This window comes from Planotetraspora silvatica, assembly GCF_016863315.1.
Lineage (GTDB): Bacteria > Actinomycetota > Actinomycetes > Streptosporangiales > Streptosporangiaceae > Planotetraspora > Planotetraspora silvatica.
Map to the genome: position 1 here is coordinate 1 of NZ_BOOQ01000019.1, position 112,168 is coordinate 112,168.

The following is a 112,168-nucleotide window of genomic DNA, read 5'->3' on the forward strand; positions in this document are numbered from 1 at the left end:
TGCTCGTTGCCCTGCTCGTTGCCCTGCTCGTTGCCCTGCTCGTTGCCCTGCTCGTTGCCCTGCTCGTTGCCCTGCTCGTTGCCCTGCTCGTTGTCGCCGCGGAAGCGCAGCCGGTCGCGCGTCCGGACGGTTCCGGAGAACATGCGGACGTAGGCGATCTTCTCCCCTGCCGGGCCGCGCTCGACCTTGAACACGGTGCCGGAGACGGGCCCGTCGGCGTCCCCTTCGCCTGCGGGAAGCAACTCGGTGATCCCGGAGATCAACGCGTCCACGCCGGCGCCTGTGATCGCTGAGCCGAAGAACACCGGGTGCACCAGGGCCCGCTTGGTCTGCGCCGCGAGTTCGTCGCGGAGCCTGCCGTACGCGACCGGGGTCTCGTCGTCGACGTACGCGGCCAGGATCGCGTCGTCGTGGCGGGCGAGGAGATCGGCCAGCGCCGCCGTGAAGGCGCCGTCGGCCGCGCCGTACGGTGTGAAGCCGGCGTCGCGCGCGCCGAGGCCGTGCGCCGACCCCATCGGGACGACGTACGGCGTCAGCGTCTCCGTGATGTTCCGCAGGACGTGTTCGTCCTGCGCGCCCCCGCGGTCGATCTTGTTCACGAAGATGAGGGTGGGGATGCGCAACCGCTGCAGCGTCCGCATCAGCACACGGGTCTGCGCCTGCACACCCTCCACGGCGGAGATCACCAGCACGGCGCCGTCGAGCACGTTCAGCACCCGCTCGACCTCGGCGATGAAATCCGGGTGACCCGGCGTGTCGATCAGGTTGACCGTGACGTCGCCGATGACGAACGACACGACGGCTGACTTGATGGTGATTCCGCGCTGACGTTCCAGCGCCAGGGAATCGGTCTGGGTGTTGCCGTCATCGACGCTGCCGATCTCGTCGATGACACCGGCGGCATGCAGCAGCCGCTCGGTCAGGCTGGTCTTACCAGCGTCTACATGCGCCAAGATCCCCAAGTTCAGCGTGCTCACGTAGCGTCATGTCCTTTGGGTAGGTGGAATTCGCCTGCTGGGTGGACATGCATGCTGCGCGCATTTCGCCTCCTTGGTGGATCGGCTGTCACTGCGAGTACAACAGACGGCCGTCTGACGAGACAACCGATTTGTTGAGCGCCCCCAGCGAGGTGAGGTGCGTCTCACGAGTCTCCGCCTCCCGGCCGGGCCCTGACAGGTGTGGCAGACTTTCCGCGTGAATGCACCAAAGCTCCGCATTGTGGCAATGCATGCCTATATGCCGGGATATCGCCTGGTCGCCGACTGGGTGGAACGACACGGCCACGAGATCGTCCTGGTGGTGACGCCGCCGACCGGCGCCAACGAGCGCTACGACAAGAAGGCGACCCCGTTCGTCGTCGATCTCCCGCGTGGCGCCAACGTGCTCGTCACCGGGCAACTGCGCTCGATCGCCGCCCCGGTGATCGAGTCGCTGCTGCCCGACCTGGTGATATCCGCCGCGTTCCCTCGGCTGATCCCCTCCGAGATCCTCGGCATCCCCAAGTACGGTGCGCTCAACCTGCACCCGTCGCCGCTGCCCACCGGCCGCGGGCCCAATCCGGGGCGCCTGGTCTATGAGGGCGCCACCACGGCCGGGGCCACCCTCCACCGGACCGAGCAGGACTTCGACACCGGCGCCATCCTGAGCCAGCGCGAGCGACCGCTGCCGGACGATCTCGACGGTCCCACATTGTTCGCGATGTGGAACGAGATGCTGGCCGAATGCCTCGAGGAAGGCGCGGCCCGCGCCGTCGCGGGCGAACCCGGCACCCCGCAGGATCCGGCCAGGGCATCGGAGGCACCGTTCTACACCGACGCCGAGTGCCTCATCGACCTCACGGAACCCGTCGTCACGATCCGCCGCCGGGTCGCCGCGCTGAACGTCACCTCCCCCAAGGCGCGGATCCGCCTCGACGGCGCCGAGGAGACGGTCCACCGCGTGTACGGCGTGCCCGCCGACCGGCGGGCCTCACCCGGGACCGTGCTGGAGCGGCATGCGGACGGGTGGACGGTGCAGGCCGGCGACCAGCCGCTCCGTATCCTCACCGCCTAGGCCGGGAGCACGCCCGGCACCCGGTAGACGACGACCAAGGAGCGGACGGCCGCACATGACGCCTCCCCGGTACTGCCTTTTCGACCTCGACGGCACGCTGACGAATCCCGAGACCGGAATCGTCCGCTCGATGCAACACGGCCTGTCGGCGATGGGACTGCCCGAGGTGGACCACGCGATCCTCCGCGCCTCCATCGGGCCTCCGCTGCAGGACGTCTTCGCCCGGCTCGGAGTCGAGGACGTCGACGCCGCCGTGGTCGCGTATCGCGAACGGTTCACCGAAGTCGGGATGTACGAGAACGAGGTCATCCCGGGAATCCCCGCCGTCCTGGAAGCCCTCGTCGCCGACGGCTGGACGCTGGGCGTGGCGACGTCCAAGCCGGCCGTCTTCGCCGAGAAGATCCTGGAGCACTTCCAGCTCGACGGCTTCTTCACCTACGTGGCCGGGGCGACCCTCGACGGGGCCCGGCGGTACAAGACCGATGTCGTCCGCCACGCGCTCGACGTGCTCGGCGCCCCGCCCGAGGCGACCGTCATGGTCGGCGACCGCCGCGAGGACGTCGCGGGCGCCGCCGAGTGCCGCGTGCGGACCGTCGCCGTCCGCTGGGGATTCGGCGAGCCGGATGAGTTCACCGCTCCGGAGGTCATCTCCGTGGTCGACACGCCCGAAGCCCTTCTCACCGTCCTCAGGGAGACGGTTCGTCCGGCAGCGTGATCTCTCCCGCGACCTAGATCACCGGGGGGTAGTGTTCGGCTGTGCAGCAGAAGATCGCGGCTTATGTACCCCCTGGCGGTTATCCGGGGGCGGACCTCGACATCGGAGTTGCGGTAGCGGTGGGAGCGACCATCGGGGTCGTCATGCTGCTGGTCGCCCTGATCAATCCGAAAGAGCGCTGGTGGTCGTCCACCGCTTGGCGCTTTCGCAATCCGGATGCCGTCGAGCCGAGCGATGCCGCTTACACCGCCAGTCGGATGGGCTGGGTTGTCAGCGCACTGGCGGTCTTCGCGCTGACCGGCGGTCTGGTGGCCTTCGTCCATCACCAGGCAGCCGAGCAGCGCAAAGAGGCCCAGGAATTCGACCTGGTACCGGCGCGGGGAGACGGCGGTGCCGACATGTTCAAGGCCGCCACCATCACGCAGAAGATCCTTCAGCTGAGCTTCGAAGAGTCCCGGGAACCGCGCACGCTCGCCGGACAGGTGGCCACGTCAGTCGAGCCCGGTGCCACGGTGACGTTCCCCGCCAAACCCGAATTCGTCGCCCTTACCCTGGCCGACGGGAAGAGCTTCTGCCTGAACCTGCCGACTGCCGCACCGGTCAAGGCACCCGGCCCGTTCGACCCCGTCGTGGCGGTCCCGGGCCCCTGCTGAGAGGGGAACCGACATGATGACCCGGCCCGGCGACTACGGCGCCCCCGGATCGCTGGCCAAGGTGCTGGCGGACGTCACCGCGGAACGCGTGGCCCAGGACGCCATGTGGGGGGTGCAGGAACACCCCGACGGCACCGGGCCGGAGCGCCGGCCCGACGCCGACCGGGCCAGGCAGGCGGTGGAGGACGCCGCGGCCCGCGGCCTGCCCACCTGGCGGGACATCCTCTACGAGGAGGTCATGGAGGCGTTCGCCGAGGACGATCCCGAACGTCTGCGCGCCGAGCTGATCCAGGTCGCCGCGGTGGCGGTCAAGTGGGTGCAGGCGCTGGATCAGCGCGTACGGCCGGCCCCTCCCCAGACGTAGCCGCGACTCGTCAGAGGGCGGAGATCGAGACGGGCGCGCGTTCGGCGCGGCTGAGCGCACGCACCACATCGGTCTGGCCGTGCCGGCGCAGTGCGATCCGCGACAGCAGGTCGACGACGGTCTCGACGGCCTCCGAGGGCAGTTCGGGCGTCGGCACCCCCACGCTGTAGGCCAGGTCGTCGCAGTGGACGACGACCTCCAACAGCCGGCTCGTCACGAAGTCGTCCAGGCTGATCGACCACGGCCCCCAGGTCGGGCGCCGCACCGGCCGCGACGGCGCGGACGGCAGCACCGCCCGCAGTTCCTCGACGACACCCTCGACCTGGCTCGCCAGCGCCGCCGCGCCCTCCGCCGCGTCCTTCTCGCCGCTCGTCCGGATGCCCACGTTGAACGGATCGTCGATGTCCGATCCGATCCAGCTCACCCGTGCGTAGTAGTCGTGGATCGGGATGATCTCCTCCGTGGGCACCGGTTCGGCGAGCACCTTGGGGATGAAGAAGATCTGCCCGGCGAGGTGACCCGCCAGCCCCTGGACACTGAGCTTCGGCAGCGCACTCGGCTCATGCCATGCGGCCGCCACCTGAGGAGCGGCGATCAGCTTCGCCGCCGACTCGGCCGCCGTGAGGTAGAGATCTCTGATGTGCGTCATGCCAGTGCCTCCCTGGGCTTCGGTGATTCCGACGATGCGGGAAACGTCAAGATCCCGCAGAGGATTCCGGCGAGGCCGCCACGCGCTTCACCGCTGAACGGTGAAGGCCAGAGACGCATTGTGGCCGCCGAAGCCGAAGGAGTTGGCCACCGCCGCCGTCCACCGGCCCTGACGTGGCCGCCCGGTGACGACGTCGAGTCCGACCTCCGGGTCGAGGTCGTCCAGGTTGCGGATGGCGGGAATCACGCCATCGCGGATGGCGAGGATCGCGGCGACCGCGCCCATCGCCCCGGCGGCCCCGCACATGTGCCCGGTCATCGACTTGGTGGCGGTGACCGCTGGATGCGTTCCCAGCGCCTCGGCGATCGAACGGGTCTCCGTCAGGTCGCCGGTCGGGGTCGACGTGGCATGGGCGTTCACGTGGCCGACGTCGAGCGTGTCCAGGCCCGCCGAGTCCAGGGCCAGCCGCATCGCTCGGACCTGACCGGCCACGTCGGCGGCGGTAATGTGGTGGGCGTCGGACGTGGTGCCCGCGCCGGCCAGCGTGGCGTGCACCCGGGCCCCACGGGCGGCGGCGAACTCCTCGCGTTCGAGGACCACCAGGGCCGCTCCCTCGCCGAGGACGAACCCGTCGCGCCCGGTGTCGAACGGCCGGGAGGCCTCCTGCGGAGCGTCGTTGCGCCTGGACAAGGCCCTGGCCTGGGCGAACCCGGCGAGGGTGAGCGGGTGCACGCAGGCTTCCGCGCCGCCGGCGATCACCACGTCCGCACGGCCGAGGCGGATGAGGTCCAGGCCCATGGCGATCGCCTCCGCGCCGGAGGCGCACGCGCTCACCGGCGTGTGAGCGCCGCCCCGGGCGCCGAACTCGATGCTGACCACGGCCGCGGGGCCGTTGGGCATCAACATGGGCACCGTGTACGGAGAGACCTTCCTGGGCCCGGACTCTTCGAGGAGGTCGTCCTGGGCGAGCGTGGTCAGCACCCCGCCGACACCCGTGCCGATCACGACCGCCAGGCGCTCGGGCTCGACCTCGGGGGCGCCGGCGTCCGCCCACGCCTCCCGCGCGGCGACGAGAGCGGCCTGCTGGCAGCGGTCCAGCCGCCGGGCCGGCACCCGGCCCAGCACCTCGGCGGGGTCCACCCGCATCCGCCCGGCGATCCGTACGGGCAGGTCCTCCGCCCAGTCCTCGTCCACCAGGGCGATGCCGGATCGCCCGTCCAGCATGCCGCCCCATGTGGAGGCCACGTCCCCGCCCAGCGGGGTGGTGGCACCGAGCCCGGTGACCGACGCGCCCGCCTTCATTCCGTCTCCCATCGACGACCCCTTCCGTTCCTGGATCCGCCCCTGAATCCGCCTGGGCGATGCCTCGGGGGCGCTCCCCCACAACGCTGCCAGGGCGTACCGGGCCGGGCAGGTGGCCTGATCAACGAAAAAGTCGCGGGAGATTTGTCGCCGATGTCAAGATCACGTCGAGCCGTACGGCCGTAGCCGAGCCGCCTCGGACCGATTTTCGAATTCCCCCAAAACGGTAAAAACTTCCCATACGTGATGATCATCACATCATAGGATGAATGGAACTAAACCCGCTGAGCTCGCGGTTTACACACACGTAACACAGAGCACGCGCAACGTCTGGCGTCAATGGAGTCACCGGACGAGCGTGCACATCAGGGGGTTTGGACCATGAGCAAGATCACTCGTCGCCTGGCGACCGCGGCTGCCACTCTGGCTGTCACGGGGGGCGTCATCTTCGCCGCGGGTGGGGCCGCTTCAGCAGCCACGGTTGAGAGTGTCAGCCACAGCACCGTCTCCGCGAGCCATCTGACGGTGCGGCACAACAGTGACACCCAGCGGTGGGACGGATCGCGGTGGTGGTACCGCTACAACGGCCACGGCGACTGGTACAGCTCCAGCCACGGCACGCGTTACCGCTTCGACGGCCACCACTTCTACCGGTGGACCGGTGGCAAGTGGAAGGCCGTCTCGGCGACGTACGCCCGGCAGCACGACCTGAACGGCCGGTACTTCTCCCACAACTACTCGCATCACGACAACGGCAACAACGGGCACAACAACGGGCACGGCAACGGGCACGGCAACGGGCACAACAGCGGCCACGACAACGGCGGCAAGGGCCACAACGACAACGACCACGGCAGCAACGGGCACAACGGCGACAGCCACGACGACCACAACGACAACGGCCACTCCGGCCACGGGCACTGACCCAGTGGGCCGCCGGCCCGGTGTGACCACCGGGCCGGCCCGGGCCTCGCGATCGGCTTTCATCCACCGGCTTTCATCCACGCCGCATCGGGGCCCGCACGCCGTGCTTGCGGTGCACGCCGTACATGAAGTCCATGGAGTGCATGCCGTACACGGAGTGCATGCCGTACATGCCGCGCATGCCGTGCATGCCGTGCATGCCGTGCATGATCACGATTGGCATCACCGCAGGTCAGCGTGCATTCTTCCGAACCTGCGCATGATCACGAAACTTGTTTCCGCAGCTCACGCCATCAATCCACGAATGTGTGCATGATCACGCCCGGGGGGGTCAGGCGGCGCCCGGGGGGTCAGGCGGCGCGGGGGCGGCCTGCCCGGCGGACACAGGCGCCGGGCAGGCCGCTCACTCGTTCCAGCTGACCGTGAACGTTCTAGCTGACTGTGAAGCCGTCCAGATCGGGTGCGTTGGCGGTGTCGTTGAAGAACTTCAGCGTGTTGAAGCCGGCGTTCATCGGCACCGTGACGGTCGTCGTGATGGGCGAATCGAAGGACGTCCCCGTGAGTGTCGCCGTCACGGCAGGCCCGCCGTTGACGCTCACGGAGAACGACCGGGTGCCGCTCACCGTTCCGGCGATCGTCAGCTGCCTGTCGCCCGCGGCCGGCACGTTGACGTTGTACGTCGCGTAGTTGGAGGTGTTGTTGCCGATGAAGCGCACCTTCGCGCCGCCCGAGCAGGCCGCGCACGTGTCGGCTCTGGCGGACCCGCTCAGCACGCCGCTCTCTCCTTCGATCGAGACCGGCAGGGTGGCGCCTCCGCCGTCGCCGTCGTCATCCTTGATCGGCTTCCCGTGCCGGACGAAGCCGTCGCCGATCCAGGCCTCGTCGATGCGGAGCCGCTTGTATCTCGTCGTGTCGGTCGCCGCCGCGTAGGTGTTGAGCACCTCGAGCCGGACGTGGGCGGCCTTGTCGACCGCCGTGGTGTCGGGCAGCTTGATGACCTCCACGCCACGCTGACTGGGCAGAGTGCCGGCCATGACCGGTGTGCCCCAGTCGACGCCGTCCTTGCTCACGTAGACCTGGTAGTCGCGGATGCGGGCCGACTGCTCGGTCGCGGACCGCGCGTAACTCACCGAGTCCTCACGCTGGTTGAGGCCGATGTACTTCACCTTCTTGGCCTTGCCCAGGTCGAAGTCGAGCGAGACGGGCAGCGTCTTGTCGTTGTCCCAGTACGTCAGGTAGTCGCCGTCACCGGCTGCCGCGGCGTCGTGGCCGCCCGCGGACGCGGTGGCGGTCACGGTCACCCCGGACAGGGTCTTGTCCCGGCCCTTGGACGTGACCTTGAGGACCGTGTCGTACGGATCCCACTCGGAGATCCCGGTGATGGCGAGGGTGCCGTCCGACTGGGAGAACTTCAGCTTCGCGCCGGTGCGCAGGTTGGTCACACTCTTGATCTTGTAACCGTTGTCGCCCAGCTTCAGGGTGGTGGTCCCGGTCGGCGGGGTGACGACGTGGACGTAGTGGAGGTTCGGGTCCGTTCGGCTGATCGTGGTGACCCCGTGGGCGCCGTTGTTCCAGCCGCCGGGCTCAAGCCCGCCGTACATGTATCCGCCGCCCTCGACGCCGTGCAGCGACTCCCAGATCTGGTCGAGGTACTCGTCGGCGAAGTCGTTGAACGCCTCCTGCTTGCTGGGGAAGCGGCCGTTGACCATGGCCTGCTCGTCCATGAGCGCCTTGATCGAGGATCCGACGTTGGTGACCAGCCTGCCCAGCGAGACCCGGTAGTCGACGGACGGGTCGACTCCGTCGTACCACCAGTTGCCCGTCGTGGGGAGCTTGAAGTCGGCCTCGGTGAGCCGCGGCTGTGCCGTGTAGACCGCCTGGGGGTAGTCGTACGACGGCGTCATGCCGGTCTTCTGCTCGTTGCTGATCATGTCCATTTCTGGCGTGTCTTCGTTGTTGTTGCTGAGCGTGTAGTTGGGCCGCAACTGGTGGATCTGCTCGTACAGGTGGTTCTTCTCCCAGTACGCGTTGTCGTTGTCGATCCAGAACCCGCCGAGGTCCGGGTAGCGGTTCATGACCTCGAAGAAGTTGTCGTAGCTGAACTCGCCGAAGCCGTCGCGGGTGGTGATGTCGACGTCGTGCCCCTTGTACGCGGAGTACGCGGCCGAGTCGAGCCAGCTTCCGGACGTGAGGCCCTGCGTGTTCCACTGCGGGTCGTCGGTCATGTACAGGATGACCTTCATGCCCCGCGGCTTGGCCGCGTCGACCAGTTCGCCGAGGAAGTCCCGCTGCGTGCTGCAACTGCCCGGGATGGCGGACGGCCACGGGCGGGCGTAGCCCAGCCGGCTGTGGAAGGTGGCCAGGACGATGTACTGCGTGTGCAGTTTCTGCGCCTCGTCCAGCCAGTAGTCGGGGGTCCAGCCGCCGTCGGTGACGTCGGCCTCCCACTGGGCGCAGTCGGTGTGCTGGGGCGCGGTGCGCTCGCCCCAGTGCAGGAACAGCCCTCCGACCGAACCGCGGAGGAAGTCCTGACGCGGATTCTGGAGATCCGCGTGAGCGGGACTAATCATGATCATGTTCAGAACCAGGGCGACCGCCGCGGCGACCGCCGCGGAAGCCTTGAGTCGCCGTCGTCTTCTCACCCGGTCGTCGGGTAAGGCGTTGACCATGGAGAACTCCTTCGAGCCTGCGATAACGAGTGTCGTGGGCCGACGCCCGTGAGCGCTCACGGGCGAGTTTCGACGCCTTCACAACCTCCGGGATGGCGTCGCCGCATGGCGATCCGGCAAACCGCCGTGAGCGCTCACGGCAAGCCGTCCGGATCGCAAAGATTGGATCTGTGGACTGTGATCCCACAAAAACGAGCCGTCTGTCAACGGTGAAGCCGGATCGACCCGGGAGGAAACGGCAGGCATACATCGGATCTATGGCCTTGGCCGACCCGTCGCATCCCACCTGTACGGCCGCCCGATACGCCGAAGGCGTCCAGGGAGGTTACAGTCCCAACGTGCCGACCAACAGAAAACCTCGGGTCACCATCGACCAAGTGGCGCAGGCGACCGGAGTCTCCCGCCAGACCGTGTCTCGGGCGATCAACAACAAGACCGAGATAGATCCCGAGACCCGGCAGCGGATCCTCGACGCGGCCCAGGCGATGGGATACCGCCCGAGCCGCTTCGCCCGGGGGCTGGTCCGTCAGGACCTGATCACCATCGGCCTGGTCATCGCCGACGTGCTGAACCCGTTCTTCCCCGAGGTGACGGCGGGAGTGCTGGAAGCCGCCGAACGCCGGGGGTGGCAGGTCGTCGTCTACAACACCGGCTCGGAGCGCCGCAAGGAGCTGGAAGTCGTCGACATGCTCTTCGACCAGGTGGACGCGGGTGTGGCCTTCCTGCTCCACCATGACGCGATCGCCAAGGCGACGGCGGGCAACCTGCCGTTCGTCCTGCTGGACAAGGGCGGCAGGGCGCCGGCCGTGCCCGGGGTCCGGATCGACTTCGAGGGCGGGGCGCGGCGCGGCCTGGAGTATCTGATCGGCCGGGGGCACCGCCGGATAGCGATGCTGGACGACGAGGCGTACCTGTCGGCCGAGGCGCCGAACACCCGGCGCGAGCTGTACCTCAAGGTCATGGGTGAGCACGGGATACCGGTCGACATCAACTGGATCCAGCCCGCGCACAACTCGATCGACGGCGGCGCGGCGGCGATGGAACGGCTGCTGTCGGCGCACCGGGACGTCACGGCGGTGTTCGCCTACAACGACCTGATCGCCATCGGCGCCCAGCTCAGGGCGCGTGCGCTCGGCCTGCGCGTGCCGGAGGACTGCGCGTTCCTCGGTTTCGACGGCCTGAGCATCGGCGAGCTCGTGGAGCCTCCGCTGACCACGCTCCACATCGACAAGCGACGGCTGGGCGAGATCGCCGTGGAGCAGGCGGCTCTGCTGCTCGGCGGCATGAGCGAGGACGAGATCCCCGAGGCCGTTATCGAACCGCAACTGATCGTGCGGGCCTCTGCCTGATCACTCACTATTGACATTCGCGCCCTGTTGCAAGAATGTCTCCGTGAACGCTCACGTGAGCGGTAACGAGGAGGTGTCATGATCGGGCGGAACGAGGTCGTCCAGGCTCTCGACGCCGACCTCGCCGCTCTGGCCCACGGTCGCCAGAGGTGGTTGCGGGACGACGTCCTCGGCCTGCTCCTCCACTGGGGAATGCGCACCTCGCCTCCGTACACGGACGTGCGGGCGTGGGAGGACCGGGTCACGGCCGACGGGTGGACCCCCGGCCACTGGGTCGACCGGGCCGTCCAGTTGCACGCCGGCTACCTGGTGTTCGCGTCCTTCCACAGCCGGCTCGGCTATGTCCGCGCGTGGCCGTCGGAGATCCCCGGCAGCCCCGTCACCCGGCGGGACTTCCTGGGCGAGCTGATCTCGGCGGCCGCGTCCAGAGGTCTCAAAGTCCTGCTGTACATGACCGACGACCCCAAGTGGCACGACGAGGACGGCCTCGGGTCCCTCGACTCGGCGGCCTACTCCGCCTACAAGGACCGGCCCGTGGACCTGACCACCCGCGACGGGTTCGGGGAGTTCGCCGCCGACAACTTCGCCGAGGTCATGCGCCGCCACCCGGATCTGGCCGGGTTCTGGATCGACAAGGAGAACGCCCACTGGAGGCGGACCGGCCTCTACGACCGGATCCGGGCGGAACGGCCCGGCTGGATCCTGGCCTGCAACGACCCGGATCTCCCGTCCGCGGACACGGCCATGGACGTCGTCTGCCCCGGCGTCACCACGGACGTCCCCCTTCCGCGCGTGACCGAGTCCTCCTTCACCGTCGGCGGCGGCTGGTGGTACGACGGGTCGGATCCGGAGGTGGACCACGTCAGGATCATCAGACGGATCGTCGCCAACGCCGGTTCCTCCACCAAGTCGCTCCTGGGTTTCGGATCGCGGCACGACGGCCGGTTCACCCCGAACCAGGAGGCGTTCTGCGACTTCGCGGCGGCCCACCTGGACGGCATCGGGGAGTCGCCCGGCGGCACCGAAGACTTCTTCCTGGACACTTTGTCCCGCTCTGAAGAGCGACCCGGGCCCACCACTGCCCGCACACCATCGGGGACCGCTTCGCCGCATCCGGCGGCGTCAGAATTCACCCCTCATCACTCATCGGAAGGCACATCGTCATGAAGCACAAAGCTTTACTGACGGCTCTCGTCACCACCCTCGCGGCCGGCGCGTGCACCGTCGGCGAGCAGCAGACCCCGGAGTCGAGCGGCGGCACGGCCAAGAAGGAGATCAGCTTCCTGGTCTTCGAGACGCCCAACCTGACGCCGCAGGTGTGGGACGCGGCGATCAAGCGCGTGACCGACAAGTATCCCGACATCTCGGTGAAGAAGCTGGTCGCCCCGAGTGAGGACCGGGTCTCCTACGCCAAGCAGCTCCTCGCCTCCGGCCAGTTCCCCGATGTCATGATCGCGGTCTCCCCCGCCGGGTTCGCGGAAAGCGGCGCCATGGCCGCCTTCACTCCGGACGAGCTGAAGGACTTCGACTTCCCGAACAACGGCGCGGTCCAGGGCAAGATCTACCAGCTGCCCACCAACACCCAGACGATCCCGGTCGTCTACTACAACAAGGACCTGTTCGCCAAGGCCGGCATCACCGGCACCCCGAAGACGTACGCCGAACTGGTCGACGACGCCGCCAAGCTCAAGGCGAAGGGCATCACCCCGTTCGTGACCGGCGGCGGCAAGGACCCCTTCGCCTCCACACTCGCGTGGACGGCCACGCTCGCCACCGACGTGTACGCCAAGACCCCCGACTGGATGGCCAAGCGGCGGGCCGGGACCGTGAAGTTCACCGACCCCGACTTCAAGAAGGCCACGACCAAGTTCGCGGAGCTCGCCAAGCAGGGCTACATCGACAAGAAGGACGTCTCGCGCGACTACGCGGCGACTGAGCAGGCCTTCTTGGACGGCAAGGGCGCGATGTACCCGATGGGCAACTGGTTCGCCGCCGCCGGGGACGACCCCAAGCGCAAGCCCACGTGGGAGATCGGCGCGTTCAACTGGCCGAGCGACGACGGAAGCGTGGTCGTGCCCGCCTTCACCGGCGGCGGCCTGTCGGTGAGCGCCACCGCCAAGAACCTGCCCGAGGCCAAGAAGTTCGCCCTGGCGTACACGCTCGACAAGACCAACCTGGACGCCTCCGTCCACAACGACGGGCTCTATCCCGCGATCAAGGGGTACACGCCGCCCGCCGACACCGGCGCGGTCTTCAAGCTCGGCTACGACCTCTACCAGGAGGGCGTGAAGAACAACAGCGTCACCCAGGCGTTCAGCTGGGAGGCCGGCGACGACGGCATGCTGCCCGGCGTGGTCGACAAGTGGCGGGCCGGCGCGCAGGACCTCATCACCGGCAACAAGACCGTCGACCAGGTGCTCGCATCCCTCGACGACGAGTGGTCCAAGGCGTCCTGACCCATGGCAGTCGATGTAAGGACGACATCCGTCCCCGCCTCCGCGACCCACAGGTCGCGGAGGCCGCGCCTGCCGTCGGCGGAACGGCTGCGCTCGTTCGCGGTGTTCGGCGCACCGGGGCTGCTGGTCTACGCCTGTTTCGTGCTCGCGCCGATCGCGATCAGCTTCGGGTACAGCCTCACCAACCACAACCCGTTCAACCCGCCGACCAAGTTCGTGGGCCTGCGTAACTACCAGATGCTCTTCACCGACAGCGAGTTCCTCACCTCGCTCCGGGTGACCACGATCCTCACGGTCATCGTGGTGATCGTGCCGAACGTGGCCGGGCTCGGCATCGCCGTGCTGCTGGACCGCAAGGGCTGGCTCTACAACGCCCTGCGCACCGTGTTCTTCACGCCTATGGTGCTCAGCTCGGTGGTGGTGAGCATCGTGTGGACCCGCATGCTGGACGACGAGGGGCTGGTCAACCAGGCGCTACGGGCCCTGGGAGTGGACCGGCCGCCGGGCTGGCTGTCCGATCCCCGGCTCGCGCTGTACTCGATCGCGATCATCCTGTCCTGGCAGATGCTCGGCTTCTGCGTCGTGGTGTACCTGGCCGGGCTGCAGGGCGTGCCCAACGAGCTGGCCGAGGCCGCGTCCATCGACGGCGCCGGTCCGGTGCGGCGCTTCCGGTCGATCACCTGGCCGCTGCTCGCACCCTCGCTGACCATCAACACGGTGGTGCTGCTCATCACCGCGTTCAAGATCTTCGACCACATCCAGGTGATCACGCACGGCGGGCCCGGCACCGGGACGACCGCGACCATCGCCTACGACGTCCTGCAGACCGGCCTGGTGGCCAACCGGCAGGGCTACGCGTCCGCGATGGCCATCGTGATGCTCGTGATCATCGCGGTCGCGGCCGGGGTGACCCTCCGGATCCTCAACCGCCGGGAGGTGAACCTGTGAAGGACGCCCGCATGCCGTGGTTGCGGCCGGTCGTCGCGCTGATCATCAGCGCGTTCTTCCTCGTGCCGCTCTACATGATCCTCGTCAACGTGTTCAAGCAGGGCGAGAAGATCACCCAGTCGCCGGCGTCCCTGCCGGCCCCGCCCACGCTCGGCAACATCATCGGGCTGCTCAGCCGTACGGACAACCTGTTCTGGGCGAGCCTGTCCAACAGCATCGTGGTCACCACGCTGTCGATCATCCTGCTCACGATCCTGTCCGCGATGCTGGGCCACTTCCTCGCCCGGTCGCGGAGCAGGTGGGCCCGGGTGGCCATGCTCCTGCTGCTGGCCGGCCTGATGATCCCGCCGCAGGTGATCCTCATGCCGATCACCCAGGTGCTCCGGGCCTTCGGGCTGATGAGCACGCTGCAGGGGCTCGTCCTGTTCAACGTGGGGTACTACATCCCGTTCGGCGTCTTCGTGTTCTCCGGATTCCTCCGGGGCATCCCGATCGAACTGGAGGAGGCCGCGGCCATCGACGGCGCGAGCCGTTCACGCATCTTCTGGCGGGTGGTGTTCCCCCTGCTCCGGCCCGCCACCGCAAGCGTCCTGATCTTCCTGGGCGTGTGGATCTGGAACGACTTCATCGATCCGCTGGTCATCCTCGGACCGTCCCAGGGGACCACGATCACCACCGGGATCTACCGCTCCATCGGCCAGTACCAGGCCGACTTCGGCACGGTCTTCGCCCTGATGTTCCTGGCCACGCTGCCCGTGCTGATCTTCTATCTGTTCCTGCAGAAGCACTTCGTCAAGGGCCTAACGGGAGGAGCCACCAAAGGATGATTTTTCATCCGATCGCCGAGATCCCGGTCGATCCGGCACACGGGCTGGTGCACGCGCACGGCTGGCAGAGCTGGACGCCGACCACGGCGCTCCCCGTCGGCGGCCGCGGCTTCCAGCCGGTGGAGCCGATCATGCAGACGATGCGCTACCGGCCGGGACTCCCCGCGCCCGACGACGGATTCCAGGGCGAGGGGCTGCTCGCGGTGGCCCCGGAGCCGGACGGCCCGGTACGGCTGTTCGCCGCCAGGGACGGCCTGGTGAAGGTCCCCGCGATCCGGGCCCGCCTGGTGGGCGACCAGATGGTGATCACGGCCGACGAGCCGGGCGAAGTCGTCGAGAAGACCTTCGCCGGGCCGATCGACGTCGCGCTCGGCGCCTGGGCCGACGGCTTCGCCGCCGGGGCGGGCACGGGCCCGCTGCGCAGGCCGCCCACCGTGTGGTGCTCCTGGTACCACTACTACGAGGACGTCACCGAGGACGACGTGCTGGAGAACCTCCGCGCCGTCGGCGAACGCGACCTGCCCGTCGACGTCATCCAGATCGACGACGGCTGGCAGGCCGAGATCGGTGACTGGTTGACGCCGTCGGGACGTTTCTCCTCGATTCCGGAGACGGCCGGGCGCATCCACGCCGAGGGCAGGCGCGCGGGGCTCTGGCTCTCGCCGTTCCTGGTCGGGGCGCGCAGCGAGATCGCCCGCAGGCATCCCGAGTGGCTGGTGGGCGACGCCGGGCACAACTGGAACCAGGACCTCCGCGGGCTCGACGTCACGCACCCGGGGGCGTCCGCCTATCTCCGCGAGGTCTTCCAGACCCTGCGCGGCTGGGGGTTCGACTATTTCAAGCTCGACTTCCTGTACGCCGGCGCGCTGGCGGGGCCGCGGCATTCGGGGGCCTCGCCGATCGCCGCGTACCGGGAGGGAATGGCTCTCATCCGTGCGGCCGTCGGGCCGCAGCCGTACCTGCTGGGCAGCGGAGCACCGATCCTGCCCAGCGTCGGGCTCGTCGACGCCATGCGGGTCTCCCCCGACATCGCCGCCGGTTATGACGCGGGGACCGGCGATCTGTCCGACCCCTCGCAGCGGGCCGCTGCGCTCTCGACGGCCGGCCGCTCCTGGCAGCACGGCCGCCTGTGGGTGAACGACCCGGACTGCCTGATCGTCCGCCCCGCCGTACAGCGCCGGGAGCAGTGGACCGCGACCGTCGAACGGTACGGCGGCCTCCGCGCGACCTCCGACCGGATCGCCGACCTGGACGACTGGGGCCTGGAGACCACCCGTCGCGTGTTGTCCTCGGTCCCCCCGCCGACCCCCTTCACACCGTAGGGAGAACCTCATGGCGATCGAGACGGTTTCCGGCCGGTGCGGGGGCCTGGCCGTCACGGTGGCCTGAGACTCCCGCCGCCAGTGGGCCCCCGGGGCGGCACCGGGGGCCCACTGAAAACGATCAGCCGACGGTGATCTTGTCGAGGTCGGGCGCGTTGGCGCCGTTGTTGTAGAAGCGGATGGTGTTGTTCCCCGCGTTGAGCGTGACGTTCATCGTCGCGCTCGCCGGGGTGGACCAGCTCGTGCCGGTCAGCGGCAGTTCGGCTCCGGTGCCGCCGTTGACGCTGACGAAGAACGACCGGGTGCCGTCGACCTCGCCGTACACCGTGAGCTGTTCGGTGCCCGCCGTCGCGGCGCTGACCGTCAAGGTGGCGTAGTTCGCCGAGTTGTTCCCGATGAACCGCACTTTCGCGCCGCCGGAGCAGGTCGCACAGGCCGCGACCACCGCGGAGCCGTTCAGCGTGCCGGCCTCGGCCTCGATCGAGGTCGTCCCGCCGCCTGCGCCGCTCCCGGCGTAGGCGCCGCCGATCCAGGTCTCGTCGACCCGCAGCCGCTTGTAGCGGGTGGTGTCGGTCGAGGCGGCGTAGGTGTTCACCACTTCCAGCCGGACATAGCGAGTGGTGGTGGCCGGCGGTGTGCCCGCTCGCCGAGGCGGTGGCGCCGACCGTGACACCCGAGTAGATCCCTTCCCGGCCGCTGCTCGTGACCTTGAAGACCGTGTCGTACGGATCCCAGGAGGAGACGCCGTTGATCGTCAGAGTCCCGTTGGCCTGGGTGAAGCCCAGCGCGGCGCCGGTGCGCAGGTCGGTCACGCCGGCGATCCGGTAACCGTTGTCACGCACCTGCAGCGTGCTCCCCGACGGCGGGGTGACGACATGGATGTAGTGCAGGTTCGGGTTGGTCTTGCTGATCGTCGTCACACCGTGGGCTCCGTTGTTCCAGAACCCGGGGGCTTGAGACCGCCGTACATGTACCCGCCGCCCTCGGTGCCGTTCAGCGACGGCCAGATCTGGTCCAGGTAGTCGTCGGCGAAGTTGTTGAAGGCCTCCTGGTTCGACGGGAACTTACCGTTGACCTGGGCGGTCTCCGCCATGAGCGCTTTGATGGACGAGCCGGCGTTGGTGACGAGACGGCCGAGGGTGAGCTTGCGATCGACCGCCGGGTTGGACCCGTCGTACCACCACGCACCGGTGGAGGGGAGCTTGAAGTCGGCCTCGATCAGCCGCGGCGCCGCCGTGTAGACCGCCTGCGGGTAGTCGTAGGCCGGGGACATGCCGGTCTTCTGCTCGTTGCTGATCATGTCCATGATCGCCGGAGTAGGCCGAGGAGTCCAGCCAGTCACCGGAGCTCAGCCCGTCGGCGTGCCACTGCGCGTCGTCGGTCATGTAGAGGATGACCTTCAGGCCCTGCGCGTTCGCCGCCGTGATCAGCTCACCGAGGAAGTCCCTGCTGGTGCGGCAGCTTCCGAGGATCGCCGACGGCCACGGCCTGGCGTACCCGAGCCGGCTGTGGAAGGTGGCGAGCACGATGTACTGCGTGTGCAGCTTCTGGGCCTCCGACACCCAGTAGCCGGGGGTCCATCCGCCGTTGGTGACGTCGGCCTCCCGCTTGGCGCAGTCGGTGTGCTGCGGCGACGTGCGCTCGCCCCAGGGCAGGAACAACCCCGACACGGAGGATCTTTCGTCTGTGATCCCACGGATCCCCGGACCTGTCAACAGGCAGGCGATCTTCCCGTGGCCGCTGGCGGTGCAGCGTCCCGGCGCGCGGACGCGGTCGCGAACCGAGCGCCGGACGCGCTCGCGAACCTCGGCGTCCGAGGAGGCGCGCCGACGGCGATCCGCTCACGCCGGGTCCGCCGGCAGGTCCCACGTCTCGAGGTCCCAGCTGCGTCGCACTGAGGAGATCGCCCGCCAGGCCAGCCGCGTGTCCAGCGCGAACGCGCGGCGGGCTGCCGCCAGGGCGTCGAACTCGGCCCCTTCCTTCATCCGGGCAGCCGTCAGGTCGTCCGCGAACACCTGCTCCAACGTCGAGCAGAAGTAGGCGTAAACCACGAAGTCGAGTGCTGAATCATCCGACGCGCAGGACAAGGCGATCTTCAGGACCTCGGGCGCCGAGATGCCCGGGGCCTCGTTTCGTGAGAGTCCGTGCAGCAGATCGAGCATGTCCGGCTTGATCGAATGCGCGGCGGACAGCGCCATGATGGCCTTCGCCTTGTGCATCAGATCTTCGCGGATGATCGCCGAACAGATGCGGGCCAGCGTGGCGGCCTCGGACAGGTCGTGCCCGTTGCGGACCACCCGCCGCGCCGCCCGGATGAGATCACGGGGCAGGCCGCCGGAAAGGCAGTGGCAGAAGGCGACATACGGTTCGGTCAGCCCCACGACGCGCCGGTACAGCAAGCGCAGGGACTCCTCGTAGGCGAGCGGCCCCACTTGGATGATTTCGTCGAACGAACTGTCGAAGGCGTCCCTGAACGGCAGCCCGCGACGCTCGAAGGCGTTCATCGCGTCATCGGAGACAGAGACCATGAAATGGATTCGGCTCAACCCGAGAACGCCCTTGATGTCATTGAGGAAACGTTCGGCCTCCTGGCCGGAGCCCATCTTGTCCAGCTCGTCGATGCCGATGAAGAGACGATGGTCGGGTTGGAGGAATTCAGCCACGTCGTCGGCGAAGGCGCGGAAGGTCGCGACGATCTCTGGATAGCTCAGTGGTTGTTCGACTCGAGAAAGTCCCATCGTCCGCTGGCCGTCCAGGCCGATCGGAAGTTTCAGCGTCCCGGACCATCCCGAGGTGTGGGTCTGTAGATATCGGATCTGGACCAGATATCGTCGCGCCCGTCTGGCCAATGCCTGCTCCACCCCGCTCGCCGCCCTCCACCTCGTATGGCGGAGATACAGCAGGACAAGAATGTGACCCGCCCCCGCCACCATGACGCCGGCCGCGACCAGATTCGCGCTCAAACCGATTCTGCGAAGCGCGTCGGCGCCGGACGCCACCCAATCCCGGCCGGTAAGCGCCATGACGAACGCGTTGAATCCGTCCAGCAGATCGCCGAAGAAGTCGGGCCATCTCATGATCGTCCAGGCGATCGCACCGTAACCGATCACGCGCAGAACATGACCGACGACCCGAGACCGGCGCCGCATCTGTGATGCGTCCGGCAGTCTCAGGTAGCGCAACGTCCTGCGGCAGAAGGTGGCGAACAGATGAAGGACGAAGTCGCGCGGCGCGTACTCGACGGGGGCCGACACCAGGCAGCGCAGATCGCCTCGTTCGTGCGAGCCCTGAGGGTCCTCGCAGAATCGCCTGATCAGGGTCGACTTTCCGGCGCCTCGGGGACCTGCGATGCCGATGCTCGCGCCCGAGACGCGGCTCAGGAGCGCGTCGAGCTCCCGCGCGACCGCCGTCGGGACGTGATAACTACTGTCGAAGACCTCGCTGAGTCCCGGACTGGCGTAGACGGTGAATGAATTGCTTAGATGATCCCGCCTGAGCGCGTTGATGCGCAGCCTTACCTGCGCGGCCAATTCGTGTTCTTTCAACGCCGCGATGAGCACGTTTCGAGGCGACGACGAGCCCTCGAATTCAGAGACCCACGTCGTCACGACGGGCAACGCCCACGCGTGGATACGTTCTAAATAGCGATGCGCCCCCTCGCCACCGAGGAGTCGGGATCCCGCGAAGGCGAGACCGCTGATCACGGTGATCACCAGCCCTGGCCAGATCAGCAGGCTCAGGCCACTCCAGATGCCGCCGAAGAGCCCCGCGACGACCGTCGCCAGCCCGATCACACCCGCGACGAGCGCCCTCTTGGCCAGTTGGACGTCGCGTTCGTCCTCCTTCAGTGCATCACGGATACCATCGGCCACCGTCACCACACGGGCGGCTATGTGCTCCCGCGATCTGCGGTACTCGGCCCACTCCCGAGGGGTGGCGGCCAGCACGGTGGCCGCATCTCGAATCATCGCGGCGCGCACCTGACCCGGTGTCACCCAGACGTAGTCGAATGCGTCGCGGATCTCCGGATCCCGCAAGGTCTCGCCGACCGCCGCCATGTACTGGTCGTAGAGAATCGCGTCGGCATTCAGGGGATCACCGATGTCCATACGGGGAACCTTGGGGCTGCCGCGCCTGGTGAGTCAAGGAAACAGACGGGGCGTGTAGGCGCCGGGGAATCGAGCGCGGCTGACGCTTCAATACGGAGCGCGCTCAGACGAGATGGACATGGGCCGGCCGACACCGGCCGGCGTCGAGCGCTTCTTCAATGGAAGAAGGACACCCTTCCCGGGTGCCCTTCTTGTCGTTCACGTCGTCGCGGAATTGAGCGATCGCCTCGTCGTCAGCCCTGACGCGCCTTGAACCGGGCGTCCTTCTTGTTGATGACGAAGACGCTGCCCCTCCGGCGGACGACCTGCGCCCCGGGCTTCGACTTCAACGACCGCAATGACCGGCGGACCTTCATGGCTCCCACCTTTCCGTCACGCACACCACCCGGCGTGCCGACGACGCAAACCATCCGGCGGCACGGCGCATTCCCCACCGGCGACATGCCGCGGATATCGGGTTGAGCGGGCCGTTCCCCGCGTCCTACGATCGCGAGTTGTGACGTTCACGTTCTTCTTCCACCTCCGCTAGGCGCCGTCGGCGAAGCGAGGGAAAGACCCGTCGCCGGCGAGGCGGGGTGGCGCAGCGCTGCCCCGGGCCGACGTGGAGAAGAACGATCCTCATGCGCATCAGCGCGTTTTCCCACCATTGCGAATCCCGTGGCGTCACGGCGCCGACCCTGGTCGCGCGATGCGTCCACGGGCTGGAGGCGACGGTCGCCGCCGAGATAGTCCAACTCGGGCTCGGGGCGATCACCCACCTGGGGCACCGCGAGGTCCACTTCCGTACGTGTCGATCGCGGTCGCAGGTAACCGGGCTGCGCACCGCCGATGACGTGTTCCTGCTCGCCGCGCAGTGCGCGGACGCCGGCACGGCCAAGAAGAACGCCGGTGCGCTCGCCCGGCTCGCCGACGCGGCAGACCTCGACGCGCTGACGCGGCTGCGCGAGAGCCACGGAGGCTCGGGCGCGGTCACCGGCGTCGAGGTGTCGGCGTCGTTCCTCGGCAGGCGGAACTTCACCCGCTACGACGTCGAGGACGCCGTCGGACAAGCCCTGGCGCGACGGCTGGGGGTGGACTACCACTCGCGCCGGGCGGGAACCGCACCTCCGGCCGGCTACGGCGGATGGCGCGTGACCCTCGACGGCACGCGGGCCACCCTCATGTTGCGGGTCGCGGACCGGCCTCTGCATCGACGCGCGTACAAACGGTGTTCCATTCCGGGGACCCTGCATCCTCCCCTGGCCGCCGGGATGGCGCGGATGGCCGGCATCCGTCCCGGCGACACGATTCTCGACCCCTGCTGCGGCGCGGGAACCCTGTTGATCGAGGCCGCCATGCAACAGCCGCAGGCACGGCTGTACGGTGTCGACCTCGATGTGCGGGCACTGAGTGCGGCCGAGGAGAACGCGGCGGGGCTGCCCGTCGCCGTCGGCCGGGCCGACGCCGGTCGCCTTCCGTTCCCGGACGGCGGTGTCGACCGTGTGCTGAGCAACCCGCCGTGGGGTGGCCAGGTCGCCGCGCGAGGTCTGCTCGCGGCGTCCTCATCCCGCTGGTGGGCGGAGCTGCGCCGCGTCCTCGCGCCGGGCGGGACGGCCGTGGTGCTGCTTCCCGACGCCGACGGCCTGGCCATGGCGATCGGGCGGCGGCTCGCTCCCGTCCACGTCCAGCGGGTCCGGGTCTCGGGCGCGCAGTCCTTCCTCGTCCAGTTGACGGCGCCCGGCGGGCAGGGCCGTCCGGCGTCAGGGCAGGGGGTGGCGGCTCAGCCGTGAGTAGGAGGCGCGGCCGGGGGCGGGCCGAGGATCCGGTGGCCGTAACGGCTGCCGGCCTCGACCAGCCGGGGGATGTCGGGCGGGGCCGGAACCGGCAGGCCGGGCCGTTCGGCGGGGCGGCCGATCTCGGCGATGAACTGCTCGAACCCGGACGGAGTGGTCAGCTGCAGACCGCGGACCGGTCCGCCGGTGACGACGAAGGCGTGCGGGATCTTGCGGGGCAGGAACGCGAAGTCGCCGGGTCCAGCGGTCCAGTGGTGCTCGCCGCAGTCGATGGCGATCTCCCCGTCGAGTATGTAGAACGCCTCGTCCTCATGGTCGTGGAGGTGCAGGGGCGGCCCGAATCCGGTGGGCGCGGACCACTCGATGAGGGTGAAGGCTCCCCCGGTCTGGTCCGCACCGGCCTTCACGCTCATCCTGGTGTCCAGGAACCACAGATCCGGCCCGTCGTCGGGGCCGAGCAGGTAACCGCTGGGGTCAAAGCTCATCGGATCCTCCCGATCCGTCGCCTGCCGGGGCGTAGAGCCGTATTTCGATGCCGTCGGGATCGTGCAGGCCGACAAGGACCTGGCCGGCGTGCCCGGTGACGATGCCGCCGTGCGGTTCCGCCAGGTCGTCCAGTCGTCGCTTCCAGGTGTCCAGGTCGCGAGTGCCGGGCACGCGGAGCGCGACCGGGTCGAATCCGGCCAGCGCGGCCGCCCTGATCGGGTCGTGCCGTACGGCCAGGTCCACCGTGTCGTTCGCGTCGCGCATGGCGATCCCCATGAGTGTGCCGTCTTCGACGAACTCGATGTGCGTCTGCAGGCCGAGCACCCGCTCGTACCAGTCGCGGCTGCGCACCACGTCCGTCACCGGCAGTTTGACATGGTGGAAGCCGCTGAGCGCCAGGTCCATGATCACCTCCGATGGAAGCTCACTAGAGTTGGCTCTAGTGAAACTCTTTAGAGTAGCCTCTAGCGAATGAGCGATTCCGTCAAGAGCAGGACCGGAGGCGGCAACCGCCGGGCCGCCCAGGCCAGGGCGACGCGGCGCCGGATCATCGACGGAGCCCGGGAACTGTTCCTGCGGAACGGATACGCGGCGACCACTCTCGATCAGATCGCCGGCGCGGCGGGGGTCGCGGTGCAGACCGTGTACTTCCACTTCGGCAACAAGGCCACGGTGCTCAAGGAGGTCGTCGACGTCCTGGCCGTCGGTGACGACGAGCCGATACCGATGCTGGACCGGCCGTGGGTGCGGCAGGTGCGCGAGGAGCCCGACGGCCGGCGGGCGCTGGCCGTCTGGCTGAGCAACAGCCGCGTCATCTTCGGCCGACTCGCACCGATCATGAAGATCGTCCGGGACGCCGCGGGCGCCGACCCCGAGATGGCCGCGCAGTGGGAGACCAACCAGCGCCAACGCTTCGTCGCCCACCGCGCCCTCGTTGAGCGACTCGGGGACAAGCAGGCCCTCCGGCCGGAACTGACCGTCCAGGAAGCGGCCGACATCGTCTTCACGCTCGTCAGCCACGAGGTCTACTTCCTGCTCACCGTGGAACGCGGGTGGACGCCCGACCGGTGGGAGAAGTGGATCAACGAAACCGTCGCCGGCGCGATCCTGCGCTGAGAACGCCGCGCCGCCGAACGCCCACTCTCATGCCGTACGGCGACCGGGCCCGGGGGACGAAGGGCGGACCGACCGGGACGCGGTCGCCGTACGGCGGGTCTCAGCCCTTGATCGCGCCCGCGTCGACGCCCTTGAAGAAGAACCGCTGAAGCAAAGCGAAGATCACGACGATCGGCAGGAAGGCGATCATGGTGCCCGCGGCGATGAGCCGGGGGTTGGAGCTGAACGTGCCGTTGAGGTACTGCAACCCGACCGTGAGCGTGTACTTGTCCGGATCGGTGAGCACGATCAACGGCCACAGGAAGTCGTCCCACGCGAAGATGAACGAGAAGATCACCACAACGCTCAGCATGCCCTTGACGTTCGGCAGGCCGATGCGGATCAGGCGCTGCCACGCGGTGGCGCCGTCGATGATCGCGGCGGCGTCGACGTCGGCCGGGATCGAGAGGAACGCCGTGCGCATCAGCAGCACGTTGAGCATCTGGATCGCCCCCGGCAGCGCGACGCCGATCAGCGAGTCGGAGAAGCCGAGCCCGCGCACGATGACGTACTGGGAGATGATCGTGACCTCGCTCGGCAGGATCAGCGTCGCCAGGAAGAGCCCCAGCACCAGCTTCGAACCCCGGAAGCGCAGCTTGGCCAGCGCGAACCCGGCGAGCGTCGCCCCGATGGCGTTCCCCGCGACAACGAGCACGGCGACGATAAGCGAGTTGCCGGCGTACGCCCAGACGGGGATCGTCTTGGCGACCTCGGTGTAGTTCGACAGCGTCGGGTGCTGGGGGATGAAGGTGGGCGTCTGCGTGAAGACGTCCTCGCTGACGCCTTTGAGAGACGTGGACAACTGCCACAGGAACGGGCCCACCGTGATGACCAGCACGACCAGGAGAAGCGTGTAGCGGACCACCTTCTCCGCCGGCGAGACCGTGTTGAACCCGCGACCACTCCGGGCCATCGCTACGACTCCTTCCGGTTGAGCCGTGCAAGGAACAACATCGGGCCGACCGTGACGACGAACAACAGGACGCTGAGCGCCGAGGCGTACCCGAGATGCCCGGTGAGGCCCTGGCCGTACAGCTGGATGAGCATCACAAGGGACATGTCGCGGCCGCCGGGCCCGCCGGTGCCGTTCGACAGGATGTACAGCTCGGAGAAGACCCGAAGCGCGAAGACGGAGATCAGCACCGAGATGAGGAGCATCGTGTTGCGCACGCCGGGCACGGTGACGGAGAAGAACCGGCGCACGGGCCCGGCTCCGTCGACGGCGGCGGCCTCGTGGAGCTCACGGCTCACGTTGCCGAGCGCCGACATATAAATGATCATGTAGTAGCCGAGGCCTTTCCACACGGTCAGGCCGATCGCGCTGAACAGCAGCAGCCAGCGGTCGGTGAGGAACGGCAACGGGCCGCTCAGGAAACCGAGCCGCTCCGCCATCCCGTTGATGACTCCCCGGTCGTTGAGCAGCCAGCCCCAGATGAGCGCGACCACGACCGCCGAGGCGATCACGGGGGTGTAGAACGCGATGCGGAAGAAGGCGATCCCGCGCAGCTTCTTCTCGACCAGCACGGCGAGCAGGAGCGGCAGCAGCGTAAGCAGCGGAACGCAGACCACCATGTAGACGATGCTGTTGATCAGCGCGTCCACGAGCTGCTGGTCGTCGAACATGCGGGTGTAGTTGCCGAGCCCGATGAACTGCCCGCCGCCCAGCGGCTTGGCGTTGGTGAACGAGAGGATCACCGTGTTGATCGCCGGTACGGCGTTGAAGAGCACGAGCCACACCGCCGCGGGGGCGATGAGCAGCCATGGGGTGAACCAGCGCTTGTGTGTCATTTGATCTCCTGCGCGGCGCGTACGGGGACCCCCGGCTGAGGCGGGTCCCCGTACGCGGTCGAGCGTGACGTCAGCCGTTGAGAAGCTGGTTGCACTTGGCGACGGCGTCGTCGAGCGCCTTCTGCGACGGCTCCTCACCGTTGATCGCGAGGGCGAACTGCTGGTCGATGAAGTCGGCCATCGCCTGGGTGACCTGGACCGGCTGCAGGATCTTCGCCGTGGACAGCGAGTTGAACGCGATCACCTTGGCGTCGCCGGAGTTCGTGCCGTCGCTCTTGCTGAAGAACGGGTCGCTCGCCGAGGCCTTGGTGCTCGGGAAGATGTTGACCAGGTGCGCGAAGGCGGCCTGGTTCTCCGCGCTGGTGACCCACCGGGCCAGCGCGATCGCGGCCGGGAGGTTCTTGGTCGACTTGGAGATCGACAGGCCCTGGACGTAGAGCGGGGGGGTGCCGAACGCCTGTGACGGCACGACCTTGGGCGCGAGCGTCGGGTTCCCCTCGGCGGCGAGGCTGGTGATGTAGTTGCCGCCCGCGGTGGTCCACGCCACCGTCTGGGAGTTGAACAGCTGGGTGTTGCCGGCGTACTTGGTGGTCAGCACGTCGCGCGGCATCAACTTGTCCTTGAAGGCGTCGCGGTACTTGTCGAGGATCGCGGCCGCCTCGGGGGTGTTGAAGGTGAAGCTCTTGCCGTCCGCCGACATGATCGGGACGCCTGCGTTGGTCAGGTCGATGAGGGTCGGCTTGCGGCTCATGAGGTAGACCTTGCCGCCGGACTTGTCCTTCACCGTCTTCGCCTGGGTGATGAGCTCGTCGAGTGTGGTCGGCGGCGTCTTCGCGTCGAGCCCGTACTTGGAGAGCAGCTCGGAGTTCCAGTAGTTGACGTCGGTGTTCAGGTACCAGGGGTAGCCGTAGACGCCCTCGTATCCGGCGTACTTGTACCCGTCGATGCCTCCGGGGACGTACTCCTCGGTCACCTTCGGGTCGGCCTTGGCCACGTCGAGCAGCAGACCCTGCTGGACCAGCGGCAACGCGAAGTCCGGCGGCAGGTTCGTCACGTCGGGCAGGCTGCCGCCCGACGCCTGGCTCAGCACCTTCTCGGCGTAGCCGTCGCCGGGCTGGTCGAGCCACTCCACCTGGGTCCCGGGGTACTTCTTCTCGAACGAGTCGATGACGCCCTGCACGTAGTCGGTGAACTTGGGCTTGAGCGCCCAGGTCTGCAGGCTCACCTTGCCGGTCACCGTGCCGGTGGCGTTCGCGGTCGGGGTGCTCGACGTGTCGGCGCCCCCGAGCCCACACCCCGCGAGCGCCGCCAGCCCCGCCACAGCCGCGACCAGCTTTATCCCATGAATTCGCATCACTTCTCCTGCCATGCGCTGAGCGATCCGGAATTGTGAGCCGACGCCCGGCGGCCCCGTCCGCAAACGGCCGACTACTAAACCGCTCTAGTGACTGGGGACTATCCCCCCACTAGACTTTGGTGTCAAGAGATGTCGCGAACCCGTGACGGACGCGGGAATCGACGCGATCCGCTTGCGCGCGGGGCCCCGCGGCGGCCTCCACCCGGCGATAATGCACGTGGCGGGGGCCCCTGTTGCAACGTGCCGACCTGCACGAACGAAGAAAGGCACAGTCGTGGCGCGACCGACCATCGAGGACATCGCCCGCCGCGTCGGAGTCTCCAAGGGTGCGGTGTCGTTCGCGCTCAACGGGCGTCCCGGCGTCAGCGAGGCCACCAGGGCCCGCATCCTCCAGGTCGCCGAGGAGATGAACTGGCGCCCGCACACCGCGGCCCGCGCCCTGGGCGGCGCCCGCGCGGGAGCCGTCGGCCTCGTCATCGCCCGTCCGGCCCGCACCCTCGGCGTGGAGCCGTTCTTCGCCCAACTCCTGTCCGGCCTGCAGGCCGGGCTGTCGGCGCATTCCGTGGCGCTGGAACTGCTCGTCGTCGAGGACACCACGGCCGAGATCGAGGTCTACCGCCGGTGGGCGTCCGAGCACAGGGTGGACGGGTTCATCATGGTCGACCTGAAGGTCAGGGACACGCGCGTCGACGTGGTCGAGGGCCTGGGCGTGCCCGCGGTGGTGCTCGGCGGTCCCGGCCGCCACGGCTCCCTGTCCAGCGTGTGGGCCGACGACCGCGAGGCCATGTTGTCGATCGTCGACTACCTCGCCGCGCTCGGCCACCGGCGCATCGCGCACGTCGCCGGCCTTCCCGCGTTCCAGCACACCCAGCGCCGCATGCGCGCGCTCCGCGACTCCGCCCGGCGGCACGGCCTGACGGACGTGTCCTCGCTGCCCACCGACTTCAGCGACGCCGAGGGGGCCGCGACCACCCGCATGCTGCTGTCACGGCCCGGACGGCCGACGGCGATCGTGTACGACAACGACCTCATGGCCGTCGCCGGGCTGGGGGTGGCCGGCGAGATGGGCGTGGCCGTCCCCGGCGACCTGTCGATCGTCGCGTTCGACGACTCGGTGCTCACGCGCATCGTGCATCCGGCGCTGACCGCGTTGACGCGCGACACGTTCGCGCTCGGCACCGAGGTCGCCGAGACGATGCTCGCCCTTATCGCCGAGCCCGGTCTGCGGAGGGACCGCAGGACTCCGACGCCGCGACTGGCGGTCAGGGAGAGCACGGCGCCCCCGGCCTTGGCAGGATAGCTAAAACGGTTTAGGCTGCGGGCGGTCGAAGCACCGGGCGATCCCTGCCGGGCGCCACCGCAGCCGGAGGACGAGTGACACCGCAACAACCAGGCCAAATCCCTCTGCGCTTCGGCGCGAACTACGTGCCCTCGTCAGGCTGGTTCTACAGCTGGCTCGACTTCTCGGCCGACGCGGCCCGGCGCGACTTCGCCGACCTGGCGGGAATCGGGCTCGACCACGTGCGGGTGTTCCCCATCTGGCCGTGGATCCAGCCCAACCGGACGCTGATCCGGCAGCGCGGCATCGACGACCTGCTCGCCCTCATCGACGTGGCCGCCGAGTTCGACCTGGAAGTCTCGGTCGACCTGCTGCAGGGCCACCTGTCGAGCTTCGACTTCCTGCCGTCGTGGGTGCTCACCTGGCACCAGCGGAGCCTGTTCACCGACGCGGCCGTCCGCGACGGCATCGCGGAGTACGTCGACCGGCTCACCCGGGCCGTCGCGACGCGCGGCAACGTGTTCGCGGTGACGCTGGGCAACGAGGTCAACAACCTGTGGCCCTCGAACCCCACCACGCTTGAGGCGTCCTCGGAGTGGGCCGCCGAACTGGTGGAGGTCGCCCGCACCGCGGCCCCGCGCCTGCTCAGCCTCCACTCGCTGTACGACGGCACCTGGTACGACCCCGGCCACCCGTTCTCGCCGGCCGACAACGTCGACCTCGGCGACCTGACGACGGTGCACTCCTGGGTGTTCAACGGCGTCTCGGCCATCGACGGCCCGCACGGCCCCGCCACCGTCTCCCACGCCGACTACCTCGTGGAGTTGGCGGCGGCGACGGCGACCGACCCCGCCCGGCCGGTCTGGCTGCAGGAGGTGGGAGCGCCCCGCCCGGACATCGGCGAGCACGAAGCCCCGGCCTTCGTCCGGGAGATGCTCGACGCGGTCACCCGCAACCCCGCTCTGTGGGGCGTCACGTGGTGGTGCTCGCACGACCTCGACCGGAGCCTGGCCGACTTCCCCGACCGCGAGTACGACCTGGGCCTGTTCACCGTGGATCACGAGATGAAGCCCGCGACCCGGGAACTGGCCGCGGTCGTCCGCGAGCGGCGCGGCAGCCGCCCGGCGCCCGTTTCACGGCCCGCCCTGGTGTGCGACGTCGACCTGCGCGCCCAGCCCGAGCGGAGGGGAGAGGTCGCCCCGGGCAGCCCCTTCCACAGCGAGTGGGTACGGCTGCGCCAGGCCGGGCCGCTCGCGATCGTCGGCGCCGCCCGTGCGGCCGACTCCGACTACCTCACCGCTCGCGGGATCGGTACCGTCCTGACGAAGGCGTGATCCACGACCAGCGGTGAGGCTCTGTCTCCGCCCTGTCTCCGAGGCGGGCTCCTGACCGCCCCCGCACCACCGCCGGTCGTCTCCAGCCTCGCGTGGGGACGACCGGTTCATCGATAGAAAGGATCAATAGCCGTGCCGGTCACCATCACCGCCGTGGAATCCACCGACCTGTTCGTCGGCGCGCAGGACGCACCACGTCAGGTGCTCCGCGTGGTGCTCGACGGACCGCCCGTCCCCGTCACCGTCAGGGGGCCGGGCGTCACGGGCGAGGCCACCGGCACGGGAACGGTCGAGGTGCCCCTCGACATCGACGGCCCCGTGGCCGGGGCCGAACTGCCGGTGACCGTGACGGCCGGGGAGGCGAGCGCCGAGGCCGTCGTCACCGTGGCCGAGCCCGGCTGGACGATGTTCCTGGTCTCGCACTTCCACTACGACCCGGTCTGGTGGAACACCCAGGCGGCCTACACCTCGCCGTGGGAGCTCCTGTCCGGCGACGCGACCACGCGCCCGCTGTGGGAGCGCAACGGCTTCGCGCTCGTCGACGCCCACCTCGACCTGGCACTGCGCGACCCTGTGTACAAGTTCGTGCTCGCGGAGATCGACTATCTGAAGCCGTACTTCGACCTGCATCCCGAGCGCCGGGCCGACCTGCGCCTGCTCATGGAGCGCGGCCAGGTCGAGCTGGTCGGCGGCACGTACAACGAGCCGAACACCAACCTCACCGGCGCGGAGACGACGATCCGCAACATCGTCTACGGCGTCGGCTACCAGCGGGACATCCTCGGCGGCGACCCGCAGACCGCCTGGCAGCTCGACGTCTTCGGCCACGACCCGCAGTTCCCCGGCTACCTCGCCGCCGCGGGACTGACCGGCTCGGCCTGGGCCCGTGGGCCGTTCCACCAGTGGGGCCCGATCCAGAAGAACTTCCGCGAGTCGAAGAACGACGCGCGGGTCATGCAGTTCCCGAGTGAGTTCGAGTGGATCTCACCGTCCGGCCGCGGGGTGCTCACCCACTTCATGCCGCACCACTACTCCGCGGGCTGGTGGATGGACTCCTCTCCCGACCTGGAGTCGGCGGAGCGCGCCGTCTACGAGCTGTACGCCAAGATCAAACCGGTGGGGGCGACGAAGAACCTGCTGCTGCCCGTCGGCACCGACTACACCCCGCCGAACAAGTGGGTCACCGAGATCCACCGTTCGTGGGCGGCCAAGTACGTGTGGCCGAGGTTCGTCTGCGGCACCCCTCGCGACTTCCTCGACGCCGTCCGGGCCGAGCTGGAGGCGACGGGCCGGCGGCCGAGCCCGCAGACCCGCGACATGAACCCGATCTATACCGGCAAGGACGTGTCGTACATCGACACGAAGCAGGCCCAGCGGGCGGGCGAGGTCGCCGCCGTCGACGCCGAGAAGCTCGCCACCCTCGCGGCGCTGGAAGGGCTCGGGACCTATCCCGGCGCGGCGCTCGACAAGGTGTGGCGCCAGCTCGCCTACGGCGCCCACCACGACGCGATCACCGGCTCGGAGTCCGACCAGGTCTACATCGACCTGCTGTCCGGGTGGCGTGAGGCGCACGATCTCGCCGCGGCCGTTAGGGACACCGCGCTCGACGCCCTCGCCGGTCAGGTCGACACCACCGGGGAGGGCGTCCCGATCGTCGTCGCGAACACGTTGTCGTTCGATCGCTCGGCCCTGGTCACCGTACGGCTCCCGCACGATGTCGAGGGCGGGCGCGTCCTGGACGACGCGGGCGCGGAGGTGGCGTGCGTGACCGACAGGGGCACGCTCCGGTTCTTCGCGGACGACGTGCCGGCCATGGGCTGGCGCACCTGGCGCCTCCTGCCGGGAGAGTCGGACGCGGAACCGGCGTGGACCCCTGCCGACGGCGAGACCATCGAGAACGTGCGCTACCGCGTGACCGCGGACGCGGCGAGGGGCGGCGCCCTGAGCAGCGTCTACGACAAGGTGTCCGGCCGAGAACTGGTCCGCGGCGGTCACGTCGGCAACGAGCTGAGGGTCTACGAGGAGTACTCCGCGCATCCGGACTTCGGCGAAGGCCCCTGGCACCTGGTGCCGCGCGGCCCGGTCGTCGGTTCGGCCGACTCCCCCGCGACCGTACGGGCCGAGACGAGCCCGCTGGGCTCCCGCCTCGTCGTCACGGGCACCGTCGACGGCCTGAACTACCGGCAGACCGTCACGTTGTGGCACGGCGTCGACCGGGTGGACTGCGGCACCCGGGTCGTCGACCACGCGGGCGCCGACCGGCTCCTGCGGGTGCGGTTCCCCGTCGACCTGCCGGGCGCCCTGCCGGTGAGCGAGGTGGCCGACGCCGTCGTCGGGCGGGGCTTCGCCCTGCCGGACGTGGACGTCGCCGACGCGCCGTGGACGCTCGACAACCCGGCGAACACCTGGTTCGGGCTCAGCTCGACCGCCCGCGTCTCGCTCACCGACCCCGACGGCGCGCCACTGGGTGAGCGCGCGCTCGGCGTCGCGGAGGTCGTCGTCCCGGCGCTCGCCGACGCCGCCGGCGCGCGTGACCTGGTGGTCGCGCTGGCCAGGGTCGGTGTGACCGCGACGACCGCGAGCGCGGAATGGGCCAGGTACGGCTGGCTCGACGTCGACTCCAACCTGCCGGACTTCCGCGTCCTGATCGGCGGCCCCGAGGCCAACGAGGCGACCCGCGACCTGCTGGAGCGCGCGGGCACGGACTACGCCGCCACGCTGGCCCGGCACGGCCGCGTCTGGGTCCCCGCGGAAAAACCGCTGCACGAGGTGTGGCGGCCCAACGCCGACCTGCGCGACCTTCGGGCGCTGCCCGCCCTCGTGGTCACCGACCCCGCGGCGCTGGCGGAAGACCTCGCGGACGCCCGCGTCTCCGCGGTCTCTCCAAGGCCGATTCCCGCGTCGGAGGTCCTCACCGATCACACGGTCGCGCTGCTGACCTTCGGGTTGCCCGGGTTCGCGGTCGACCCCACCGGCGCGCTGCACCTGTCGCTCATGCGCTCGTGCACCGGATGGCCCTCGGGCGTCTGGATCGACCCGCCGAAGCGCACCGCCCCCGACGGCACGTCCTTCCAGCTGCAGCACTGGACGCACGACTTCTCCTACGCGCTCGTCTCCGGGGAAGGCGACTGGCGCGCGGTCACCCTCCCCGCGCAGGGGCAGGAGTTCAACCACCCGCTGTACGCCCGCGTCACCGGCTCGCACGAGGGGCCCCTGCCGCCGACCCGGTCGTACGTGCGGGTCGAACCCGCCCGTGAGGTGCTCCTCGGCACAGTGAAGCCCAGCGGCGACCCCATCGCCCGCGGCTCCGCCGAACCGCAGGACCCGGCACGCGGCGTCACGCTGCGCCTCGTCGAGTCGACCGGCCAGGGGTCGGCCGCGACGCTCGGCGGGGCGCTGAACTTCACCGACGTGTACGCCGCCGACCTGCTGGAACGCCAGGGCAAGCCGCTCACGGGGGCCATCGCACTCTCCGGGAGCGAGGTCGCGACCGTCATCGGCGTGCCGGCCGGTCTCGACGGCGGGGCCCGCCGGGGTGACGGCTCGCTGGGCCCGTCGGCGGAGGCCGCCCAGCCCGTGCACGCGCGGTACTGGCTGCACAACCGCGGCCCCGCCCCGATCGGCTACCTGCCGGTCTCCGTGGCGGTCTCCCCCGGCCTGCTCCGCACGGACGGCGAGCCCGTCGAGGCGTCGGTGGTCATCGCCTCGCAGTTGCGGGACGCCCCGGTGGAGGGCACCGCCGTCCTCATCGCCCCCGACGGGTGGACGGCGACGCCGGCCAGGCGCCCGTACCGGCTCGAGCCCGACGGTCACGTGCGGTTCCCTGTGACGCTGACTCCGCCCACCGGGACGGAGGCGGGGCTGTACTTCCTCGCCGCCGGCATCGAGCACGACGGCCAGAGCGTCGAGGACGTCGTGACGGTCGCCGTCGGCGACCTCCCCGCGTACCTGCCCGTTCCCGGCGACATCCCCGAGGACTGGGCGGCGGCTCAGGGGACGACGGCCACGATCGCGCGTGACACGGGACTGTCGGTCGACGTCGTCTCCACGACCGTGCGGGTCGCTCCGGGCGGCCACGCGGCGCTCGGTGTGACGCTCGCCAACCGCACCCGGGGCGAGATCCGCGGCGAGCTCCAGGTCGTGTCGCCCTGGGGAACCTGGGACGCCGTCACCGCCCCGGTGCGCGGGTTCACGCTCGCGGCGGGCGCCACGGACACGGCGACGTTCGACGTGACGGTGCCGCGCGACGCCGACCCCGGCGCCTACTGGGCACTCGCCAAGGTGATGTGGTTCGGCCGCTGCCAGTACGCCCCGACGGTCGAGCTGGTCGTGGCACCGTGACCCACGACCACGTGCTCGGCTGGCTCGACGGGCGGCCGCTCCCGCGGGCCGATCTCGACCGCCGGCTTGCCGCCCTGCGCGGCGGGCCGCGGTCCTCGGCGCTGCCCGAACCAGGAAGCGCCGAGGACCGGCAGCTCACGCGCTGGGTCGCCCAGGTCATGCTCACCGAACTGCTGTGCGAGGCGGAGGCGGCCCGGCGAAGGCTCGACGTGGGCGCGGCCCTCCCGGTGCGCCTCGACCAGCGCGCCGCCGTCGAGCTCGGCTCGATCACCGCCGCGGCCTTCGAGGGCTGCGGTGCCGTACGAGCCGTGTATGAGGCGGTGACGGCCGACGTGACGGTGCCGGAGGAGCAGGCGACGGCCTACGCGGCGGCGACGGCCCGGCCCCCTGCCGAGTCCGAGTGGCGGCTGTCCACCGCGGACGGTGACTTCGACGCGGCTCCCGGCACATTGCCGGAGCGGCTCGCGTCCGCGCTCGCCGGCGCGGCGCCCGGGCAGACGGTGACGGTCGACGGCCTCACCGTCACCCTGCTCGGCACGCGGGAGCCGCGCGATCCGCCCGAGCCCGGTCCGCGTCTTCTCGACGCGGCCCGGCGTCTGGCCTTCGTCCGCTGGCTCGACCACGCTCGGGCGCACCGGCTCCGGCTGGTGCCGGGCCTGGAACACCCGGGAGACCCCGCCCAGCCCGACAACCACCACCGCCACTGAGCGGTCCCGCCGCGGGCCTCCGCCCTTCGGCGAGGTGCCGAGCCGGGATGTGATCCGTCGGCTTCACGATCTGCCGGCGGCGTCTCGTCAGTGATCCACCGGATGACGGTCACGGCTTGCACGGAGGTGCTGGATCCCCACGTCGAGGGCGGCTTCCAGGTGCGTGAACCGTCCGGTCGAGAGCCTGATCACGATGCCTCCCTGGATGCCGGCCAGCAGGGCGGCCGCCGCGTGCTCGGCATCGAGCCGGGGGTCGATCTCGCCTTGGCCCTGCATGGCGCGGACACCGGCGGCGATGTCGCCCTGCCACCGGTTGAGCAACTCGGTGACGACGGCCCGGGCTCCGGGGGTGCTGGGGCCGAGTTGTGAGATCAGCGCGTCCAGCGGGCAGTCCCAGGCCTGTCGGCGGTACCGCTGAATCAGCACGTCGCGCCATTCCTCCCAGGCAGGCCAGGATGTCAGCCCGCTCAACTGCGGCTGCTGGTCGCTGAGGACGCGGTCGGCCTCATATCGCGCCACGGCGAGGAGCAGTTCCTCCCTGCCACCGGGGAAGTAGTGGAACAGCTGGCTCTTGCTCGTGCCGGTCCTTCTCCGCACGTCGTCCAGCGTGGTGGCGGCGACGCCGTGCTCACGGATCTCCGCGGCGGCGCCGTCGATGATCCGCTGCCGCGTCGCACTGCCTTTGGGGGTCAACTCCCGGGTCATACCGCACGCCTTTCGACTGGACTTGCCGGTCCAAATTTATGTTGCGACGTTGGGCCTGTCCAGTTTCACCCTGATCGGGGGGCACACCACATGACCGCACGACTGCAGGACCGATACGCACTGGTCACCGGCTCCACCGACGGCATCGGCGTGGCCGTCGCCCAAGCCCTCGCGGCCGAAGGAGCGCACGTCATCGTCAGCGGCCGTAACACGGACCGCGGGAAGGAGACCGTCCGCGCGATCGAGGAGGCCGGGGGCCGGGCCACCTTCGTCGCCGCCGACCTGGGCCGGGGAGCGGCCGCGATCCGGGAACTCGCCGACGCCGCGAACGAGGTCGCCGGCGGGGCACTCGACATCCTGGTGAACAACGCCGCACTGCTGATCGACCCGGCGCCGACCGCGGAGGTCGGCGAGGACCTGATCGATCAGGCGCTGCGCGTCAACGTGAAAGCCGCCTTCCTGCTCACCGGCCTCATCGCCCCGGCGATGGCCGCACGCGGCAAGGGCGTCATCATCAACATGGGCTCGATCAACGGCCTGTTCGGCTCGGCCCACTCCGCGCTCTACAGCGCCACCAAGGCGACGATCCACTCCCTGACGAAGTCGTGGGCGGCCGAATACGGGCCCGCCGGAGTCCGGGTCAACACCGTCGCCCCGGGACCGACCCTCACCGAGAAGATCTCCGGCATCCAGGACCGCCTGGCGCCGATGATCGCCGCGATGCCCTCGCGGCGTGCCAGCACACCGGCCGAGGTCGGCGCCGCCGTGGTGTTCCTGGCCGGCGACGACGCGTCCAACATCCACGGCGCCACCCTCTCCGTCGACGGAGGGCGCGCGGCCGTCTGACCTCGGCCCCCTGCCGAACGCGTTGGACGGTCTGGAGAGATCAGACCCGGCGGAGCCTCCGGATCGACGGGATGAGCAGCAACGCCGCGCACACCGCGGCGGTGACTCCCGCCGACAGGAGCAGCAGGTCGCGGGGTTCGACGACGGAGGACACCGGGCCCACCAGGGCCTGGCCCACCGCCACGCCGGAGACCGAGCCGGCCACCTCGTAGGCGGTGACGCGGTTGAGGACGTCGGGCGCCACCTGGGTCTGGACGCTGGTGGACCACATCACCGACCAGACGGCCCAGCCGGCGCCGCCGATCAGCTGACCGGCCATCAGCGCGGGAAGCGGGAGTTCCAGGGCGGCCGACAGGGGGATGCAGATGAAGCCGATCATGGCCACGGCGCCCGCGGCCAGTGGGCGGACCGGACGGAAGCGGATCGCGACGAGGCCTCCGATCACGGTTCCCGCGCCCAGCGCCGCCATCGCCCAGCCGTAGGCGGCCTCGCCGAGGCGGTCGCCGATCAGCCGGGAGCCCAGCGGGATGTAAGGGCCGAAGACGAGCATGCCGAAGAACACCCAGACCACGATCACCGACCACATCCAGGTGCGGGAGCGGAACTCCGTCCAGCCGCGCCGCAGGTCGAGCAGAACGGTCGAGGACTCCCTGGCCACGGCGCGCGGGGCGAACCTGATCAGCGCCAGGCACAGGGCGCTCACCAGGAAGGTGCCCGCGTCGAAGGCGTAGACCGCGCCCGCACCGATCAGCGCCATCAGGATCCCCGCCAGGACCGGGCCGCCGAGTTGCGTGGCCGCATCAGCGATCTTGAGGGTGCCGTTGGCGCGCTGGGGGTCCTTCGCGACGAGGGGGACCATCCCCTTGCCACCGGGCTCGAACATCGCGGCGGCCGTCCCGGACAACGCGGAGGCGCACAGCAGCAGCCACATCGGCGGGACTCCGGCGAAGAAGGCGACGGCGACCACGCCCTGGGTGACGATCCGGACCAGGTCCGCGCCGACCATCATGGCGCGCGCGCCGACCCGGTCCGCGAAGACCCCGCCGAACAGAACGAACAGAACGAAGGGCGCGGTCCAGACGGCCAGAACGTACCCCACCCCCGAGACCCCGTAGACGGCCCCGACCGCCAGCGCCGCCGCGACCGGCAACATCGCGTCACCAAGCAGCGACACCACCCGGGCGGCGAAGTACAGCGAGAAATCCTTGGTCCAGAGCCTTGCGGGGACGCCCGGGGACGCTTCGCGATCAAGGATCGCGGTCATTCGACGATCTCCATGACCAGTCATCCTGGACATGCGGCCGCCCGCGCACAGGTGTCCAGAATGACATCATCAGGTACATTCGTGCCATGAAGCACCGCGTGGTCGCCCTGGTCGGTCCACCGCAGGAGATGTACCCGGTGACCTGCGCCTCCGCCGTGTTCGGCTGCCACGGCCCCGACATCCCCCAGCACTACGACTTCCGGCTCTGCGCCGAGCGTCCCGGCCCGATCCGGACCACGATGGGCGCCGACATCGTCGTCGACGACGGACTGGAGGCCCTGGCGGAGGCCGACACGATCCTCATCGCGCACTGGTGCGCCGGGCCGGACATCTCCGCCGAACTCGGCGACGCCGTCCTGGCCGCCCACGCTCGCGGTGCCCGGATCGTCGGGATCTGCTCGGGCATCCACATCCCGGCGAGCCTGGGCCTGCTGGACGGCCGCAGGGCCGCCGCCCACTGGGAGATCGCGGGCGAGCTGCGCCGGCGCTACCCCCGGGTCCGCGCCGACGCCACCGTGCTGTACGTCGATCACGGCGACGTCGCGACCGCGGGCGCCTCGGCCACCACCGTCGACCTGTGCCTCAACCAGGTCAGGCGCGAACACGGCGCCGCCCTGGCCATGCGGATCGGCCGTCAGCTGTCGGCCGCGCCGCACCGGGAGGGCTGCCAGCGCCAGTACCCCGCGCTGCCGACGACGGGCCCGGTCCCCGACTCCCTCGCCCCGCTGCTCGACTGGATCACCGCCAACCTCGACCGCCCGCTGACTCTGGAGGACATGGCCACCCGCTCCGGGATGTCACCGCGCACCCTCAGCCGCCACTTCTCCGAGCAACTCGGCATCTCCCCCGGCCGCTGGGTCCTCGACCGGCGCATCGCGGGAGCCCGCGCCCTTCTGGAGGAGACCGAACTTCCGGTCGAGACGATCGCCCAGCGCGTCGGGCTCTCCTCCGCGGTGAACCTGCGCCGCCGCTTCCACAACGCCCTGAAGACCACCCCGGCCGCCTACCGCCACTCCTTCCGCTGATCGTTCAGGCCGCGCAACCAGCACGGCGACCACACCCGCATGAGGAGTCGTGATGGTAGAAATTCGGCATGGATCATGCTGAAGCACGGCGGTTCGCCGAGGAGTGGGCGGCGGGGTGGAATTCCCATGATCTCGATCGGATCATGACGCACTACGCCAGTGAGGTGGTCTTCCGGTCACCGTTGGCCGCACGCATCATCGACGGGTCCGACGGTGTCGTCCGTGGCATCCAGGCTCTGCGCGCGTACTGGGCCGAGGGACTGCGGCGCAATCCCGACCTGCGGTTCGAGGTCATCGCGGTGTACGTCGGTCTCGACGGCATCGTGATCAACTACCGGGATCAGACCGGCCAGCCGGCCGCGGAAGTCCTGGTCTTCCGCGACGGCCTGATCGTCTCGGGCATGGCCACCCGCGGTTCGGATGAGTTGTGACCGGCGGCCTTGGCCGGACGTCCCCGCTTCATGAAGCAGAGCCGGCCGGTGCCCGAGCAGGTGATCCAGCAGGCCGGGGCCGTCGCTAGCGTACGGAGCAGACGGCGGATCCGATCACGGACGTCACGGCGTCCGGGTGGGATATCAGGGTCAGGTGGGAGCCGCCGCGGAACTCGGTGATCTTCGAGTTGGCCCGATGAGCCATGGCCCGCTCCGAGGTCGGGGTGATGATCCGGTCACCGGTGCTGATGAAGAACCAGGACGGGATCGTCTTCCACGCCGCGGCCTTCGACGGCGTCGTGAACGCACTGGTCGAGGCGGCTCGCTGGGTGGCCCACAGGCGGACCGCGACGTGCCGGGGCAGGTCCGAGGCGAACGACCGGACGAATGCGTCCTTCTTGAGGTAGAGGTCGGCGGCCCCCACGGGCGCCCCGGGATAGGGCACCTTGTCGTAGAGGGTGGCCGGATCCGCGTTGAGGGCGGAGCCGGAGCCGCTGAGCCCGCCGGTGGTCTCGCCGACATCGGGCGCCGCGGCGTCGACGTACACCAGGGCCTTGACGTTCGGCACATCCGCGGCCGCGTTCGTGATCACCGAGCCTCCGTAGGAGTGCCCGACGAGCACGATCGGGCCGGAGACGGTCTTCAGGAAGTCGGCGACGGACGCGGAGTCCGTGGTGAGGTCCCGGAGTGGATTCGCCACGGCCCGAACGGGATAGCCCGCGCGCTGCAGGAATCTCACTTCGCCGTTCCAGCTGGAGGCGTCGGCCCAGGCCCCGTGCACCAGGACGACCGTGGGCTTCACGCGTCCCGGCGACGGGCAGCCGACGAGCGGGGACGGCTCATGCCCCGTGACAGCCTGGGCGCCGGTCGCCGACGCCGCCACAGCCGACGCGGCGATCACGATGAGCGCCACCAGAGGCGCGGGCCGTCGTGTCGTGCGTGCGGAACTCCTTGTTCTCCGCTCCGGTTCGAGATCCATCATGTTTCTCCCCCTCCATCTCCGGTACGGCTGGTCGGCCTGTTGGGGAGTCGGGCGATCGTGCTCGTGGAGGGCGGGGAGGTCAGGCGAGGTGCTTGACCGCCCAGTCGTGCAGAGCACGGGCGGAGTCCACCACGGACTCGCGCCAGGTCTTCGCGGCGCCCTCCCCCGCGTCGTCGCTGACGTGCTTGACCAGGCGGATGGGAACGCCCGCCTGCTGGGCGACGGCGGCCAGGGCGTAGCCCTCCATGTCGACCAGATCGGCGCGGGCGGCGAGCGCGTCCCGCGCGGTGTCGTCCGCGATGAAGGAGTCGCCGGTCGCGAGGACGGGTCCCTCGACGGACAGCGTCAGGGGAGCTCCATAGGTCTCACCGGTGAGGCTGCGCAGGACGGCCGTATCGAGATCATGCTGGAAAACGGTGCTCACCTCGTGGGTTCCCGTCCAGCCGGGACGCAGCGCCCCCGCGGTTCCCAAGTTGATCACCGAGGACGGCAGGGGGCCTCTGCCCAGCACGCCCGCCAGCGCGGACGCCGCGTTGACCTTCCCCATGCCTGTCAGCAGCACCGGCAGGCCCCCGTCCAGGAACTGCGCCTCCTGCTGGACGGCGAGGACGAGAAGGGGCCGGTCAGAGGTGATCGTTCCGCTCAGTTCCATAGGAACCACCTTAGAGACGCGTTCATCAGGGTAAACAGCCTGCCCTACCGCCCGGAGGGCACAACGAGGGCGCGGCATCGCTCCCGAGGTGGAAGCTCGCCGGCCTCACGGGCTCGCGCCCGGCGACCGCCGAGCGGCACGTCGACCAGGCCGATCAGTCGTCGCGGCTCGCGTGGGTGAGCCGATGAGCGAGCGCTCGGATGTGGTGTTTGAGTTCGGGTGGATCGAGGACCTCGAAGTCGATGCCCTTGAGCGCGACGTAGAGGGCGATTTTGTCGAGGGATTCGCCGCCGGCGTGGAAGAGGCAACTGCCGGCGTCGCGGTGTTCGAGACGGCCCGCGGTGGGTGACGTGTGTTCGGAGACGATGTCGAGCGGTGCGTGGAACAGGATGGTCGCCCGGTACCGGTATGGGGAAGCGGTAAGGGCGTTGGAGACGTAGGTGTGCACCCCCTCGGCGGGCTCGGGCCGGGGAGTGAAGCGCGGCCCGGGTTGCGGGGCCAGGTCCATGCGGTCGAGGCGGAAGGTGCGCCAGTCGTCGCGGTCGAGGTCGAAGGCGAGCAGGTACCAGCGCCGGCCGGTGTGGATGAGCCGGTACGGCTCGGCGCGGCGGGGGCGTTGCTGGTAGCCGAAGCGGATGCCTTCGTGGGCGCGGCAGGCGGCGGCCAGGGCGGTGAGCAGGTCGGGGTCCACGGTGGGGCCGGGGCCGGTCAGCGGCAGGATGGCCGACTGCATCGCGCCCACGCGGTGGCGCAGCCGGGAGGGCAGGACCTGTTCGAGCTTGGCGAGAGCACGCAGCGAGGTCTCCTCGATCCCGGTGACCGTGCCCGTGGCGGCGGCGCGCAGGCCAATGGCCACGGCGACGGCTTCGTCGTCGTCGAGCAGCAGCGGCGGCAGGGCGGCCCCGACCCCGAGCCGGTACCCGCCGGTGGTCCCGGTGGCGGACTCGACGGGGTAGCCGAGGTCGCGGAGCCGGTCGACGTCGCGGCGGACGGTGCGGGTGGTGACGCCGAGGCGCTCAGCCAGTTCGGCGCCGGGCCAGTCGCGGCGGGATTGGAGCAGGGACAGCAGCCGCAACAGCCGTGCCGAGGTTTCCAGCATCCGCGCGCACTCCCTTCAACTTGAGGACCGAACCTGTCCTCAAGGGTTTCTAGTGTGGCTCGCACCGGGTCACCCGGGAACCCTCGAAGCCAAGGAGAACGTCATGATCCTCGTCACCGGCGCCACTGGTAACGTCGGCCGCCACGTGCTCGACCTGCTGGTCGCCGGCGGCCACGCCGTACGTGCCCTGAGCCGGTCTCCGCAGGAGGCGGTGTGGCCGGCCGAGGTCGATGTCGTCGCCGGCGACCTGGCCGCCCCGGCGTCGCTGGACGCGGCCCTGGCCGGCGTGGAGTCGGTGTTCCTGTTCGCCGTCCCGGGCAGCGGGCCCGCGTTCGTCGCCGCCGCCCAGCGGGCCGGCGTGCGTCGGGTCGTGCTGCTGTCCTCCGGCGGGGTCGACGACGAAGCGGAGGTCCAGGACGGGCCGATCGCCGCCTACCACGCCGAGATTGAGCAAGCCCTGCGCGGCTCCGGCCTGGCGTGGACGTTTCTTCGCCCGGACGTGTTCGCCGCCAACAGCCTGATGTGGGCCGGGCAGACCAGGTCCGGCGACGTGATCCGCGGTGCCCACGCCGAGGCGGCATCCGCGCCGGTGCACGAGGCCGACATCGCCGCGGTCGCCGCGGCCGCCCTCACCGAGGACGGGCATGCCGGTCAGGTGTACCGGCTGACCGGGCCGCAGTCGCTCAGCCACGCCGACCAGGCCGCCATCCTCGGCCGCGCGCTCGGCCGGCCCATCCGCTACGCCGAACTGCCCGCCGAGACCGTGCGTCAGGCGATGAGCGCCCACGTGCCGGGCCCCATCCTGGACAACATCTTCACCACCTGGGCCGCCTCCGTCGGCCGCACCGCACCCACCACCACCGACATCGAGAAGGTCACCGGTCGTCCCGCGCGGAGCTACCACGACTGGGCCCTCGACCACGCCGCCGCGTTCTAGTCCCCGAACCACGCCGCCGCGTTCTACTCCCCACCACCGTCCCGCGTCGAGGAGCAACCGAGAGATGACCCGCGTCTACCTGGAAAAGGGCCGAACGAAAATCGTCGCCTGCGCGCTGGACTGGCCCGGCTGGGCGCGCATCGGCACCACCGAGGACCGCGCCGTGGCCGCGCTGACGACTTACGCCGACCGGTACCGGCTCATGACCGCCGGAGCCGGGCTGTCCTTCGACCCCGGCCCGATCGAGATCGTCGAGACGGTGACCGGCGTCAACACCACCGACTGGGGCGCGCCCGGCGTACCCGTCGCCGAGGACAGCCGGCCCTACCGCGCCGCGGCAGCGGAGCGTACCGCCGCGATTCTGCAGACCGCATGGCGAGCCCTCGACGACCTCGCCGGGTCCGCCCCGGAGACTCTCCGCAAAGGACCCCGCGGCGGCGGACGCGACCGCGACGAGATCGTCGCCCACGTCGTCGACACCGAACGCGCCTATGCCCGCAAAATCGGCATCCGGCACCAGCCGTTCGCGGCCCACGACCGGACCGCGCTGACCGCACTGCGCACCGCGATCCTCGACGTCCTGGGCAACCCGGCCGACGGCGCACCGCTCATCCGCGACGGATGGCCACCGGCCTACGCCGCCCGCCGGTTCGCCTGGCACGTCCTCGACCACGTCTGGGAGATCGAGGACAAGTCCTGACCGTCAACAAGCTCCCTGGCCCACCCCCGGCCAAGTGCCCACCGGCGTCGCGGTGACCACGACCGGCCGTTGCAGCCGGGGCCGCTCGCGTCCGATTCGTTCAAGACGAGCCACAGCACCCACCGATACCGTCGCATTCATGAACGATCGCTTCGCTGCCGGACGGGAGTTCCTCCTGCACGAGGGCAGGCTCCTGGAGCGGCGCCTGTTCGCCACCTGCTTCGAGGGCGCTCCCGGCAACGGGGTTGTCGACGTCCTGAGAGGTTACGCCAACGAGGACGGCGGTTTCGGCCACGGACTCGAACCCGACAAGCGCTGTCCTGCCAGCTTGCCCATCGACGTCGAGGTCGCCCTCCAGACGATGACCGCGGCCCGGACCGTCGATCCGCCGCTGGTGCACGGAGCGTGCGAGTATCTCGCCAAGGTCGCCGCCGACGCGGACTGCCGTGGAGCCGTTCCGCTCGCCTTTCCGGTGATCGAGGCATACCCGAGGGCAGCGCATTGGGCGGAGTGGACCTATCAGCCGGGCCTCAACCCCACCGCCGGGCTCGTCGGCCTGCTCTACCGGCTACGGGTGAACCACCCCTGGATCCCCGCAGCGGCACGGTATTGCTGGGAACAGCTCGACAAGGCGGACCTGCCCACCGACGCTCACGCTTTGAGCGAGGTCCTGGTCTTCCTGGAGCACACCCCGGAGCGCGACCGCGCCCGTTCGATGGCAGCCAAGGTGCGCGAAAGCCTCGTCGAGGCGTCATGGTTCCGTCTCGACCCGGACGACACCAGCTATGGGCTTTCGCCGCTGAACGTCGCGCCTTTCGCCGACAGCCTGTGGCGCAGCCTGTTCGCCGACGAGGTCATCCAGGCGCACCTCGACCGCATGGAGCGCGACCAGCAAGCCGATGGCGGATGGCCGATCGCGTGGGAGCCCCCCGGTCAGGCGGCGCTTCTGGAATGGCGAGGCATCGTCACACTGCAGAGCTTGCGCACCCTGGTGTCCTTCGGCCGGCTCGACCCCCACCATTGACCGTGCCGGACCCGCGCAGAGTTCGAGTCGGCAGGATCCCTGGCGCTCGGCGCAAGGGTGATACGGAGTCAGGTGAGTTGGGGTCAGGTGTGCTGGGGAAGGGCAAGCCAGTCCTGCCAGGAGATGTCACGGCCCAGGTAGCGGGGCCGCCGGAACGGCCAGTCGGCGACGATCCACTGCGGCACCAGCGTGTCCAGCGCACGCTCCACCGCGCTGCCGAGCAGTTCGTCCACCACCCACCAGGAGATCTCTCCGTCCGCGCCGACCCGCTCGGGCGGGTCGATGTAGACGCAGCCGAGGATGGCGGTCTCCGCCGCGTCGAACAGCGCGTAGTTGAAGGACTGGTGGGCAGCTATCTCCTGCTCATGCCGGAGGAGATCCACACGGTCCTCCTCGTAGGTCATCGTCTCCTTTGGCCAGCCCCAGGCCGGACCGAAGATGCCCCACAGCCGCTCGCGGGAGCCCATCACGGCCGGGTAGTCGAGCTCGGTATCGGCCTCCCTGATCGGCCGCAGGTGATGCGCGCCGCCGGGCAGCGGAACGTGGACGGGGTGGACGAAACCGTCGGGCAGCCAGCTCATGAGACCGAGGCTAACTACAGGCGCAACCAACTCCATCCGCGGACCACACGTCATGCATGGAGCCGAACGACGTGCATGGCTACCTGAAGGCCGTTGAGCTGCAAAAACGCCTACTCCCACTTCCTGGGGGCAAGGAGTCGCAGGTCAGAGAGGGAGGCTTCACGCTGGAGGGCGTCCAGCGCGCCGGTAGAAGCCTCGTGTTTTCGAGGAGACCGGCGGGCCACGGCCACGCCGGCCTCACACGAGGAACCCCCGATGAGGAGCCCGAGGCCGTCTCAGGCCCCGATGACCAGGTCGGCGGCGGACACGGAGACCTCGATCTCCCGGGTCTCCTCCATCCCCATGGCCAGGGCGAGCTTGTGGTGACGGCGGGCCTCGTCGGCCCGGCCGCGGCGCTCCAGAGTCCGGGCCAGTGCCTCGTGCGCCCAGCCGTTCACCGGGTCCAGCTCCACCAGCGTCCGGAAGGCGTCCTCCGCGCGGCTGAGCTGGGCGCTGTGGAAGTACGCACGCCCCAGCAGTTCGACCACCGCGCGATTGCCCGGATCCCCCTCGGCGATGGGCGCGAGGATACGGCTCGCCTCGGCGTAATCCTTGGCGTCGAAGAACATCTGGCCGCGCTGGAACTCGTCGTAGGACACCGCTTCTCTCCTTCTCCGCGTGGCCGCCGCCGCACCGATGCGGCGCCGCCCGATCCCCTCAACCATCCGCCGTGTCCGCGTCTTCCCGGCCGGACTCCGCTGTCGGGGCGGCCAGGACGTCGGCCAGGACCGCCGCGAACTCGCCGGGACGGGACCAGTAGCCCGTGTGGTCACCCGGGAAGTCGACGACCTGCCTTCCCCACCGGGCGGCCAGGACGGCGGCCGGGCGATAGGGGAATCGTCGCCGCGAGTCGCGGCCGCCGGCCGGCACGATCCGCGCCCGCTGAGCGTCCAATGCCACGAGGTCGGGGCGGTGGCCCGGAGCCTGCCGTACCTCATGACGGAGGAAGTGGTCGAGGTTGCCGGACAGGCGGCCCATGAGCTCGAGGCCGATGCCAGCCGGCCGCTCGAGCGAGTCCGCACCGATGCCGGCCATGAACGATCGCATGGCCGGAGCCGTGCCGTCACGCAGGTAGGTGTCGTAGACGTTCGCGAAGAACCTCCGCCAGTCCGCCGCGTCCGGCAGCACCTCGGCGAGGGGCGGCTCGTGCGCGATCAGCCGGGTGACCAGGTCGGGGCTCCGGCTCATGAGGGCGAGCCCGACCACGGCGCCCGCACTGCTACCGAAGACCTGAGACGGTCCCCCGGCGACGGCCTCCAGGAGGCGACGCGCGTCATCCGCATGCGTCTCGCTCCATCCGGCCGGCTGCGGGCCGTCCAGCGTGCTGCGGGAGAACCCGCGCCGGTCGTAGCTGATGACGGTGTGACGGCCGGCGAGCAGGTCCGCGACGGCGTCGAAGAGCTCGGCGTCGCCGTTGCTCCCGGGGATCATCAGGAGGGCGGGCCCGTGGCCGCGCACCTCATAGTGCAGGCGAGCCCCGGGCACCTCCAGGGTGTTCGTCGTCGAAGGGGGCATGACATCGTCCTCCGATAGCTTACTTGCCGACAGGTAAGCAGATTACTGACCGGCCGTCAAGTAAGTATCGGTTCGACATGGTTTCGCCCTGCTTCAGAAAGTGGCGTTGACCCTGGCACCCCGCGGGCACCATCGGGCTCGTCGGCTCGAACCCGGGCCTCGTCTCCGGGCACCCCACTCCCGCACGTGGCCGGTCCGGTCACCGGCGGCCGGGTGCATGACCAATAAGGATCACGGCCATGGCCACTCCCGTCGTACTCGTCACCGGGGCGCTGACCGGCATCGGCCGCGCGACCGCTTTCGTCTTCGCGAAGAACGGCGCGAAACTCGTCGTCTCAGGACGGCGCGAGGACGCCGGCGAGGCCCTGGTCGGTGAACTGCGCGCACTCGGCACGGAGGCGGAGTTCGTGCGCGCCGACGTACGTCACGAAGCGGAGGTCGAAGGCCTGATAGATCAGGCGGTCGAGCGGTTCGGCCGGCTCGACGTCGCCGTCAACAACGCGGGGACGGAGGGCCGGGTCGCCCCGATCGTCGAGCAGACCCCCGAGAGCTACGCGGACACCTTCGACACCAACGTGCTCGGCACGCTGCTGAGCATGAAGCACGAGTTCCGGGTGATGCTGGCCCAAGGCGGTGGAAGCATCGTCAACATCACGTCCATCTACGGCGAGATCGGACTGCCCTCGGCCTCGGTCTACGTCGGCAGCAAACACGCCGTCATCGGCCTGACCAGGGTCGCGGCCCTCGAAGGAGCCGCGTCCGGCATCCGCGTCAACGCGGTGGCCCCGGGATTCACCGAGACCGCCATGATGCAGCGCACCACGGGCACCGACGAGGTGAGGTCGGCGGTCCTGGAGGTCATCCCCCAGCGCCGTTTCGGCCGCCCCGACGAGATCGGGGCCGCCATCGCCCTGCTCGCGTCCGACGCGTGCTCCTATCTGACCGGACAGGTCATCACGGTGGACGGTGGCCTCACCGCGGGCTGGCCTCTCACGTCGGAGAAACAGGCGTAGGCCACCTCACCCGGGCGTCATCGGCTGAGCGCGGCCCCTTCCTGTTCCCGCCGCGAGTCGCGAAGCTCCGCCCGTAATGCCTTGAGTTCGGCCATGACGCCCTCGATGGTGTGCTGCTCGGCCTGCCGGGCCTCGTCGGCCTCCCTGGCGTGGTCGTCCTCCATCGCCCGAACGACGACGGCGATGAACAGGTTGAGCACGACGAAGGTGCAGATCAGGATGAAGATGACGAAGAAGATCCAGGCAGCGGGATGGACGGCCATGACCTCGCGGGCGACGTCCGACCACGCCTCCCCGGTCATCACCTGGAACAGGGTGAACAACGAGGTGCCCAGGTCACCGAAGTAGTGCGGGGTGGTGGCCGCGAACAGTTTGGTGGAGATCACCGCGGCGACGTAGAGGACCAGGCTGAGCAGCACGGCGATCGAGGCCATGCCGGGCACCGCGGCGAGCAGCGCCGAAACGACGCGCCGCAGGCTGGGCACCACGGAGATCAGCCGCAGTGCTCTCATGATCCGCAGCGCACGGAGCACCGACAACTCGCCGGAATGCGGCAGGAGGGAGGTGCCGATGATCACGCTGTCGAAGATGTTCCACGGGTCGCGCAGGAACTTCATCCGGTAGACGTACACCTTGGCCAGGAGTTCGGCCACGAAGACGTACAGCGCCACGTGGTCGACGAGCCTGAGCAGGCTCCCGTGGCGGCTCATCAGTGCGGGTGACGTCTCCAGTCCCAGCGTCGCCGCGTTGATCAAGATCACTACGGTGATCACGTGCTGGGTTCGCGGGGCTTCCACTACGGTGCGAACTCGGTCGCGCCAGGCCACGGGGACTCCTGATTCATGCCCGGGTGCAGATGGTCACGTGTGATCGTAGTGAGGTCACGGCGTCACTTGATCACCGGCCAGGCGAGGCCTCCGGCGCCGGCGCGGTCCGCGTGCTCATCCGACCCTCCGGTCGTCGATCCCGTCGCGGTCCCACTCGATGCCGAGTCCGGGGGCGGCCGGCGCCAGGGCCTGCCCGTCCGCCACCTCGATCTCCCCGCGGGTGATCGCCCGCAACTGCGGGATGTGCTCCAGGTAGCCGCTGTTCGGCACCGCGCAGCACAGGCTCACGTGCAGCTCCATCAGGAAGTGCGGGCAGACCGGCACGTTGTACGCCTCTGCCAGGTGCGCGACCTTCAGCCAGGGGGTGATCCCGCCGATGCGGGCCACGTCGACCTGGACGATGCCGGCCGCGCCCCGGTGCAGGTACTCGCGGAACTGCGCCACCGAGTACAGCGACTCGCCGACGGCGACCGGGATCGAGCTCGCCGCCGCCAGCGTCTCGTGCCCGGAGACGTCGTCGCCCGGCAGCGGCTCCTCGAACCAGTACGGGTCCGCCGGTTCCAGCAGCCGTGCCCGCCGTACGGCCTCGGCCGCCGTGAGCGACTGGTTGGCGTCGATCATCAGGTCGAAGTGGGGCCCCACCGCCGCGCGTACGGCGGCCAGCCGCTCGGCGTCCTCCACCGGCGAACGGCCGATCTTCAGCTTGGCTCCGCGCCAGCCCGCGCCCTGGCTCGCCTTCGCGCCGGCGATCAGCTCGTCCGTGCTCAGGTGCAACCAGCCGCCCTCGGTGTCGTAGAGCGGGATGCGGTCCTTCGCGCCTCCCGCGAGCACCCACAACGGCTGACCGGCGTCGCGGCACCGCCAGTCCCACAGGGCCGTGTCCACGGCGGCCAGGGCCAGCGACGTGATCGCGCCCACGGTGGTGGCCCGGGTCGCGGCGAACAGGTCGTGCCACACCGCCTCCACCCGGCGGGGGTCCGCGCCGACCAGCCGGGGTGACAGATAGTCGCGCAGAAGGGCGAGCACGGCCGTGCCGCCGGTGCCGATCGTGTAGGAGTAACCGGTTCCGGCGCCGCCGTCGTCGGTCCTGATCTCGACGAAGACGGTCTCCTGCTTCAGGAACGACTGGACCGCGTCGGTGCGTACGGTCTCGACCTCCAGGTCGACGAGATACGCCTCGACATGACTGATCGTGGGCAACGAAGCTCCTCGCGGGGACGTGATTTCGTGATCCTATAGGATATTTCATGGATGAATAGCCGCCCGCCCTTCGGACCGTCAAGGCTTAACATTCATGAAATTGAGCCGACAGCCGGGAGGAAGCCCGAATGGCACGCTCCGAACCGATCCGATTCCGGCGCTCGACGCTGGGCGAGGACGTGTACGAGACGCTCAAGGGCCTGGTGCTCGAGCACAGCCTGTCCCCCGGCGACCGGATCAACATCGATGCTCTGGCCCGCGAGTTCGCGGTGTCGCCCACTCCGATCCGCGAGGCGCTGGCCCGCCTCGAGGCGGACGGCCTCGTGCGCAAGCGGCCCCTCGTTGGCTACACGGTGAGCCCTCTGCTCACCCGTGCCGAGTTCACCGACATGTTCGAGATGCGCCTGCTGCTGGAGTGCGCCGCGACGCGGTGGGCGGCTGAGCGCACCGACGCGGCGCGCCGATCGGCGATCACCGCCGAGGCGGCCACGACGGTCGCGCCCGAGGAGGACGACCCGGACGGCTGGCACGCCGCGTTCACGCTCCTCGACGCGCGGTTCCACGACCTCATCGCCGAGGCGTCCGGCAACGATCTGCTCCGCGACGGCATCAACCGGCTGCACGCACACCTGCACCTGCATCGGCGCTACTTCCCCTACGCCCAGGCGGGCGCGACCATCGAGGAGCATCAGCGCATCGCCGCCGCCATCGAGGCCGCGGATCCGGACGGCGCCGAGGCAGCCATGCGGGAACACCTGACCCGGGCGCGCGAGCGCCATCTGCCGGCGTTCGATTGAGAATCGCGTACGGCGTATCGCGGCGGAGCGGCAGACGGGCCGCCGACGACGGCGCAGATCGCAAATCCGGCGTAACGGCCTACTCCGGATGTTCGACACGTCCTCCCCCGGGCAGCGGAAGCCGATACGGACACCGCCGGCCCGGAACGCGCCCGGGCGGCCGGTGAACCCGATGGCGGAAGTGAGGACGGACATGGGAACCGCGACCACGGTGCCGGAGACCCGGGGCATGGCCGGAGAGGAGCTTTCCGCCGACGACGCCTACGCCACCATCAAGCGGTACGGCGGCTGGCGACTGATCCACGACTCGTATGTGCGGTTCAGGTACGGCGACGGCGTCAGCAACGCACGCGCCCTGGCATTCCAGGTCTGTCTGGCGATCATCCCCGGGGCCATCGCCGTCGTGGGCCTCAGCTCGGTGCTCGACCACGCGGACATCGGCCGGGTCCTCGAGCTCACGCTCCGCCGCCTCACACCGGGAGGTGGTTCCCAGATCGTCGAGGAGACGTTGTCGCCGGGCCGGCGTGGGGTGGGTGGGGAGACTCTCGCCCTGTGGTTCGGCCTGGTGACCGCCCTCGTGTCGCTCACGAGCGCGATGGCCCAGTTCGAGCGCGGCGCCAACCGCATCTACGGCATCGAGCGCGACCGGCCGTTCCGGCGCAAGTACGGCAAGGCGCTGCTGATGGCGGTGACGGCGGGCCTCCTCATGGTGGTCGGCCTGGTGATCCTCGTCGGCGGCGCGGCCGCCGGGGAGGCGGCGGCCGCGGTTTACGGCTGGGGTGACACCGCCCGAGCGGTCTGGCAGTGGCTGCGCTGGCCCGTCGGGTTCCTGCTCGCCGTCCTGTCGATCTCCGTGCTGTTCCGCTCGTCACCGAGACGTCGCCAGCCGGCCCACACGTGGCTCGCGGTCGGCGCGACCGTCGCCGTCCTGCTATGGATGTCGCTCACCTACCTGCTGTCCCTCTACATGGCAAGCAGCGGGACCTTCGGAGCGATGTACGGCCCGCTCACCGCGGTCATGGCGCTGTTGTTGTGGTCGTTCCTCACCTCGACGGCCCTGCTGCTGGGCATGGCGTTCGCCGCCCAACTGGAGGCGTGCAGGACCGGCCGGAGTGAGCCGGCGACACCCGATCCCTCCCTCGCGCCGCAGGAGGAGGGCCGGGCCGCGGCCCACGCCCGATGAGCCGATCGGCAGGCAGGGTGATCAAGCGTCCAGCACCATGAGGACGACGAGGCCGACGAGGTGGAGCACCACGACGAACGCGATGAGGAAGATGAACACGAACTTGGCGGGTCCGTGCTCGAAGTCCTTCCCCTCCTTCAGCGGGGGTCTCAGCGCCTGCCGATCGGCGATCCGCTCCTCCAGCGACTTCCTCTTCTGACGAGGCATGACAGTTCCCTTGGTGTCGTGAGTACTCATCCGGCCGCCCGCGTATGCCAGTGCGGGCGGCGGTTCACGAGGCGGCGGATCCGCGCTCGACGGGTGCGCCCACGAGTGAGCCGTACTCGACCCATGAGCCGTCGTAGTTCTTGACTCCCGGCCGGTCGAGCAGCTCACTCAGCACGAACCACGTGTGGGCGCTGCGCTCGCCGATGCGGCAGTAGACGATGGTCTCCCCTGCCTCCAGGTCGATCGACGCCTCGCCGTACAGGCTGCGGAGCTGTTCGTCCGACTTGAACGTGCCGTCGTCGTTGGCGGCCTTGGACCACGGGACGTTCTTGGCCGTGGGGACGTGGCCGGCCACCTGAGGCTGCTCCTGCGGGAAGTGCGCGGGGGCGAGGATCCGGCCGGAGAACTCGTCCGGGGACCGGACGTCGACGATCGTCTTGGTGCCGATGGAGGCGATGACCTCGTCACGGAAGGCACGGATCGAGGCGTCGGGCTCCTGGGCGCGGTAGTCGGTGGCGGGGCGCGCGAGCGGCTCGCCGGACAGCTCGCGACCGTCGAGCTCCCACTTCTTGCGTCCGCCGTCGAGCAGGCGGACGTCGCGGTGGCCGTAGATCTTGAAGTACCAGTAGGCGTAGGCGGCGAACCAGTTGTTGTTGCCTCCGTAGAGGATGACGGTGTCGTCGTTCGCGATGCCCTTGCGCGACAGCAGGGCCTCGAATCCGCTCTTGTCGATGAAGTCGCGGCGGATCGGGTCCTGGAGGTCGTCCCTCCAGTCGATCTTCACTGCTCCCCGGATGTGGTTCCTGTCGTACGCCCTGGTGTCTTCGTCGACCTCGACCAGGACGACGCCGGAGTCGTGGAGGCGCTCCAGGACCCAGGCGGCGTCGACGAGCACGTTGGAGCGGGTCATGGGTTCTCTCTCCGACGATGGGGGACGGCATCGGTGACGGATGCCGGTGACGGCGGCCACATAGTTAGTGCACTAACTGTTTGCACACTAACTGTTATAGCATGGCAGTCCGCTGCCCATGGAGGTGCCTCTTGAGTGACCTTGGCGACATTCCTGACCCGCTGGCCCTGGAGAATCAGGTGTGCTTCGCCTTGGCCGTCGCCTCGCGGACTGTGATCGCGGTCTACCGCCCTTTGCTGGAGCCGATGGGGCTGACCCATCCCCAGTACCTGGTGATGCTGGCGTTGTGGCAACACGCGCCGTTGTCGGTCAAGGACCTCAGCCGGTTGCTCCAGTTGGAGCCCGCCACGCTCTCACCGCTGCTCAAGCGCCTTGAGGCCAACGGGTTCGTCCACCGTCTGCGCGCCAGCGACGACGAGCGCTCTCTCGCGGTGACCCTCACCCCGGCCGGCCGGCGGTTGCGCGACGAGGCCGAGAAGATCCCCGCGACGATCGTCGGGCGTCTGGAAATGGAGCCGGCCGAGCTTCAGCATCTCCACCGGATGCTGACGCAGGTGATCGCCGCCGCCAACAAGGCCAACACGGCCAACAACGCCAACCACTCCCACCAGGCCGTCCGCGGGCAGGCGCCGGCCTCGTAAGGAGCTCGCGCGCCGCGTCGCCGGCCTCATGCCGCGCGCATCGACCGGATGAGGTTCTCCAGCCGGATGTGGGCGAAGCCGATCCGGGCGTCGGCGGCGCCGTACGGCACCCAGAGGGTGCCCTCATGCACGAGGCCGCCACAGGAGTAGACGACGTTGGGGACGTAGCCTTCGCGTTCGGCGGGGCCGGGGGCGAGGAGCGCGCCGGGGAGTTCGGCGACGACGCGTTCGGGGGCGTGCAGGTCCAGCAGGAGGGCCCCGATGGAGTAGCGGCGCATCGGGCCGACGCCGTGGGTGAGGACGAGCCACCCCTGCTCGGTCTCGATGGGCGAGCCGCAGTTGCCGACCTGGATCAGTTCCCAGCCGTGGACCGGGCGGTGCAATGGCGTCGGGCTTCGCCAGCGGTTGTGCTCGTCCAGGGAGGTCAGGCCGATGGTCTCGCCGTCGGAGCGGCACAGGGCCAGGCTCCGGCCCGCGACCGGGCGCGGGAACAGGGCCAGGCCCTTGTTCGCCGCTGCGGGGCCGCGCATGGGGGTGATCTCGAAATGGCGCAGGTCGTCACTGGCCAGCATCCGGGAGTGGATGTGCCGCCCGTCATAGGCGGTGTAGGTGGCCCGGTAGGACGGGACGCCGTCCTCACCGACCACTTGGACGAAGCGGGCGTCCTCCATGCCCTGGCTCTCGGCCGCCGTGGCGGGCCACAGGACGCGCCGGTCCAGGGGCACCTCGGCGGGGAAGGACACCGCGTAGTCGGCGGCGATCACGCGGCGCAGCGTCTCCAGCGTGCGGTGCGTGGTGGTGCGGGAGATCAGGTCGCCGGGGAGTCGCGCGACGGCGCTTTCGAAGTCGTCGTCGTCGAAGAGTTCGGGGAGGGAGCCCAGAACGGTGGCGGAGACCTCGTCGTCCCAGTCCTCGTCGGCGAGCCCGGCTTCGAGCAGATCGCGCCGGTGGCGGGTGGCCCCGCGCCGGCCGACGGCCAGCGGCCCGGTGCGGTCGCCGACGGCCAGCGCGGTGCCGGGGCCGATCAGCGCGGTGGCGAACCCGATGGAGGACAGGTGTCCCTCGCCGATCTGGCGCACGCTGATCGCCACCCGGAGCCGCCCCGGCCCCAGCTCCGACTGGTCGGGGTGGGCCACCATCGATGGATTGCACAGCGCGGCGGCCTCGACCGCGTACTCGTGGCTGAAGTAGGCGCCGACCAGGAGCCGTACCGCCGGCGCGACCTCGACGTCTTGCGGCACCCGATGCCGGACCAGGTCGTAATGGTGCAGGAAGGTCGCCGGCAGGTCGTGGTGGCGCTCACCGAAGCGGCGCAGCGTCTCCTCCAGCATCACGCCGGCCTCGTCCTCGTCCAGATTCCTGATCCGGTCGATCAGGCCTGCCGCGCGGCTGCGGGCCAGCGCGGCGTCCTCTCCGGGGACGAACAGTTTGATGATCACTCGGCGCGGGTCGGGGGTGAGCGTCAGGTCCAGGCGGGCGGCCAGGTCCTGGGGCAGGCGCGCGTTCATGTCGGTCATAACAGCTCTCTGGCGTGCTGCATGGTGGAGATCAAGGCGATGGTCGACTCGGCGCCCTGGTTGAGATTGGGACCGTGCGCGGTGAGGCCGTCGTAGCCGCCTCCGGTCTCCGGGTCCCCCATGGGGGTGCCCTGATCGTTGGCGCCGTCGAACCAGGCGACCGCCTGGCGGACGCGTTCGAGCCACGCGTCGTCGCCGGTGACGGCGGCGGCGGTGACGCAGGCGTCCGCGAGGGCGGCGACCTCGATGGGCTGCTGGTCATAGCGGGCCCGCGGCCCCTCCTCCCTGTACCAGCCGCCGGCGGGGACGACCGACAACACGCCGTCCCGGCTCTGAACGTCGCAGAGCCAGCCGAGCGCCCGCAGGCCTCCGGCGAGCGCCGTACGGTCCCCGGCGTGGTGCGCCGCGGCGATGAGCACCTCGGCGAGGGCGGCGTTGGCGTAGGTCAGCCGCTGCTCCGGCCACGGCCAGTCCGGGTCCTCGGCGAGCACGCCGACCGCGACGGCCGCGTCGCCGAGCAGGGCCGAGGCCTCCGCGTGGTCCGGGTGGGCGCGCAGCACCTCCGCGGCGCCGAGACCGGCGAAGGCCATCGCCCGGCGGTGCGGCGACCGGCGGGCCGACCCCCGGGTGAAGGCGAAGAGCGCCTCCTCGCGGATCCACCGGGCCGGGTCGCGGGCGGCGGCGGTGCCGAGGCCCCACAGCGCGCGCCCCCACCAGTCGCCCAGGCCGGGCTGGTCGCTCCAGCGCCGGTCGAAGGCGAGCCGGTTGCGGAACGCCCCGGAGGGGTCCTGGGCATGGGTGAGGAAGGCGAGGTAGGTGTCCGCGAGCCGCCCCACCTCGAGCGGCCGGCTCGGCTCCCGGGATGCGACGACGAGACCGCGGGCGACGTCGTCGGTGCAGTAGCCGTGCTCGCGGCGTACGACTGAGTGCCGGGCATGCTCGAACAATCCGGTGTCGTCGCTCAGCCGGATCAGGTGCTCGAACAGGCCGTCGTCTACGGGCCGGACGAGCGTCACCCGGTGGCCACGATCGCGACGGCCTGGCGTGCGGCGAGTAGGTCATGGGCCAGGTCCGCGTACCGGGCGGCGACCGCGGGCCACATCAGGGTCGGCGCCAGCTCGCGGGTACGGCCGGCCAGGGCGTCGGCGAGGCCGGGTTCGGTGAGGACACGCCGGACGGCGGCGGCCAGCGCCTCGGGGTCCTGGTGCGGCACGATCAGGCCGGGCCCCCCGGTGAGCATCTCGACCGCATGGGGGAAGGCCGTGGCGACGATCGGGATGCCGGCCGAGACCGCCTCGATGAGGACGCCGGAGGTGACCTGCTCGGGCGAGTCGTAGGGCAGCAGGACGACGTCGGCCGAGCGGATCAACCGCCCCAGCGTGGCCTGGTCGCGGTAGACGGGGTCGTACCGGACCGAGGTGGAGACGCCGAGCCGGGCGCCGAGCCGGTACAGCCGGTTGCGGTAGGCCTCACCCTGGTGCTCGAGCACCTTGGGGTGGGTCTTGCCGGCGACGGTGTAGGTGGGCGGCGGGGTGAGGTCGCCCAGCAGGGCGAGCGCCCGCAGCGCCCACTCGATGCCCTTGCCGGGACCGATCAGACCCCAGGTGAGCAGGTGCGGCCGCAGGCGGTGCCGGGACGGGACGCCGCGGTGGTCGGCGGCACCGTGCGGAATGACGGAGATCTTGCCCGGTGTGACGTGATATCCCGCGAGCAGCCGGTCCCTGGCGGTGGCGGTCATGGTGACGACCGCCCCGGCGGCTTCGACGATCTGCTCGAGCAGCCGTCTCTGGCGCGGGGTGGGATGGGTCAGGACGGTGTGCAGCACGACGATGCTCGGCACGGCGAGGCTGCGCAGCAGCGGCAGCACATCCTGGCCGTCGGCTCCGGGATAGATGCCGTACTCGTGCTGGACGACGGCGACGTCGAACCGTTCGAGGGAGGCGGCCGCGGCCTGCCACCCGCCGGTCCGGCTCGGTGACCAGGTGTGGACGACCCCGGCGGCGGGCGTCTCGTCCTCGCCGTCGGTGGTGACGCGGACGACGCCGGTCATCATGCCGTCCCGGGCCAATTGGGCGGCCAGGGCCGAGTTGAAGGTGGCGAGGCCGCACTGGGTCGGCGGATGGGTGCTGAGGAATCCGTATGAGCAGGCCACGTGGCTGGGCCCTTCCGGTCGTCGGCCGCTCCCGGGTCACGGGAACGCGCCTCACGCGGTGAAGACGTCCATCGCCCAGCGTGTGTGGAGGGATGGAAGCGGGCCTGAAACCGGGCCGTCCTCCTGCGGTGCCGGTGTGGACGGCGCGATCGCCGTGCGATTCCCGACAGTAGCAGGGCGTTACGCGCTACCCATAAGGCCGCCGTACACACCCAGGTAGTCCGTGACCATCCGGTCGACGCCGAACCTGCCCTCGGCCCGGGCCCGGCAACCCGCCCGGTCAACCGAGGCCACCCGGGAGACCGCCTCGACGGCCTCCTCGACGGTGTCGACCAGGAATCCGGTGACGCCAGGCTCCACGACCTCGGGCATCGACCCCCGCCGGTAGGCGATGACGGGCGTGCCGCAGGCCATCGACTCGACCACGGAAAGCCCGAACGGCTCGGCGAAAGCGATGGGGTGCAGCAGCGCCAGCGCGCCGCCCAGGATCTCCGCGCGCCGCCGCGGCCCCACGGAGCCCAGGAAGACGACCTTCTCACCGTCGACGTGCGGCGCCACGTTCTCCTCGTAATACCGCTGGTCCTGGATGATGCCGCAGATGGTCAGCGGCAGCCCGGCCCGCCGTGCGATCTCGATCGCGGCGTCGGTGCCCTTGTCGGGATGGATCCGCCCGAACGCGACGAGCCCCCCGCCACCGTGCGGATCGAAGGGCAGCGCGGCGAGGTCGATGCCGTGGTAGACGGTCGCGACGTAGTCCAACTCGGGGGCGCGGTCGGCGTCGGAGATCGACACGTAGGCCGATCCGGCCCGGGCGTAGGCGGGCAGGATCCCCGCTCCGGAGAACCCGTGCACGGTGGTGAGCATCGGTGCCCGGCAGTGCTCGGCGAAGGCCAGCGGCAGCCAGTCCAGGTGGCTGTGCACGAGGTCGAACCCGCCGGAGCGGCCCAGCGCGTACGAGACGTGCATGGCCTCCCAGATCCGCCCGTCCATGGAGGCGTCCTCGGCGTAGCCGTGCGGGGCGATCCCGTCCAGAGTGGCCGAGGTGATCGAGTCGAGGGTGGCGAAGAGCGTCACGTCGACGCCCCGGGCGGTGAGGCCTTCGGCGAGCAGGCTGGTCACCAGCTCCCACGGCCCATAGTGGCGAGGCGGGGTGCGCCAGGCGATCGGGCCCAGCAGGGCCACTCTCATCGCGGGTCGTTCGGAAGGGTCATCGCCCGACCTTACGCTCCTCGCGGCCCCGGCCCGGCCGTCAGGCGCCGATGACCCCGGTGCCGAGCAGGCCGAACAGTGCCACGCCGATGATGATCCGGTAGAGCACGAAGGCGTTGAAGGAGTGCTTGGCCACGAACCTCAGCAGCCAGGCGATCGAGGCGTACGCGACGACGAACGACGCGACCGTGCCGACGGCCAGCGGCGCGGCGCCCACTCCGGCGCCGAGCGCGTCCTTCAACTCGTACAGGCCGGCGCCCGTGAGTGCGGGAATGCCCAGGAAGAAGGAGAGCCGGGTGGCGGCGACCCGGTCCAGGTCCCTGATGAGCGCGGTGGAAATCGTCGCACCGGAGCGGGAGAAGCCGGGAAAGAGCAGGGCGAGGATCTGCGAGCAGCCGACGATCATGGCGTCGGCGAAGGTGACGTCACCCTCCCCGCGCTTGTGGCGGCCCATCCGGTCGGCCGCCCACATGAAGCCGCTGCCGATGATGAGCGATCCGCCGACCACCCACAACGAGGCCAGCGGGCCCTCGATCAGGGGCTTGGCGAGCAGCCCCACGGCGACGATCGGGATGGTGGCGTAGATGACCCACCAGGCGAACCTGTAGTCGTGGTTCCGCCGCTCGGCCGGGTGGGTGAGACCGCGCACCCAGGCGGAGGCGAAGCGCGCGATGTCCTTGAAGAAGTACAGCAGGACCGCGGCGATCGCGCCCACCTGGATGACCGCGGTGAAGCCGACGACCGCGTCGTCGGTGACGGGGATCTTCATCAGCCCCTCAACGATCTTGAGGTGCCCAGTGGAGGAGACCGGGAGGAACTCGGTGAGCCCCTCCACCACTCCGAGCACGGCGGCTTGGCCGACACTGATGACGCTCATGGGATCCGTTTCTGCTGGGTCTGTGTGGTGGTCGAGCCGCGGCGGGCCCGTAGGAGTTCCAGGCCGAGCGGCAGCAGGGAGACCAGGACGATGATGCCCACCAGGGGGAGCAGGTAGCGGTCGACGTTCGGAACAGCGGAGCCCAGCCCGTAACCGGCGAGCACCAGGCCAACCGTCCACACGAGCCCGCCCGCGGTCTGCCAGATCGTGAAGGTGCGCGCGGGCACCTCCAGCATCCCGGCCAGCGGGTTGAGCACGGTGCGGACGACGGGGATGAAGCGCGCGAGCACGATGGCCCTGCCGTGACCGTAACGGGCGAGCAGTTCCTCGGCCCGCGCGGCGCCGGCGTGCAGGCGCGCGCTGCGCGTGCGGTCCAGCAGCGCCCGGCCGGCGCGGCGCCCGAGGACGTAGCCGACCTGCGCGCCGAGCAGCGCGCCCGCCGCAGCTGCCACCAGCACCAGGGGAAGCGACAGGCGTATCCCGGCGGACTGGGTGGCGCACAGCAACCCGGCGGTGAACAGCAGCGAGTCACCCGGTAGGAAGAAGCCGATGAGCAGGCCGGTCTCGGCGAACAACACAATGAAGACACCGAGAACACCGAGAGAGGTCAGCAGCGACGTGGCGTCGAGGGGATTGAGCGCCAGAGGCACCGGGGGATCCTTTCCCGCCTGCGCTGTCTCCAGGCTCGGACGCATGGCACACTCGAGAGGTAGCAGCTTTTACAGGACTGTAGAAGTTCTACACGACTGTAGGAGATGGACGGAGGTACAGCAAGTCGTGGTCGCGAACAGTCATGAACCGAGCCGGCGCCGGGCGAACGGAGAACGCGAAGCCGAGATCCTGGCGGTGCTGCAGGAGGTGGGCACTCCCCTGACCCCCGGCGAAGTCGTCGAGCACCTCCATGACGAGCTGACCTACAGCACGGTGGTGACGATCCTCACTCGCCTGCACACCAAGCAGTTGCTCACCCGCACCCCACGGGGCCGCGCCTACGCCTACTCCCCCGTCGCCGACGAACCCGGGCTGGCGGCCCGCCGCATGCGCGGGGTCCTGGACGAACGACCCGACCGAGAGGCGGTCCTGACCCGTTTCGTCGACGGCCTGTCCAGCGCGGACGAGGAACTGCTGCGCCACTTGCTCGGACCCGAGCAGGATCTGGACCGGTAAGGCCCGCCGCATGCACGTCGCCGTCTATCTCCCGCTCCTGCTGTCCCTGCTGGCCGCTCCCGGCGCTCGGATCCTGGCCGAACGCTGCGAGCCACGGCTGGCCACCTGGCTGCTCACCACCTCGGCTGTCGTGCTGGCCGCGGCGAGTACCGCCTCCCTGGCCCTGCTGGCAGCGACCGGGCTCATCCGCATTCCGCCCCTGGCCACGATCGGCCACTGGTCCCTGCAGGTCGCCCAGCGCGACGACCCCGCCGAACTGTCGGTCGCCGTCGTCGCCGGAGTGCTGCTCGCCGCCGCCGCGTTCGCCGCCGCCCACATGATGTGGCGCCGCATACGGTCACTGGCCAGAGCGGCGCTGGACGCCGCCTGCGTACCCGCACCTGACGGCCTCATGATCCTCGACGACCCGGCCCCCGACGCCTTCGCCCTCCCGGGACTGCCCGGCCGCGTCGTCGTGTCCACCGGCATGCTCCGCGTCTTGGACGAGAGCGAGCAGCGCATCCTGCTGGCGCACGAGCGCGCCCACCTGGACAACCACCACTACCTCTTCGTCGCCCTCGCACAGTTCGGCGCCGCGGCCAACCCCCTGCTGCGTCCCCTGGCGCATGCCGCCACGTACACCGTCGAGCGCTGGGCCGACGAGCGCGCCGCCGCCATCACCACCGGCGACCGCGACCGGGTCGCCCGCACCGTCGGCAAGGCCGCCCTGGCCGTCCGTCGCACCCCGGTCCGCTCCCCGGTCCGCTCCCCGGTCCTCGGCATGATCGGCGTGACCGGACGCCGTTCGCCCCTCAGCGGCGCAGGCCCGGTCCCCCGTCGCGTCGCCGCCCTGCTCGCACCGCCGACCGGCCGCCGAATCGGGCCGGCACTCATCACCACGGCAGTGCTCCTCGCCGCCATCGTGTCCACCGGCGAGGCCGCGCTCGATCTCCACTCCCTCCTGGAGCTCGCCGGCGCCTGAAAGCGGAAAGGTCTGCGAATGCGCGCCGCCCCGGGAGTCCCGAGGGGCGGCAGGCCAGGCGGGGCTACGACTCAGTCGTCGTCATCGTCCTCCGCTGCGGCGGCCTGATCGTTGGGCACCGCTCCCCAGAGCGTGTACCGCGGGGCCGGCATGATTGACTCCTCGCTCTTGACGATCTTCCAGATCGCCTGGTTGAACAGTTGTTCGTCGATCTGATCTTCCTTGGCCAGGTCCTGCTGAGCCGACGCGTAGAGGCCCCAAAAGGATGAAGATCACTAACCGATGCACAGAGGTTCGTCGGCGGTTCACCAGAAACACCCCCGTCCGTCGCCGGTCTGCCACGCGAACGGGCTGGGATCCACGAGTTTGATCGTGCGATGCCTGGAGGACCGGAATGCGCAGAACATTGGCTGCCGCGGCTGTCGGAGCCGTGGTGCTGCTTGGCGGAACACTCACCGCCAACGCCAGCGACGGCTCGAAGCGGAACGACGACCATGGCGGGTCCAGCCGAACCTACGAGATCGCGCTCATCGGTGACATGCCGTACGGGGACATCGGCCGAGCCCAGTTCCCTCGGGTGATCGACGAGATCAACGCCGACCACGGCATCGCGTTCACCGTGTTCGACGGCGACATCAAGAACGGCAGCGAGCGCTGCGACCAGCCGCCGTACGACCTGGCTGTGAAGAACTTCGCCTCGTTCCGCCGGCCGCTCGTCTACGTCCCCGGCGACAACGAGTGGACCGACTGCGACCGGGCCAGCAACGGCGGCTACGACGCGAACGAGCGGCTCGCCCTCGTCCGCAAGATGTTCGCCGCGAAGCCGTACTCGCTGGGCCGGCAGACGCTCAAGCTGGACCGCCAGTCCTCCGCCTTCCCCGAGAACGTGCGGTGGCAGTACGGCGCGGTGACCTATCTGGGCCTGAACATTCCGGGCAGCGACAACAACGCTCCGCAGTTCGACGCGACCGGCAAGCAGGTCGACGGCGACCAGACCGAGTACACCGTGCGCAACGCGGCCAACCTGGACTGGCTGGACAAGGGCTTCGCCGCGGCCAAGGCCGCCCACTCGAAGGCGATCGTCATCGTTCTGCAGGCCGACATGTGGACCACCGAGCCGACCGCCCACTTCGCGGACACCAAGCGGAAGCTGGCCCAGCTGTCCATCGCCTTCCCGGGTCAGATCCTGCTGGTCAACGGCGACAGCCACGTCCTGAAGATCGACAAGCCGCTCACCGATGCGAACGACCAGGCGATCCAGAACGTCACCCGGGTGCAGACCTTCGGCAGTGCCCAGAACCACTGGGTGAGCGCGGAGATCGACCCGCGGGACCCGGACGTGTTCACCTTCCACCAGCACATCGTGAAGGCGAATCTCCCCACCTACGTCAGCCCCTGACGCATCGCCGAAACGCCCGTCGCGGGGCCGCACGTGCGGTCCCGCGACATATCCCGATGAACGACTCGGCTCAGTCTGCCCTCCGGGGGACGCCGTTCGGCTTCAAGGGGTCACCCGGGCGCGGTCTGCGTCCGGGCGCTCAGTCGGACGGACTCCGGAGGGCCGGGTCCCGCACGGACACGGTCACGGCCGTACCCGCACCCGGCTCGCTGATCACGACGAACCGCCCACCCTCGTCTTCGATCAACCGCCGGACCAGTCGCAGCCCGATGTGGCCCGGGCGGCGGATTCGGCTCGGGTCGAACCCGACGCCGTCGTCGGTGACGGTGAGCTCGACCGCCGCCCCCGGACCCGTGCCGACGGCGGCGACGCGGATGCGCACCGTCCGGGCCTGGGCGTGCCGAAACGCGTTGCGGAGCAACTCGCCTGCCACCCGGTGCAGGATGACGGCCGGCTGCTCACCCAGGTGTCCGATGCCGGAGACGTCGATGTCGACGGCCGGCGCCGGCCCGGTGGTCTCGCCTTGCCGGATCCGTGCGGCGAGGTCGGACAGCGCGCCCGCGAAGTCCCGGCCCACGGGTTCGTCCGGCAACAACTCCGTCAGCAACGTGCGCAACTCACGAACCTCGCCCGCGAGCAGGTTCTGCGCGCGGTCGAGCAGGTCGCGGCGCCGGGACCAGCCGTGATCGGAGGTGCTCCCGCTCTGACGGTCCGCGGCCGACCGGACCCCCTGCAGGAGGAGGCCGACCCCCGCGAGGTTCGGGATGACCCCGTCGTGCAGGCGCCGTGCCACATCTCTCCTGGCGAGCTCGGCGGCGGCCAGGCCGTACTCGCGGGACGCGCGCTGCTCCGCGCGGTCGCGCTCCATCCGGCGTGCCAGCGTCACCGACAGCGGGACGGTGGCCGCGGTGAGCAGCACCAGGCCGATCAGGACCGTCGGCAACAGGACGAGGACCGCGTGCCTCGTGGTGCCGGGCACGTCCACCGGCAGGTAGAGCTCGAGCCGCATGTCGTTGTCGCCGGCGTCGCGGAAGCCGAGGAAGACCTCCAGCCTGCTGCCCGCGAGGCCGGTCTCATAGCGGTGTTCCGCGTCGACCGGCACCGGACGGACGAGCACCTCGCCGGGGTCCAGGCTCGTGGCGAGCTGGGAGTCCTGGCGGCCCGACAGGCCCTCGACGCGAGGCTCGTCGGAGAACACCACCGTGGCCAGATCGCCGTCGACCCGGAAGACCTTGATCCGCTGCACCGTCCCGGACTCGAGGAACGGGGAGACGTGGTCGCGCAGATGTCCCCGGCCGACGCCGTCCAGCCGCACGAAGTTCTGCTCGGTCATCGGCACGAGCACGGTCGCGGCGACCTGGCGGGCCACGCTCTCCACGCGCCGGCGTGCGTCATCTTCGGCGAACCGCCACCCGCCCAGCGTGACGAGTGCGGAGATCACGACGGCGACCACGCTGGCGAGGAGCATGTGCCGGGCGAGCGTGTGCCAGATGACATGGCGCCCTGCTGGCAAGGTCACAGGTCAGTATCCCGAGCCGATGGTGATGAGGCCGAGCCGGTCGGCGGACACCACCGCATCGAGCTGTGTGTGCACGCCGAGCTTCGCCATGAGCCCCTTGATGTGGTCACGCGTCGTGTGCAGCGAGATCCCCAGATCGGCCGCGATACGACCGGCGTCGTGCCCCTGACCGAGTTCGCGCAGCACGTCGTACTCGCGGTCGGTGAGGCGGATCCGGCCGGCCGCGCCCCCACGCTCCACGTCGACCATCGGGTGTGCCGCGTCCGCGGATCGGATCGCGGCGAGAATCCGGGCCAGCGGCGCGCCCTTGCCCAGGAACGCCACCGCACCGGCGGCGATCGCCCGTTCGGCCAGGCTCTCCCGCGAGTGCGCGGTGAGCACGACGATCCGCGCCTCGGGACGCAACCGCCGTAGTCCCGCGATGACGTCGAAACCCCGCGCATCGGGCAGTTGAAGGTCGACCACGGCGACGGCGAAGTCGATCGCCGCGGCCTTGGCCAGGCCGTCGCGAGCGGTGTGCGCCGCGGCGACGCAGCGCAGGTCAGGCTCGAAGTCGATGCTCAGCGCCAGGGACTCGGTGAAGACCCGATGATCGTCGAGCAGCAGGACAGGCAGGGGCGACATCTCCCCAATTTTAGGGAGGTCACCCTAACTAAGGGAAGGCTAACCTTCCCATGTCACATCGAGATCAGCTGAAAAGGAGTCCGCGTGCGCACCCGACACACCCTCGTCGCGCTTGCCGTCACGGCCGCGATCGGCCTCACGGCCTGCGGCACCAACGAGGCACCCGCCGGCACGGCGAGCGGCGCCGGCGCCGCGAAGGCGGCTCTGGTGCTGTACAACGCGCAGCACGAGGAGGTCGGCCAGGCCTGGGCCGACGCCTTCACCGCGAAGACCGGCGTCAAGGTGGAGGTCCGCAACGGCAGCGACTTCGAGTTGGCCAACCAGATCGTCGCCGAGGGCGCGGCCTCCCCCGCCGACGTGTTCATCACCGAGAACTCGCCCGCGATGGCGCTGGTGTCGAGCAAGGATCTGTTCGCGCCCGTCGACGCGGCGACCAAGGTGCAGGTCCCGGCGCAGTACTCCTCCAGCAAGGGCGACTGGGTCGGCGTCGCCGCGCGTTCGACGGTGTTCGTCTACAACAGCTCTCAACTGACGGACGCGCAACTCCCGCAGTCGATCATGGACCTGGCGAAGCCGGAGTGGAAGGGACGGTTCGGCATCTCCCCCAGCGGCGCCGACTTCCAGGCGATCGTCAGTGCCGTCTACGCCGTCCAGGGCGACGCCGCCGCGGCCGCCTGGCTCCAGGGCGTCAAGGACAACGCCAAGATCTACCGCGGCAACGGCACCATCCTGAAGGCGGCCAATGCGGGCGAGGTTCCCGGCGGGGTCATCTACCACTACTACTGGTACGGTGACCAGGCGGACGGCGGCGCCGGCAGTTCGAACACCAAGCTCAAGTTCTTCGGCGGCAAGGACGCCGGCGCGTTCCTGAGCGTGTCCGGCGGCGGGGTCCTGAAGTCGAGCAGGCACCCCGCCGAGGCTCAGTCGTTCCTCGCCTACATGAGCGGCGCCGAGGGCCAGAAGTTGCTGGCCGACGGCGACGCCCTGGAATACACGGTCGGCAACGGAGTCGCGGCCAACCCGAAGCTGAAGCCGCTGGCGGAGTTGGACGCCCCTCCCGTCGATCTCAACACCCTCAACGGCCCGAAGATCGTCGAGGAGATGCAGCGGGTCGGCCTGCTGTGAACCGAAGCCTCATGGCGGGTGCCCGGCTGCGGTACCCGCCGCTTCGCCTCGTCCCGGCCCTCGCCGTGGCGGGGCTCACACTCCTGCCCGCCGCCTACGTGCTCGCCAGTGTGCTCGCCGGCGGCGACACCGCCCGTCTCCTGTGGCGGCCCCGAGTCGGCGAACTGCTCACGAACACCGTCCTGCTCGTCCTGCTCGGCACGTCGGCGTGCGTGACCGTCGGGACCCTCGCCGCGTGGGTGGTCGAACGGACCACCCTGCGCGGACGCCCGCTGTGGACCGCGCTGATGGTCGCACCGCTCGCGGTCCCGGCGTTCGTGAACAGCTTCGGCTGGTACTCGCTGTCCCCGTCGTTCGCGGGTCTGGGCGCCGCGGTCCTCGTCACCACCCTGTCCTACTATCCGCTCGTCTACCTGCCGGTCGCCGCCATGTTGCGCGGCGTCGACCAGGCGCTCGAAGAGCAGTCGCGGATTCTCGGCAACGGCACGTGGCGGACCTTCGGCCGGATCGTCCTTCCGCAGTTGCGGCCCGCGATGTCCGGCGGCGCGCTGCTCGTGGCGTTGCACCTGCTGGCCGAATTCGGCGCCCTGCAGGCATTGCGCTTCGACACGTTCACCACCGCGATCTACGACCAGTACCAGTCCACCTTCAACGGAGCCGCCGCCACCACGCTCGCGGGCGTGCTGATCCTGCTGTGCCTGGTGACGCTCGGCTGCGACCTCGGGCTGACCGGCCGCGCCCGCCTCGCCCGAGTCGGTCGCGGCGCGGCGCGGCCGGCCATCACGCACCGGCTGGGTCACGCCACGCCGGCGGCGTTCGCCGGGCTGGTCCTGCTTGCCGCCGCGGCGTTGGGCGTTCCGCTGGGATGCATCGCGTTCTGGCTCCTCACCAGCACCTCGACCGCGTTCCCCGCCGGGGAGCTGTGGCAGACGACGAGCACCTCGATCATCTTGGCCCTGCTCGGCGCGGCGGTCACGATCACACTCGCGTTCCCGGTGGCCTGGTTGTCGATCCGGCGCCCAGGACGTCTGAGCCGGCTCGTCGAGCGAAGCACCTACCTGGGCAACTCGCTGCCCGGCATCGTCGTCGCGCTCGCACTGATCACCATCGCCGTACGGTACCTGCCGTCGCTCTACCAGAGCACGGCCATGCTGCTCACCGCGTACGCGGTGCTGTTCATGCCACGCGCCATGGTGAGCCTGCGGGCCGCGCTGAGGCAGACGCCGCCGGAATTCGACGACGTCGCCCGCTCCCTCGGGGTCAGGCCCGCCGCGGTCTTGCTGCGGGTCACCCTTCCTCTGATCGCCCGAGGCGTCGGGGCCGGCTCGGCGCTGGTGTTCCTCGCCGTCATCACCGAGCTGACCTCGACACTGCTGCTGGCGCCCATCGGCACCCGTACGCTCGCGACCCAGTTCTGGAGCGGCTCCACATCGATCAACTACGGGCAGGCCGCGCCGTACGCACTGTTGATGATCCTGGTCTCCGCGCCCGCGGCGTATCTGCTGACCCGTCGAAGCAGGATGGTGGAGTCATGACCGCCCCGGGCTTGAGTGTGGCGGGCCTGTCGAAGTCCTTCGGTGCGCTGACCGTTCTCAAAGAACTCGATCTGACGGTCCCCGCCGGGGAGCTGACGGCACTCATCGGGCGCTCCGGATCCGGCAAGTCGACCCTGTTGCGCCTCATCGCGGGATTCGACCGGCCCGGCACCGGAACCGTGACGGTCGCCGGCCGCACCCTCACGGCACCGGCGATCGACGTGCCGTCGCACCGGCGCCGCATCGGCTACGTGACGCAGGAGGGGAGCCTGTTCCCCCATCTCACCGTGGCCGAGAACGTCACGTTCGGGCTCCCGCGACGTACCCGGCACGACGATCGGGTCGTCGCGGAGCTGCTCGAACTCGTCGCGCTCGACCACCGGTACGCGCGCCGCCACCCCCACCAACTGTCCGGGGGCGAGCAGCAGCGCGTGGCACTCGCCCGCGCCCTCGCCACCCGGCCGGACCTCGTGCTCCTCGACGAACCGTTCTCCGCCCTCGACGCCGAACTCCGCGCGGACACCCGGCGTGCGGTCACGGCGGCGCTGGCGGCCACCCGCACCACCGCCGTGCTGGTGACCCACGACCAGAGTGAGGCGTTGTCACTCGCCGAACAGGTGGCCGTCCTCCGCGACGGCATGATCGTGCAGGTGGGCTCGCCTGTGGAGGTCTACCGCCGGCCCGTCGACCGCACGGTCGCCGCGTTCGTCGGCGAGCTGACCGCGATCCCGGCGTCGCTGAACGGTGACACCGCCGACACGGCGCTCGGCCGCATCTCCCTGCCGGAGCCCGCCCACGGCATCGGCGCCGTGCTCGTGCGTCCCGAGCAGATCGTGGTCACCGATCCGGCGCCCGGCCTCGCCCACGCCACAGCACTCGCGATCGACTTCCGCGGCCACGACGGCCTCGTGCGGCTGCGGGTGGACACCGAGTACGCGGACGCCGAGAGCGGGCTCACGGTGACCGCCCGCAGTGCCGGGCAGCTGCTGCCCGAGCCCGGGCAACGAGTGGGAGTGCGGCTCACCGGCACCGCGCTGGCCAGTACGCGATGACCTCACGGGATGAGCTCACCGGCTCCGGCCTGGTGCACCCTCCGCAGGCGGACGAGCGTGCTGGCGTGGTCGCCCCGCGGCAGGCAGAGGGGCAGGCCCGACTGCAGCAACACGGCGCCCGGGTACGTCGCCCCGGTGTCCAGGTCCCGGTACACCGCCTCCGGCCGTACGGCGGCCAGGCGCAGCGGCGCCGGCGCGTGGCCGAACGCACGGGTGGGGCACCAGGCGAGCACCACGTGGTCGTCGTCGCGGACGTACTCGACGCCGGTCAGCGTCCCGTCACCGGCCAGCCGGTGCTGCGTGCCGTGCTGGACGACCGGCCGGACGCGCTTGTACGCGGCGACCAGCTCGGCGCTCTCCTTCAACTCTTCCTCGGTCCACGTGGTGAGGTCGCCGCCGATGCCGGGGACGCCGGCCATGGCGACGTGGAACCGGAAGCGCAGCGGGGTCCGCCGGGCGGTGGCCGGGTTGGGGCTGTCGGTGACCCAGGCGCTCATGACCTGGGCCGGGTAGAGCTGGCTGAACCCGTGCTGGATGCCGATCCGGTCGACCGGGTCGGTGTTGTCCGACACCCACACCTGGTCGGTGCGGGCCAGGATGCCCAGGTCGGCCCGGCCGCCGCCGCCGGAGCACGCCTCGATGCGCAGGCCCGGGTGGTCGGCCCGGAGCCGGTCCATGATCCGGTAGACCGCCCGCGTCTGGTCGATCCACAGCCGTTCGGGATCGCCGTTGCCCGGCCATCCGGCCTCGGTGAACGGGCGGTTGGCGTCCCACTTGAGGAAGTCGACGTCGTGCTCGGCGACCAGCCGGTCCAGCCAGGCGTGGGTCCACTCGGCGGTGTCCTGCCGGGCGAGGTTGAGCACCAGTTGGTGGCGCATCTCGGTCCGGTCGCGGTTGGCCATGTGCAGGACCCAGTCCGGATGGGCCCGGTAGAGGTCGCTGTCGGGGTTGACCATCTCGGGCTCCACCCAGATCCCGAAGCGCATGCCGAGCCGGCGCACCTCCGCCGCGAGCGGGGCGAGCCCGGATGGGAAGCGGGCCGGGTTCGGCTCCCAGTCCCCGAGGCCGGCCCGTTCGCTGCTGCGGGCGCCGAACCAGCCGTCGTCCATGACGAACAGTTCGACGCCGAGGCTCGCGGCGCGGGCCGCCAAGGCCATCTGGCCGGCCTCGTCGACGTCGAACCCGGTCGCCTCCCAGGAGTTGTACAGCACGGGCCGGGTCTCGTCCGGGTGGGACAGCACGTGCCCGCGGACATGTCCGTGCCAGGCGCGGCTGGCCGCCCCGAACCCGTCCGGCGTGTAGAGGCCGGCGAAGACGGGGGTCTCCAGCGCCTCGCCGGGCGCCAGCGACCAGGTGAGGCCCTCGTGGCCGAACCCGCCCGTCCACGTGGTCCGGCCGACGGGGTCCCGGTGCAGGGTGATCCGCCAGCTTCCGCTCCAGGCGAGCGCGGTGCTCCAGACCTCGCCGTGGTCCTCGCCCGCGGTGCCGTCGTCGACGGCCAGCCAGGGGTTGGCGTGGTGGCTCGTCATGCCGCGCCGGCTGGTCAGGACCGTCTCGGCCACGGGGACGTCGGTCCGCCGGACCTGGAATTCGCTGTTCCAGCCGCCGACGAGGTGGCTCATCCGGTAGTGCGTCCGGTGCGGTGCCGCCCAGGCGGCGGAGTCGCAGCGCAGCACCGTGACCGGTGCCTGGTCGCCGCGGTTCTCGACGTTCGTCCACCGCTCGATCACGTCGCTGTCGCCGCGCACCCGGTAGTTCAGGGTCACGTGCAGCGGATAGTGCCGATCGCGCAGGTGGATGCGCAGGTGGCCGCCGTCGATGTCGTGGCCGTCGTAGCGCCACTGAACTCCGCGGGTGCCGTCGGCGAAACGCACGAGGAGGCTGGGCGGCCCGAAGCGGGCGCCGCCCTCCACCGCCAGCTCGTCCACGCCGGCCACCGCCTCGAAACTGCTCGCCGCCGGTGACACGCGCTCGGCCAGCGTGACCGCCTGGTCGAGCGTCAGCACGGCACCCCAGTGGACGTGCCGTACGCCGTCGTCCTCGGCGAGCCGGATGGCATACGCCGAGGTAGGGCCGCGCAACAGCCACAGGCGGTGGTCGGGGTGGAACAGCACGGAGTGCATCTGGTCCTCTAGATCGGGCGGGCAGGCCGGTGGGTGCCGCTGAGCGTAGGACTTGCTCGGCGCGCGAATCAATACTTGACGAAGGAAATTATTACGCCTACGTTTCGGGCCATGGCTACCGAGATCGGCGCAGGCGCTCTCACGGAGACCCCGGCGGCGACCGCCGTGTTCACGGCGGTACTCACCGAAGGACCCCTGAGCCGGGTCAGCCTCGCGCACCGGCTCGGGCTGTCCTCCGCCGCCGTCACCAAGGCCGCGCGGCCGCTCATCGAGATGGGCTACCTGCAGGAGTTGGCCGCGACCGAGCGGACGGGACCGGGCGCGGGACGGCCGGCGAGTCCGCTCGCGATCCAGGCGGACCGCGAGTTCTTCGTCGGCGTGAAGATCACCGGCGACGAGCTCATCGGCGTGGTCGTCGATCTCTGCGCGGATGTGCGGGTGTCGGCCCACCGGCCGCTGACCGACCCGGGCGTCGAGGCCGTCCTCACCGAGCTCGGCCGCCTCGTCGACGAACTGCTCGACGGCCCCGGCGGCTACCGGGCCCGCACCCGCCGGCTGGGACTCGCCGTCTCCGGCGACGTGGACCGCACCACCGGCCTGGTCCGCTACTCCCCGTTCCTCCAATGGCACAACGTGCCGCTGCGTGAGCGCGCGGCGGAGGTCACCGGGCTCACCGTCACGGTGGAGAACGACGTGAAGGCGCTGACCACGGCCGAACACTGGTTCGGCGAGGGCGTGGGCGCCGAGTCGTTCGCCCTCGTCACCGTCGGGACGGGCATCGGCTGCGGCCTGGTCGTCAACGGACGGCTGGTCTCCGGCTCGCACGGCGTGGCCGGGGAGATCGGCCACATCGGGGTCGACGACACCGGCCCCGCCTGCCACTGCGGCGGCCGCGGCTGCGTGGAGGCGATCGCCGGCACGCCCGCCATCGTGCGGCAGGCCAGGGAGTCCACCGGCCGCCCTGAGCTCACCATCGACGACGCGGTGCGCCTCGCCCGCGGCGGCGACGAGAAGATCGGCGCCATCTTCGCCCGCGGGGGCGACGCGATCGGGCTCGGCATCGCGGCGGTCGCCAACCTGGTCGGCCCGGCCAGGATCGTCGTCTCCGGCGAGGGGCTCGCCGCCTACGACCTGTTCGAAACACACATCCGCTCGGGCTTCGAGCGGCAGGCGTTCGGCGCCGCCGTCGAGTGCCCGCTGTCCATCCGCCCGCTGCCCTTCGAAGAGTGGGCCCGCGGGGCGGCCGCGGTGAGCATCCAGTCGCTCGTCGCCCCCTGATAGGTCGAGGTCCCGCTGAGCGTCCGGTAAGCAGCCCGTCAGAGGCCCGGGACGGCGTCACCGTTCCGGGCCCCCGCATCATCGACTCCATCGGATTCACAGGGGCGTCAAGTGGAAGAGGAACAGATGGCCGGCGACGATCTCGTGCTCGCCTGGCCGCGGCCGGCGTCGAGCTGGTTCGAGGCGGCGCCCGTCGGCAATGGACGGCTCGGCGCGATGGTGTTCGGCGGCGTCCGCCGAAGCCGGCTCCAGATCAACGACTCCACGGTCTGGTCGGGACGGCCGGAGGGCCCGGCCGACGCGCTCGCCCGGGTTCTCGACTCCGGGGCCGGCCCGGAACGGCTCGCCGAGGTACGGCAGGCCGTCCGCGACGAGGACCATCGGCGCGCCGAGAAGCTGCTCATGTCCTTCGAAGGCGACTACAGCCAGGAGTACCTGCCCTTCGTCGACCTGTGGACGACCCTGGAAGCCGGCGACTCACCCGGCGCTGAGGCCGCCTACCTGGGGCGCACGCTGAACCTCGACGACGGCGTGGTCAGCGAGACGCTCGCGGTCAGTGGACGCTCCGTACGCCGGCGGACCTGGGCGAGCCGGCCGGCGCGGGCCGTCTGCGTCGAGGTGACCGTCGAGGGCGGGACCGCGGACATGCGGCTTGAGGTGTCCTCCCCGCTGCGTGTGGTCCACGGGGCGGCCGACGTGTCCGGGCTCACGCTCGGCGTCGAGGTCCCCGTCGACGGGGCGCCGCTGCACGAGCCGGACGTCGCCGAGCCCCTCCGATACGCGGCCGCAGCGGACGGCGGATACGACCCGTTCGCCGCGTCGGCCGTCCGGATCGGCACCGACGGCGAGGTCTCCGCCTCCGACGGGGTCTGGTCGGTCCGCGGCATGACACGGGCGCTGATCGTCCTCACCAGCTCGACCAGTGCCGCCGACTACTGGGCGAACCGCGCTGACGTGGTCCGTTCCGCGTCCAGGGATGAGCATCTGGCCCGTGCCGTACGCGACGCCGAGGCCGCGGTCGCGGCGGGTGCCGCGGAGCTGCTGCGGGCGCACCGCCAGGACCTGCGCGCCCTGCTGAGTGCGGCCGGGCTCACGATCGGAACCAGGCGGACGGGGACGTTCGACGTCGAGAGGGAGATCCTCGGCGGCGCGGACGAGGGCCTGGTCGCCACGGTGATGTTCCAGCTGGGCAGATATCTGCTCGCGTCGGCGTCCCGCCCCGCCGCGGGGCCGCCGGCCAACCTGCAGGGCCTGTGGAACGCCGAACTGCGTCCCGCCTGGTCGTCGAACTACACCATCAACATCAACACCCAGATGAACTACTGGGGCGCGGAGAGCGCGGGTCTGCCCGAGTGCCACGAGCCGCTGTTCGACCTGATCGAACGGCTCTCGCAGACCGGAGGCCGGGTCAGCAGGGAGCTGTACGGCACAGGCGGCTGGGTCGCCCATCACAACACCGACATGTGGGGCTGGGCCCTTCCCGTGGGCATGGGACACGGGAACCCGTCGTGGGCGATCTGGATGATGGGCGGCGTCTGGCTGGCCCACCATCTCTGGGAGCACTTCGAATTCGGCCAGGACCTGGAGTTCCTTCGTGAGCGGGGCTGGCCCCTGCTTCGCGGCTGCGCCGAGTTCTGCCTGGACTGGCTGGTCGACGGCCCGGACGGTCTGCTGGACACCATCCCCTCCACCTCACCGGAGAACCTCTTCGTCTCGCACCGGTCGACCCCGGAATCGCTCTCGTACTCCACCGCCATGGACATGGCGCTGATCCGCGCCCTGTTCTCCGACTGCCTCGCGGCGGCTGAGGCCCTGGGCCTCGACGACCCGATCTCCGGCCGGATCCGTACAGCGATGCCGCGGTTGCGGGCTCCGCAGATCGCCCCCGACGGGCGGCTGCGGGAATGGGCCGAGGACCTTCCGGAACAGGACCCGCACCATCGCCACCTGTCGTTCCTGGCCGGTGTCTACCCTCTGGGCCAGATCGACCCCGTCGAGACGCCGGACCTCGCGGCGGCGGCCGTACGGTCGCTGGATGCCCGCGGTCCCGGCGCCATGGGATGGTCCTGGGCGTGGAAGATCGCGCTGCGCGCCCGGCTGGGTGACGCCCGGACGGCACGCGAGCTGTTCCTGGAGGCGACCCGCCCGTACAGCGACGACCCGTTGGTGAACGTCCCCGCCGACGGCTCACTCTGGGGCGGGCTGCTGCCCAATCTGTTCAGCACCCATCCCCCGTTCCAGATCGACGGCAACTACGGGATCACGGCGGCGCTGCTGGAGATGGTGGTGCAGAGCCACGGCGGGGTCATCCGGATCCTGCCCGCCGTACCGGCCGCCTGGGCGGACGGGTCCGCGTGGGGCGTCCGGTGCCGGGGCGGGTGGACCGTCGACCTCGAATGGCGGCGGGGCGAGCTCACCTCGCTGACGGTTCGCAACTCCCTCCCCGGAACCCGTACGGCACGCGTCGGCCATGGCGCGACGACGGCGGAACTGACCCTCGCCGGGGGCGAACAGGTCCGGCTCGGACCGTCGCTGGACATTCGTGAGAGGACACCACGCCCATGACCGCCGACGCGGACCAGGCCGATCTCTGGGCCTACCGCAGCGCCTACGAGACGCCCGCGGACTTCGACGCGTTCTGGCGCGACACCCTCGACTCAGCGGCGGTCCATCCTCTCGATCTGAGGCTGACCCCCGTCGGCACGAGACTGCTGACCGTCGACGTGTTCGACGTGACCTTCAACGGATTCGGCGGTCACCCGGTCAGGGGATGGTTGCGCGTCCCCCGGCATCGAAGCGGTCCGCTGCCGGCCGTCGTGCAGTTCCACGGCTACGCGAGCGGTCGCGGCCACCCCCTGGACGACCTGCTGTGGCCCAGCGCCGGCTACGCGCACCTGCTGATGGACACCCGGGGCCAGGGCGGCGCGTGGGCGGGCGGAGACACCCCTGACCCGGTCGGCTCGGGTGCGTCGTACCCGGGGTTCATGACCCGCGGCATCACCGCGAAGGAGACGTACTTCTACCGGCGCGTGTTCACCGACGCCGTCCGGGCGGTCGAGGCGGTGCGCGCCGTCGACCTGGTCGATCCTGCGCTGGTCTCGGTCGTCGGGGCGAGCCAGGGCGGCGGGATCGCGCTGGCCGCGGCGGGCCTGGTGCCGGATCTGCGCGCGGTTCATCTCCAGGCGCCGCTGCTGTGCGACATCCGGCGGGCGATCCGGTCGACCACCGATGGCCCATACGTCGAAATTTCGGGATATCTGGCCACACATCGCGGCGCGGTGGAGAACGTCTTCGAGACCCTGGCGTACTTCGACGGGATCGCCTTCGCGCAGCGTGCCACCGCGCCCGCGTGGTTCTCGACCGGGCTGATGGACCAGGTGTGCCCGCCGTCGACCGCCTTCGCGGCCTACCACGCCTACGCCGGGAGGAAGGAGATCCGGGCTTGGGAGTTCAACGGGCACGAGGCGGGCGGGTCCCTAGATCTGGAGATCGCCCTGGACGCGTTCCACTCGGCACTGTCCGCGGCGCCGTGAGAAGCGGCCTGAGAAGCGGCGTGAGAAGCGGCGCGGGGAGACGGCGCGCCCCGCTAACCCAGTTCGATGCTGGTGACGGCGAACATCCCGGGCAGGTCCACATCCGGCACCGGGCCGGTGTACATGCGGGCGGCTTCGAAGGCCGGCCGCAGTCCGAGTTCCTCCATCAACCGCACGGACGGCTTGTTGATGTCGGGGACGTCGATGGCGACGGGCGATCCCGGCACGGTGGCGGACAGCGCGTTCATCAGCGCGAGGGCGACGTCCGGGGAGGTGGCGTAGAGCGGGCCGATCCGCGAGGCGCCGCTTGCGGCCCGCATGACGGCGAAACCGTGCAGCCGGCCGTCGCGTACGGCCGCGAGAGCCGTACGGTCGGGCAGGTTGACCCACGAGGCGAGGAACGCGTCCCGGGGCGCGGGGAAGAACCGGCGGTCGTAGGCGGCGAGTTGGCCGAACGGGACCGTCCGGATGTCGATCAGCCTGATGTCGCCCGGCGCCTCGGCGCCCGACGGCACGCCTTCGTAGCGGATGTTGTTCCAAGCACGCCGGAAGCCTGACTTCTGGTAGTTGTCCTGTTGCTCGACCACCCCGTCGAGCCCGATGTTGCGGCCGGCGAGGTGCTCCATCCCCGCCCGCCAGACCTGGATTCCGTACCCCTGGCCGCGAACCCAGGGGCGGGTGATGTAGAAACCGATGAAGCCGAAGTCGGCTCCGTACCGGATGGCGGATATCGACGCGACGGCCTCGCCGTCGAGCCTCCCGAAGAAGAAGCCCCGCGGATCGGCGGAGAAGAAGGTCTGCCCGTCGGATCTCCCCGGGTTCCAGCCCTCGTCGTCGGCCCATTCGCCGAGCCGCTCGATGTCCTTCACACTCGCGGTGGAGATGCTGTAACTCGACATCGCCCATCCTTTCGAATAAGGATATTTCCGCCCTGCTCGCGTTCAGATCGTCAGGCAGGCGAGGATCGGCCGGCCGTGCCACCGGCGCTCACCGCGGACGTCCGCGGCGCCCTTTCTGACACGCTATGCCGGAATCCGATCGGCTACCTGGTCGCGCCACTCCCATGCTCCGTCGTCGGAGTGCCCCGGTAGGGTCCGTGCGTGTGAGCGACAAGGCCAAGGGTGCCGGGGCGGCCGTCACGGCGGCGATCGCACTGGGACTGGGATCGTGGGTCGCGGGCGATCGGCAGCCCAACGCCTTCGACGGGGGACTCCAGCGATGGATCGACGGGGTGTTCGCCCACGAGGGAGCGCTGCTGCGCCTGTTCGTCCTGCCGACGGAGCCCTACGTCCTACTCGCCCTGATCGCGCTGATGACCCTCGTCTGCGCGGCGCAGCGGCGGTGGGAGGGCGTGATCCTCTGCCTGGCCGGAACCGCGCTCCCGGTGGCGGTCAACACCTGGGTGCTCAAGCCGCTGTTCGACCGTCCGCTCAAGGACTACCTCGCCTATCCGAGCGGCCACACCGTCAGCCTCGTCGCCACGCTCACCGTGCTCGTCGTGCTGGCCAGGCCGGGCGCCGCGCGAGCCGTGGCCGCCGCCGTCGCGCTCGTCGTCACGGTCATGGCGGGGATCGGGCTCGTCGGCAGCGGCTTCCACTACCCGGTCGACGTGATCGGGGGCGCGTGCTTCGCGATCGCCGCGGTGCTCACGACGTCGATCATCCTGAGCCGGCGTCGCGGGGGCCGCTGACCGTCGCCGGGCGATCGCCGTTCCCCTCCGCGGCCGCCGCGTCGCGTTCGTCGGTGACCGCGATGGATCCGAGCAGGGCGAGAGCCTGGGCGGAGTCCGTCCCGGGTTCCGCGTGGTAGATGACGAGCTGCTGCCCGTCGGTTCCGGCGATGTCGAGCTTCTCTCGGCGCAGGTGCAGCTCGCCGACCTTCGGGTGCAGCATGTGGCTCGTGCCGTCTCTGCGATGGCCGACGTCGGCGCGGGCCCAGAGGGTTCGGAAACGATCGCTGCGGATCGACAGCTCTCCGACCAGAGCCGCCAGACGTGGATCTTCGGGGTCGGTGCCGGTCACCGCGCGCAGACCGCCGACCACGCCGGCGGTCGCCCGTTCCCAGTCCAGGTGCAGTTCGCGGTCGGCCGGGTCCAGGAAGACCTGCCGCAGCAGGTTGCGGCCGGGTGCGAAGTTCGGTGACAGCGCACGGGCGAGCGGGTTGGCCGCCAGCACGTCGAAGTATCTGCCGGTCACGTAGGCGGGCATCGGGAACTGGCCGATGAGCTGCGCGATCCCGGCAGGGACCCGTTCGGCACGCGGGCGCGGCGGACGGCGGACCCTGGGCCTGGCCAGCTCGTGCAGGTGGGCGGTGGCGGCCGCGTCGAGCCGCAGCGCCTTGGCCAGCGCGTCGAGTATCTGGACGGACGGATGTTGATCACGCCCCTGCTCCAGGCGCAGGTAGTAGTCGGAGCTGATGCCGGCCAGCATCGCCAGCTCCTCACGACGGAGACCGGGCACCCGTCTCCGCTCGCCCGCGATCAACCCGACGTCCTCGGGGCGAACCAGATCGCGCCGTGCGCGCAGGTAGGCGCCAAGGGCATTGGTCGTGTCCACGGCTCGAGGCTAGCCGCCTTCGTCCCGACGTGACTGTCCCTGTCACTCCCAGGATGCCCGGGGCGTACCCGTCCCGGTCGGCGCCCGTCAAGAGTCGAGATCGCAACCCACGACCGAATCAGAAGAGATCTCTCATGACCATCACGCTCATCACCGGCGGCAACAAGGGCCTCGGCCGCGAATCCGCCCGCCGCCTCGTCGCGCTCGGCCACACCGTCTACATCGGCGCCCGGGACGCGCGGCGCGGCCAGGCGGCGGCCGACGACCTCGGCGCTCGCTTCCTGCTCCTCGACGTCACCGACGACGCCTCCGTCGCCGCGGCCGCGGCGACGCTCGCCGGCAGGGAGGGCCGGCTCGACGTCCTGGTCAACAACGCCGGGATCTTCGAAGGCATGGTGAAGCCCGAAGACGTCTCGATCGACACGCTGCGCTCCATCTACGACGTGAACGTCTTCGGCGTCGCGCGCGTGACGCAGGCGTTCCTGCCCGTGCTGCGCGCGTCCGAGTCGCCCGTGATCGTCAACGTCGGCACCTCCCTCGGTTCATTCGGGGTGGTCACCGACCCCGAGCGTCCTGAGAGCGCGTATGCCCTTCCCGTTTACGCGTCGTCCAAGGCGGCGGTGAACATGCTCACCGTCCAGTACGCCAAGGGCCTGCCGGAGCTGCGCGTCAACGCCGTCGAACCCGGCTTCAGCGCGACCGACCTCCACGGCATGACGGGGCACGGAATCCAGACGGTCGAGCAGGGCGCCGAGGTGATCGTCCGGGCCGCGACCATCGGTGCGGACGGGCCCACCGGCACCTTCTTCGACCGCGCGGGGAGCCTGCCGTGGTAACGACTCCCGGCAACCTCGCCTAGAGAGGCCCGCGGGTCGTGACCCCCTTGACAGCAGGCGTTCCCGGCCGCATGGTTGCTCTATTGTCCTATTGTCATAAGACAATAGAGAGGAGGGCTCCGGTGTGATCGAGTTCCTGCTTGACGGCCACTCTCAGGTGGCGCCGTACATGCAGCTCGTCCAGCAGGTCAAACAGGGCTTGCGGACCGGGCTGATCGAGCCGGGCGACCAACTGCCCAAAGTGCGCAGCGTGGCCGAGTCGCTGGCGATCAACCCCAACACCGTGCTGAAGGCCTACCGCCATCTGGAGGCGGAAGGCCTGGTGGAGGGCCGACCGGGGGTCGGCACGTTCGTCCGGCGCACCCTGGCGGGCCCCTCGCTCGCCGGTCAGGCCGAGTTGCGCCGCGAACTGGTCGGCTGGCTCCGCAGGGCCCGTACGGCGGGGCTGGAACAGGAGGACGTGGTCGCACTGATCCAGACCACGATGCGCGCCACCTTTCAGGACGACGAGAAGAGGGAGGAAATAGCGTGAACACGGCTCTGGAGACGCATGGCCTCGGCAAGCGGTACAAGCGCAACTGGGCGCTGCGGGACTGCTCGTTGCAGGTGCCCGCCGGACGGGTCGCCGCGCTCGTCGGCCCGAACGGCGCGGGCAAGTCCACCCTGCTGAACCTCGCCGTCGGCCTGCTGCGCCCGACCGAGGGCACGCTGCACGTGCTGGGCCGGCGCCCGGACGGCGACCGCGACCTGCTGGACCGCGTCGGCTTCGTGGCCCAGGACACCCCGCTCTATCCAGACTTCACCGTGGCCGAGCTGATCACCATGGGGGCCGGCTCAACCGGCGCTGGGACACCCCGCTGGCCCGGGACCGGATGGAGCAGATCGGCATCCCCCTGGACCGCCGGGTCGAGGGGTTGTCCGGCGGTCAGCGCGCCCAGGTCGCGCTGACGCTGGCACTGGCCAAGCGGCCCGAACTGCTCCTGCTCGACGAGCCGGTCGCCAGCCTGGACCCGCTGGCCCGCCGTGAGTTCATGCAGGTGCTGATGGGCAGCGTCGCCGACGGCGACACCACCGTGCTGTTGTCCTCCCACCTGCTCGGCGACCTGGAGCGGGTCTGCGACTACCTGATCGTGCTCCAGACCGCCCACGTGCAGTTGCTCGGCGGGGTGGACGAGCTGGTGAGCGAGCACAAGGCGCTGACCGGTCCCCGCCGGGACCGCACGGACGTCGCCGGTGTGGCGGCCGTGATCCGGGAGAGCCACACCGACAAGCAGACCACCCTGCTGGTCCGGACGGACGGGCCGATCCTCGACCCCGCCTGGACCGTGCACGACGTCACCCTCGAAGACCTCGTCCTGGCCTACCTCGCCTACCCGGCCCCCGGCCGGGCCGTGTTGGGAGTCGCGAAATGATCTGGCTGACCTGGCGGCAGCACCGCAAGCAGGCCCTGTTCACCGCGATGGGGCTCGCGGTGCTCGCGGCCCTGGTGATCCCGACCGGGATCTCCATGCGCAACGCGTTCACCGACAGCGGGCTCGCCGCCTGCCTGCGCGGTCTGGGCAAGGCGGAGTTCCTCCAGGGGGACGGCTGCGAGGCGCTGTCCAGCGTGTTCAGCACCCGGTACGAGAATCTGGCCACGCTCAGCATGCTGCTCGTCTTCCTTCCGCTGTTCGTGGGGTTGTTCTGGGGCGCCCCGCTGGTCGCCCGCGAGCTGGAGCAGGGCACCCACCGGCTGGTCTGGACCCAGGGCGTGAGCCGGATGCGCTGGGCGGGGGTCAAACTCGGGCTCGTCCTCGCCGCGACGGTGGTCGTGTCCGCCGGCTACGCGCTGCTGGTCTCGTGGTGGCTCGAACCGCTGAGCCAGGCGGGCCAGGGACGGATGGCCGAGCTCAGCTTCGACGTCCAGGGCATCGCGCCCGTGGCGTACACGCTGTTCGCGGTGGCGCTCGGCGTGTTCGCGGGGACCGTCTGGCGACGGGTCCTGCCCGCCATGGCGGCGGCGCTCGTCGGCTTCCTCGCTCTACGCTTCGTCGTGCTCCTGCAACTGCGGGGGAACTTCCTGGCCGCACACGAGCGCACCTACCCCGTGATCGGCGGGCAGCGACCCAACACGGCGCTCGGTGACTGGACGTTCTCCGTCGGGATCAAGAACGCCGCAGGCGAGGTGATCTCGAGCGGCGAGCAGATCCTTTGCTCGCCCAACGTGGCCGGCCAGCCGGGAGGACCGTGCGCGTCCCTTCCCTCTGACGCCTACAACTTCCAGCTCTATCAGCCGGCCGGCAACTACTGGCCGCTCCAGTTCATCGAGGCCGGCCTGTTCACCGCCCTGGCCGCGGTCCTGCTCCTCCTGGCGGTCCGGCAGATCCGCACCCGCATCGCCTAGCGTGCGACGTGAGGACGGCTCCCATGGGCATCCGGGAGATCGTCCTCGCGTTCGCATGAGGGAACAGTCGTACGGGGGCGGTCTCACGTTCCGCGGCTCCCGGACGTCTTCAGGGTGTGAGGGACGCGACCGAGTGTCCCCGGCTCGAGGAAGGGCGAGGCACCATGGCCAGGACTCATACCGTCATCGCGTCACCCGTGGGCGACCTGCTCGCGGTCGCCGAGGACGGCGTGCTCTGCGGGCTGTACTTCGAGAGGCACCTCCGCGGCCCCGAGCCGGAGGAATATGGCACCCGCGGCGACGCGGACTTCACCGAGGTACGCCGCCAACTGGGCGAATACTTCGCCGGGGAGCGGACCCGCTTCGACCTTCCCCTGGCGCCCCGGGGCAACGAGTTCCAGCAGCGGGTGTGGCACCTGCTGACGGAGATCCCCTTCGGCGAGACCCGCTCCTACGGTGACCTGGCGCGCCGGTTGGGCGACGTGTCGCTGGCGCAGGCGGTCGGCTCCGCGAACGCCCGCAACCCCATATCCGTGATCGTTCCGTGCCACCGGGTGGTGGGCGCGGACGGCGGCCTCACCGGGTACGCCGGAGGGCTGGAGCGCAAGCGGTTCCTGCTCGACCTGGAGGAGCCGGCCGCACGAAAGGCGGCGAGGCTGTTCTGAGCCGCGATCTCACGTTCCGGAGGGCCCGGACGTCTACCAGAGGTGAGCATGCGACGACCTTTCGAGCAGATCGTGGCCGAGTACGGGCCCATGGTGCTGCGCGTGTGCCGGGCCGTCCTCGGACCTCAGGACGCGGAGGACGCCTGGTCCGAGACGTTCGTCTCGGCTCTGAAGGCCTACCCGGACCTGCCGCCTGACGCGAACGTCGAAGCGTGGCTGGTGACGATCGCCCATCGGAGATCCGTCGACGTCACCCGCGCCGCCGCCCGCAGGCCCACTCCGGTGGAGACGCTGCCGGAGCGTCCCGGCGTCACCGGCAGGCCGGAGGACTGGGACGGCGACCTGTGGCGGGCGCTCAAGGCACTGCCCGCGCGGCAGCGCCAGGCGGTGGCCTACCACTACCTGGCCGGCCTGCCGTACAAGGAGATCGCCGCCCTGTGCGGCGGGAGCACGGATGCCGCGCGCAGGGCGGCGGCCGACGGAATCAAGACCCTGCGCGGCACCTATCCCCGACTCACCGATCAGAGCGGAGTGGCACGATGACGACCGCATCCGACCCGCAGGCCGGGCGCCTGTTCGCGGCGCTCCCCACCCAGGACGCACCCGCGATGGCCCGGCTCCACGAACGCCTCGTGGACGAGGCACAGCGCGAGGGCGTCCTCGACCTCGCCTACCGCACGATGGACACGCCCGTCGGAAGGCTCCTGCTGGCCTCGACCGTCCAGGGCCTGGTGAAGGTCGCCTTCGCCATCCAGGACCACGACGCCGTGCTGCGGCGCCTCGCCGACGACGTCAGCCCCCGCATCCTGGAGGCCCCGGCCCGCCTGGACGAGGTGAGCCGGCAGTTGGAGGAGTACTTCGCCGGGCGGCGGACCCGTTTCGACCTTCCGCTGGACTGGCGGCTGTCGAAGGGATTCCGGCGCGAGGTGCTGACGCACCTCCGCGAGATCGGCTACGGCCGTACCGAGAGCTACGCCCAGGTCGCAGCCGCCGCGGGCAGCCCCCGGGCGGTCCGCGCCGTGGGCACCGCCTGCGCCACCAACCCGCTCCCCCTCGTCGTGCCCTGCCACCGGGTGGTGCGCTCCGACGGCAGCGCCGGAGGCTACGCCGGCGGCCCCGACGCCAAGCTCACGCTGCTGGCCATGGAGAGGGCGGCCTGACGACCGCTCGATCGACATAAAGGATGTATTTCCTGCTATAAAAGTAGGCATTCGCAGCAAGCCTCCTGCCGACGGCCGGCGTTCTCGTTTCCGCAGGCGGATCCACCGCGGCACGTCGCGCTCGGGATCGCCACGCTCGACCGCATCAGCCACGGGCGCGCGGGATGGCACCCCAAGATCTCCCGGACGCCTGGCGAGACGGCCCAGATCGTGGACCACGTGCGCCCGGCTGTGGGGCGGCCTCCCGGACGGGCATCCGCCGGTGACCTCGGCGGCCCACGACGTCGAAACGTACGAGTTCGCGGCGCGGGGCTGCGACGTCGTCTACGTGACCCCGCGGGACTGGCTGGACACCACCGTGATGGTGGACCAGGTGCGGGCCGCGGAGAAGGCCGCCGGCCGTACGGGACCCCGTTTGAAGGTCTTCGCCGACCTCGTGGTCTTCCTCGACCGCGATCCCGGCGTCGCCGCGGGCAGGAAGGCGCGACTGGACGACCTCGACGGCGCGGAGTTCACCTCGGACGCCCTCGTGTACACCGGCACCGCCACGGGCCTCGTCGGCCTGATCCTGGACTGGCGCTCGGCGGGACTGGACGGATTTCGCCTGCACCCCGGCGTGCTCCCCCACGACCTGTCCGCGATCACGCGGGGCCTCGTTCCCGAACTGCGCGCCCGGGGCGTCTTCCGTCACCGGTACGCCGCCGCGGACCTGCGCGGCCGCCTCGGCCTGCCCCGTCCGGACGGTCACGAGGGCGATCCCCCACGACCGTCGCGTCCGTACCGGCGACGCTGGACGATGTCCTAACCGGCGGCGTGGAACTCGGCCCGCCAGCGTCGCCTCGGGGGGTCCTCGTCGTCGTGGAAGTCGGTGATCTCGGCGGCGTCGAGCCCGTGACCGGCGAAGGACTCGATCTCGTCCCGGGTGAGCGGCCACGGCATCTCACCGGCGGGCTCGCGGTCGAGCCTGGCCCTGGCGATCACCAGGAGTGTGCCGCCCGGCGCCACGAGCGAGGAGACCCGTGCGACGGCTCGCTCGCGCGCCTCTCCCGTCAGCACCTGCAGGGTGTAGATCTCGACGACGAGGTCGAACCCGGCCCGCCACTCGTCCGGCGTCGCCAGCAGATCGGCCGCGACGTAGTGGACCGGCGAGCCGGGGAAGCGGCCGCGCGCGCCCTCGATCGCGCTCGGCGCGACGTCGAAGGCGGTCACCTCGAAGCCCATCCCGGCAAGATGCTCGGCATCGTCGCCGAGGCCGCATCCGACGACCAGGGCCGTACGGCCGGCGCCGGAGAGGGCGCGGGACCCGGTCCAGGTCACCAGGTGGGGGTTGGGCTCGAGGTCCGCCCAGGGCACCACCGCCTCACCGCGGCCGGCGGCGGCGTACAACGGTTCGAACCAGCCGGTGGGGTCGCCCCGCTCCACGTATTGCGCGGCCAGCCGCCGGGCGTACGCACGGGTGTCGTCAACGGGAGAGGTCATCTCGATCGTCACCTTTTCCATGTCCACGTTATGTGTCCCATGATCCCATAAAGCCCATATACCAAGACAATATGTATCAAATTGCGGACACGCGGGTCATCGGTGCGAGGGACCGGCGGCATCACCGGGTGGGGCCGACACGGCCGGATGCGGCAGGACGGAGACCGCACCCTTGGATTCGAAGATCGCGAGATGGATGCCGTCCGGGCCGAGGTGCCCGTGCTGACGCAGGACGGCCTCGAGATCGGCCTCGGTGAGCCCGCAACGGCGCAGGTTGCGCCGGTCGACCCGGCCGTCCCTGATCAGGATCCGCAGCGGCGGATCGACCAGGCGGCCGACGACCGGCAGGAACCGCAGCCTGGTGATGGCCGTGTGGACGGCGAGCAGAGCCACCAGCGCCGCGGCGCCGGTGAGCCACGACGCGTCGGTCGCGGTGGCGGTGCGCCCCACGAGGGCGCCGACCGCGACGGCGGCGACCCAGTCGAACGGGGCGAACTCCGCCATGGTCCTGCGCTCGGTGAGCCGGAACGCCACCGCGGCGGTGAGGAACAAGGCCACCGCCTTGACGGCGGCGTAGACGGCACGGTGCCAGTCACCGATCAGGGCCTCGCCGAAGGTGTTCAAGCCTGGCTCCCCTCAGCCGGCGTCGACGATTCCACGGCGAGCCGACGACGCCCACCGCGTACGGGACCGGGACGACGAGCACGCCGACACCCATCCGGACGATACGCCCCGGCCGGCGGAACGCGGCCGTCCGACATGGCACCTTCTCCGAAGCATTCGCGGAACCTCCTCTCAGCGGCGAAAAGTCTCATGGCCGGAACATGCCGGGAGGTGGGCGCGGCCACTTAGCCTCGCTCTCCGGGGGACGGAGATTCCGGCTTATGGAGCCTCCGACTGATGGAAAGGGAAGCGTGATGTCAGCGAATCTGCAGGACAAGACCGTGCTCGTCGTCGGCCGCGGAAGCGGCATCGCCCGTGCGGTCACCCTCGCGGCGCGAGCGGCCGGCGCGCGGGTCGTGGTGGCGGGACGCGACCGCGCGGCCCTTGCACGGGCCTACGACGACGAGGGCGTCACCGCCGAGGAGGTGGATCTCACCGACGAGAAGTCGATCGCGACGCTGGCCGAACGGGTCGGCGAGGTCGACCACGTGGTGTCGACCGCCTCGGCACGCGCGCGTGGCCGCGTCGCCGACCTCGATCCGGACGCGCTGCTGGTCTCCTTCAGCACCAAGGTGATCGGGCCGATCATGCTCGCCAAGCACTTCGCACCGCGAATGCGTACGGGAGGATCCTTCGTCGTCTTCTCCGGGGCCGCGGCTCGCAAGCCGACCGTCGGAGTCCTGGGCGTCGCGGCCACCAACGGCGCGGTGGATGTCGTGACCAGGGCCCTGTCCGTGGAACTCGCCCCCATCCGGGTCAACGCCATCTCTCCCGGGACCGTCGACACCGGCGCCTGGGACGGGCTCGGGGCGGACAAGAAGGCGGAGCTGTTCGAAGAGCGCGCCGCGCACAACCCCGCGCGCCGCATCGGAACGGCCGAGGACATCGCGGACGCGGTGGTGTTCGCGATGACCAACACCTTCATGACCGGGGTCACGTTGCCGGTCGACGGCGGCGAACCCCTGGTCTGACCGCGGTGGTTCAGGCGCGGACGACGACCATCTTGCCGGCGGCCTCTCCGGCCTCCATCACCCGATGCGCCTCGCGTATCTCCTCGAAACCGAACACGCGTGACGGCTTCGCCTTCAGCCGGCCCGCCGCCACCTGTTCGGCGATCGCCTGAAGTGGCACGTCGGACAGCGGGAAGCCCGGCGTCCCGAACACGAAGCTGGCGAAGAAGGTCAGGTAGACCCCGCTCGCCATCTGCAGCAGCGGGTTGAAGTCGGCGATCGGGCCGAGACCGCCCAGCCAGCCCGCCAGGCAGGCGCGGCCGCCCCGGCGCAACATCGCCAGGGAATCGAGGATCGTGCTGTTGCCCACGAGGTCGAGCACGGCGTCGATCCGCTTGGCCTCGGCGATCCGCTGGGAGAGTTCCGGCCCTTCGAGCTCGCCGCGGTCGGCGCCGAGATCCTCCAGCAAGGCGAAACGCCCTCGGTCGCGTGTCGTGGCGATGACCCGAGCTCCGGCGTTCACCGCGAGGTTGACCGCGGCCTGGCCGAAGGCGGAGGTCGCACCCCGGATGACCAGCGTCTGTCCTTGAGCCACCTCCAGGTTGCGGAACAGGCAGGTCCAGGCGGTGGCGTAGGTTTCGGGGATCGCGGCGAGCTCGGCCCAGGGCAGATCGGATTCGATGAGCGCCACGTTCGACGCCGGCGCCCGGGTGTATTCGGCGTAGCTGCCGTCGATGGTGCGCCCGAGGCCGCCCATCAGCGCCGCCACCTTGGCGCCGACGGGGAACTCCCCTCCTGGACAGGCCTTCACCAGTCCGACGCACTCGATGCCGCTGACCTTCGCGGCCTCGGCCCACTCCCCTCTGCGCATGTGCATTTCCGCGTGGTTGAGGCCGAACGCCTTGACCTCGATGACGACCTGGCCGGACATGGGCTCAGGCTCGGGCAGTTCCGCATAGACGAGGCAGTCCGGCCCGCCGAATCTCTCGATGACGATGGCACGCATCACGGTTCCTCTCCACGGTTCACAGATCGAGGACGAGATCGGTCTCCGGCCGGGAACAGCAGACGAGGACCTCGCCCTGGGCGGGAGGTTCGAGCGGAGCCGGTGAGTAGTCCACGTTCCCGCTGACGATCGGCGTCGTGCAGGTGTGGCAGACACCCGTACGGCATGACCATCGTGTGGGCACGTCGCAGGCGTCGGCGAGATCCAGCAGGGAGCGGAACCGAGGCGACCAGCGGACCGACAGGCCGCTGCGGGCGAAGGTGACCAGCGCGCCCGTGCCCGGTCGCCCGGGCGGCTGATGGGGCGGTGTGCGGGGCCGACCGGCGATTCCGGGAGTGACGGCGCCGCGAGCACCGAAGAGTTCGGTGTGGATGTGATCCGCCGCCAGGCCGATGTCGAGCAGTGCGTCGTGGAGGGCGCTCATGAAGCCTTCCGGCCCGCAGAGGTAGGCCGTCGCCTCCGCCGGGACGCCGAGGTCTCTCAGGCTGTCCTCTGTGGGCCGGCCACGGGTAACACCCGCCCTGGGGGCGGGCTCCTCCTCCGGCGAGGTGTAGAAGACGTGTTCGTGCGCTTCGTGCAGCGAGGCCAGCAGCGTGTGCGCCTCGCCGGCGAAGGCGTGCTGACTCCTGCTCCGTGTGGTGTGGATCCACCAGACCGGTCGCCGGGTCCGTTCGGCGGCGAGCCGGTGCAGCATCGACAGGACCGGGGTCACCCCGATTCCCCCCGATATGAGGAGCACGGGCGCCGTGCCGGGCGTGAGGACGAAGTCGCCCCGGGGAGCCGCGGCCTCCAGGACGGCGCCCGTACGGAGACCCGCGTGCAGGTACCGGCTCACGACGCCATGGGGGTCCCGTTTCACGCTGAGGCGGTACGCGGGCGACCCGGGGGCCGACGAGAGGGAGTAACTCCGTACGGGAGGAGGGTCCCCCGCACCGCTGACGCGAAGTGTCAGATACTGCCCCGCCTCGGCGGCGGGCAGGCTGCCGCCGTCCTCCGCCTCGAGCCGGATGGACAGGACCGACGGGGTCTCCTCGGTGATCCGGGTGACGCGCAACGGCCTGAAGCCCGGCCAGCCTCGTTCCCCGGCCGCGGAAACGGTCGCCTGGTCCTCAGCCGCGGAAGCGGTCGCGTGGTCCTCGGCCATCTCGAGGAAGGACTGACGCCATCCGGGGCTCAGTGCCGGAATGGCCAGCGCCCTGCGCACCGTGTCCGGGTCGCGGCCCGGCAGATAGAGGAGCGCGTCGATTTCGGCGACACTGAGGGCTCCGGGCCCGGTCCTGGTCCGGATGATGTCGTCGCCGGCCCGCACCTCGCCTTCGGTGATGACACGGAGGTAGAAGCCGGGACGGCGATGGGAGACGAGAAGCGCGGGCATCTCCGGCTCGCCGAGACGCAGACCCACGCGGTAGCAGGTGACCCGCGGCTGCGTCACCTCGAACTCGGCCCCGCCGATGCGGTACCGGTCGCCGATGCACACCTCGTCGTCGGGCAGGCCGTCGACCGTGAAGTTCTCCCCGAACTGGCCGAACTCGAAGTCCGTACGGCCCAGGTGCTCCTGCCAGTGCGCATACGACTGGATCTGGTAGACGAGCACGGCGCGCTGCTCCCCACCATGCCCCTGCAGGTCGCCCTGACCGTCACCGTCGACGTTGAGCCGCCGGACCGTCCGCGGACCCGTCACCGGGTGCTTCCACACGCCGGTGTGGACGGTTCTGCCCTGCCACGGCACGTCCTTCGGCATTCCGACATTCACTGACAGGAGTCTTGCCATCGTGGTCCCCTCCCCTGTTCCCCGCGTCACCGCTGGTCAGGGCCTCCTAGACCGACTGTAACCACCGGCCGGGGGGCCTCGCGTCCGTCGGAAGATGAAACTTCCGGCGGACGGAGTTAGATTTTGCGAATGGCCACTCTCCGAGCACTCGAGTGCCTCGTGGCCTTGGTCGACACCGGATCGGTGACCAGGGCCGCCGCGGAGCTGCACATGTCCCAGCCCGCGCTCTCGCACCAGATCGCCGCCCTCGAGCGGGAGCTGGGCACGCCCGTCGTGGAGCGCCTGTCGCGCGGCGTCCGGGTGACGGCCGCGGGTCGCGCCGCCGTAGGCGAGGCCCGCGTCGCGCTCCAGGCCGCGGCCCAGGCCGTCCATCTGGGTCGTGAGGTCGGCGCGGGACGCACCGGCCGTCTCCGGATCGCCTGCGCCGAGACGATGACCGCCTGGCTCCTGGTGCCGGTGTTACGCCGGTGGCGCGCCCGCCGTCCCGATGTCCGGCTGGACCTGATGGAGTTCACCAGCACGGATCGCATGGTCGAGCGGCTCGAGGCGGGCGGCACCGACCTGGTGATCGGCCCGCGGCCGACCGGAACCTCCGCCCACCTCGAGGTGCTCGGCCAGGAGGAGATGGTCGTCGTGGCGCCCGATGGCCACGGTTTCGCGGCCGAATCCTCGATCGCCCCCGCGCGGCTCACCGCCGAGCCGTTCGTGCACTACGACCCGGAGAACGGGCTGGCGGTGTGGGTGGACCAGTTCGCCTCCGGGCATCAGGTCGCGCTCGCACCGGTGTTGCGGACGCGGAGCCCGCGGACCGCGGCGCAGCTCGCGGGGGCCGGGATGGGCGTGACCATCGTGCCCGCCTCCGCCCTCATGAGCCGCCCGTCCGGCGTGGTACGCCCGCTGAGCCCGCCCGTCCACCGCGACGTGGTCGCGATCGTGGCGGCTCCCGCCGACGAACTGGCCCGGCGGTTCGTCGCCGATCTGCACCGGCGCGGAATTCCCACGGCCGACTTCGAGGGTCGCCCTCCATCCACCCAGGGGTAACCCCTTGGTTCGTCAGGGACCCCGCCGGGTGGCCAGGCCTCTGCCCGAACACAAGTAACTACTTTTCCGTAGTTTTGCCGGTGCCGGGGGTCAACCCCCGTCTGCGTGCCGCTTTGCCCGTCCGGAACGGGCCGACAGAACCCCGTGAAACCGTAAAGAAGCATGTGAATGCAATTGGCCGGCGCCCTGCTGACTTGAGTCGTTCAAGTTTCAACGTATACCGTATGCAAGACCCCAAAGACGTGGTCATCCCATCAATTCACACACCGGGAGGGGTCATGGTGGACGAACTAAGACCTAACCAGGTGCCCGAAGAGGCCCGCGGGGAGCTCCAGGATCTGCTTCACCACCTCGTCAGACTCGCCGGCTCACCGAGCGTCCACAGGATTCTGCTCAACGCCTGGCTGTCGCGCGAGGACTACGGGACCTTCGTGCATACGCTGCACCTGGCGTCCTACCTCATCGCGCATCTATGGGACTGGTTCGGCATCTACCTGCCGGACATGTTCCCGAGCGTGACTCCGTACCTGTGCCCGCACTGCGGGAAGCAGGCATGGCCTCGGGGGCCGGGGTTCGGGTTCCCCAACCCGGCCAGCAACTGACCTTGGAGTAGTCCTGCCAGGACGTTCGCCTCGGCGTGGACGCTTCGGCAATCGCTGGGGCAAGGGCAGACCCTCGCTCCCCGTAGGTACGGCCCGCGGCCGACGGCGGCGGGCCGGCCGTTCCGGATCAGTCGACCGGCGCCTGACGCGCCCTCTGGTAGTGCCGCCGGGCCTTCATCCTGTTCCCGCAGGCGGCCATCGAGCACCAACGGGCCTGATTGGTCTTGCTGCGGTCGAGCAGGAAGAGGTGACACTCGCCGTTGGCGCACGGCCTGAGCCGTCCCGGCTTCGTGCTTTCCACGGCGCTCCAGGACAGGACGGCTCTGACCGCCGACGCGCGCTCCGCCGGTGCGTCGAGGGACCATTCCACCCCGCGCTCCGACACGACCGGGCGGTAGCCGACCCCTTCGAGGAACGGCGCCAGGACGGTCGGCGGCCGCTCACCGCTTACGACCGACTGCAGCGCGTCCCGCGCCTGCCGCGCGGCCTCCCAATCGGCGTGCGACCCGGATCCTCCTCGTTCCCGTAGCCAGACCCGTGCCTCGGCGGCGTCGCTCAGATGGTCCTGAACGACGCCGTCGACGATCGGCGTGCTGTTGAGCAGGTCCAAGAGTGCGTCTTCGTCCGCCCGCGTCGTGGGCACGTACATCTCTAACCTCTCTTCTTTATTTGACAGGTTACATCTTGTCCTGGTTTGCTGCTAACCATCCAAGCCACTCATGGGGGTTAGTTATGGGGAACGTCCACCACCGTTACGCGACCGTGCAGGGCCGGCGGCTCTTCTACCGGGAGGCCGGACCGGCCGACGCACCCGTGCTCGTGTTGCTGCACGGCTTTCCGACCAGCTCGTTCATGTTCCGCGATCTCATCCCGGCCCTGGCGGACCGGTACCACGTCATCGCCCCCGACCACCTGGGCTTCGGGCTGTCCGACGCGCCGTCCGCCGACGAGTTCGACTACACCTTCGACGCGCTCACCGAACTGACCGAGGGTCTGCTGAGCCAGTTGGGGGTCTCCCGCTACGCCATCTATGTCCAGGACTACGGCGCCCCGATCGGATGGCGGCTCGCCCTGAACCGGCCCGACGCGATCACGGCGATCATCACCCAGAGCGGCAACGCCTACGATGCCGGGTTCGTCGAGAACTTCTGGGAGACCGTCTGGGCCTACCAGCGCGAGCAGACCCCGGAGACCGAGACGGCCATCCGGCAGGCCCTCACCCTCGAGGCGATCAAGTGGCAGTACGTCACCGGGGTGCAGGACGAGACCGTCGTCAGCCCGGACACGTGGCATCACGACTTCGACCTGGTCTCACGCCCGGGCAACGACCGCGTCCAACTGGCCCTGTTCCTGGATTACGCGACCAATCTCCCGCTCTACCCGCGCCTGCACGAATACCTTCGCTCGCGGCAGACGCCCCTGCTCGCCGTCTGGGGACAGGGCGATGAGATCTTCGGCCCTCCGGGCGCTCTGGCCTTCGCCGACGACCTGCCCGACGCCCGGATCCATCTCCTCGAGGGTGGCCACTTCCTCCTCGAGAGCGCACTGGACGAGGTCACCGCCCTGATCCGAACCTTCCTCGCCCATTCACTGCCCAAGGACTGACCCCCCCCACCTGGGGCGTGATCATGCACAGGTTCGTGGATTGCCCGCCTGAGCAGCAAACACTCCCGCCGTGATCATGCACGGATTCGTGAGCTGCGGGCATGACCAGCGGAATCTCCACCCGTGATCATGCACACTTTCCGGGAAACGGCCCCTGAACTGGGACGACATCATCCGTGATCATGCAAAGTCAGGGGCATGCGAACAGGGCCGCCCAAGATGTACGGCCGGCCGAGCGTGACACTGCATGATCACGAAAGACGATTCGCCTGCTCACCGGCCCCCCACCCGAACCTGCGCATGATCACGGAGAGAGTCTTCGCTGGTCGACCATGTAGATCACGAACTTGTGCATGATCACGGTTAAAGTTCGGGCAGGTCAGGGGGCCTTCATGCGAATGTGTGCATGATCACGCGGGGGTTATGGGGGTGGCGGGGGTTGTGGGGGTGGTGGATTCGCCGGTGGTGGGGGGGAGGTCGTTGAGTTCGAGCAGCCTGGTCACCGCTTGCTGCGCGGTCACGATGTCCTCCAAGGCTCCCGGCACTCCGGTGAGAGGCGGTACCCCGGAGGTCACCATCGCGTGGAAGGCCGCGAGTTCACGTTCGAAGGACGGGGTGACGTCGCTGAACGCCACCCGCCCTTCGGCGCTCACGTCGGTGAGCCGGGTGGACGCGCCCAGCAGGTACGGCGTGGGGAAGACCATCTCGAAGGTGCCGGTGGCGTGGTGCACGGCCACGGTCTCCCGGTAGGCGGGATAGTCCTCCAGATAATGCCAATGGATGGCATAACGCCCACCGGCGCGCAACGGGCCCGCCATCTCGACCGAGCGCCCGCCCGCTCCAGGCCAGGTCGTCACGTGGTCGACGCCCGACGGTCCGCCCGCGAGAAGGCGCAGCAGCGACAGATCGTGGCAGATGCTGTTGAGGATGGTCGTGTAGAGCCCGCGCGCCTCGGGCGGGGCGTCCCCGATGGCGGCGCGGATCAGCTCGTCCTCCCGGGCCCGGAACCTGTCGAGAACCTCGGCGGGCACGTCTGCGGGCGGTTCCGGGAGCCGGGCGAACGCCAACTGCGACCGGTCGCTCGGATGGAGCACGGTCACCTGGACGGCACGCACGTCGGCGGCCCGTCCGGCGACCCGCTGCACGGCGGGGTCGTACTGCTTCATGTACCCGACCATCAGCCGGGGTCGCCCGGGATCCTCCAGTTCCGCGATCTCGGCCGCCTCCGCGCGGGTGTAGGCGAGAGGCTTCTCGCACAGTACGGCGTAGCCCCGGCGGAGCGCGTCGACGACCACGCGCCCGTGCGAACCCGACGTCAGCACCAGCACGGCGTCGAAGCCGCCCGCGTCGAGCATCTCCGTCACGTCGGTGTAGCGCCCGGCCACGCCGTACCGGTCGGCCATCCGCGCGGTCAGCGAGGCCGACAGGTCGCAGAGGGCGACCACCTCGAACAGGTCGCCGCGCCGCTCCAGCAGGGGCAGGTGCACCGTCTGCGCGATGACGCCGAGCCCGGCCACCGCCACCTTGAGCCTCACAGGCCCACGCTCCTCAGAAGGTCCCGGTTGGCCCGCTGGTCGGCGAGGATCGCGCCGAGGTCCTGGCCGGTGGCGGGCGCGTCCTGCTCGATCACGATCCAGCCCTGATAGCCGACCTCGCGGAGCACGTCGGCGAACCCGGCGATGTCCACCTCACCCCGTCCCAGCGCGGGGAAGCAGCCGTTCGCCACCGCCGTGGTCAGGTCGCCGCCCCGGGCGAGAACCGCACGGTCGGCGTCCTTGACGTGGACCTGTGTCACGCGACCGGACCAGGCCCTGAGCGCGGCGACGGGGTCGCCTCCCGCGAGCCAGAGGTGGCCGGTGTCGAGGCAGATCCCGACGTCGGTGAGCTCGAGGAGCCTTTCGACGTCCTCCGGCGTCTCCACGTCGGTGCCGAGGTGGTAGTGGAAGGCCGGTTCCAGGCCGGCCTCACGGCACACCTCGGCCGCGGCCTGCACCCGGGCGGCGAACTCCGGCCAGTCCTCAGCGGCGATCCCGGGGGCCGCGCCTCCGGGACGCGCGAACCTGGCGACGTTGCTCGGGCAGGCAAGCGTCGGCCTGGGGGCGAAACGGGGGTCGTCCACGGGGACGCTCGCGAACACCTCGAGCGCCGCCCGCAGGCCGGTGAGGTCGGCGTCGAACCCGGCGGCGTCGCCGTACCTCAGGTCGACCCAGCCGCCCGCCAGCCCGAGGCCCGCCCGCGCGAGATCGCCCGCTCCCAGGTAGCCGATCGGGCCGGAGTCGACCCCGTCGTATCCGGCCTCGGCCATCCCGGCGAGCAGTTCGCCGGGGCCGATCAGGTCGGTGTCGTGCCGGTAGATCCCGAAGTTCACAGGGGCGCTCGCCACCCGTGTCGTCGTGACTTCCAAGAGACTCCTCCGCTTCACGTGAAGGACAGGACCCAGGACCAGGTGTAGGTGCCGGGACCGACGAGGTAGGGGGCCAATGTGTCGGGCCCGCAGGAGGCGGTGCCCAGGCCGCGGTGGGCGGCGTCGACGTGGACGACGCACCGCGTCAGAGGGACGAGTTCGTCGTGGTGAAGGGCCGCCGCGAGATCGCCGTCCCGGTGACGTGTGACGCTCACCTGGCGCGGCTCGTCGAGATGTACGGCGAGGCGTGCCGCGTCACCGGTCAGGGCGAACCGGCGCACCGCGTGCCTGCCGCCGCTCTCCTGCGGCCGGGCGTACGGCGTGAAGAGCCGGTCCACCCTCGCACGGTACGCGCCGATCGGACCGCCCGCGCGCCGGTCGGGATAGGTCTCCCAGGGGCCCTGCCCGAACCATTCGAAATCGTCGAATCCGGCCGCCGTCTCCCACACCGAGCCGACACGGGGCACGTCGGCCAGCACGTCGGGCAACACGGCGGTCTCCTCGATCAGGACGCCGCCGGCCACCGGCGTGAGGACCTGCTCATGCGCGATCGAGACTCCCCCCGCCGCCACGTAACGGGCGCGGACGACGACCCGGTCGGCCTGCCGTACGACATCGAGGGGTTCGCGGGTCAGCGCGTGCAGACCCTGCTCCTCCCAGCGGGCGGCGAGCCCGCCGATGCGGTCGTTGTCGGTCGGGGCCCGCCAGAGGCTGAGCATGGGCGGGCTCGCCAGCAGAGGATGGACGAGCAGCCCTTCCCCGTCGACCTCGACCGGCCACGAGCCGGCGCCCGGGTCCGCCCCCGCTCCCCCACCGGCGCCCGCGTCCGCTCCCCCGTCGGAGACGGGGGTGCCCGCGCGGGCGGGCAGGTCACGGCTCTCGTCACGCAGCCGGACCTGCGGAAGGCACACCGTGGTTCCCGCGGGCGCCCACAGCAGGTCGTCCCGGGTGGCCACGCGCAGGGTCAGCCACACCTCGCCGGGCGAGGACGGCCCAGACAGCTCGGCGAGCAGCTCGGACGGCACCTCGACCACCGCGGAGCCGCCCGGCGGGATCGGCGGCAAAACGGCCGGGACCGTCCGGAACCGGTCGGCAGCCCCCGCTGTGCGACCGGCCGCCGTCAGGTCCCATACGGCGGTCAGCCACGAGAGGTCCCGGAAGTCCTGCCTATTGTGGACCAGCACCCGCGCCCGGCCGCCGGACTCGGCCGCGAGCTCGATCCGCACGGGCGCGGCGAGCTCGCGATGCTCGAACATCACCGGCTTCGGCGTGCGGTCGGGGAAGACCACACCGTCGAGGCAGAAGTTGCCGTCGTTCGGGCGGTCGCCGAAGTCGCCGCCGTAGGCCCACCGGTAGCCGGGCTCCGTGACTCCCGCCTCGTAGCCGCCGTCGGCCGCGGGACGGCCGTCGGCGACCCGCTGCAGCAGGCCGTGGTCCCAGAACTCCCAGATGAAGCCGCCCTGCAGACCGGGGGTGGACTCGATGGCCGCCCAGTAGTCGGACAGGGAGCCGTTGCTGTTGCCCATCGCGTGCGAGTACTCGCACAGGATGAGCGGCCGGGTCTGTCTCCCCGAGCGGGCGTACCCCACGATGTCGTCGATGGAGGCGTACATCGGGCACGCGATGTCGCTCGCGGCCTTGCCGTTCTCGTAGTCGTACCTGACGGCGCCTTCGTACTGCAGCGGGCGCGTCGGGTCGTAGCCGCGCAGCCAGCCGGCCGCGGCGTCGTGGTTGACGCCGTAGTCGCTCTCGTTGCCGAGCGACCAGATGACGACGGACGGGTGGTTCTTGTCCCTGCGGACCATCCGGGACACCCGGTCGAGGAAGGCGGGCAGGTAGACCGGGTCGTCGGCGAGCTCGGTGGCGTAGGCGTGGCTCTCGACGTTCGCCTCGTCGACGACGTAGAGGCCCAGCTCGTCCGCGAGGTCGAGGAGCACGGGGTCGTTCGGATAGTGAGAGGTGCGCACGGCGTTGAAGCCGAACCGCTTGATCGTCACGAGGTCGGCGCGCATGTCCTCGGCCGAGACCACCCGGCCCGTCCGCGGGTGGAAGTCGTGCCTGTTGACCCCTCTGATGTAGACGCGGACGCCGTTGACCAGCAGATCCCTGCCCACGATCTCGACCGTCCTGAACCCGACCCGGTGCCGCGACTCGTCGGCGACGGTGCCGTCCGGGCGGAACAGGCGCACGGTCAGGCCGTACAGCTCCGGCGTCTCCGCACTCCACGCCTGTACGGCGGGCACGGTCGCGCGCAGCCGGACCCGGCCGAGCCAGCCGGAGACCTGCTCCCGCTCGGCGGCCAGCGCGTGGAACTCCTCGTCGATCCCCAGTTCGGCCGGCTCGGCGGAGGGCCCGGCGGCGTCCAGCATTGCGGACACGCGCCATCCGTCGGGCAGCAGGCCCGCCGCCGACCTCACCCGGACCTCCACGGCCAGGTCCCCGGCTCCGCCGTCGGCGAGGCCGGCCCTGATGTGGACGTCGTCGAGATGCAGCGGGTCGGTGGCGTAGAGGTGCACGGGGCGGGTCACGCCGCCGTGCCACCACTGGTCCTGGTCTTCGACGAAGGTGGCGTCGGACCACTTGACCACCGTGAGCCCGATGGTGTTGGGCTCGCCGGGCCGTACGGCGTCGGTCACGTCGAACTCCCCCGCGAGGTGGGAGTCCTTGCCCATGCCGACGTCGATCCCGTTCACCCTGGCGAGCAGGACGCTCTCCGCGGCTCCGACGTGCAGGACCACCCGACGCCCAGCCCACTCCGCGGGCACGTCGACCTCCCGCTCGTAGACGCCCGTCGGGTTGGCCGACGGGGGGCGCGGCGGGAGATCAGGCCAGGGCATCTGGAAGTTGGTGTACTGCGGCAGGTCGCCCACGCCGTGGATGTCGTCGAAGTCCTGCATCGTCCAGCAGCCGGGGACGTCGATCTCCGTCCACCGGCCGGACAGGGCCGCGTCCGGACGCGGCAGGAGCTGGAAGCGCCACCGGCCGTCCAGCGTGATCCCCTGACGCGGTACGGCGTGCGCGGGCAGGCGGCGCCATCCGCTGATCTCCGGGGCCGACCAGACGGGCGTGTCAGCCACGCAGCGCTCCCTTCATGGCGTCGGCGACGAACCCGCGGGCGAACACGGCGAACACCACGACCAGCGGCGCGATGGCGAGGAGCGCACCGGCCATGACCATGCTGAAGTCCGTGTTGTGCGACGTGTTGAGCTGCGAGAGCGCCACCTGGAGGGTCACGTTCGACGGGTCGGTCATGACGATCAGCGGCCAGGCGTAGTCGTTCCAGGCGCCGATGAAGGTGAAGATGCCCAGGAACGCCAGTCCGGGGCGGATGATCGGCAGCGCGACGTTCCAGTACTGCCGGAAGAACCCGGCGCCGTCGAGGCGGGCGGCGGCGATCAGATCGTCCGGCACCGCACCCTGGATGTACTGGCGCATCCAGAAGATGCCGAAGGCGTTGGCCGCGGCGGGGATGATGAGCGCCTTGACGGTGCCCACCCAGCCGATGTTGACCATGATCACGAACTGCGGGATCAGCGACAGCTGCGCCGGGAGCATGAACGTGAGCAGCAGGACGCCGAACAGCGCCCGGTGCCCGGGGAACTTGTACTTCGCGAAGGTGAAGGCCGCGAGCGAGTCGAAGAACAGGACCAGCACGGTCGTGGAGCACGCCACGATGACCGTGTTGAGCAGCGACCCCATGAAGTCGATGTTCTCGAAGACCCGGGCGATGTTGGAGAACAACTCGGGGCCGAAGACGAGCTTCGGCGGCGTCCGGTACATGTCCCGCGTCGTGTTGGTCGCCATGACGGCGGTCCAGTAGAACGGAAACAGGGAGACGAGGACGCCCGCGAGCAGCGCCAGATGCAGGGCGAGCTTCTTCACCCGTGTCGCGGTCACTACGCCGCCCCCTTGTCGCGGCGCTGGACGAGGCGCCAGTTGATGGCCGTGAACAGCAGGATCACCACGAAGACGGCCCAGGCGATGGCGGCGCCGTACCCGTAGTCGTTGTTGCTGAAGGCCTCGCGGTAGAAGTAGAGGATCGCGGTGAGGCCCGCCTGTCCCGGCCCGCCGGAATTGGGGTTGATCGAGGCGTTGCCGCCGAACAGGACCTGCGGCTCGGTGAAGGTCTGCATCCCGTTGATCGTCGAGACGACGACGGTGAACAGGATGATCGGCCGGAGCTGCGGAACGGTGATCCGGAAGAACGTCTGGACCGGCCCCGCTCCGTCGATCTTGGCCGCCTCGTACATCTCCGTCGGGATCGCCTGAAGGCCGGCCAGGTAGAGGATCGCGTTGTAGCCCGTCCACTGCCAGGTGATGAGACTGGCGATGACGAGTTTGATCGTCCACTCGTTGCTCAGCCACGGCACCGCGCCGATGTGCAACGAGCCCAGGATCGCGTTGATCAGGCCCTGGTTGGTGCTGAAGACCGCGCCGAAGACGATGGCGATGGCCACCAGCGAGGTGACGTTCGGGATGAAGTACGCGATCCGATAGACCGAGGTGAAGCGGACCTTGGAGTTGAGCAGGACCGCGAGCACCAGCGCCAGGAACAACATCGGGACCGTGGACATGATCCAGATCACGAAGGTGTTGTACAGCGACAACCAGAACGTGGAGTCCTTCACGAGGAACTCGAAGTTGCGAAGTCCCACGAACTGCATGTCGCCGATGCCGTCCCAGCGCTGGAACGCGAGGTACAGCGAGAAGAGCACCGGCACCAGGCCGAACACCAGGAACAGCACGTAGAACGGCGAGATGGCCAGGTAGTGCGGCCAGTAGGTTCTCAACGCCCCCCGCCGGCGCCCCGCCGCGGGGCGTGCCCCAGGGGGAGCCTCGCGGGGAGGCGTCGTGCGGGTGTCGGTCATGTCAGTTCACACCCTGGCGCTCGGCGATCTCCTTGGCCTTGCTCACCGCGTCGGCCCACGCGGTGTCGGGGTTCTTGCCCTTCGCCCAGACGCTGAGGACTTCGTCGAAGTACGGCGCGGACACCGCGGCGTCGGCCGGCGCCTCGTAGCTGGCCGGGATCTTCTGCGCGGCCTCTCCGAAGACCTCGACGGTCTTCTGCCCGCCGAAGTACGGGTCCGGAGCGGTCAGCGCGGGCAGCGTGTAGGCGGCCGGGCTGGAGGGGAAGAGCGCCGCGTCGGTGAAGCCGCGACCCTGGTTCTCCGGGCTGAGGAGCCACGTGACGATCTGGAAGGCCAGCTGGGGGTTGCGGCACTCCCTGGGCAGGGCCAGGAACGAGCCGCCGTAGTTGGAGGGGCCGCCGGGCATGGAGGCCACCCGCCAGTTGCCCGTGTCGTCGGGGAGGGCGTTCTTGAGGTCCTGCCCGCGCCACGCGGCGCCGAACAAGGACGGCGACTTGCCCCTGCTGGCGGCCGTGAACTGGTCGCTCTCGCCGGCCTGCGGGGCGGCGATGCCGAGCTGGATGGGCTTGATCGCCAGGTCCCAGGCGTTGCGGATGTGGTCCTGGTCGCCGATGAACTTGCCGCTCTCGTCGATGAAGCGCTTGGTCCCCTGGCCGATGACCATCTGGAAGATCGTGGGGATGTCCATGACCATGCTGGCGCCGGTGTTCGCCTGCTTCATCTTCACGCCGGCCGCGTAGTAGTCGTCCCAGGTGGACATGGCCGCGGCCACGTCCTCGGGCTTCGAGGGCAGCCCCGCCTTCTCGAAGTCGGCCGGGCGGTAGTACATCGCGGTGGGGCCGATGTCGATCGGGAAGCCGATGAGCTTGCCGTCCTTGGTCGAGCCCTGCTTCCACTTCCAGTCCACGAACTGGGAGGCGAGCTTGTCGGCGCCCAGCGTGTTGAGGTCGATGAACCGGTCGGCCTGGACCAGCAGCGACGCGATGTCCTCGCCCTTGACCCCGGTGATGTCCGGGACGAACTTGCGGCCGGTCAGGGTGGTCACCAGCTTCTGCTTGAAGTCGCCGCCGATCACCGAGGGCTTCAGCTTCGTCTGCGTGAACTGCTTCACCGCGTCCGCGACGACCTTGTCGCTGAGGCCCCCACCCCAGTACCAGAGCGTCAACTCCTTGGCGTCCGCCCCCGAACCGGAGCCGGAGCCGCACGCGGCCAGCGCCGCCGAGCCGGCGGAAACAAGTGCGACCTGAAGAAGCCTTCTCCGGGAGAGTTCCATATCAGGGCCTTTCAATCAGGGATGACATCGGAGAGGAATGCGTGCGCCCGGCGGAGATCCGGATCGGTGACGTCGCGCCACCAGCGGGCGATTCCGGACCAGCCGGGCGCCGCCAGCGATCCGCCGATGCCCTGCACGGACAGCGCGGCGGACAGGTTGGCAAAACGCAGCCGGTCGGCGAGCGGCCAGCCGGCGAGCGTGCCGGCGACGAGGCTCGCTCCGAACACGTCGCCGGCGCCGGTCGGGTCGATCGCGTCCACGGAGAGCCCCGGGACCCGGGCGGACTCACCTGTGGTGGAGTCGACGGCCAGCACGCCCTCGACTCCGCAGGTGACGACCGCCAGCGGCACCAACTCGGCCAGCTTCGCCAGCGCGGCCTCGGGAGTGTCGGTCCGGGTGTAGCTCATCGCCTCGTACGCGTTGGGCATGAAGGCGTGGCATCCGGCGAGCTGGTCGAGCATCTCCGGCGACCATTCCTGGGAGGGGTCCCAGCCCAGGTCGGCGAAGATCAGGCCGCTGCCGCGGGCGGGACCCGTGCCGAGATGGACGATCGACGCCCGGGCCGCCGGCGGCTCGCCGAGCAGCCCTTCGGGGCCTCCCGGCGGTTCGGCGCCGTGGGTCACCAGCGCCCGGTCCCCCTGGTAGGCCAGCGAGACGGTCACCGGCGTGTTCCAGCCGGTCAGACGCCGCGACGGCGACAGGTCGACGCCCTCGGACTCGAGGGTGTCCCAGCAGTAACGGCCATAGGAGTCGTCTCCGAACGCGGCCGCCAGTGATGTGCGCAGACCGAGCCGTCCGAGCGTGACGGCGAAGTTGGCGATGCCGCCGGGCCCCGACGCCATGCCCGTGGTCCACGTCTCAGTGCCCAGCTTGGGCGCGCCCTCCAGCCCGGTGAAGACCAGGTCGTAGAAGAGCAGCCCAGACAGGAACACATCCACGTCTGCGGTCATGCGGCATTACCCACCTTGTGAGAATAATGAACTGATTTGGGCCGGAACGCACCGACCGAGTACGCAGGATCGTGCACCCATGAGCACTCCTTTAGCAAGAGTCTGACCGAAATTGCTCATATCGACCTATGGATGTGAGCGAGTTTGCACGCTAAGGTCACTGACATGCTCAGGGACCGACGGCACGAGTTGATATTGCGCATCCTCCGAGCCGATGGCCCGGCCACCGTCGAGCTGCTCGCGGAACGGCTGGACGCGAGTCACGCGACCATCCGGCGCGACCTCGTGCAGCTCGGCGAGGAAGGGCTGCTCAGGCGGGTGCACGGCGGCGCGATGCCGATCGACGACAGGGACGATCCGTTCGTGGACGTCGCGGAGGTCAGGTCGGCGGAGAAGGACGCGATCGCACGGCGCTGCGCGGAGCTGGTCAAGGACGGCGAGACCGTCCTGCTGGACATAGGGACGACCGCGCATCGGGTGGCCCGGCAGCTGAAGGGCCGCTCGATCACCGTGATCACGAGCAGCCTCGCCGTCCTGGACGAGCTCCAGGACGAGGAGGACATCCAGATCATGCTTCTGGGTGGGATGTTGCGGCGTGACTACCGGTCGCTGGTCGGCTTCCTGACCGAGGACAACCTGCGGCAGGTCCACGCGGACCGGCTGATCCTCGGAACCAGCGGGATCCGTCCCGGAGGGCACGTCATGGACACCACCGTGGTGGAGGTCCCGGTCAAACGGGCCATGATCGCCGTAAGTGACCAGGTGGTCCTGGTCGCCGACGTCGGCAAGTTCCCCGGGACGGGCATGGCCAAGGTCTGTGAGCCAGGTGATCTGAACATCGTGGTGACGAACGCGCCCGTGGAGCCGGTGACCGGCACCGCGTTGCGCGAGGCGGGGGTAGAGGTGATCGAGGTATGAGGCTGACCATTCTCGGTGGCGGGGGCTTCCGGGTCCCACTGGTCTACCGGGCGCTCCTGGAGGACAGGGGGAAGGGCCGGGTGACCCACGTCACCCTGTACGACCTGGACGCCTCCCGGATGGCGACGATCGGCCGGGTGCTCGCCGAGCAGGCGGAGGGCGTCGCCGACGCCCCGGAGGTGCGCGTCACCACCGACCTCGACGAGGCTCTCACCGGAGCGGACTTCGTCTTCTCCGCGATCCGCGTCGGCGGTCTCGAAGGCCGTGCCGTGGACGAGCGGGTCGCGCTCCAGGAGGGCGTGCTCGGCCAGGAGACGGTGGGGGCCGGCGGCATCGTCTACGGCCTGCGCACGCTCCCGGTGGCCGACCACATCGCCCGCAGGGTCGCCGCGCTCGCCCCCGACGCCTGGGTCATCAACTTCACCAACCCGGCCGGCACGGTCACCGAGGCGATGTCCCGCCATCTCGGCGACCGCGTCATCGGCATCTGCGACTCACCGGTCGGGCTGGGCCGCCGTGTCGCGTCCGCGCTCGGCGTGGATCCGGCCGCCGTCTGGCTCGATTACGCGGGCCTCAACCACCTGGGCTGGCTGCGCGCCGTACGGGTCGAAGGCCGTGACCTGCTGCCCGGCCTGCTCCAGGACGACGACGCCCTGACCTCCTTCGAGGAGGGCAAGCTCTTCGGCGCCGAGTGGCTGCGCACGATCGGCGCCATCCCCAACGAGTACCTGCACTACTACTACTTCAACCGCGAGGCCGTGACGGCCGCGAGGGCGGCCCGGCAGACGCGGGGGGCGCTGCTCATCGACCAGCAGCGGCGTTTCTACACGGAGACGACCGGCTCGGCGCTGGCCCTGTGGGAGAGCACCCGGCTGGAGCGCGAGACCACTTACATGGCGGAGAACCGCGAGGCGGTCGGCGCCGGGGAACGCGAGTCCTGCGACCTGGAGTCCGGCGGCTACGAGCAGGTCGCCCTCGCGCTCATGCGGGCGATCGCCCTCGACGAGCGCACGACGCTCATCCTCAACGTCCGCAACCGCGGCTCCATCGCCGCGCTCGACGGTGACGCCGTGGTCGAGGTGCCCTGCTTCGTGGACGCCAACGGCGCCCGGCCCTTGGCCGTCGACCCGCTCCCCGACCACGCCCAGGGCCTGGTCACCAGCGTCAAGGCGGTCGAGCGGGCGATCATCGAGGCGGCCGCCACCGGCTCCCGGCAGGCCGCTGTGCGCGCCCTGGCCGTTCACCCGCTCGTCGACTCCGTCAAACTTGCCGGACGGCTCCTGGAACGTTACGAACAGGAGCTTCCTCAGCTCGGCTACCTCCGCGGAAGGAACTGAACACCGATGCACGATGACCGCGAGCTCGTCGAGGCGCGGATCGACCGGGTGCTGCGGCAGCGCGTCACCCCCGCGATCCACGCCGAGCGCGTCCCGCTGACACTGGCGGCGTGGCACGTCCCCGACGAGCCCGTGCCCGTGGCGGAGGCGCTGGCCGCGGACTACGAGCCGTTCGAGGCGGGCACTCGCTGGGGCCGGCCGTGGTCCACCACCTGGCTGCGCGCGACCGGCACCGTGCCCGCCGAATGGGCCGGGCGCCGGGTCGAGGCCGTCTTCGACCTGGGCTTCATCGGCGACTGGCCGGGCGGCCAGGCCGAGGCGCTCGTCTACGATCTCGGCGGACGGCCCGTCAAGGGAATCGAGCCGCAGAACCAGTACGTCCCCGTCGCCGGCCCCAGCGAGGGCGGCGAGCAGGTCGGGTTCCTGCTGGAGATGGCCGCCAACCCCGACATCCTGGCCGGCGACTTCCTCCCGACGCCGCTGGGCGACAAGGCCACGGCCGGGGACGAGCCGCTCTACCGGCTGGCCTACGCCGACCTCGCCGTCCTCGACGAGAACGTCTGGCACCTGCGCCTGGACATCGAGGTGCTCAAGGAGCTCATGGCGGAGCTGCCCACCGACAGCCCGCGCAGGCACCAGATCCTCCGCGCGCTCGAGCGCTGCATGGACGCCATCGACATCCAGGACGTCTCCGGTACGGCCGAGCAGGCGCGGGCGCTCCTCGTGGACGTGTTGTCCTCCCCCGCGCACGCCAGCGCGCACACCGTCTCCGCGACCGGGCACGCGCACATCGACAGCGCGTGGTTGTGGCCGATCAGGGAGACCAAGCGGAAGACCTCCCGGACCTTCTCCAACGTCACGGCGCTGGCCAAGGACTACCCCGAGTTCGTCTTCTCCGGACCGCAGGCCCAGCAGTACGCGTGGGTCAAGGAGCGTTACCCGGAGATCTTCGAGCGGATGCGCGAAGCGGTCAAGGCGGGCCAGTGGGTGCCCGTCGGCGGCATGTGGGTGGAGGCCGACGGCAACCTGCCCGGCGGCGAGGCCCTGGCCCGTCAGCTCGTCCACGGCAAGCGGTTCTTCATGGACGAGTTCGGGGTGGAGACCCGCGGCGTCTGGCTGCCCGACTCCTTCGGTTACTCCGCCGCGTACCCGCAGCTCGCCCGCCTCGCCGGGAACGACTGGTTCCTCACCCAGAAGATCTCCTGGAACCAGACCAACAAGTTCCCCCACCACACGTTCTGGTGGGAGGGCATCGACGGCACCCGCATCTTCACGCACTTCCCGCCCGCCGACACCTACAACGGCACGTTCAAGGGCGAGGAACTGGCGCACGCCGTAAGGAACTACGCGGAGAAGGGCGCGGGCGTGCGCTCGCTGCTGCCCTTCGGCCACGGGGACGGCGGTGGCGGCCCCACCCGCGAGATGCTGGAGAAGGCCCGGCGCCTGCGCGACCTCGAAGGATCCCCGCGGGTCGTGATCGAGGACCCCAACGAGTTCTTCGCCGCGGCCCGTGCCGAGCAGCCCGACGCGGCCGTCTGGTCCGGCGAGCTCTACCTGGAGCTGCACCGCGCCACCTACACCAGCCAGGCCAGGACCAAGGCGGGCAACCGGCGCAGTGAGCACCTGCTGCGCGAGGCGGAGCTGTGGGCGGCGACCGCCTCCGTGTACGCCGGGTTCGCCTACCCGCACGAGGAGCTGGACCGCCTCTGGAAGATCGTGCTGCTGCACCAGTTCCACGACATCCTGCCGGGCAGCTCGATCGCATGGGTGCACCGCGAGGCCGAGGCGACCTACGCCCAGGTCCGCGCCGACCTCGAGGCGATCATCTCCGCGGCGGCCGCGGCACTGGCCGGGGCCGGGCGGTCCGCGTGGGTGCTGAACACCAGCCCCGAGGCGCGCGCCGAGGTGGTGACCGTCCCCGGCGAGCTCGCGGCCGATCTCACCGGGCACGCCGGCCAGACGCTCGCCGACGGATCGGCCGCCGTCTTCGCCGAGGTGCCCGGTTCCGGCGCCGTACGGCTCGGCGGCTCGGCGACGCCTCCCGCGCCCGTCACCGTGACGGGGACGACGATCGACAACGGCGTGGTCCGGGTGGAGATCGACGAGGCGGGGCTGTTCAGCTCGGTCAGGGACCTGGTGGCGGACCGCGAGGTGCTGGCTCCCGGATCCCGGGGCAACCTGCTGCAGCTCCACACCGACTTCCCGAACCACTGGGACGCCTGGGACATCGACCGGCACTACCGGCGGCAGCACGTCGACCTCACCGAGGCCGACTCGGTCACCGTCGTCGAGAGCGGGCCGCTCGTCGCCGCCGTCAGGATCGAGCGCTCCTTCGGCGCCTCGCGGATCGTCCAGACGGTCCGGGTGAAGGCCGGCAGCCCGCGGATCGAGATCGAGACCGAGATCGACTGGCACGAGCGCGAGAAGATCCTCAAGGCGGCGTTCCCGCTGGACGTGCACGCCGACCGCTCGGCGGCCGAGATCCAGTACGGCCACATCTTCCGCGCGACCCACACCAACACCAGCTGGGACGCGGCCAGGTTCGAGGTCTCCAACCATCGCTGGATCCACCTCGCCGAGCCCGGGTACGGCGTGGCCGTCGCCAACGACTCCACGTACGGCCACGACGTCGGCCGCACCACCCGGCCGGACGGGGGGACCACCACGACCGCCCGGCTCAGCCTGGTCAGGGCGCCCCGCGTCCCCGACCCCGAGGCCGACCAGGGCGGGCACCGCCTGACCTACGCGCTGGTTCCGGGCGCGACCGTCGCCGACGCCGTGGCGTCGGGATACGCCCTCAACATGCCCCTCCGGGTGACGCCGGGCGGGACGGGCGACTCCTCCGCGCCGCTGGTGACGGCGGAGGGCCGTGCCGTACGGATCGAGGCGGTCAAGCTGGCGGACGACCGCTCGGGCGACGTGATCGTCCGGGTGTACGAGTCACTGGGCGGCCGGGGCGTCACACGGCTGCTCCCGGCCTTCCCCGTCACCGCGGTGGAGGTGGACGACCTGCTGGAGCGCCCGCTGGACGGCGAGCAGGTCGCCGTGGACGCCGACGGCGGCATCCCGATCAGGCTCCGGCCGTTCCAGGTGCTGACCCTGCGCCTGCGCCGCGAGGCCTCCTGAGGAACCGTGTGCGAGCCTGCCGGCCCTGGCCGGCAGGCTCGTCCGCGGGGCAGGCTCCTCCGCACGGGAGGCGGGGTGACCCGCCGGTGCGAGGGCCCGTCGACCGCACGCGACGGCGACCCGGATCATCCCGGCACGACGTCGCACGTATTCTTGCTGCGTCCATCGCGTCGCCAGAGTCGGAGCCCCATGAACAGCCCTGAGCCGCCCTTCCGCCTGATCGTCACCGGGGGCGGGACGGGCGGCCACACCTATCCGGCCCTCACCGCGGTGCGCAGCCTGCAGGCCCGGCTCGCCGCCAGGGGTGAGGCACTGCAGGTGCTGTGGGTCGGCACGGCCAGCGGGCTCGAGGCCCGTGTGGCGGCGAGCGAAGGCATCCCGTTCGCGGAGGTCGCGACCGGGAAGGTGCGCCGCTCCCGCAACCCGCTGAAACTGGTCTCACCGGCCAACGTCAAAGACATGGGGCGCGTCCCGCTCGGCGTCGCGCAGGCACGGTCGATCGTCTCCGACTTCCGCCCGGACGTCGTCCTGGCCACCGGCGGCTACGTCGCCGTCCCCGTGGGACTCGCCGCGAAGATGTGCCGCCGCCCTCTCGTCGTCCACGAGCAGACGGTCCGGCTCGGCCTCGCCAACAGGATGCTCGCCCGCGCGGCGACACGCGTGGCGGTGTCGTCCGACTCGACTCTGCCGCTGCTGCCCGACTCGGCCCGGGAGGCCGCCGTCGTCACCGGCAACCCGGTACGGCCCGAGGTGCTGACAGGCCATCCCGGCAAGGCCGTCGACGTCCTGCGCCCGCACGGCTTCGCCTTCGACCACGCCCGGCCCACCGTGTACGTCACCGGTGGAGCCCAGGGGTCGCAGCAGATCAACGGGCTGATCCTGGCCGTGCTCCCGTGGCTGCTCGCCCATGCCAACGTGATCCACCAGTGCGGCCCGGCGAACCTTCTGGACCTCCGGAGCCGCGTCGCCGGACTCCCGCCGGCCCTGGCGGCCCGCTACCACCTCACCGACTACATCGGCCCCGAACTGCCCGACGTCCTGGCTCTGGCCGACGTGGTCGTCTCCCGGTCCGGCGCCGGAACGATCGCCGAACTGACCGCGCTGGGCAAGGCCGCGGTGCTCATACCGCTGGCCGCCTCAGCCGGCGGGGAGCAGGCTCACAACGCGCGTCACCTGCACGAGTCCGGGGCCGCGATCGCCCTGCTCGGCGAGGTGACCCCCGCCCGCCTGCAGGAGGCGGTCGCCCCCCTGCTCGCCGACCCGCGCATGCGCTCCGGGATGGCGGCGCGGGCGCGGGAGCACGGCCGCCCGGACGCGGCCGAGCGGCTCGTCGACGTCGTCCTGTCCGTCGCCCACCGCCGACGCCCGGCCCCTCCGACCGGGGCTTTCGGCCCGCTCTGACCGGCACTTTCGGCGACGCACCGTGGCCGACACCGGGCGCACCGTGTCCACCCGCCTTGACCTGCACCACGTGTTACGGGGAAAATGGGCCCGAGACAGTGGAGGGGAGTACTCCTTCGCGGCCCGTCGTCATCACGGACTGTAACGTCCCGGCGCGGCCGGCTCGCCCGAGGCGAGCGGAGAAGACCTCCGACAGACGTACCAACGCCCAGTCGGAGGATCACGCATGCCACCACCTATGTCCGTGCCCGCTTGGGTCTGGGCCGCGGCCCTGGCCGGTCTGCTCGCACTCATCCTGCTCGACCTCGTCGTGGTCGACCGGAAACCTCACAAGATCAGCGTGGCCGAGGCGGCGAAGTGGGTCGCGTTCTACATCGGCTGCGCCGTGGCCTTCGGAATCGGCGTATGGATCTTCGGGGGAAGCGACCAGGCGGCCGGCTTCGCCACCGGATACATCACCGAGTATTCGCTGAGCGTCGACAACCTCTTCATCTTCATGATCATCATGACGAACTTCGCGGTGCCCGAGATCCATCAGCACCGGGTGCTGCTCATCGGGATCATGATGGCGCTGGTCATGCGGGGCGTCTTCATCGGCGTGGGCGCGCAGGCAGTCCAGAACTTCAGCTGGATCTTCTGGATCTTCGGCGGAATCCTCATCTACACCGCCTGGAAGTTCGCCTCCGACAAACAGGAGTCCGAGGAGTACGACCCCAATGGGGGCCTCGTACGCCTGGTCCGCAAACTGTTCCCGGTGACGGACGACTACCACGGGTCACGGCTGACGATCAAACGGGACGGCCGGCGCTGGGTGACCCCGATGTTCATCGTCATCGTCGCCATCGGCGGGGCGGACCTCGTCTTCGCCGTCGACTCCATCCCGGCCATCTTCGGCATCACCCAGGACGCGTTCCTGGTCTTCGCGGCCAACGCGTTCGCCCTGATGGGGCTCAGGCAGCTCTACTTCCTGCTCGGCGGACTGGTGGAGAAGCTCGTCTACCTCTCCCACGGCCTGGCGGTCATCCTCGGCTTCATCGGCGTCAAGCTGGTGATGCACGCCCTGCACGAGAACGAGTTGCCGTTCATCAACGGCGGCGAGCACGTCACCTGGGTGCCGGAGATCAACAACTGGGTCTCCCTCGGCGTCATCGTGTCGGTCCTCGGCGTCACCACGCTGGCCAGCATCCTCAAGACCCGGCGGGACGGGCAGCGAGACGGGCAGGGAGGCGGCGACGGGACGTCCGCCGTCGAGGCCGAGCCGCCCGCGCCGGAAGTGGCCGGCAACGCACCGCACTGACGGGCGGGACTCTCCCGGTCTCCGCCCGGCGCGGGCGCATCGTCCGCGCCGGCCGGAGACCGATGGGCGGCCGGTCAGCTGCCGAGATAGCGGAGGACGGCGAGCACGCGCAGGCTGTACCCCGAGGTGTGCGACAGCTCGAGCTTGTCGAAGATCGCACTGATGTGCTTTTCGACCGCGCTCTGGGAGACGTGGAGGAGCTCGGCGATCGAGGCGTTCGTGTAACCCTGCGCCATCGCGTCGAGCACCTCCCTTTCACGCGGCGTCAGGTGACTGAGCGGATCGGTGTGGGTCGTCCTGGCGAGGAGCTGCCGCACCACCTCCGGGTCGAAGGCCGCGCCTCCCGCCCCGACCCGTTCCAGCGCGTCCATGAACTCGCCGACCTGGGCGACCCGGTCCTTCAGCAGATATCCCACTCCGGCGGTGTCCGCGGTGATCAGCTCCGTGGCGTAGCGCTTCTCGACGTACTGGGAGAGCACCAGGACGGCGATGCCCGGCCGGCGGCGGCGGATCTCCAGCGCGGCCCGCAGGCCCTCGTCGGTGTGCGTGGGCGGCATACGGATGTCCACGACCACCAGGTCGGGGCGGTGCGCGTCGACGGCGTCGAGCAGCGCCTGCCCGTCACCGACCGCGGCGACGACCTCGTGCCCCTCCTCGACGAGCAGCCGGATCAGTCCTTCACGGAGCAACGTCGAATCCTCAGCGAGAATCAGTCGCATGGGAACTCCGCGGTGATGATCGTCGGGCCGCTCAGGGGGCTGTCCACGGCGAAGCGCCCGTCGAGGGCGGCGACTCTGCGCGCCAGACCGGACAGTCCGCCGCCCGACGGATCGGCACCGCCGGATCCGTCGTCGCTCACCCGCACGACGATCATTCCGCCCTCCTCCTTGATCTCTACGACGACCTCCCCTGCCCCCGAATGCTTGGCCGCGTTGGCGACGGCCTCCCGTACGACGAAGTAGGCGGCGGTCTCGACCGTGCCCGCGGGACGCCGGGCCAGGCCGTACCGGACGGTGACCGGGACACCGGCTCGTCCCGCGACGGCCGAGAGCGCGTCGTGCAGGCCGAGGGAGTCGAGTCCGCTCGGGTAGATCCGCCAGGCCACGTCGCGCAACTCGTTCAGCGCCTCCTGGGCCTCCTGCTGGGCCTGGCGGAGGAGATCCTCCAGATGTTCCTGCGAGCGTCCCCTCCGGGCCCGGCCGATCAGCAGGGCCAGGGCCACGAGCCGCTGCTGGACCCCGTCGTGGAGGTCCCGTTCGATCCGGCGCCGCTCCTGGTCGACCACGGTCACGATGCCCGCCCGGCTCTCCGCCAGTTCGGCGACGCGCCGTTCCAGCGCCTCGGTGGAACTCGGGCCGAGGAAACGCCGGGCGATCCCCAGTTCCAGGGCCGCGACCCCGACGATCCCCATGATGTCGAGGAAGAGCATGACCACCCCGGCGACCGCGAGATAGGCCACGATCCAGGGGGTGGGCGGGATGCCGTCCGGGCTCTCTCCCCGCGCCCACCCGGCCACGAACGACACCCCGGTGGCGGCGCCGAGGCCCAGCAGGAACAGCACCAGGCCGCCCAGCACGCCGACGAGCCATCGGACGGCGAGGTAGGCGATCGCCCGGCCTCCGCGGTGTGCGGAGACGACCTGGCCGCCGAACAGGCCCAGCCGCCGGACCTCCAGTTCGGCCAGCCCGCCGGCGGCGAGGAGAACCAGTCGCGCCGACGCCGGCCCCGGCCGCCGATGGACGCGCGACACGAGCAGGATGGGCCCGGCCACGAGGAGGAAGACGATTTCGACCGCGGCGGTCAGCGTCCCCAGGACGAGCGCCGCCAGCACCCGCCCCGCCCGTGCCGCCCGCGTGATCAGACGTTCCCGCCGCTCAGGCATGGACGGCTCCGCGGCTCGCACCACGCGTCACCGGGCGTGTCTGCCCGCGCCGTGGCGCTCGCGCAGCCGGACGGCGACGAAACCGGCCACGGCCACGACCACCGCCACCACGACGACCTTGGACAGGATCCCCACGTACTGCTCCACCAGAGGCCAGCTCTCCCCGAGCAGATATCCCGCCATCACGAAGATCGTATTCCAGATGAGACTCCCGGAGAGGGTGAGGGCGAGGAAGGTGCCCATCGGCATGCGCTCCACGCCCGCGGGAACCGAGATGAGGCTGCGGAACAGCGGGATCATCCGCCCGAGGAACACCGTCTTCGCACCATGCCGGCCGAACCATGCCTCCGCCTTCTCGATGTCGGCGACCTTGACCAGGGGCAGCCTCGCCGCGATCGCCACCGTACGCTCCCGCCCGAGCAGCGCGCCGACCCAGTAGAGCGCGAGCGCCCCGATCACCGATCCCAGGGTCGTCCAGCACAGAGCGGCGACGAGACTCATGTCGCCCCTGCTCGCGGTGAAGCCCGCCAGGGGCAGGATCACCTCGCTCGGCAGTGGCGGGAAGAGATTCTCCAGAGCGATCGCCAGGCCCGCTCCCGGCGCCCCGAACCCCTCCATCAGTCCGATCGCCCACCCGGTGATTCCGTCAAGATCAGCTGCGTTCATGAGACGAACCTACGAAGCGGCGGGTGCGGGGGCCATGTGGCCGGCCGCCGGGCCCCGGATGGATCACCGGAGTCCGGGGGGTGGGGAAAACCGCACCATGAAGACAGGACGGACGTCCCGCGC

General features: G+C 70.2%; 108 protein-coding genes. 56 read left to right on the forward strand and 52 right to left on the reverse strand.

Translation table 11 applies throughout. The features are described 5' to 3' along the window. Window positions 1-977: GTP-binding protein (locus tag Psi02_RS14630; RefSeq protein ID WP_203974437.1), on the reverse strand; the 977-nt coding region annotated here is incomplete at its 3' end. A gap of 259 nt (window positions 978-1,236) precedes the next feature. Here Psi02_RS14630 and Psi02_RS14635 point away from each other — a divergent pair. The 4 genes from Psi02_RS14635 to Psi02_RS14650 are packed head-to-tail and all read left to right on the forward strand — an operon-like array spanning window position 1,237 to window position 3,784. After that, window positions 1,237-2,052 (forward strand): methionyl-tRNA formyltransferase, encoded by an 816-nt coding sequence (locus Psi02_RS14635; RefSeq protein WP_203974439.1) that lies wholly within the window; start codon window positions 1,237-1,239, stop codon window positions 2,050-2,052. 55 nt (window positions 2,053-2,107) lie between these two features. Continuing rightward, window positions 2,108-2,767: an HAD hydrolase-like protein gene (locus Psi02_RS14640; RefSeq protein WP_203974440.1), complete on the forward strand. Its 660-nt coding sequence runs from the start codon at window positions 2,108-2,110 to the stop codon at window positions 2,765-2,767. Between the two features lie 41 nt (window positions 2,768-2,808). Then, window positions 2,809-3,420: a DUF6199 family natural product biosynthesis protein gene (locus tag Psi02_RS14645; RefSeq protein WP_203974442.1), complete on the forward strand. Its 612-nt coding sequence runs from the start codon at window positions 2,809-2,811 to the stop codon at window positions 3,418-3,420. A gap of 13 nt (window positions 3,421-3,433) precedes the next feature. Continuing rightward, window positions 3,434-3,784: a hypothetical protein gene (locus Psi02_RS14650; RefSeq protein WP_203974444.1), complete on the forward strand. Its 351-nt coding sequence runs from the start codon at window positions 3,434-3,436 to the stop codon at window positions 3,782-3,784. A 10-nt stretch (window positions 3,785-3,794) separates the two neighbouring features. On the opposite strand, the gene Psi02_RS14655 is transcribed toward Psi02_RS14650, so the two are convergent. Together Psi02_RS14655 and Psi02_RS14660 are read right to left on the reverse strand one after the other, a co-directional pair. Continuing rightward, entirely contained in the window at window positions 3,795-4,433 is a 639-nt protein-coding gene (locus Psi02_RS14655; protein WP_203974446.1) for a maleylpyruvate isomerase N-terminal domain-containing protein, read from the reverse strand. Between the two features lie 87 nt (window positions 4,434-4,520). Next, window positions 4,521-5,747, reverse strand: coding sequence for a beta-ketoacyl-[acyl-carrier-protein] synthase family protein (locus Psi02_RS14660; RefSeq protein WP_239094892.1), 1,227 nt, complete (start codon window positions 5,745-5,747; stop codon window positions 4,521-4,523). 369 nt (window positions 5,748-6,116) lie between these two features. Here Psi02_RS14660 and Psi02_RS14665 point away from each other — a divergent pair, with 369 nt between their 5' ends. Beyond that, window positions 6,117-6,659, forward strand: coding sequence for a hypothetical protein (locus Psi02_RS14665; protein ID WP_203974448.1), 543 nt, complete (start codon window positions 6,117-6,119; stop codon window positions 6,657-6,659). Window positions 6,660-6,732: 73 nt separating this feature from the next. On the opposite strand, the gene Psi02_RS14670 is transcribed toward Psi02_RS14665, so the two are convergent. Both Psi02_RS14670 and Psi02_RS14675 read right to left on the reverse strand, forming a co-directional pair. Further along, window positions 6,733-6,882 (reverse strand): hypothetical protein, encoded by a 150-nt coding sequence (locus Psi02_RS14670; protein WP_203974450.1) that lies wholly within the window; start codon window positions 6,880-6,882, stop codon window positions 6,733-6,735. A 208-nt stretch (window positions 6,883-7,090) separates the two neighbouring features. After that, entirely contained in the window at window positions 7,091-9,328 is a 2,238-nt protein-coding gene (locus Psi02_RS14675; RefSeq protein ID WP_203974452.1) for a discoidin domain-containing protein, read from the reverse strand. Window positions 9,329-9,666: 338 nt separating this feature from the next. Between Psi02_RS14675 and Psi02_RS14680 the strand changes: the two genes are divergently transcribed. The 6 genes from Psi02_RS14680 (at window position 9,667) to Psi02_RS14705 (ending at window position 16,230) form a co-directional block, all read left to right on the forward strand. Then, window positions 9,667-10,677, forward strand: coding sequence for a LacI family DNA-binding transcriptional regulator (locus Psi02_RS14680; RefSeq protein WP_203974454.1), 1,011 nt, complete (start codon window positions 9,667-9,669; stop codon window positions 10,675-10,677). 78 nt (window positions 10,678-10,755) lie between these two features. Beyond that, on the forward strand, window positions 10,756-11,844 hold the full coding sequence (locus tag Psi02_RS14685; protein WP_203974456.1) for an alpha-L-fucosidase: 1,089 nt from the start codon (window positions 10,756-10,758) through the stop codon (window positions 11,842-11,844). Next, window positions 11,841-13,133, forward strand: coding sequence for an ABC transporter substrate-binding protein (locus Psi02_RS14690; protein WP_203974458.1), 1,293 nt, complete (start codon window positions 11,841-11,843; stop codon window positions 13,131-13,133). The genes Psi02_RS14685 and Psi02_RS14690 overlap by 4 nt, the downstream gene beginning before the upstream one ends. A 3-nt stretch (window positions 13,134-13,136) precedes the next feature. Further along, a complete protein-coding gene (locus Psi02_RS14695) occupies window positions 13,137-14,081 on the forward strand; it encodes a carbohydrate ABC transporter permease (RefSeq protein WP_203974460.1) in 945 nt (314 codons plus the stop codon). Then, window positions 14,078-14,908: a carbohydrate ABC transporter permease gene (locus Psi02_RS14700; RefSeq protein ID WP_203974462.1), complete on the forward strand. Its 831-nt coding sequence runs from the start codon at window positions 14,078-14,080 to the stop codon at window positions 14,906-14,908. Before Psi02_RS14695 ends, Psi02_RS14700 begins: the two co-directional genes overlap by 4 nt. After that, window positions 14,905-16,230 (forward strand): glycoside hydrolase family 36 protein, encoded by a 1,326-nt coding sequence (locus Psi02_RS14705; RefSeq protein ID WP_203974464.1) that lies wholly within the window; start codon window positions 14,905-14,907, stop codon window positions 16,228-16,230. Before Psi02_RS14700 ends, Psi02_RS14705 begins: the two co-directional genes overlap by 4 nt. Before the next feature lie 121 nt (window positions 16,231-16,351). Here Psi02_RS14705 and Psi02_RS14710 read toward each other — a convergent pair whose 3' ends face one another. Next, complete coding sequence (locus tag Psi02_RS14710) at window positions 16,352-16,825, reverse strand: carbohydrate-binding protein (RefSeq protein WP_203974466.1); 474 nt, start codon at window positions 16,823-16,825, stop codon at window positions 16,352-16,354. A gap of 321 nt (window positions 16,826-17,146) precedes the next feature. Then, the gene (locus Psi02_RS14715; protein WP_203974468.1) at window positions 17,147-17,536 is read right to left on the reverse strand and encodes a hypothetical protein; all 390 of its coding nucleotides are present in this window, start codon (window positions 17,534-17,536) and stop codon (window positions 17,147-17,149) included. Between the two features lie 86 nt (window positions 17,537-17,622). On the opposite strand from Psi02_RS14715, the gene Psi02_RS14720 reads away from it, so the two are divergent. Further along, the gene (locus tag Psi02_RS14720) at window positions 17,623-17,799 is read left to right on the forward strand and encodes a hypothetical protein (protein WP_203974470.1); all 177 of its coding nucleotides are present in this window, start codon (window positions 17,623-17,625) and stop codon (window positions 17,797-17,799) included. A 272-nt stretch (window positions 17,800-18,071) separates the two neighbouring features. Here the strand turns inward: Psi02_RS14720 and Psi02_RS14725 are convergent, their stop codons facing one another. After that, window positions 18,072-20,339, reverse strand: a complete 2,268-nt coding sequence (locus tag Psi02_RS14725; protein WP_203974472.1) for an ABC transporter domain-containing protein — start codon at window positions 20,337-20,339, stop codon at window positions 18,072-18,074. 233 nt (window positions 20,340-20,572) lie between these two features. Continuing rightward, the gene (locus Psi02_RS14730; protein WP_203882494.1) at window positions 20,573-20,695 is read right to left on the reverse strand and encodes a ribosomal protein bL36; all 123 of its coding nucleotides are present in this window, start codon (window positions 20,693-20,695) and stop codon (window positions 20,573-20,575) included. A gap of 264 nt (window positions 20,696-20,959) precedes the next feature. Between Psi02_RS14730 and Psi02_RS14735 the strand changes: the two genes are divergently transcribed. After that, window positions 20,960-22,108: a methyltransferase domain-containing protein gene (locus Psi02_RS14735; protein WP_203974473.1), complete on the forward strand. Its 1,149-nt coding sequence runs from the start codon at window positions 20,960-20,962 to the stop codon at window positions 22,106-22,108. Here Psi02_RS14735 and Psi02_RS14740 read toward each other — a convergent pair. Both Psi02_RS14740 and Psi02_RS14745 read right to left on the reverse strand, forming a co-directional pair. Further along, complete coding sequence (locus Psi02_RS14740; RefSeq protein WP_203974474.1) at window positions 22,099-22,596, reverse strand: quercetin 2,3-dioxygenase; 498 nt, start codon at window positions 22,594-22,596, stop codon at window positions 22,099-22,101. The two genes, Psi02_RS14735 and Psi02_RS14740, sit on opposite strands and share 10 nt — an antisense overlap. After that, on the reverse strand, window positions 22,586-23,002 hold the full coding sequence (locus tag Psi02_RS14745) for a VOC family protein (protein ID WP_203974475.1): 417 nt from the start codon (window positions 23,000-23,002) through the stop codon (window positions 22,586-22,588). Before Psi02_RS14745 ends, Psi02_RS14740 begins: the two co-directional genes overlap by 11 nt. A gap of 66 nt (window positions 23,003-23,068) precedes the next feature. On the opposite strand from Psi02_RS14745, the gene Psi02_RS14750 reads away from it, so the two are divergent. Further along, entirely contained in the window at window positions 23,069-23,713 is a 645-nt protein-coding gene (locus tag Psi02_RS14750) for a TetR/AcrR family transcriptional regulator (RefSeq protein WP_203974476.1), read from the forward strand. Between the two features lie 100 nt (window positions 23,714-23,813). Here Psi02_RS14750 and Psi02_RS14755 read toward each other — a convergent pair whose 3' ends face one another. The 3 genes from Psi02_RS14755 to Psi02_RS14765 form a co-directional block, all read right to left on the reverse strand. Then, the gene (locus tag Psi02_RS14755) at window positions 23,814-24,665 is read right to left on the reverse strand and encodes a carbohydrate ABC transporter permease (RefSeq protein WP_203974477.1); all 852 of its coding nucleotides are present in this window, start codon (window positions 24,663-24,665) and stop codon (window positions 23,814-23,816) included. A gap of 2 nt (window positions 24,666-24,667) precedes the next feature. Then, window positions 24,668-25,540, reverse strand: a complete 873-nt coding sequence (locus Psi02_RS14760) for a carbohydrate ABC transporter permease (protein ID WP_203974478.1) — start codon at window positions 25,538-25,540, stop codon at window positions 24,668-24,670. 70 nt (window positions 25,541-25,610) lie between these two features. After that, complete coding sequence (locus Psi02_RS14765; protein WP_203974479.1) at window positions 25,611-26,894, reverse strand: ABC transporter substrate-binding protein; 1,284 nt, start codon at window positions 26,892-26,894, stop codon at window positions 25,611-25,613. 277 nt (window positions 26,895-27,171) lie between these two features. Here Psi02_RS14765 and Psi02_RS14770 point away from each other — a divergent pair, with 277 nt between their 5' ends. The 4 genes from Psi02_RS14770 to Psi02_RS14785 all read left to right on the forward strand — a co-directional run bounded on the left by Psi02_RS14770 (window position 27,172) and on the right by Psi02_RS14785 (window position 34,558). Beyond that, entirely contained in the window at window positions 27,172-28,197 is a 1,026-nt protein-coding gene (locus Psi02_RS14770) for a LacI family DNA-binding transcriptional regulator (RefSeq protein ID WP_203974481.1), read from the forward strand. 74 nt (window positions 28,198-28,271) lie between these two features. Then, window positions 28,272-29,510 (forward strand): glycoside hydrolase 5 family protein, encoded by a 1,239-nt coding sequence (locus tag Psi02_RS14775; protein WP_239094893.1) that lies wholly within the window; start codon window positions 28,272-28,274, stop codon window positions 29,508-29,510. A 132-nt stretch (window positions 29,511-29,642) separates the two neighbouring features. Then, window positions 29,643-33,851, forward strand: coding sequence for a glycoside hydrolase family 38 N-terminal domain-containing protein (locus Psi02_RS14780; protein WP_203974482.1), 4,209 nt, complete (start codon window positions 29,643-29,645; stop codon window positions 33,849-33,851). Next, window positions 33,848-34,558 (forward strand): DUF7158 domain-containing protein, encoded by a 711-nt coding sequence (locus Psi02_RS14785; protein ID WP_203974483.1) that lies wholly within the window; start codon window positions 33,848-33,850, stop codon window positions 34,556-34,558. The genes Psi02_RS14780 and Psi02_RS14785 overlap by 4 nt, the downstream gene beginning before the upstream one ends. Before the next feature lie 87 nt (window positions 34,559-34,645). Here the strand turns inward: Psi02_RS14785 and Psi02_RS14790 are convergent, their stop codons facing one another. Beyond that, window positions 34,646-35,263 (reverse strand): TetR/AcrR family transcriptional regulator, encoded by a 618-nt coding sequence (locus Psi02_RS14790; protein ID WP_203974484.1) that lies wholly within the window; start codon window positions 35,261-35,263, stop codon window positions 34,646-34,648. 90 nt (window positions 35,264-35,353) lie between these two features. On the opposite strand from Psi02_RS14790, the gene Psi02_RS14795 reads away from it, so the two are divergent. Next, complete coding sequence (locus Psi02_RS14795; protein WP_203974485.1) at window positions 35,354-36,109, forward strand: SDR family NAD(P)-dependent oxidoreductase; 756 nt, start codon at window positions 35,354-35,356, stop codon at window positions 36,107-36,109. Window positions 36,110-36,149: 40 nt separating this feature from the next. Here the strand turns inward: Psi02_RS14795 and Psi02_RS14800 are convergent, their stop codons facing one another. Continuing rightward, window positions 36,150-37,373, reverse strand: a complete 1,224-nt coding sequence (locus Psi02_RS14800; protein WP_239094894.1) for an MFS transporter — start codon at window positions 37,371-37,373, stop codon at window positions 36,150-36,152. An 86-nt stretch (window positions 37,374-37,459) separates the two neighbouring features. Here Psi02_RS14800 and Psi02_RS14805 point away from each other — a divergent pair, with 86 nt between their 5' ends. Together Psi02_RS14805 and Psi02_RS14810 are read left to right on the forward strand one after the other, a co-directional pair. Beyond that, window positions 37,460-38,398 (forward strand): GlxA family transcriptional regulator, encoded by a 939-nt coding sequence (locus tag Psi02_RS14805; RefSeq protein WP_203974487.1) that lies wholly within the window; start codon window positions 37,460-37,462, stop codon window positions 38,396-38,398. Between the two features lie 68 nt (window positions 38,399-38,466). Then, window positions 38,467-38,829, forward strand: coding sequence for a YybH family protein (locus Psi02_RS14810; protein WP_203974488.1), 363 nt, complete (start codon window positions 38,467-38,469; stop codon window positions 38,827-38,829). A gap of 85 nt (window positions 38,830-38,914) precedes the next feature. Here the strand turns inward: Psi02_RS14810 and Psi02_RS14815 are convergent, their stop codons facing one another. The 3 genes from Psi02_RS14815 to Psi02_RS14825 all read right to left on the reverse strand — a co-directional run bounded on the left by Psi02_RS14815 (window position 38,915) and on the right by Psi02_RS14825 (window position 41,562). After that, a complete protein-coding gene (locus tag Psi02_RS14815; protein ID WP_203974490.1) occupies window positions 38,915-39,808 on the reverse strand; it encodes an alpha/beta hydrolase in 894 nt (297 codons plus the stop codon). A gap of 82 nt (window positions 39,809-39,890) precedes the next feature. Then, a complete protein-coding gene (locus Psi02_RS14820; RefSeq protein WP_203974491.1) occupies window positions 39,891-40,463 on the reverse strand; it encodes a nucleosidase in 573 nt (190 codons plus the stop codon). 154 nt (window positions 40,464-40,617) lie between these two features. Further along, a complete protein-coding gene (locus Psi02_RS14825; protein WP_203974492.1) occupies window positions 40,618-41,562 on the reverse strand; it encodes a helix-turn-helix transcriptional regulator in 945 nt (314 codons plus the stop codon). A 103-nt stretch (window positions 41,563-41,665) separates the two neighbouring features. On the opposite strand from Psi02_RS14825, the gene Psi02_RS14830 reads away from it, so the two are divergent. The 3 genes from Psi02_RS14830 (at window position 41,666) to Psi02_RS14840 (ending at window position 44,223) form a co-directional block, all read left to right on the forward strand. After that, window positions 41,666-42,499 carry an NAD(P)H-binding protein gene (locus Psi02_RS14830; protein ID WP_203974493.1) on the forward strand — a complete coding sequence of 278 codons (834 nt, stop codon included), beginning with the start codon at window positions 41,666-41,668 and terminating at the stop codon, window positions 42,497-42,499. Between the two features lie 64 nt (window positions 42,500-42,563). Then, window positions 42,564-43,199 carry a hypothetical protein gene (locus Psi02_RS14835; protein ID WP_203974494.1) on the forward strand — a complete coding sequence of 212 codons (636 nt, stop codon included), beginning with the start codon at window positions 42,564-42,566 and terminating at the stop codon, window positions 43,197-43,199. Between the two features lie 139 nt (window positions 43,200-43,338). Then, window positions 43,339-44,223: a hypothetical protein gene (locus Psi02_RS14840; RefSeq protein ID WP_203974495.1), complete on the forward strand. Its 885-nt coding sequence runs from the start codon at window positions 43,339-43,341 to the stop codon at window positions 44,221-44,223. Between the two features lie 83 nt (window positions 44,224-44,306). On the opposite strand, the gene Psi02_RS14845 is transcribed toward Psi02_RS14840, so the two are convergent. From Psi02_RS14845 to Psi02_RS14855, 3 genes are all read right to left on the reverse strand, one after another. Next, window positions 44,307-44,804, reverse strand: coding sequence for a GNAT family N-acetyltransferase (locus Psi02_RS14845; protein ID WP_203974496.1), 498 nt, complete (start codon window positions 44,802-44,804; stop codon window positions 44,307-44,309). A gap of 275 nt (window positions 44,805-45,079) precedes the next feature. Then, on the reverse strand, window positions 45,080-45,412 hold the full coding sequence (locus Psi02_RS14850; RefSeq protein ID WP_239094923.1) for a tetratricopeptide repeat protein: 333 nt from the start codon (window positions 45,410-45,412) through the stop codon (window positions 45,080-45,082). An 88-nt stretch (window positions 45,413-45,500) separates the two neighbouring features. Continuing rightward, a complete protein-coding gene (locus Psi02_RS14855) occupies window positions 45,501-46,358 on the reverse strand; it encodes an alpha/beta fold hydrolase (RefSeq protein WP_203974499.1) in 858 nt (285 codons plus the stop codon). Between the two features lie 239 nt (window positions 46,359-46,597). On the opposite strand from Psi02_RS14855, the gene Psi02_RS14860 reads away from it, so the two are divergent. Next, complete coding sequence (locus Psi02_RS14860) at window positions 46,598-47,371, forward strand: SDR family NAD(P)-dependent oxidoreductase (RefSeq protein WP_203974500.1); 774 nt, start codon at window positions 46,598-46,600, stop codon at window positions 47,369-47,371. A gap of 17 nt (window positions 47,372-47,388) precedes the next feature. On the opposite strand, the gene Psi02_RS14865 is transcribed toward Psi02_RS14860, so the two are convergent. Both Psi02_RS14865 and Psi02_RS14870 read right to left on the reverse strand, forming a co-directional pair. Next, the gene (locus Psi02_RS14865) at window positions 47,389-48,198 is read right to left on the reverse strand and encodes an ion transporter (RefSeq protein ID WP_203974501.1); all 810 of its coding nucleotides are present in this window, start codon (window positions 48,196-48,198) and stop codon (window positions 47,389-47,391) included. Window positions 48,199-48,312: 114 nt separating this feature from the next. Beyond that, window positions 48,313-49,398 (reverse strand): mandelate racemase/muconate lactonizing enzyme family protein, encoded by a 1,086-nt coding sequence (locus Psi02_RS14870; protein WP_203974502.1) that lies wholly within the window; start codon window positions 49,396-49,398, stop codon window positions 48,313-48,315. A 128-nt stretch (window positions 49,399-49,526) separates the two neighbouring features. Between Psi02_RS14870 and Psi02_RS14875 the strand changes: the two genes are divergently transcribed. Then, the gene (locus Psi02_RS14875; RefSeq protein WP_203974503.1) at window positions 49,527-50,195 is read left to right on the forward strand and encodes a GntR family transcriptional regulator; all 669 of its coding nucleotides are present in this window, start codon (window positions 49,527-49,529) and stop codon (window positions 50,193-50,195) included. A gap of 172 nt (window positions 50,196-50,367) precedes the next feature. Next, on the forward strand, window positions 50,368-51,378 hold the full coding sequence (locus Psi02_RS14880) for a YihY/virulence factor BrkB family protein (RefSeq protein ID WP_239094895.1): 1,011 nt from the start codon (window positions 50,368-50,370) through the stop codon (window positions 51,376-51,378). 21 nt (window positions 51,379-51,399) lie between these two features. Here the strand turns inward: Psi02_RS14880 and Psi02_RS14885 are convergent, their stop codons facing one another. Then, window positions 51,400-51,585 carry a hypothetical protein gene (locus tag Psi02_RS14885; RefSeq protein WP_203974504.1) on the reverse strand — a complete coding sequence of 62 codons (186 nt, stop codon included), beginning with the start codon at window positions 51,583-51,585 and terminating at the stop codon, window positions 51,400-51,402. Window positions 51,586-51,649: 64 nt separating this feature from the next. Next, window positions 51,650-52,495, reverse strand: a complete 846-nt coding sequence (locus Psi02_RS14890) for a sulfurtransferase (RefSeq protein WP_203974505.1) — start codon at window positions 52,493-52,495, stop codon at window positions 51,650-51,652. A gap of 101 nt (window positions 52,496-52,596) precedes the next feature. On the opposite strand from Psi02_RS14890, the gene Psi02_RS14895 reads away from it, so the two are divergent. Then, on the forward strand, window positions 52,597-53,136 hold the full coding sequence (locus tag Psi02_RS14895; RefSeq protein ID WP_203974506.1) for a MarR family winged helix-turn-helix transcriptional regulator: 540 nt from the start codon (window positions 52,597-52,599) through the stop codon (window positions 53,134-53,136). A 26-nt stretch (window positions 53,137-53,162) separates the two neighbouring features. Here the strand turns inward: Psi02_RS14895 and Psi02_RS14900 are convergent, their stop codons facing one another. The 6 genes from Psi02_RS14900 to Psi02_RS14925 all read right to left on the reverse strand — a co-directional run bounded on the left by Psi02_RS14900 (window position 53,163) and on the right by Psi02_RS14925 (window position 59,541). After that, window positions 53,163-54,644 carry a glycoside hydrolase family 130 protein gene (locus tag Psi02_RS14900; RefSeq protein ID WP_203974508.1) on the reverse strand — a complete coding sequence of 494 codons (1,482 nt, stop codon included), beginning with the start codon at window positions 54,642-54,644 and terminating at the stop codon, window positions 53,163-53,165. Window positions 54,645-54,649: 5 nt separating this feature from the next. Next, window positions 54,650-55,669 carry a glycosyltransferase gene (locus Psi02_RS14905; RefSeq protein WP_239094897.1) on the reverse strand — a complete coding sequence of 340 codons (1,020 nt, stop codon included), beginning with the start codon at window positions 55,667-55,669 and terminating at the stop codon, window positions 54,650-54,652. Continuing rightward, the gene (locus Psi02_RS14910) at window positions 55,666-56,805 is read right to left on the reverse strand and encodes a glycosyltransferase (RefSeq protein ID WP_203974509.1); all 1,140 of its coding nucleotides are present in this window, start codon (window positions 56,803-56,805) and stop codon (window positions 55,666-55,668) included. Before Psi02_RS14910 ends, Psi02_RS14905 begins: the two co-directional genes overlap by 4 nt. 180 nt (window positions 56,806-56,985) lie before the next feature. Beyond that, window positions 56,986-57,993 carry a glycosyltransferase family 4 protein gene (locus tag Psi02_RS14915; protein WP_203974510.1) on the reverse strand — a complete coding sequence of 336 codons (1,008 nt, stop codon included), beginning with the start codon at window positions 57,991-57,993 and terminating at the stop codon, window positions 56,986-56,988. Between the two features lie 61 nt (window positions 57,994-58,054). Continuing rightward, complete coding sequence (locus Psi02_RS14920) at window positions 58,055-58,891, reverse strand: undecaprenyl-diphosphate phosphatase (protein WP_203974511.1); 837 nt, start codon at window positions 58,889-58,891, stop codon at window positions 58,055-58,057. Then, the gene (locus Psi02_RS14925; RefSeq protein ID WP_239094898.1) at window positions 58,888-59,541 is read right to left on the reverse strand and encodes a DedA family protein; all 654 of its coding nucleotides are present in this window, start codon (window positions 59,539-59,541) and stop codon (window positions 58,888-58,890) included. The genes Psi02_RS14920 and Psi02_RS14925 overlap by 4 nt, the downstream gene beginning before the upstream one ends. A 127-nt stretch (window positions 59,542-59,668) precedes the next feature. Here Psi02_RS14925 and Psi02_RS14930 point away from each other — a divergent pair, with 127 nt between their 5' ends. The 3 genes from Psi02_RS14930 (at window position 59,669) to Psi02_RS14940 (ending at window position 62,418) form a co-directional block, all read left to right on the forward strand. Beyond that, complete coding sequence (locus Psi02_RS14930; protein ID WP_239094899.1) at window positions 59,669-60,058, forward strand: BlaI/MecI/CopY family transcriptional regulator; 390 nt, start codon at window positions 59,669-59,671, stop codon at window positions 60,056-60,058. A 10-nt stretch (window positions 60,059-60,068) separates the two neighbouring features. Beyond that, window positions 60,069-61,019 carry a M56 family metallopeptidase gene (locus tag Psi02_RS14935; RefSeq protein ID WP_203974514.1) on the forward strand — a complete coding sequence of 317 codons (951 nt, stop codon included), beginning with the start codon at window positions 60,069-60,071 and terminating at the stop codon, window positions 61,017-61,019. A 394-nt stretch (window positions 61,020-61,413) separates the two neighbouring features. After that, the gene (locus tag Psi02_RS14940) at window positions 61,414-62,418 is read left to right on the forward strand and encodes a metallophosphoesterase (protein ID WP_203974515.1); all 1,005 of its coding nucleotides are present in this window, start codon (window positions 61,414-61,416) and stop codon (window positions 62,416-62,418) included. A 139-nt stretch (window positions 62,419-62,557) separates the two neighbouring features. Here Psi02_RS14940 and Psi02_RS14945 read toward each other — a convergent pair whose 3' ends face one another. Further along, entirely contained in the window at window positions 62,558-63,937 is a 1,380-nt protein-coding gene (locus Psi02_RS14945; RefSeq protein WP_203974517.1) for a sensor histidine kinase, read from the reverse strand. A 3-nt stretch (window positions 63,938-63,940) separates the two neighbouring features. Next, on the reverse strand, window positions 63,941-64,561 hold the full coding sequence (locus Psi02_RS14950; RefSeq protein ID WP_203974519.1) for a response regulator: 621 nt from the start codon (window positions 64,559-64,561) through the stop codon (window positions 63,941-63,943). Between the two features lie 84 nt (window positions 64,562-64,645). Between Psi02_RS14950 and Psi02_RS14955 the strand changes: the two genes are divergently transcribed. The 3 genes from Psi02_RS14955 to Psi02_RS14965 are packed head-to-tail and all read left to right on the forward strand — an operon-like array spanning window position 64,646 to window position 68,273. Then, on the forward strand, window positions 64,646-65,686 hold the full coding sequence (locus tag Psi02_RS14955; protein ID WP_203974522.1) for an iron ABC transporter substrate-binding protein: 1,041 nt from the start codon (window positions 64,646-64,648) through the stop codon (window positions 65,684-65,686). Further along, window positions 65,683-67,221, forward strand: coding sequence for an ABC transporter permease (locus Psi02_RS14960; RefSeq protein ID WP_203974523.1), 1,539 nt, complete (start codon window positions 65,683-65,685; stop codon window positions 67,219-67,221). Before Psi02_RS14955 ends, Psi02_RS14960 begins: the two co-directional genes overlap by 4 nt. Further along, window positions 67,218-68,273 (forward strand): ABC transporter ATP-binding protein, encoded by a 1,056-nt coding sequence (locus tag Psi02_RS14965; protein ID WP_203974524.1) that lies wholly within the window; start codon window positions 67,218-67,220, stop codon window positions 68,271-68,273. The genes Psi02_RS14960 and Psi02_RS14965 overlap by 4 nt, the downstream gene beginning before the upstream one ends. A 2-nt stretch (window positions 68,274-68,275) precedes the next feature. Here Psi02_RS14965 and Psi02_RS14970 read toward each other — a convergent pair whose 3' ends face one another. Continuing rightward, the gene (locus Psi02_RS14970; RefSeq protein ID WP_203974525.1) at window positions 68,276-70,396 is read right to left on the reverse strand and encodes an alpha-galactosidase; all 2,121 of its coding nucleotides are present in this window, start codon (window positions 70,394-70,396) and stop codon (window positions 68,276-68,278) included. Window positions 70,397-70,507: 111 nt separating this feature from the next. Between Psi02_RS14970 and Psi02_RS14975 the strand changes: the two genes are divergently transcribed. The 3 genes from Psi02_RS14975 (at window position 70,508) to Psi02_RS14985 (ending at window position 75,207) form a co-directional block, all read left to right on the forward strand. Further along, entirely contained in the window at window positions 70,508-71,674 is a 1,167-nt protein-coding gene (locus Psi02_RS14975; protein ID WP_203974526.1) for an ROK family protein, read from the forward strand. Between the two features lie 111 nt (window positions 71,675-71,785). Further along, on the forward strand, window positions 71,786-74,239 hold the full coding sequence (locus tag Psi02_RS14980; RefSeq protein WP_203974527.1) for a glycosyl hydrolase family 95 catalytic domain-containing protein: 2,454 nt from the start codon (window positions 71,786-71,788) through the stop codon (window positions 74,237-74,239). Beyond that, a complete protein-coding gene (locus Psi02_RS14985; protein WP_203974528.1) occupies window positions 74,236-75,207 on the forward strand; it encodes an acetylxylan esterase in 972 nt (323 codons plus the stop codon). The genes Psi02_RS14980 and Psi02_RS14985 overlap by 4 nt, the downstream gene beginning before the upstream one ends. A gap of 53 nt (window positions 75,208-75,260) precedes the next feature. Here the strand turns inward: Psi02_RS14985 and Psi02_RS14990 are convergent, their stop codons facing one another. Then, window positions 75,261-76,106: a GNAT family N-acetyltransferase gene (locus tag Psi02_RS14990; protein WP_203974529.1), complete on the reverse strand. Its 846-nt coding sequence runs from the start codon at window positions 76,104-76,106 to the stop codon at window positions 75,261-75,263. Window positions 76,107-76,309: 203 nt separating this feature from the next. Here Psi02_RS14990 and Psi02_RS14995 point away from each other — a divergent pair, with 203 nt between their 5' ends. Next, window positions 76,310-76,897, forward strand: coding sequence for a phosphatase PAP2 family protein (locus tag Psi02_RS14995; protein ID WP_203974530.1), 588 nt, complete (start codon window positions 76,310-76,312; stop codon window positions 76,895-76,897). Here Psi02_RS14995 and Psi02_RS15000 read toward each other — a convergent pair. Beyond that, window positions 76,866-77,762 (reverse strand): helix-turn-helix transcriptional regulator, encoded by an 897-nt coding sequence (locus tag Psi02_RS15000; RefSeq protein WP_203974532.1) that lies wholly within the window; start codon window positions 77,760-77,762, stop codon window positions 76,866-76,868. The two genes, Psi02_RS14995 and Psi02_RS15000, sit on opposite strands and share 32 nt — an antisense overlap. Window positions 77,763-77,896: 134 nt before the next feature. Between Psi02_RS15000 and Psi02_RS15005 the strand changes: the two genes are divergently transcribed. The 9 genes from Psi02_RS15005 (at window position 77,897) to Psi02_RS15045 (ending at window position 83,611) form a co-directional block, all read left to right on the forward strand. Continuing rightward, entirely contained in the window at window positions 77,897-78,598 is a 702-nt protein-coding gene (locus Psi02_RS15005; protein ID WP_203974533.1) for an SDR family NAD(P)-dependent oxidoreductase, read from the forward strand. A gap of 124 nt (window positions 78,599-78,722) precedes the next feature. Beyond that, entirely contained in the window at window positions 78,723-79,130 is a 408-nt protein-coding gene (locus Psi02_RS15010; protein ID WP_203954316.1) for a GntR family transcriptional regulator, read from the forward strand. After that, window positions 79,127-79,546 (forward strand): ATP-binding cassette domain-containing protein, encoded by a 420-nt coding sequence (locus Psi02_RS40965; RefSeq protein ID WP_203974534.1) that lies wholly within the window; start codon window positions 79,127-79,129, stop codon window positions 79,544-79,546. The genes Psi02_RS15010 and Psi02_RS40965 overlap by 4 nt, the downstream gene beginning before the upstream one ends. Next, window positions 79,471-80,010, forward strand: a complete 540-nt coding sequence (locus tag Psi02_RS40970; RefSeq protein ID WP_203974535.1) for an AAA family ATPase — start codon at window positions 79,471-79,473, stop codon at window positions 80,008-80,010. Before Psi02_RS40965 ends, Psi02_RS40970 begins: the two co-directional genes overlap by 76 nt. After that, complete coding sequence (locus tag Psi02_RS15025; protein ID WP_203974536.1) at window positions 80,007-80,981, forward strand: ABC transporter permease; 975 nt, start codon at window positions 80,007-80,009, stop codon at window positions 80,979-80,981. The genes Psi02_RS40970 and Psi02_RS15025 overlap by 4 nt, the downstream gene beginning before the upstream one ends. A gap of 164 nt (window positions 80,982-81,145) precedes the next feature. Beyond that, the gene (locus tag Psi02_RS15030) at window positions 81,146-81,646 is read left to right on the forward strand and encodes a methylated-DNA--[protein]-cysteine S-methyltransferase (protein WP_203974537.1); all 501 of its coding nucleotides are present in this window, start codon (window positions 81,146-81,148) and stop codon (window positions 81,644-81,646) included. 48 nt (window positions 81,647-81,694) lie between these two features. Continuing rightward, window positions 81,695-82,189 carry an RNA polymerase sigma factor gene (locus tag Psi02_RS15035; protein WP_203974538.1) on the forward strand — a complete coding sequence of 165 codons (495 nt, stop codon included), beginning with the start codon at window positions 81,695-81,697 and terminating at the stop codon, window positions 82,187-82,189. Further along, on the forward strand, window positions 82,186-82,806 hold the full coding sequence (locus Psi02_RS15040; protein WP_203974539.1) for a methylated-DNA--[protein]-cysteine S-methyltransferase: 621 nt from the start codon (window positions 82,186-82,188) through the stop codon (window positions 82,804-82,806). The genes Psi02_RS15035 and Psi02_RS15040 overlap by 4 nt, the downstream gene beginning before the upstream one ends. A 262-nt stretch (window positions 82,807-83,068) precedes the next feature. Then, window positions 83,069-83,611 (forward strand): LLM class oxidoreductase, encoded by a 543-nt coding sequence (locus Psi02_RS15045; protein WP_239094900.1) that lies wholly within the window; start codon window positions 83,069-83,071, stop codon window positions 83,609-83,611. Here the strand turns inward: Psi02_RS15045 and Psi02_RS15050 are convergent. Together Psi02_RS15050 and Psi02_RS15055 are read right to left on the reverse strand one after the other, a co-directional pair. After that, on the reverse strand, window positions 83,608-84,306 hold the full coding sequence (locus tag Psi02_RS15050; protein ID WP_203974541.1) for a class I SAM-dependent methyltransferase: 699 nt from the start codon (window positions 84,304-84,306) through the stop codon (window positions 83,608-83,610). The two genes, Psi02_RS15045 and Psi02_RS15050, sit on opposite strands and share 4 nt — an antisense overlap. A 75-nt stretch (window positions 84,307-84,381) precedes the next feature. Then, the gene (locus Psi02_RS15055; RefSeq protein ID WP_203974543.1) at window positions 84,382-84,909 is read right to left on the reverse strand and encodes a YetF domain-containing protein; all 528 of its coding nucleotides are present in this window, start codon (window positions 84,907-84,909) and stop codon (window positions 84,382-84,384) included. A gap of 293 nt (window positions 84,910-85,202) precedes the next feature. On the opposite strand from Psi02_RS15055, the gene Psi02_RS15060 reads away from it, so the two are divergent. Beyond that, on the forward strand, window positions 85,203-85,919 hold the full coding sequence (locus tag Psi02_RS15060; RefSeq protein ID WP_203974545.1) for an SDR family oxidoreductase: 717 nt from the start codon (window positions 85,203-85,205) through the stop codon (window positions 85,917-85,919). A 10-nt stretch (window positions 85,920-85,929) separates the two neighbouring features. Here Psi02_RS15060 and Psi02_RS15065 read toward each other — a convergent pair whose 3' ends face one another. Beyond that, window positions 85,930-86,904: a zinc-binding alcohol dehydrogenase family protein gene (locus Psi02_RS15065; RefSeq protein ID WP_203974547.1), complete on the reverse strand. Its 975-nt coding sequence runs from the start codon at window positions 86,902-86,904 to the stop codon at window positions 85,930-85,932. A 19-nt stretch (window positions 86,905-86,923) separates the two neighbouring features. After that, the gene (locus tag Psi02_RS15070) at window positions 86,924-88,657 is read right to left on the reverse strand and encodes an MOSC and FAD-binding oxidoreductase domain-containing protein (protein ID WP_203974549.1); all 1,734 of its coding nucleotides are present in this window, start codon (window positions 88,655-88,657) and stop codon (window positions 86,924-86,926) included. Between the two features lie 147 nt (window positions 88,658-88,804). On the opposite strand from Psi02_RS15070, the gene Psi02_RS15075 reads away from it, so the two are divergent. Further along, window positions 88,805-89,716, forward strand: coding sequence for a LysR family transcriptional regulator (locus Psi02_RS15075; protein ID WP_203974551.1), 912 nt, complete (start codon window positions 88,805-88,807; stop codon window positions 89,714-89,716). A gap of 278 nt (window positions 89,717-89,994) precedes the next feature. After that, on the forward strand, window positions 89,995-90,318 hold the full coding sequence (locus Psi02_RS15080) for a hypothetical protein (RefSeq protein WP_203974553.1): 324 nt from the start codon (window positions 89,995-89,997) through the stop codon (window positions 90,316-90,318). 127 nt (window positions 90,319-90,445) lie between these two features. Here Psi02_RS15080 and Psi02_RS15085 read toward each other — a convergent pair whose 3' ends face one another. Further along, complete coding sequence (locus tag Psi02_RS15085) at window positions 90,446-90,967, reverse strand: CGNR zinc finger domain-containing protein (RefSeq protein WP_203974555.1); 522 nt, start codon at window positions 90,965-90,967, stop codon at window positions 90,446-90,448. A gap of 83 nt (window positions 90,968-91,050) precedes the next feature. Here Psi02_RS15085 and Psi02_RS15090 point away from each other — a divergent pair, with 83 nt between their 5' ends. Further along, a complete protein-coding gene (locus tag Psi02_RS15090) occupies window positions 91,051-91,923 on the forward strand; it encodes an alpha/beta fold hydrolase (RefSeq protein ID WP_203974557.1) in 873 nt (290 codons plus the stop codon). Between the two features lie 410 nt (window positions 91,924-92,333). Here Psi02_RS15090 and Psi02_RS15095 read toward each other — a convergent pair whose 3' ends face one another. The 7 genes from Psi02_RS15095 to Psi02_RS15125 are packed head-to-tail and all read right to left on the reverse strand — an operon-like array spanning window position 92,334 to window position 101,418. Next, entirely contained in the window at window positions 92,334-93,458 is a 1,125-nt protein-coding gene (locus tag Psi02_RS15095) for a Gfo/Idh/MocA family protein (RefSeq protein WP_203974559.1), read from the reverse strand. Further along, window positions 93,455-94,327 carry a sugar phosphate isomerase/epimerase family protein gene (locus Psi02_RS15100; RefSeq protein WP_239094901.1) on the reverse strand — a complete coding sequence of 291 codons (873 nt, stop codon included), beginning with the start codon at window positions 94,325-94,327 and terminating at the stop codon, window positions 93,455-93,457. Before Psi02_RS15100 ends, Psi02_RS15095 begins: the two co-directional genes overlap by 4 nt. Window positions 94,328-94,341: 14 nt before the next feature. After that, the gene (locus tag Psi02_RS15105) at window positions 94,342-97,404 is read right to left on the reverse strand and encodes a glycoside hydrolase family 2 TIM barrel-domain containing protein (RefSeq protein WP_203974561.1); all 3,063 of its coding nucleotides are present in this window, start codon (window positions 97,402-97,404) and stop codon (window positions 94,342-94,344) included. Beyond that, the gene (locus tag Psi02_RS15110) at window positions 97,397-98,224 is read right to left on the reverse strand and encodes a carbohydrate ABC transporter permease (RefSeq protein WP_203974563.1); all 828 of its coding nucleotides are present in this window, start codon (window positions 98,222-98,224) and stop codon (window positions 97,397-97,399) included. The genes Psi02_RS15105 and Psi02_RS15110 overlap by 8 nt, the downstream gene beginning before the upstream one ends. Further along, on the reverse strand, window positions 98,224-99,195 hold the full coding sequence (locus Psi02_RS15115) for a carbohydrate ABC transporter permease (protein ID WP_203974565.1): 972 nt from the start codon (window positions 99,193-99,195) through the stop codon (window positions 98,224-98,226). Before Psi02_RS15115 ends, Psi02_RS15110 begins: the two co-directional genes overlap by 1 nt. 1 nt (window position 99,196) lies before the next feature. Next, window positions 99,197-100,483 (reverse strand): ABC transporter substrate-binding protein, encoded by a 1,287-nt coding sequence (locus tag Psi02_RS15120; protein ID WP_203974567.1) that lies wholly within the window; start codon window positions 100,481-100,483, stop codon window positions 99,197-99,199. Continuing rightward, window positions 100,480-101,418 (reverse strand): carbohydrate kinase family protein, encoded by a 939-nt coding sequence (locus tag Psi02_RS15125; RefSeq protein ID WP_203974569.1) that lies wholly within the window; start codon window positions 101,416-101,418, stop codon window positions 100,480-100,482. Before Psi02_RS15125 ends, Psi02_RS15120 begins: the two co-directional genes overlap by 4 nt. Before the next feature lie 165 nt (window positions 101,419-101,583). Between Psi02_RS15125 and Psi02_RS15130 the strand changes: the two genes are divergently transcribed. The 5 genes from Psi02_RS15130 to Psi02_RS15150 all read left to right on the forward strand — a co-directional run bounded on the left by Psi02_RS15130 (window position 101,584) and on the right by Psi02_RS15150 (window position 109,497). Continuing rightward, on the forward strand, window positions 101,584-102,336 hold the full coding sequence (locus Psi02_RS15130) for a DeoR/GlpR family DNA-binding transcription regulator (protein ID WP_203974571.1): 753 nt from the start codon (window positions 101,584-101,586) through the stop codon (window positions 102,334-102,336). Continuing rightward, the gene (locus Psi02_RS15135) at window positions 102,333-103,673 is read left to right on the forward strand and encodes a 6-phospho-beta-glucosidase (RefSeq protein WP_203974573.1); all 1,341 of its coding nucleotides are present in this window, start codon (window positions 102,333-102,335) and stop codon (window positions 103,671-103,673) included. Before Psi02_RS15130 ends, Psi02_RS15135 begins: the two co-directional genes overlap by 4 nt. 6 nt (window positions 103,674-103,679) lie before the next feature. Then, window positions 103,680-106,799, forward strand: a complete 3,120-nt coding sequence (locus Psi02_RS15140) for an alpha-mannosidase (RefSeq protein WP_203974575.1) — start codon at window positions 103,680-103,682, stop codon at window positions 106,797-106,799. A 189-nt stretch (window positions 106,800-106,988) separates the two neighbouring features. Next, window positions 106,989-108,200 (forward strand): UDP-N-acetylglucosamine--N-acetylmuramyl-(pentapeptide) pyrophosphoryl-undecaprenol N-acetylglucosamine transferase, encoded by a 1,212-nt coding sequence (locus Psi02_RS15145; protein WP_203974577.1) that lies wholly within the window; start codon window positions 106,989-106,991, stop codon window positions 108,198-108,200. Between the two features lie 238 nt (window positions 108,201-108,438). Continuing rightward, a complete protein-coding gene (locus tag Psi02_RS15150) occupies window positions 108,439-109,497 on the forward strand; it encodes a TerC family protein (RefSeq protein ID WP_203974579.1) in 1,059 nt (352 codons plus the stop codon). A 74-nt stretch (window positions 109,498-109,571) separates the two neighbouring features. On the opposite strand, the gene Psi02_RS15155 is transcribed toward Psi02_RS15150, so the two are convergent. Genes Psi02_RS15155 through Psi02_RS15165 form a run of 3 tightly spaced genes read right to left on the reverse strand, consistent with a single transcriptional unit; the run spans window position 109,572 to window position 112,045 of the window. Beyond that, window positions 109,572-110,216 carry a response regulator gene (locus Psi02_RS15155; RefSeq protein WP_203974581.1) on the reverse strand — a complete coding sequence of 215 codons (645 nt, stop codon included), beginning with the start codon at window positions 110,214-110,216 and terminating at the stop codon, window positions 109,572-109,574. Continuing rightward, window positions 110,207-111,379 carry a sensor histidine kinase gene (locus tag Psi02_RS15160; protein WP_203974582.1) on the reverse strand — a complete coding sequence of 391 codons (1,173 nt, stop codon included), beginning with the start codon at window positions 111,377-111,379 and terminating at the stop codon, window positions 110,207-110,209. The genes Psi02_RS15155 and Psi02_RS15160 overlap by 10 nt, the downstream gene beginning before the upstream one ends. Window positions 111,380-111,406: 27 nt before the next feature. Then, window positions 111,407-112,045, reverse strand: coding sequence for a DedA family protein (locus tag Psi02_RS15165; protein ID WP_203974583.1), 639 nt, complete (start codon window positions 112,043-112,045; stop codon window positions 111,407-111,409). Between the last annotated feature and the right edge of the window lie 123 nt (window positions 112,046-112,168).

Bases quoted from the DNA above. Each gene is read 5' to 3' on its own strand.
- Psi02_RS14635 (WP_203974439.1), top strand. From the start codon at position 1,237: ATGCCGGGATATCGCCTGGTCGCCGACTGGGTGGAACGACACGGCCAC.
- Psi02_RS14640 (WP_203974440.1), top strand. From the start codon at position 2,108: ATGACGCCTCCCCGGTACTGCCTTTTCGACCTCGACGGCACGCTGACG.
- Psi02_RS14650 (WP_203974444.1), top strand. From the start codon at position 3,434: ATGATGACCCGGCCCGGCGACTACGGCGCCCCCGGATCGCTGGCCAAG.
- Psi02_RS14655 (WP_203974446.1), bottom strand. From the start codon at position 4,433: ATGACGCACATCAGAGATCTCTACCTCACGGCGGCCGAGTCGGCGGCG.
- Psi02_RS14660 (WP_239094892.1), bottom strand. From the start codon at position 5,747: ATGGGAGACGGAATGAAGGCGGGCGCGTCGGTCACCGGGCTCGGTGCC.
- Psi02_RS14665 (WP_203974448.1), top strand. From the start codon at position 6,117: ATGAGCAAGATCACTCGTCGCCTGGCGACCGCGGCTGCCACTCTGGCT.
- Psi02_RS14670 (WP_203974450.1), bottom strand. From the start codon at position 6,882: ATGCCAATCGTGATCATGCACGGCATGCACGGCATGCACGGCATGCGC.
- Psi02_RS14675 (WP_203974452.1), bottom strand. From the start codon at position 9,328: ATGGTCAACGCCTTACCCGACGACCGGGTGAGAAGACGACGGCGACTC.
- Psi02_RS14685 (WP_203974456.1), top strand. From the start codon at position 10,756: ATGATCGGGCGGAACGAGGTCGTCCAGGCTCTCGACGCCGACCTCGCC.
- Psi02_RS14690 (WP_203974458.1), top strand. From the start codon at position 11,841: ATGAAGCACAAAGCTTTACTGACGGCTCTCGTCACCACCCTCGCGGCC.
- Psi02_RS14695 (WP_203974460.1), top strand. From the start codon at position 13,137: ATGGCAGTCGATGTAAGGACGACATCCGTCCCCGCCTCCGCGACCCAC.
- Psi02_RS14705 (WP_203974464.1), top strand. From the start codon at position 14,905: ATGATTTTTCATCCGATCGCCGAGATCCCGGTCGATCCGGCACACGGG.
- Psi02_RS14715 (WP_203974468.1), bottom strand. From the start codon at position 17,536: ATGGACATGATCAGCAACGAGCAGAAGACCGGCATGTCCCCGGCCTAC.
- Psi02_RS14720 (WP_203974470.1), top strand. From the start codon at position 17,623: ATGACCTTCAGGCCCTGCGCGTTCGCCGCCGTGATCAGCTCACCGAGG.
- Psi02_RS14725 (WP_203974472.1), bottom strand. From the start codon at position 20,339: ATGGACATCGGTGATCCCCTGAATGCCGACGCGATTCTCTACGACCAG.
- Psi02_RS14730 (WP_203882494.1), bottom strand. From the start codon at position 20,695: ATGAAGGTCCGCCGGTCATTGCGGTCGTTGAAGTCGAAGCCCGGGGCG.
- Psi02_RS14735 (WP_203974473.1), top strand. From the start codon at position 20,960: ATGCGCATCAGCGCGTTTTCCCACCATTGCGAATCCCGTGGCGTCACG.
- Psi02_RS14740 (WP_203974474.1), bottom strand. From the start codon at position 22,596: ATGAGCTTTGACCCCAGCGGTTACCTGCTCGGCCCCGACGACGGGCCG.
- Psi02_RS14745 (WP_203974475.1), bottom strand. From the start codon at position 23,002: ATGGACCTGGCGCTCAGCGGCTTCCACCATGTCAAACTGCCGGTGACG.
- Psi02_RS14750 (WP_203974476.1), top strand. From the start codon at position 23,069: ATGAGCGATTCCGTCAAGAGCAGGACCGGAGGCGGCAACCGCCGGGCC.
- Psi02_RS14755 (WP_203974477.1), bottom strand. From the start codon at position 24,665: ATGGCCCGGAGTGGTCGCGGGTTCAACACGGTCTCGCCGGCGGAGAAG.
- Psi02_RS14760 (WP_203974478.1), bottom strand. From the start codon at position 25,540: ATGACACACAAGCGCTGGTTCACCCCATGGCTGCTCATCGCCCCCGCG.
- Psi02_RS14765 (WP_203974479.1), bottom strand. From the start codon at position 26,894: ATGCGAATTCATGGGATAAAGCTGGTCGCGGCTGTGGCGGGGCTGGCG.
- Psi02_RS14790 (WP_203974484.1), bottom strand. From the start codon at position 35,263: ATGACCCGGGAGTTGACCCCCAAAGGCAGTGCGACGCGGCAGCGGATC.
- Psi02_RS14795 (WP_203974485.1), top strand. From the start codon at position 35,354: ATGACCGCACGACTGCAGGACCGATACGCACTGGTCACCGGCTCCACC.
- Psi02_RS14800 (WP_239094894.1), bottom strand. From the start codon at position 37,373: ATGACCGCGATCCTTGATCGCGAAGCGTCCCCGGGCGTCCCCGCAAGG.
- Psi02_RS14805 (WP_203974487.1), top strand. From the start codon at position 37,460: ATGAAGCACCGCGTGGTCGCCCTGGTCGGTCCACCGCAGGAGATGTAC.
- Psi02_RS14810 (WP_203974488.1), top strand. From the start codon at position 38,467: ATGGATCATGCTGAAGCACGGCGGTTCGCCGAGGAGTGGGCGGCGGGG.
- Psi02_RS14815 (WP_203974490.1), bottom strand. From the start codon at position 39,808: ATGGATCTCGAACCGGAGCGGAGAACAAGGAGTTCCGCACGCACGACA.
- Psi02_RS14820 (WP_203974491.1), bottom strand. From the start codon at position 40,463: ATGGAACTGAGCGGAACGATCACCTCTGACCGGCCCCTTCTCGTCCTC.
- Psi02_RS14825 (WP_203974492.1), bottom strand. From the start codon at position 41,562: ATGCTGGAAACCTCGGCACGGCTGTTGCGGCTGCTGTCCCTGCTCCAA.
- Psi02_RS14830 (WP_203974493.1), top strand. From the start codon at position 41,666: ATGATCCTCGTCACCGGCGCCACTGGTAACGTCGGCCGCCACGTGCTC.
- Psi02_RS14835 (WP_203974494.1), top strand. From the start codon at position 42,564: ATGACCCGCGTCTACCTGGAAAAGGGCCGAACGAAAATCGTCGCCTGC.
- Psi02_RS14840 (WP_203974495.1), top strand. From the start codon at position 43,339: ATGAACGATCGCTTCGCTGCCGGACGGGAGTTCCTCCTGCACGAGGGC.
- Psi02_RS14845 (WP_203974496.1), bottom strand. From the start codon at position 44,804: ATGAGCTGGCTGCCCGACGGTTTCGTCCACCCCGTCCACGTTCCGCTG.
- Psi02_RS14850 (WP_239094923.1), bottom strand. From the start codon at position 45,412: ATGTTCTTCGACGCCAAGGATTACGCCGAGGCGAGCCGTATCCTCGCG.
- Psi02_RS14855 (WP_203974499.1), bottom strand. From the start codon at position 46,358: ATGCCCCCTTCGACGACGAACACCCTGGAGGTGCCCGGGGCTCGCCTG.
- Psi02_RS14860 (WP_203974500.1), top strand. From the start codon at position 46,598: ATGGCCACTCCCGTCGTACTCGTCACCGGGGCGCTGACCGGCATCGGC.
- Psi02_RS14875 (WP_203974503.1), top strand. From the start codon at position 49,527: ATGGCACGCTCCGAACCGATCCGATTCCGGCGCTCGACGCTGGGCGAG.
- Psi02_RS14880 (WP_239094895.1), top strand. From the start codon at position 50,368: ATGGCGGAAGTGAGGACGGACATGGGAACCGCGACCACGGTGCCGGAG.
- Psi02_RS14885 (WP_203974504.1), bottom strand. From the start codon at position 51,585: ATGCCTCGTCAGAAGAGGAAGTCGCTGGAGGAGCGGATCGCCGATCGG.
- Psi02_RS14890 (WP_203974505.1), bottom strand. From the start codon at position 52,495: ATGACCCGCTCCAACGTGCTCGTCGACGCCGCCTGGGTCCTGGAGCGC.
- Psi02_RS14895 (WP_203974506.1), top strand. From the start codon at position 52,597: ATGGCAGTCCGCTGCCCATGGAGGTGCCTCTTGAGTGACCTTGGCGAC.
- Psi02_RS14900 (WP_203974508.1), bottom strand. From the start codon at position 54,644: ATGAACGCGCGCCTGCCCCAGGACCTGGCCGCCCGCCTGGACCTGACG.
- Psi02_RS14915 (WP_203974510.1), bottom strand. From the start codon at position 57,993: ATGAGAGTGGCCCTGCTGGGCCCGATCGCCTGGCGCACCCCGCCTCGC.
- Psi02_RS14920 (WP_203974511.1), bottom strand. From the start codon at position 58,891: ATGAGCGTCATCAGTGTCGGCCAAGCCGCCGTGCTCGGAGTGGTGGAG.
- Psi02_RS14935 (WP_203974514.1), top strand. From the start codon at position 60,069: ATGCACGTCGCCGTCTATCTCCCGCTCCTGCTGTCCCTGCTGGCCGCT.
- Psi02_RS14940 (WP_203974515.1), top strand. From the start codon at position 61,414: ATGCGCAGAACATTGGCTGCCGCGGCTGTCGGAGCCGTGGTGCTGCTT.
- Psi02_RS14950 (WP_203974519.1), bottom strand. From the start codon at position 64,561: ATGTCGCCCCTGCCTGTCCTGCTGCTCGACGATCATCGGGTCTTCACC.
- Psi02_RS14965 (WP_203974524.1), top strand. From the start codon at position 67,218: ATGACCGCCCCGGGCTTGAGTGTGGCGGGCCTGTCGAAGTCCTTCGGT.
- Psi02_RS14970 (WP_203974525.1), bottom strand. From the start codon at position 70,396: ATGCACTCCGTGCTGTTCCACCCCGACCACCGCCTGTGGCTGTTGCGC.
- Psi02_RS14975 (WP_203974526.1), top strand. From the start codon at position 70,508: ATGGCTACCGAGATCGGCGCAGGCGCTCTCACGGAGACCCCGGCGGCG.
- Psi02_RS14985 (WP_203974528.1), top strand. From the start codon at position 74,236: ATGACCGCCGACGCGGACCAGGCCGATCTCTGGGCCTACCGCAGCGCC.
- Psi02_RS14990 (WP_203974529.1), bottom strand. From the start codon at position 76,106: ATGTCGAGTTACAGCATCTCCACCGCGAGTGTGAAGGACATCGAGCGG.
- Psi02_RS15005 (WP_203974533.1), top strand. From the start codon at position 77,897: ATGACCATCACGCTCATCACCGGCGGCAACAAGGGCCTCGGCCGCGAA.
- Psi02_RS40970 (WP_203974535.1), top strand. From the start codon at position 79,471: ATGGAGCAGATCGGCATCCCCCTGGACCGCCGGGTCGAGGGGTTGTCC.
- Psi02_RS15025 (WP_203974536.1), top strand. From the start codon at position 80,007: ATGATCTGGCTGACCTGGCGGCAGCACCGCAAGCAGGCCCTGTTCACC.
- Psi02_RS15030 (WP_203974537.1), top strand. From the start codon at position 81,146: ATGGCCAGGACTCATACCGTCATCGCGTCACCCGTGGGCGACCTGCTC.
- Psi02_RS15035 (WP_203974538.1), top strand. From the start codon at position 81,695: ATGCGACGACCTTTCGAGCAGATCGTGGCCGAGTACGGGCCCATGGTG.
- Psi02_RS15040 (WP_203974539.1), top strand. From the start codon at position 82,186: ATGACGACCGCATCCGACCCGCAGGCCGGGCGCCTGTTCGCGGCGCTC.
- Psi02_RS15050 (WP_203974541.1), bottom strand. From the start codon at position 84,306: ATGGAAAAGGTGACGATCGAGATGACCTCTCCCGTTGACGACACCCGT.
- Psi02_RS15060 (WP_203974545.1), top strand. From the start codon at position 85,203: ATGTCAGCGAATCTGCAGGACAAGACCGTGCTCGTCGTCGGCCGCGGA.
- Psi02_RS15065 (WP_203974547.1), bottom strand. From the start codon at position 86,904: ATGCGTGCCATCGTCATCGAGAGATTCGGCGGGCCGGACTGCCTCGTC.
- Psi02_RS15075 (WP_203974551.1), top strand. From the start codon at position 88,805: ATGGCCACTCTCCGAGCACTCGAGTGCCTCGTGGCCTTGGTCGACACC.
- Psi02_RS15080 (WP_203974553.1), top strand. From the start codon at position 89,995: ATGGTGGACGAACTAAGACCTAACCAGGTGCCCGAAGAGGCCCGCGGG.
- Psi02_RS15085 (WP_203974555.1), bottom strand. From the start codon at position 90,967: ATGTACGTGCCCACGACGCGGGCGGACGAAGACGCACTCTTGGACCTG.
- Psi02_RS15090 (WP_203974557.1), top strand. From the start codon at position 91,051: ATGGGGAACGTCCACCACCGTTACGCGACCGTGCAGGGCCGGCGGCTC.
- Psi02_RS15115 (WP_203974565.1), bottom strand. From the start codon at position 99,195: ATGACCGACACCCGCACGACGCCTCCCCGCGAGGCTCCCCCTGGGGCA.
- Psi02_RS15125 (WP_203974569.1), bottom strand. From the start codon at position 101,418: ATGACCGCAGACGTGGATGTGTTCCTGTCTGGGCTGCTCTTCTACGAC.
- Psi02_RS15130 (WP_203974571.1), top strand. From the start codon at position 101,584: ATGCTCAGGGACCGACGGCACGAGTTGATATTGCGCATCCTCCGAGCC.
- Psi02_RS15135 (WP_203974573.1), top strand. From the start codon at position 102,333: ATGAGGCTGACCATTCTCGGTGGCGGGGGCTTCCGGGTCCCACTGGTC.
- Psi02_RS15140 (WP_203974575.1), top strand. From the start codon at position 103,680: ATGCACGATGACCGCGAGCTCGTCGAGGCGCGGATCGACCGGGTGCTG.
- Psi02_RS15145 (WP_203974577.1), top strand. From the start codon at position 106,989: ATGAACAGCCCTGAGCCGCCCTTCCGCCTGATCGTCACCGGGGGCGGG.
- Psi02_RS15150 (WP_203974579.1), top strand. From the start codon at position 108,439: ATGTCCGTGCCCGCTTGGGTCTGGGCCGCGGCCCTGGCCGGTCTGCTC.
- Psi02_RS15155 (WP_203974581.1), bottom strand. From the start codon at position 110,216: ATGCGACTGATTCTCGCTGAGGATTCGACGTTGCTCCGTGAAGGACTG.
- Psi02_RS15160 (WP_203974582.1), bottom strand. From the start codon at position 111,379: ATGCCTGAGCGGCGGGAACGTCTGATCACGCGGGCGGCACGGGCGGGG.
- Psi02_RS15165 (WP_203974583.1), bottom strand. From the start codon at position 112,045: ATGAACGCAGCTGATCTTGACGGAATCACCGGGTGGGCGATCGGACTG.